Here is a 115,343-nt window from a genome sequence, read left to right on the forward strand (position 1 = left end):
TCTGTGCCAGTAGCATCCCGTCCAATGAAGGAATGTTAATGTCCAGAAAGATCGCGTCCGTCTCCTGATCTTGCAGAAACCGAAACACATCTAGCCCATCCTCGAAACTATCAGTCACCTCAATGTTGCTATGAGTCTGAATAAGATACTCCAGCTCTTCACGTGCCGGAAGCTCGTCTTCTACAATTATGGCCTTCATGACTTCTCCTTTGGTATGTCAAAATAAACTTCGGTGCCCGGCTCATGCTTTAGAATAATAACTCCCTCGCCGTACATAAGCTTGAGCCGTCTGTGCACATTGTACAAGCCGATCTGTTTAGCCGGAACCCGATCATGATAGAGGTTATCCACAACATCATCGCGTATACCTACCCCGGTATCTGCCACAGAAATACGCACCTTTTCTCCACGATCCTTTACAGAAATAGTTACTGTACCTGACCCCTTTTTCTTGAGGATTCCGTGATTAATCGCATTCTCAACCAAGGGCTGGATAATAAGACTTGGAATACGCACAGACACCTCATCCATTACATATTCTACCTGAAGCCGGTTGCCGAAGCGTGCTTTCTCAATTTCCACGTAATCAGACACCTGCTGAAGCTCTTTATGAATTTCGATCAAATCATCATTCAGTTCCAAATTATAGCGCAGGTAGCCCGATAAATTAATGATCAGCTCTCGTGCCTTATCCGGCTTGGTGCGTGTCGTAGAGGCAATGGCGTTCAGCGCGTTAAACAGAAAATGGGGATTAATTTTCGTTTGGAGCGCCTTTAGCTCGGCTTTATTCGCCGCTTCCTTAATTTGCTCCACACGCGACACTTCCATTAACGTGGAAATGATTTGAGACAAGCCAATCGCCATCGTCTGCAACGGATACGTGATTTTATAAGCTTTGCGATAGTAAATCTTCAAGGTGCCAGTTACCTCTCCCCGCTCCTCTAACGGGATAATGAGCAGAGACTGGATTTGGGGTGTTTTATCGTCTGCAATATGGTTGCGAATCGTGATTTTACCGCTGCGGATCGTCGATTTAGTCACATCGCTAATAATCTCATCTCCGATGTGATAACGCTCTTCGCCAAAACCGACATAGGCCAGCACATCTCTGGTATCGGTAATCGCTACCGCGTCTGCCTTGATATCTTCTTTTATGATCGAACAAATGGTATGCAAGGATTCCGCATTAATGGAGCGAAAATAAGGCAACGTCTTATTGGCAATATCCAGTGCCAGCTTGGCCTGTCTGGCCGCGATATTCTCCTTTTCCCCCTCCACACTCTGGATCAACAGAACGATTAAACCGATACTGACTTCTCCGATAATCATGGGTAGACCGATCTTGGAAACGATGTCCACACCAAGGCCATGGGGTTGTGCCATCACCAGAATGAGCAGCATCGTCAACGCTTCACAGACCATACCTGCGGCGATACCGACCAGCCATCTCTTGGAACGGTTGACTTGGCGGCCGATATATCCTGACACCACACCTGCCAGAATACTTGTAATCAGACACGGAATCGAGGTCACTCCCCCGATATCAATTAGATAACGATGGATCCCTGATACAATACCTGTAACGATCCCAACCCATGGTCCAAACAAAATACCGCCCGCCATAATTGCAATGATTCGAACGTTAACCAGCGAACCTTCGACTTCAATCCCGGTGTACGTACCGAACAGTGCAAACATGCAAAAAATCAACGTTAGTAAGGTTAGCTCTGCCGGGGAGTGACTGTTCTTTTGCAAGGTTTCCTTAAATCGTGGGATACGTGTAATAAAAAACAAACAAATCAGTAACAACGCTGCGCGCTCAAATAGCTGCATCAGCATTTCCAACAAGGCGTTCACCTGCGTTCCTCCCAAATAAAAACGGATATGCCTACATAGGTTGTGTTATCGTGTACGTCGTTCATACACACCATACCCAAGTATCATCAAGCCACATACGAATAAAATAATAACAAATATATTGTCAACAAAACTCGGCATATCAGGTTCTGACATAGAGATGCCCGAACTATTTAATTTAACAGGTACGGAATTCGCAGCCCATTGAATGACCGATATAAAGCGCTCCATCGTATAAATCACTCCGCTACCCAATAGACTCAACACGCCGATCAACAAATATTTAAGCTCCATAAGAATTTATTCCCCCTTAATTACAAAGCATTTAAACTGCCACAAATTATACCATCAACTTCCATCTAATTATAGCTTCTAGAAATCCCCTCTTCATTTCCCTTCTTCAAACGCAGTAAAAAACCGGAGAGTACCGCTTGATAGCGATAATCCCCGGATCTCTAGTCCGATAATGAAGCATTTCAGTTATTTGCTTTTGCTGATTTCGGTAGGAATGTTGTCCTCCTTCTGATCATGTACCAGTTCTTTTAACTGGATAATCAACGTCTCCAGCTCATTAAACCCTGTCACCATATTGGAGGTTATATTTCGTTGCTCCTCTACTCCAGCCAAAATTTGCTCTGACGCTGCACTCGCTTGTTCTGTAACGCTTGAAAACTCCTCCATCTCTTGAACGACCTGAGATGAGAATTGCTGCATACTATTCGTACTGGCTTCCACCTCCACGGCCTGCAGCAGCACTTTATTGGCATTTTGCAGGATATCCTCCAGTACAATTTCGGTCGAATGGGCCGATTCCATACTCTGCTGTAGTCTTTGCTGTCCCATGTCAAATTGGCTTACGACAGAATCCATCTGAGTTCTCAGTTGGGTTAAAATACCTTCCATTGCCACCGAGGTATTCCCTACCATTTCAGCCAAATTACGCACTTCGCCAGCCACGATGGCAAATCCTTTTCCATGCTCTCCCGCTCTGGCGGCCTCAATGGATGCATTCAAGGACAGCAAATTAGTTTGTTTCGAGATTTGAGTAATATCTTTGAGCATGGCAGACATATTATCACTTTGTGTTTTAAACTCGTCCAACTCTTCTTTGGTACGACTCATAACCAGACCCAAATCCTTAATTTGAGACGTTAATGCAAGCAGTTGATTGCTCCCTCTGCTCCCGGCACTTTTCGTATCTTCGGAGAGCTGCTTCAATTCTCGGGAATGATCGGCAACCTCACGCACGTGCTGGTCAGACTGAGCCAAGTTATCCGTTACCTCAGTGATATTCGAAGCTTGCATTTCTACCCCTTTGGCAACCTCCTGAAACCCGATGGCGACTTCATTCGTCACGCTGCCGGTAGCATCCACTTGATTCCTGAATCGTTCTGTAAAGCTATGCAGTCCAGTTACAGCTTGTCTAACTTGTTCAAACAAAAAATCAATACGTTGCCTTGTGGCATCCATATCTTTATTTTGCTCTTCCGTTTTCTTAAACTGCTTTTGATTTAACACCGATACCACTAACAATAGCAAACCAATCAGTAAAACAATAATAAACTCGTGCACATAACGCAAAGGACCGGTAGCCGGGGGAATTGCTGGCGTACCGATGGTAATTTGTATGAAAATATTACACAGATTTAAGACCATTGCTATCAAAAAGTATCGGTAAGATGGGTAGAGCAACAACAATGAGCAAATAAAGATCGTAGTCACTGCCTCCACGCTAGATAAGTTTACAAATATACATATTAATACGCTATACAACGTAATAATCCAAGGAATAAGGCGGATTCCTTTCTTTTTCATATTCAGAATCGTCAAAACTGCGGCGACTACAAATCCTACACCACTAGACACCCACACCGATGGATTAGATAATGCCGGGATGGTGCTGCTCAAGGTCATAATCCAAAAAATAATGATCACCAATTTGTTTCTTTGCCACAACAATTCATTCGTTCTGTCCATGATTGTGTACGCGCTCCTTAGATATATATTAGGTATTTATAAAATAAAAATGTAAATACCATACTATATATATCGTCATATCAGAACGCGTATTGAATGAAAATCGTACAAACACCACATTCCCTTTTAAACACCAAATCACAACAGGACAACTTTTTAAAGAGAAAGAGTATGTAAGTGTAAATAAATGAATGCAAAAAATCGCCCCCTAGCAGGGAGCGATTTTGAATACCTTTTTGATGATCTTCTGCAATTGAAAAAGATTCATAAACCAACTGAAAACATTAGGATTCCTTGTTTTCGGAAGCCTCTTCAGTGCCTTCAGTTGCCGCTGCATCACCTTCCACAGCAGCATTTTCTACTTCAACTGCACGCGGAACGATAATAGAAGCAAGCAGTTCTTCTTCAGGGACGTGCAGTGTTACTCCTTTAGGGAGCTTCAAGTCGCTAGCGCTCAGCTTGTCGCCAACATCCAGTGCGGATACATCCACCTCAATGGTAGATGGTAAATCAGCAGGAAGACCTTCGACTTCAACTTCCGTTTCCTGAACTTGCAGAATACCGCCTGTTTTTGTACCTACAGGTGTACCCTGATAATCAATAGAAACACGCACGCGAAGCGGTTTGTTTTTGGCAATTTTCAAAAAATCGGCATGCAGCCATTGATTGTCACGCTGTTGATAATCTTTAATAATAACCGGAATGGTTTCTCCACCCTCTACAGTGAGGTTAAACACCTCTGAACGTCCGGTTTTGACTACTTTATTAAATTCCTTGGCATCGACATGTACAGGGGTTCCTTCAAGCTCAGAGCCGTAAACCACAGCTGGAATCCGTCCTTTTAACCTCAATTCACGAATAGCCGAACCCTTCTTCTCTGTTCTCGGCTGGGCGGTCAGTTGAATACTTCCTCCATTAGAACTCATGATATACAACCTCCTTCAGGTTACCTTACAAATGATTTTCCTCCAAGAATCTTGCCTGTTTACCAGTCGTACTACAGGATATAAGCCAGCAAGCTGGCAAAACTAAACAAGTCCATAATCCTATTTTACCCCTTTTTTCTGAAACTGACACACGTTTGCATAAAAAAATAGCATTTCTCGAAATGATCGAAAAATGCTACTTTCGTATATATAGCGACCAAGCATACAAGTCTATCCGGCCCGATTATCATTTACCAGTAACAAATATTCTTCTCTGCCACTATGAATCAATACTTGCATCACAGACTGGTTCAGGTCTATATCAATATATCGATCTGCCTCAACATCCTTGGCATCCCAGTGATTAAGCCGGACAATGTAGCCAATTCGCTGTATATCAGGAGCCAACTGAATACGCGCTATTGCACGACCGTCATCCAAATCACGAAATTCGACATGTCCGTCGCGGTGCCCAGTTCCCCATACCCATACGTTCCAGCCAGTGTATTGCCGATCTGCACGCTCGTAGATCAGTTCAATCGTGCGAAATGGAGCGACTTCACTATCGTTTCCAAGCTGCACATCTGTCAACGTCATAGCTGTACCTGCAATTTCTTGATCTGTTCCCTCATCCGAGTCTTCCAATTCGTTCTCCGCCTGACGATTAACCTGATCTTGTTCAGTCAAAAAGGAGACTCGTGCAGGTTCTTCCTGATCATATAACACCATCATCGACCAGCGCGATACAGTCACACGATGGCCTACCACTTCATACCGTGTCTCATTACCAGCCCCGTGTGCGTCCACGACCACATGCCAACGATCCGATTCCGCAGGCAATAATATCGTTTGCTCTGTATCCGAGCCGTTATAAATCACCACAATATGATTCCAGGCATCGCCGTTAGCATGGTGCCTCAAAGCAAAAGCCACCACATGCCCACTGCTTTGCAGCACTTCCATATGCTGCTCCACCAGCTCACGATGGTCCATTCGGAATGCCGGGTGGTTGCGCCGCAAAGCAATTAAGCCTTGGTAGTAATCAAACACTGGGCGAAACCTCGCCTTGTTATCCCAATGGATGGCATTCACCACATCTGAGCTTCGGTAGCTATTATGGTCTCCATATTTGGAGCGCAGCAGTTCATCCCCTGCATGAATAAAAGGGATGCCTTGCGATGTGAGTACCATACCGTTAGCCAACAGGGACTTGCGTACGGTTTCGTTCTCTAGCAAGTTATCTTCATCCAGTTCCCAATACGGGTCTGCTTCGGCAACAGCTTGTTCCGGTGTCCTCCCATCCTGTGGCTTCCCCTGCTCCCATTGTGGAAAACGACAGTGCTCCCGCAAATGTCTTACCGTCAAAATTTTATCCCACAGATTGAGATTATCGTGGGCTGTTACATAATTGACGGTCTCCGATGGCTGAGCTGTGAAATCATGAATAGCCCCAAAAGCACCTTTGAGCACCTGTTCCTCCTGATGTTCTGCCCCCGTGGCAAACCCACTCCCAGTACCGTCGCTATCCCCCTTTATAGCAGAACGGTAGTTGTCGTTAAAAACGGCAAAGCCTTTGGCGCGTTGCGTTCCTTTTAGCGTAAGCAAGGGTTGCGGAGATTCTCCTCCCGTCCAAGGCTCACCATAGATCAGCAGATCAGGACGCACTTCAGAGCGAAGCTCCTGGGTAAGCTGCACCACGGTTGGGGTATCAATCAGCCCCATCAGATCAAATCGAAAGCCGTCTATATGATATTCCTCTGCCCAATAGCGTAGTGAATCCTTGATATACTTGCGCACCATCGGACGTTCGGTTGCCACCTCATTACCTACACCTGATCCATTGGTGAGCTGCCCTTGCTCATCCGTGCGGTAATAATATCCAGGTACAACAGGCTCAAATGGCCCCTGTTCCACCGAATAAGTGTGGTTGTACACGACGTCCATAATGACACCGATGCCGGCAGTATGCAAAGACTGTACCAGCAGTTTCAGTTCTCGTATACGCGTCTCCGGGTCAGCCGGATTGGAAGAATAAGACCCCTCCGGCACATTATAATGCTGTGGATCATAGCCCCAGTTATATTCAGTTTCTAATTCTGCAAAGTCATTCACCGTATGAAAATCAGCCACTGGAAGCAAATGAACATGTGTAATACCCAGCTCCAGCAGATGATCCAGCCCGATGCTGTTCCCCTCAGTATCCTTCAATCCCGTATACGTAAAGGCCTCAAACCGTCCCTGAGCAGCAGATAAGTCTTTTTCCCCCGTATTAAAATGGGTATCCATCGAAAAATCACGTACATGAAGCTCATAAAGAATGGCATCCGTCGGCCGCTTAAGTGTAGGCCCCGCATCCAATTCCCATCCGTCCGGGTTGGTTTGAGCCAAATCAATGATCGCTGTACGCTGCCCGTTGGCTGATACCCCTGTGGCATATGGATCGGCAGCATAATGAATGGTGTTGTCCGCCCACTCCAGCCTGTACATGTAATAATATTTGTTCCAGTCCCCTTCCAGCTCTATAGACCATACACCTTGATCATCACGGCTCATGAGAAATTCCTGACCACCGCCGTGCTCCTGAACGTTCCCTTCCTGATCGTACACCCCCGCATCGTTATACAACGCTATATGGACCTGCTGCGCAGTCGGTGCCCATACCTTAAACTTGCTGCCCGCAGGCGTATAAGTAAGACCCAAATCATAGCCTTCATATATGGGATATGTTGTGTGCTCAAGCTCATTGAGCTGATTGAAATCTGACATTCCTGTTCACCACCCATTTCTGTACATCGGCTTACAGCCTCTGTTCATCCATCATTTATGATGTTTATGACTTGTCAATATACCTCAGGATTTTGTAAAATCTTCACCTAATAGGCTATCAAAATAAGACAAGCTTGAAAAGCTGGATGATTTAAATAAGGATGACGCTTCCATTTCAACGCACACTCCATTTTATGACAAAACTATGAACAGGCTACAGCTTTTGCCCTCAAGGTATAACAATAGTTAGAAAAGTCAGGACAATCTACGGTTATCCATTTCAAAAATATCGTCTGCAATCCGCATGGTAGAACTTCGGTGCGAAACAAGGACAATCGTTTTATCTTGCTGCTGTTCCTTTAACGATTTTAAAATAATTGCCTCGTTCAGGCTGTCCAAATTGCTGGTAGGCTCGTCGAGCAGTAAGAGAGGAGCATTATGGACAAAGGCTCTGGCCAGTCCCAAGCGTTGACGTTCTCCACCGGACAGCCTGTCCCCCAATTCTCCAACTCGGCTGTCATACCCTTGAGGCAAGGTCATAATAAAATCGTGCACGGATGCCTTACGTGCTGCTTCCACCACCTGCTCATGTGTAGCATCAGGCTTTCCAATTTTGATATTAGCTGCAATTGAATCATCAAACAGGAACGTATGCTGGTCTACATAGCTCTGTAAGCCTCTCAAATGTCGGGTCCCAATTTCCTTCAAATCGTGTCCGGATAGCAAAATTTGACCTTGCTGCGGGTCCCTAAATCGCATCAGCAACTTTAGCAGTGTAGACTTGCCAGAGCCGCTTTTACCCTGAATGCCTAAAATCCGCTTATGCGGTATCGTGAGACTTACATCATTCAGCACCGTTTGAGCATCGTATGCAAAAGTCACCTTGTCTACTCGTGCCCCAGTAAAGGCAACACTCATCCCTTCGATATTTTCCTCAACCTCCGGGGTTTCCTCCAATAGACTCAACACTCGTTCCCCGCTCGCCAGCGTTTGAAGCAAATTGTTAGACAAATTGCTCAGTGCGACGACCGGACCAAATGAACTAAACAGGGCAATAACAGAAATTAGCATACCTGTAAAGTCAACCTGACCCTTAGACATACCGTACAATCCAGCCAGCAGCATTAAAAATGAGAATCCAACTACAGCCGCATCTGTGATCGCTCTTGTGATGCCTTCATGATGCTTCAAGTCCTTCTGCTTGGCATCCAATTGATCCGTACGACGGTTAATCTCATTCAAACGTTGTTCTCCTTGTCCATATTGCACAATTTCCTTCATCCCCCGTAAGCTGTCCAAAAAATAACTGCTGAGCTTGCCAAAGCTGCTTCGGTATTCCATCCCCTGACGTTTGCCCATACGTGACGTGAGTAAGGGAATAAATAAACCGACAGTTAGGTAAGCAAGCGCAGCGAGCCAGCCTAATAGAGGCTCATAAGAACCGATAAAAAATACCATGAGCAGTGAAGTGATGATGCCGATCATTACAGGCGCTATCGTATGCGCATAAAATACTTCCAGCAGCTCAATATCACTCGTAATGAGTGATATCAGATTCCCCTTGTCCTTGCCTTCCAATTTGGCTGGAGCGAGTCTGCGCAGGGCTTGAAGCACCTTGTCACGCAGTACAGCCAGTAGCTTGAAAGCGAGATAATGACCACTCATTTGCTCGCCATAACGGAATACGCCGCGCAGTACGGCACAAACCACGATCGACGTCAGCAAAAACGACATGGTGTAGCCTGTCGTGATGCCCGTTGCTGTAAGCAGAGCAAGGGCTCCATACACTATAATGCCAATAGCACAAATAAAACCAAGCACTCCTGTCACAATCGTGATGAGCAGTACAGGTAAAAGAGGTCCCGCCAATATCAATAATTGGCCCATGATCCGTAATCCGTGTCTACGCATATACAGCCCCTCCTTTTGCAAACTGCTCTACCTGGTGTTGACTGAGATACATCTCCGCATAATGTCCTTGCTGGCTCAACAGTTCATGATGCGTTCCGGATTCTGCCACCAATCCGTTTTGCAGCACATAGATACAGTCGGATTGAACTACATTTTCCAGTCTGTGAGAGATAAGAATCACTGTTTTTTGACCTGCCAGCGCATGTATTACCTCCATAATGCCTTCCTCACTCTCACTGTCAATGTTAGAGGTAGCTTCGTCAAAAATGTACACACGACTATCATGCAGCAATGCTCTGGCCAGTGCTAGCCGTTGGCGCTGTCCTCCTGACAGATTTGCCCCCTGCTCCTCCAGTTCTGCTTCCAGTCCTCCTTCTGAAAGAATAAAATCATACAGCTTCACTTGTCGCAAAGCTTCCAGCATTTGTTGTTCATCCGCGTGCTCATTGCCCATTTTTAAATTTGCTTCAACTGTGCCTTTAAAAATATAGCTGTTAAAACCAATCCAGGTCATGTGACGCATGCGGCTTTCTTCCGAAATATCGGTAAGCTCGGTTCCTCCAATCGTCAGACTTCCTCGATACCCCTCGTGATGCCCAACGATCAATCCGGCTACCGTACTTTTACCAGAGCCTGATTCCCCAACAATTGAAACCAAGCTGCCCTGGGGAATATCCATGGATATATTTCGTAAGGTATCTCTTTCGTCGTAGGCAAAACTCATCTGCTCCAGTCGAATATCTGTGTTTTCTATGCTTTCTTGTCCTTGTATAAGATCCTCTGTACTCAACATTTGAAATATTTTGTCGCTTGCTGCCATTCCGTTCATGGCGATATGGAAGTAAGAACCCAGTAAACGCAGAGGAATGAAAAACTCTGCTGACAGCAAAACAATGATGATCGCTCCTGCCAAGCCAATATGGCCTGAAGAATATTCACTTATCGCGACTAGTACACCCGCAGCAGCACCACCAAATGCGATAAGATCCATAATGGCCACGGAGTTAAGCTGCATAGTCAGCACTTTCATCGTCATTTTGCGAAAGTCCTCAGCTGCTGTGTTCATTTCCTGATGTTTGTCCTGGTCTGTTCCGTACATTTTGAGCGTAGTCAGACCTTGTACATTCTCCAAAAAGCTGTGGCCCAGATTGACGTAACTGCCCCAATATTTCCGAAACAGCTTTTTAGCCATCCTCATAATGACAATGATCGACACTGGAATTAAGGGAACGCAGATCAATAGTATAATGGCTGCTTTGAAGCTGACAAAAGAGAGGGTGATGAACAACGTGACGGGGGCAAGCAGACTGTAAAATAGCTGAGGCATATATCTACCGAAATAGGTTTCAAGCTGCTCTACCCCTTCTACAGCAACCTGAATAACCCCCGAGGTGGAGGTATGATCTGTATATGCGGGTCCCATCTTCAGCAACTTGCCGTAAATTTGCGAGCGCAGCGTTTTTTTAGCATTTACCGAAGCACGATAAGATAACATACTGGCTGCATAATTGCTCAGGCAGCGAACTGCAACAGCAGCAATAACAATGACCGTCATAGATATAATCAGCTTGCGAGTCACTTGTCCTTCCCATGCCTGCTGCATAATAAAGGCCATAGATAACACAGCGGCTATACTCCCCAAAAGACCAATCCACTGCACAAGCACACCCAAGACGATATATTTCCGAGAATGTTCCACTAGACCGAGCAGACGGCTATCGACCATTTTAGACCTTTTTTTGGGAGTAGGTGTAGGTATAGGTTCAGATGAACATGAAGGCGTTATTTCTGCTGCAGCATTTCTTATTGTTCCGATGCGGAATATAAAGTAATAATATTTAAAAAGGATGACCAAGACGATGAGCGCTTTCCCCCACACATTAGGCGTGAAAATAAAGCCTGTAATCAGCATCGCTGACGCTAAGCCCAATGTCGTGATTTTCGTAGACAGCTTCAACGATCTTGTTTGAACAAAACTCTCTAGATGCTTTTGGTACAGAGAGGTATTCGAAAACCACTGGTGAATCCTTTCAGACCCCCGCATAAAGAAAAAGGTCGCTAGCAGCAGAAACGGTGTAGTCGGTAGCAACGGTAGCACTACACCAATAACTCCAAGCGCCAAAAATAAAAACCCTAAGGTAATATAGATCGGTTTCACTATAATCCTCCCTAATAGTTATAATAGTAATGATTTCATTTTATAGATAATGATAATCATTATCAATATAAACAATTTAAGCAGGTTGTTATGTGATGTAAATCACGCATATAAAAAGCCTCTTGAAGCACATCTCTACAGAACACGTTAGTGTTGATGTGGATGCTTTGTCTTCAAGAGGATTACCGAAAGTAGATGTTTATAATTCGTTGTTTTATGAATTTATAATATCATATTGCTCCAATACCTGCCGATGTAACGGGTGGTCTGCGGTTATGGAAGTATAACGCGTCAGCGCCGCACCCAGTCCTTCACTGCGGATCACCTGCTGAAGCTCGACTGCCTCGGGGTCTTCCGTAATATCAAATTTACAGGCAGCAGCCATTCCTAACGCCAGATGATCCGTAGGGATGCCATACTCCTGCGCTTGGAGCGCGGGACGTACAAGACGATCATTGGGAGACAGCTTGCGCAACGGTGAACGTCCGACCCGAGTAACATCGTCTGTCAGATTAGGATTGCGGAAGCGATCCAAAATTTTAGAGATGTACTTCTTATGCTCCCCTTGATCCAAACCGAAGCGCTTCACAAGCACTGCTCCTGTCTCCTCCAGTGACCCTTGTATCGAATCCACCACCTTGCTATCCTTCATGGCCTCCTGGATGGTAGCATAACCTGCGGTATAACCAAGATAGGCTGCCACGCAATGCCCCGTATTCACCGTGAACAGCTTTCGTTCAATGTAAGGCTCTAGATCTTGAACGTACAGGATACCTTCGATTTCTTCATGCTCAGGTGCCATTTGTGAACGATCCACCACCCACTCGTAAAAAGGCTCTACCTGCACATGTAACGGGTCCTTGTGGTGCTGGATCGGCACAATCCGGTCTACAGCAGCATTTGGAAAATACACCGAAACCTCAGCCTTGGCACGGGTCGTCTCATCCAATAGCGCAAAAACATGCTCTTTCAGTTGGGCGCTGCCTCCGATTGCATTTTCACAGGCAATCACATGCAGCGGCCTTGCTCCTCGCTCTACCCGCCGCTTGATTCCCTCCGCAATACCTGCTGCAATGTGCTTGAGGATGCTGACACCTACTGCGGTCGTTACCAGATCAGCGTGGTCTACCGCATCGGCTACAGCCGCTGCATCCTTGCCGTCAATTGCCGTTACATTCGTGACCAGCTCCGTATCCTTTGTATCATTGGCTAATTCTACGGTGTATTGTTTACGACGGCGTAACTCGGATACAAGGGTGTCGTTGACATCTGAAAAAACAACCTCATAGCCTGCACGCGACAGAATTAATCCGATAAAGCCGCGACCGATATTTCCTGCTCCAAAGTGGACGGCTCTCATAGCTCCATCTCACTTTCGAACAGATCTATAATTTCCTGTGGGGTCACTGCGTTGCGAAGTTTATCCATATTTTCTTCCTCCGCACACACCACAGCGATACTCGTCAAAATCTCCATATGATCGCCGCCTTGTGCTGCAATGCCGATCACCATATATGCTTTCTCTTCCCCAAAATATACGCCTTGCGGGAACTGAACGATGGAGATGCCTGTGGATTGAATAAGCATCTTGGATTCCTTGGTGCCATGTGGAATAGCCAGCCCGTTCCCGATGTAGGTGGACACGATCTCCTCGCGTTCCAGCATCTTGTCAATGTAATCACTTGAAATATGTCCTGCATCCAGCAGGATTTGTCCAGCCATACGAATCGCCTCATATTTGTCTTTGGCGATTGCGTTCATTTTTACTTTGTCTATCGTCATAATACTCACGGTAGGTTCCTCCCTGTCCCTAATTTACTGTGGAAAAATTCAGCCAGCTCACTCGATATATAATTGACAATATGATCCCTGCTACCGTGTTCCAGTAGCGTAACCATGTCTTCCTGCAAAAGTAATGCACTAATCTCGCTTAATACCTCCAAGCTCTCTCTCGGCAGCTCACGAGGTCCCAACATGAGCAGCACGCATTCTACCTGTTCACCTGTATCCGCCAACAGTGGCTCTGCCAGCTTATACAAGGTAAGCGAAGGCTTGCGAATATAGTGGCTGCGCGTATGAACTAAAGCAATGGAGGTATCAGAGATCACCTGACTACCTTGGCGCTCTCTTTCCATGAGTTGTACAGCAACCGCAGAAGGCTCTGTAACATTCCCCCGCCCCGTCTCCAACATGCATATCGCCTCTACGGTCGCCGCCATATCCATCCCCTGATTTTCCAGCGGATACACTTGAAATTGCTGTACAATGTGTACAATTTCCTCGAGACTTTTCCGCAGACCGGTAAGCCACTCCATATCCTGACCAGGCTGAACGGCCTGTTCCTGCTGATGATCATTGAGATGATGGAGTGTAATATGCTGGATGAAATGACGCAGACGATCACTCTCCTCCTGCGTCAGCAGCGGGCTGATCTTAAGATACCGATCTGGTTCAAGCGGTAGCTCTACTGTCGAAATGATCAGATCATAATCCTCCTTGGGAATCCGCGCCGCCTCGTACCATGAAGCCCTATCCACAATTTTGATCTGTGGGAGCTCTTTGGCGAGCCTTGTTGCCAGAAGTCTGGATGATCCAATGCCGCTCGTGCAGACTACAATGGCCCGCACCTCCCGCCGTAATTGTCGCAGCCGCTCCAACGAAGCGCCGAAATGCATGACGAGAAATCCGATCTCTTCATCAGGCACTTTCATTTCTGTCATGCTCGCCGCAGCCTTTTTCACTGAGTCAAATAAGCTGCTGTAATCCTTGCGGATTTGCTGAAGGAGAGGGTTACGAATCGACCTGCCTTCCTTCAAACGTTTGAATACCGGAGCCATATGGGCAATCAGTCCTTCACGCAGAACACGGTCCTCTTTCAATGGCGTGCCTGTCTCTTCCTCCACACGACGAATCAACTCATGAACCGACTCCAACAGTACGAGATCATCCAACGGCAGTAGTCGGGTAGAGTGATCTTCGGCATCACGAAATAGCAGCCTGAGATAAGATCGTTCCGGCTCTGGAAATTCAATATCCAGCGCCTCTGACAACTCCGTGCATATGCGTTCCACCATAGCTGTGCGAAGCATGATATTTTCATCCGAATCTGTTTTTAAATACGAGAGAAGAGGATCTATAACATACCCGAGTCGCAGACGTACCAGCGAAACGCAAATTTGAATCAGCAGCTCCATGTATTTGCTTTCCACCATGTTTTCTAACCATTTTTCATGAGGCTGCCAGAGGGCCTTTTCCACGATTAGCAGGTTATCTCTGCCAATCATCTCCAGCAACTTGTCGGCAACACGGGTTACAGGACGAAGTTCTTCTCGGGCTGAAAACAGATCGGATTCATCCAAATATTCGAGAGCCAGCTCGGAAATCGCCCGTCTTTTGTCTGTCTCCCGCCCTGTAATCTCGACCCCGTACCCCCGTCTGCGCACAAGCATGAGTCCACGTTCCTCAATCCAGTCTTGCAATTCGTCTAGATCATGACTGACCGTAGTTACCGTGACTTTCAGATCTGAAGCCAGCGCCAACAGCTTGATCGGCTCCCGTGTATCCAGCAGCATGCAGAGTACCACGATCTTTCTCTCCTCAGCCGAATATTCGTCTGACTTCGTATGCAGCAATTGTTTCCGCAGGCATACAAGCTGAGCTGGATCAGCATCTATACAGATACCGATCCCTGACTTTTTCTCCAGCTTCACCTCATGAGCTGCCAGCCAATGCTCGACTGCGCCCAGTTCCCGATGAACCGTCCTTGTGCTGACATTGATCTTCGTGGCAATTTCCCCGGCTGTAACCTCTTTGGACTGCTCCAGAAGATATTCCACGATGTCACGTTGTCGTTTCGTAATATTCATAAGCGCATACCGTTCCTTCCCAAGCTCATCCCTCCAGCAGGAGACGTACATTGCATACAGTCCGCCTGACTTCGATGGGGATTAAGAATCGGATTTCAGACGTTCAACCAGCGCTTCGTATTCAGGACTCTTCAGAAAATTGTCAATGGAAATGTGCTCAGCTTTCGGAGCTACTGTTTTAGCCCGGTCTGTCAACGTTTTTTGCGTAATGACAATATCCGCATCCTGTGGAATTTCACTGATTGCCGTATTCGTAACTGTTACGCCCACACCCGCCTGCTTCATTTTTTTGCGTAAAATTGAAGCACCCATAGCGCTTGAACCCATACCTGCATCACAGGAAAAGACGATTTTGTTCACTTCGGATTTATTCTTGAGCGTTCGATCTGCAGCAATTTCTGCAGCACGATCAGATTCGTGGTTATCTTCCATTACAGTGGCGTTAGCACTTGCACTCTTGCTTTGATTTTTCATATCTTTCAGGCGGGATGCAGCTTCCTCCAGCCCCTCTTCTTGTTGCTTACCAGTCTTGAGTAACACTGCGGCAACAGCAAAAGATACGACCGCAGCAGCGATCACCCCGCTTAACATTGGCAAATATCCGCCTTTTGGCGTCATTAGAAAATAGGCGATGATGCTGCCCGGTGAAGGAGCAGCAACCAGTCCGGCACCTGTCAACATGAAACAGAAGGTTCCCACAACGCCCCCAGCTATAGCAGCAAGAATCAAAATCGGCTTCATCAAAATATAAGGGAAATAAATTTCATGAATCCCGCCGAAAAAATGAATGATGACTGCGCCAGGAGCCGACGACTTCGCAGAGCCTTTACCGAACAGGCAGTAGGCCAGCAAAATACCGAGCCCAGGCCCAGGGTTGGATTCCAGCATGAACAGTACGGATTTCCCTGTTCTTGCAGCTTCCTCCAACGCAATCGGACTTAATACTCCGTGATTCAGCGCGTTGTTTAAAAATAATACTTTTCCGGGCTCAATAATGAGGTTGACAAGCGGCAGTAGCCCTGCGTTCACGAGGAACTGTACCCCTGCCGACAATACTTGACTGATCATTTGTACAACCGGGCCGATCGCCACATGGGCAAGCAGTGCTAGAATGGCACCGATAATCCCGGCCGAAAAATTATTGACCAGCATTTCAAAGCCTGATCTGACTTTGCCTTCAATGGCCTTGTCGAACTTCTTCAATATCCACGCAGCCAGCGGACCAGCGACCATCGCGCCCAGGAACATCGGGATATCGGCTCCCACTATGACACCCATCGTCATAATGGCACCAATCACACCTCCACGTTGTCCGTGAATCATCGTGCCTCCCGTGTAACCAATCAGCAGCGGCAGCAAATAATTTTTCATCGGATCAACCAGTTGTGCAAAACCTTCGTTCGGGAACCACCCGGTCGGAATAAAGAGTGCCGTAATCAATCCCCACGCGATAAAGGCTCCCATATTGGGCATAACCATACCGCTGAGAAAACGGCCAAAACGCTGTACGGCGACACGAGTGCCTCCTTTTGAACTTGGCTTTGCGTCCAATGTACTCATATTCAAATCCTCCTTGTAGGTAAGCATCACTACCTTTTCTTAAAATTCATACTAAATGACAGCGCTATCTTCATCAACGAAATGAAAACGTACTTTCGTCATGAACGTTGATGACAACATTTAAATTTAAATTATCCGAGAAGGTATTAGACCTGCATAATTCTTCTTAATATGACCTGTAGCTATAGAAATTAGTCGAAAAACCGTGCTGGTTTATATATGATTCTTACTATAGGGACAACTCTCTACATCAGAATAAAACACGTAATTACGTCTGAAAAAAGACAAAAAAATAGCCGCTATGTCAAATCATAGCGACTGTTGTATACAAAAATCGAGCAGACAAATAACACTCTTATTCCATACTACATTGCTCCATTACTGCTCATCGGAAATCAACTGCTCGTATTGATCCGCAGACAGTAGCTTGCCCAATGCTTCCTCCACATCTTTACCCATCTCTACTTCGATCATCCAACCTTTTTCATAGGGAGATTCATTTACTAGCTCAGGCGTACTTTCCAGCGCTTCATTCACTTTTAATACGGTTCCCGTCACCGGGGCAAAAAGGTCGGATACCGTCTTCACCGATTCAATCGTACCGATCTCCGCTCCCTGCTCAATCGTTACTCCCGCCTCCGGTAATTCTACAAAAACAATATCACCCAGTTGATGCTGTGCAAAGTCTGTAATACCAATCCGCAACGTTCCATTCTCTGTGCGCTGAACCCACTCATGTTCGTCTGTATACCAAAGTTGCTGCTTTACTTCACCCATCCTGTTCCCCTCGCTTCCATATGAATAAAATCGCTTTTGCTCACCTGTATTAGACAGGTTAAGATTATGACAACAGGAACACTCATGTCAATAATACTAACAAAAATACTTCATATGACCTCATATGGCGTACTATATAAAAATATGATAACTTATAACAAACGCTTACATATCCTTATTTATATATTAAATGTTTTTTCTATTGTTTTTGATGACATTTTTATTGACATTTCGAATGAATTTGCGTATTAATGGGTTATAGCAAATGCTTTGGGAAACACCCCGACAACTGCAAACGCGGATGAACGCGGAGGGAGAGACTGCCAAAAAGATTCGCATAGCTGTTGCCGCTTATGAGACATAAGTTGCACGCGAATCGGATCAAGTTGTTATCTGCAAAGCCAGGTAATATACTGTTGATCCCGAAGGTAGCGCCGAAGGAGTAAGCCTGCATTGCAGGTGAATCTCTCAGGCAAAAGGACCTCTGCCGGACGCATCTCTGGAGAGCATTCGCTATTGGAGCGGATCACCCAAGGGGAAACCCGGTACATACCGGGGTAACTTTCTGGTATCAAGGACAGAGCTGAAAAAAGAGTGTAGACTGCCGTCTATACGTTTTTTTCGGCCTGTCTTTTTTGTTTAGCCGATCACACCCGATAGGAGTGGAAAAATGACTAATTTGCGAAAAACACCGCTATATTCGTCCTACGGGACGCAGTCTGGGGTTCGTTGTATTGACTTTGGCGGCTGGGAGCTCCCCGTTCAGTTTAGCGGCATTCAAAAGGAGCATGAGGCCGTCCGGCAACGTGCGGGTTTATTCGATGTATCGCATATGGGCGAATTTTTGGTTGAAGGCAAAGAGGCCGAAGCTTTTCTGCAAAGGGTGACCACGAATGATGTTAGCCAGTTGGAACCAGGTCAGGCACAATATTCACTCCTGTGTTACCCCGATGGAGGGGTAGTAGACGACCTGCTTGTTTACTGCAAAGGGCCGGAGCGCTACATGCTCGTTGTGAACGCCTCTAACATCGATAAGGATTGGGATTGGCTAATTCGCCATATGCCTGCATCCGTTCACATGGAGAATGTGTCTGATGCGATAGCATTGCTGGCGTTGCAAGGACCGGAAGCAGCACGTATTGCCGCAGCCGTGGCAGATACGGACATTACGAATCTGGCATCTTTCCGCTTCCATGAGAATGTGCCATTGTTCGGAGCAAAAGCACTCGTCTCACGAACCGGATATACGGGTGAAGACGGTTTTGAATTTTACGTACCTGCCGCGGAAGCACCAGCCGTATGGGAGGGTTTGCTTCGTTCCGGTGAGTCGTATGGACTGATTCCCGCTGGACTTGGTGCTCGGGATACCCTACGCTTTGAGGCACGGTTGCCGCTGTACGGACAGGAGTTATCTTCCACGATTTCACCACTCGAAGCCGGTCTAGGGTTCTTCGTCAAGCTGAATAAGGGAGATTTTATCGGTAGAGAAGCACTGCAACGTCAGAAAGATCAAGGGATTCCTCGCAAATTGATCGGGCTGGAAATGATGGATCGCGGTATCCCACGCGCCCATTATCCGGTATTCGCAGAAGGTCAACACATCGGTGAGGTCACAACGGGAACTCAGTCGCCCACCTTGAAGCGTAATCTCGGCCTCGCCTTGATAGACAGTCGTTTTAGCGCCCTCTCCACACCGCTGGAGGTTGAGATTCGTGGCAAACGCCTGCGTGCCGAGGTGGTGGCAGCCCCCTTTTATAAACGCCTGCGCCGATCTTAAACTCTCTTCATTTCAATAAAGCAAACATGTCAGATATGAACTTCCGGGTTTTCATCTCACACTTTTTTATTAGCTAATTTACGATTTAAATTTTGCTTTTCGAAAGGAGCCAAGAACCTATGAAGCAGCATCGTTATCTCCCTATGACTGAACAGGATCAAACCGAAATGCTGCGTGTGGTCGGCGTTTCATCCATCGATGATTTATTCAGTGACATTCCAGAGGCCATTCGATATCAAGGGGAACTTCCTCTTTCTTCTCGGCTCGACGAGAGAGCCTTGACCCGACATTTGGCCGAGCTGGCCGGACACAACGCCAATACAGACACACATGCCAGCTTTCTTGGCGCAGGAATTTATGATCATCATATTCCGTCTGTCATCCAGCACATCACTTCACGCTCGGAATTCTATACAGCCTACACCCCCTATCAGCCGGAAGTAAGCCAAGGCGAGCTACAAGCCATTTTCGAGTTTCAGTCGTATATTTGCGAACTGACGGGCATGGCTGTAGCTAATGCCAGCATGTACGACGGAGCGACTGCACTGGCGGAAGCGGGCTCACTGTCCGCCGCAGCTACCCGCCGTAAACAGCTTATCGTATCAAGGTCCGTCCATCCGGAGGCACGTCAGGTATTGGCAGCCTATGCACGCGGATTGGATTTGGACATCGTGGAGATCGGCTGTTCGGACGGCGTAACGGATGCTGATGCGCTAGCGGCGGCCGTATCGGAACAGACCGCGGCTGTTTTGGTCCAAAGCCCCAACTTTTTCGGAGCCGTGGAAAACCTGAAGCCGATGGCTGATCTCATCCATGCGCACAAAGGTCTTTTGGTCGTCAGTGCCAACCCACTGGCACTTGGCTTGCTGGAGACACCCGGCAAACAGGGCGCGGATATTGTGGTAGGAGACGCGCAGCCACTTGGCATCTCCTCTTCTCTCGGCGGTCCGACCTGTGGATACTTTGCCGTTTCTCAGGCACATATGCGCCGTATCCCCGGCCGTATTGTGGGTCAGACCACTGACCGCAACGGTAAACGCGGCTTCGTGCTGACCTTGCAAGCGCGGGAACAGCATATCCGCCGCGAAAAGGCCACGTCTAACATTTGCTCCAATCAAGCGTTGCTAGCTTTATCTGCATCTGTATACTTGTCTGTCATGGGTAGACAGGGGATCAAGGAAGTAGCCGAGCTAAATTTGCATAAAAGCCGTTATGCTTTAGAGCAATTGCTGAGCTTGAAGGGCGTAACTGCCTCATTTAACGCACCAACCTTTAACGAGTTTGCCCTTAGACTGCCTGAGGGTACGGATATGAGCAAACTCCAGGCCGAACTGCTAGCTGCTGGATTTATCGCTGGCTACGATTTGGGCCGGGACTATGAGGAACTTGCTGGTCACATGTTGATTGCCGTGACGGAGCAAAGAACCAAAGAAGAGATTGACCAATTTGTACACACCTTGGGGGGATTGCTATGACACACACCGGACAGGATCAAAAACAAGGGCTGTTGAAGGAACACGATCAAGCGCTCATTTTTGAATTGAGCCGTCCGGGTCGCATCGCCTATTCCCTTCCCGAGTGCGACGTTCCCCGTCGCCCGGTGGCAGAGCTTTTGCCAGATTATGCGCTGCGCAGCGAACCTGCGGCATTACCCGAGGTATACGAAGTAGACGTTATTCGGCATTATACCGCCTTGTCCCGGCGCAATTTCGGCGTGGATAACGGATTTTATCCGCTCGGCTCCTGTACGATGAAATACAATCCGAAAGTGAATGAGGATGTCGCCCGATATACAGGCTTCGCCAAAATCCATCCATATCAGCCCGAGGAGAGCATCCAGGGTGCCATGGAGTTGCTGCATACGCTCCAAAATGATTTGGCTGCATTAACTGGCATGGATGCCGTCACGCTTCAGCCCGCCGCGGGCGCCCATGGCGAATGGACCGGGCTGATGATGATTCGCTCATACCACGAAGCACGTGGTGAGCGACGTACCAAGGTGCTCGTGCCGGATTCCTCGCACGGAACGAACCCCGCCAGCGCAACCGTCGCAGGCTTCGAAACAGTCACCCTTCCCTCCACCCCTGAGGGGCTGGTGGATCTGGATGCGTTACGTCAAGCCGTAGGCAACGACACCGCTGCGCTCATGCTGACCAACCCGAACACGCTTGGGCTGTTCGAGAAGCAAATCACTGACATTGCTGCCATCGTGCATGACGCGGGTGGTCTGCTCTACTATGACGGGGCGAACTCCAACGCCATCATGGGAATTACCCGCCCCGGCGATATGGGCTTCGATGTAGTGCATCTCAATTTACACAAAACGATGAGTACCCCGCACGGCGGCGGCGGCCCCGGCGCTGGGCCTGTCGGCGTAAAGCAACGGCTCATCCCTTATTTGCCCAAGCCGCTTGTCGTACGGGATCCGCAGGGGGTGTACCACTGGGACCGGGAACAGGGAGATTCTATTGGACGGGTTAAGGCCTTTTACGGCAACTTCGGTATTCTCGTTCGTGCCTACACCTATATCCGTAGCTACGGTCCTGATGGCTTAAAGCGTGTATCGGAATGCGCTGTGCTCAATGCCAATTACATGATGCATCGGCTCGCTCCACATTTTGACCTGCCCTACCCTGGACATTGCAAACACGAATTCGTAATGTCGGGGCGAGGCTTGAAAAAATTTGGAGTGCGCACGCTTGATGTAGCCAAACGGCTGCTTGATTTCGGCTACCATCCGCCTACAATTTACTTCCCGCTGAATGTAGAGGAGTGCATCATGATCGAGCCCACGGAGACGGAAAGTAAGGAAACACTTGATGCTTTTGTCGACACTATGATTCATATTGCACGGGAAGCAGAAGAGAACCCTGAGCTGGTGCTCAATGCACCATATACCACTCCAGTCACACGATTGGACGAAACTACCGCAGCCCGCAAACCTGTACTGAATTGCTCATGCAGTTAAAAACAAATTCTGAATAAAGGATGCAAAAAAGCCGGTATCTAAATAGATACCGGCTGCTGTATGTACACAGCAATTTTTTGTTGGAAAAAGATATAACCTTTGAAATGTAATACCCTTCCTTAGCCTTCGATGCTTTGAACCAATTCAACAACCTGTTCTGCTGTTTGCATGTCCAGAGCTTTTGTAGCCAGTTTTTCCATGTCCGCACGGGACAACTTGGAGATTTGGCTACGTGCTGGCAGAATGGAAGTTGCGCTCATACTGAACTCATCAAGTCCAAGACCCAGCAGCAACGGAATTGCTGTTGTATCTCCTGCCATTTCACCACACATACCAACCCAACGTCCTTCACGGTGAGCGGCGTCAATAACCATTTTCACCAGACGCAGAATGGATGGATTGTATGGTTGATACAGGTAAGAAACCCGCTCGTTCATGCGATCCGCTGCCATTGTGTATTGAATCAGATCGTTTGTACCGATACTGAAGAAATCCACTTCTTTTGCGAATTGGTCAGCCAATACCGCTGTAGAAGGAATTTCTACCATGATGCCCAACTGAATTTCTTCAGATACGGATACACCCTCGGCTACCAACTTTTCCTTTTCTTCCAACAAAACAGCTTTAGCTTCACGGAATTCGTTCAGCGTAGCAATCATCGGGAACATGATGCGCAGGTTACCATGCACACTCGCACGCAACAAAGCACGCAATTGAGTGCGGAAAATATCCTGGCGATCCAGACACAGACGAATAGCACGGAATCCGAGGAACGGATTCATTTCTTTCGGCAGGTCCAGATAAGGAAGTTCTTTGTCGCCACCGATATCCAAAGTACGGACTACAACCGGCTTACCTTCCATTCTTTCCAGAACGGTTTTGTACGCCGTATACTGTACTTCTTCGGATGGAAGCTTATCGCGTCCCATGTACAAGAACTCCGTACGGTACAAGCCCACGCCTTCACCACCGTTGTCCAGAACACCAGCTACATCATTAGGCGTACCAATATTGGCTGCCAGTTCGACATGGACACCATCGACAGAAACTGTAGCTTCGCCGCGCAGCTTGCGCCACTCTTCGCGTTGCTTGTCGTATGCCACCTGTTTAGCACGGTATTCCGCAACAATCTCTTCGGTAGGGTTCACGAATACGTGACCATCCAAACCATCAACGATAATCAAATCGCCGCTTTTAGCTTGAGACAATATATTTTTCGTTCCCACAACTGCAGGAATTTCAAGTGAGCGAGCCATAATAGCCGAATGCGAAGTACGTCCGCCGATGTTCGTTGCAAAACCTTTAACAAATTCACGGTTCAGCTGAGCTGTGTCGGAAGGTGTCAAATCTTCTGCAAGCACAATCGTTTCTTCGGCAATTTCTGCAGGACTAACAAAATGAACACCAAGCAGGTGATTCAGGATCCGCTTGGTTACATCACGCATGTCCGATGCGCGTTCTTGCAAATAGGCACTTTTCATGTTTTCAAACATGGAAATGAACTGTGTAGCTACTTCATTCAAAGCATAGTCAGCATTAAGCTGCTCGTCTCTGATTTTAGCTTTAACCGGATCGATCAATTCAGGATCATTCAGGATGAGCAGGTGAGATGCAAAAATTTCTGCTTTTTTCTCTCCCAGCTCCTGAAGCGTTTTCTCCTTAATCGATTCCAATTCGGTTTGAGATTTTACCAAAGCCGCATCTAATCTCGCGATTTCAGCCTCAACATCACCAACCGCGCGTCTCTCTACAGCGTAATTCGGATGCTCCAAGATAAACGCCCGGGCAATGGCTATGCCTGCCGAAGCGGCAATCCCGGAAATTTTAAGCATGAACTTCGCCCAGCCCTTCGTTAACGATTACATTTTCAAGAGCTTTCAGTGCTTCGGCAGCTTCAGCGCCTTCGCAGATAATGTTAATAGTATCACCTTGTTCCAGACCCAGAGACAATACACCCAGAATGGATTTCAAAGTTACTTTTTTACCGTTAGCTTCGGCAAAAGATTCAGCACCGCTGAATTTGTTAGCTGTATTTACCAGTGCAGTTGCAGGACGTGCATGGATACCGTCTTCATCCGTAATTCTAAAAGTTGTTTGCATAATTTGTTCCTCCCACTTTCCTAAAGATAATATTTGTTTACACGCAGTATACCAGATCATTGATCAGACGGCCTAAGCCGCCTAATCAACTAATCCGAAACACATAGAGTTTATTTTATCGTAATTATACCATCTTCGCCAGCCTTCAATACTCCAGTTTTGTTTAAAGTTACCGAAGAACCTTCTGGAAGGTTGGTAAAAATGACAGGTGAGATGATGGATTTGGCGTTTGCCTTCACGTATTCCAGGTCTACTTTCATAATAGGCTGGCCGGCTGACACAAGATCGCCTTCGTTCACCAAAACGTCAAATCCTTGCCCTTTAAGCTTCACTGTATTCACCCCGATATGAACAAGCACTTCTTTACCGCCATCGGATTGAATACCAATCGCATGCTTGCTCGGGAATACATTGAATACTTTACCATAAACAGGGGACACAATCGTTCCATCATTTGGCACGACCGCAAAGCCGTCACCTGTCATACGTTCTGCAAATACCGGATCGGGAACCGTCGAGATATCAACCAATTCGCCGTTAACAGGCATTACAATATCTTCTACAATAATGGTTTGTTGTTCTTCCCCAGCTTCCTTCTCCTCGTGTGGAGCAGGTTGCGCCGGAGCTGGTGCAGGTGTACGTCCAGCCATGATATCAGCCATTTGAGATTTAATGGTGTCGGAACGTGTACCGAAAATTGCCTGTACGTTGTTACCGACTTCAAGGACACCTGATGCGCCAAGTTGTTTCAGACGAGCTTTGTCAACGTTCGATTTCTCATTAACCTCGATCCGAAGACGTGTGATACAAGCATCCAGATGCTTGATATTCGATGAACCACCGAAAGCTGCCAAAATGTTGTGCGGGAGCTCATCACTACTACCGACTGCTGCGCCATCCACATTATCTGTAGCTTCTTCACGTCCTGGTGTTTTCAAGTTGAACTTCCGTATGATGAACCGGAATCCGAAGTAGTAAATAACTGCCAAAATCAGACCGACGATAATTACATACCACCAAGGCGTACGGGTTGGAATAATCCCGAAAATCAGGAAGTCAATAAATCCGCCTGAGAAGGTCATACCGATTTTGACATGTAAAATTTGCATGGTCATAAATGACAGACCTGCGAATATACAGTGTACTGCAAACAGCAGTGGAGCTACGAACAGGAAGGAAAATTCCAGTGGCTCCGTAATACCTGTCAAGAACGAAGTCAATGCTGCTGAACCCATAATACCTGCTACATATTTTTTGTGTTCTGGTCTTGCTTCATGGTACATTGCAAGCGCTGCTGCCGGCAAACCGAACATCATGAATGGGAATTTACCCACTTGGAACGTACTTGCTGTCAACGCCACTCCGTCGCGAAGCTGGCTGAAGAAGATCTGCTGGTCACCGTGAACGGTTTGACCTGCCTTGTTAACATATTCACCAAACTCAAACCAGAACGGTGAATACCAGATGTGATGCAAACCAAATGGAATCAGCGCGCGTTCGATAACACCGAACAGGAACGCCGACAAAGTCGGGTTGGAATACACCATAAAGTGAGATACTGCGTTAAGTCCTTGTTGAACTGGAGGCCAGATCAGAACCAGTGCAAGTCCGACAATCAGTGAGGATACCGCCGTTGCAATTGGAACGAAACGCTTACCCGCGAAAAAGCCCAGATACGATGGAAGCTCAATTTTGAAAAAGCGGTTGTACATGGCCGCGGCCAGTATACCGATGATTATCCCGCCGAACACCCCGGTTTGAAGCGTTGGAATCCCCAACACGTTTGCATAACCCGGTATTTTTTGAGCAATCAGGCCAGGTGTGACACCCACGGCTGTACCCAGAGTAATGTTCATAACGAGGTAACCGATGATGGCAGCCAAACCTGCTACACCCTCACCGCCCGCCAGACCGACAGCTACGCCGACTGCGAACAACAGTGCCAGATTATCAAAAACGATTTGTCCGGCATTCATCATGATCGTCGCTACCGATTGAACCCAGCCCGCATTTAATGCCGGAATGTACTGGAGAAAATCAGGATTGACCAGCATGTTACCGATACCCAATAAAAGCCCCGCAGCTGGCAAAATCGCTACAGGAAGCATTAATGCTTTACCGACACGCTGTAAAACGCCGAAAAGCTTTTTAAACATACCTTCCACATCCTTCTCTGAAATTTAGAACAGAGGCAAAACAACAAAAAAGGCATGAGCCGATTTAAGTATGTTTGAAAACAACCTTGGGATATAGCTTGCCCCAGTAGGCTGTAAACAATCATAACTTAAAACAACTCATGCCTGATCGAATCAGTAACACGTTAAATGTTCAGTTGTTGTCTTCCTCATTGCAAAATTGATTATAGCACCCCGCTAAATGCGAGGCAATACTTTTTTATTCCTGTTTTATCACTTTTGTTGCTCCCCCTGCTCTTTGCGTTGGGATAACCGTTGCAGATGCATTGTCAAATAACTGACCTCAGCCGGGTACACAGATTTACGGAGTCTTTTCTCCATAATTTTCGTGAGTTTCCAGGACAGCATATACATTTCTGGATACTCCTCATTCAAAAGCTTGTCCAACCGATAAATCTCCTGCACAATTTCTCCCCGGCGCACACGTTCAATCGCAAACCTCAGATGAGTCAGCAGTCGAGAATAATCAAGAGATTGGAGAGGAATACGATAATCCAGTGTGGTCTCGACAACCTGAACCATATCAGCAATCAGACGAGAATCCTTCCTCACCTCGGAGATATGCTGGTTTGTCATGGCGCTATAAATATGCAGGGCCACGAATCCGATTTCATCTTCTCCCAGATCTACATCCATCTTATCCCTGATTAGAGCAACAGCCTGCTCAGCCATCTTGTATTCCTGAGGATATATTTCCCTAGTCTCATACAAAAACGGATTATGAATCGTAATTCCCTGTTTATGACGGTTGATGGAAAAAGCGATATGGTCAGTTAAAGCAATCAGTATGTGCTCATTTAGAGGCTTCTTTGCTTGAAGCTGAACAAGATGAAGCACCTCACCGATGACCTCAATGAGCTTTTCATCCAGTTCAGGAAGCAACCGTTTGTATTGCTCCTGTTCTTCATGGCTTTTTAATATAAATAATTTTTCAACTGAATCCAACGGCATAAGATCGCCGGGTCTGCGATTGAAACCGATTCCTTTTCCAATCACGACAACCTCATCATGCTCGGGATGCATCCCTATAATCACATTGTTATTCAGCGCTTTGGCCACTTTTAGGCTGCTCACATCCGCACCTCTTTTATCAGAACCTTGATCCTAAGAATTATAGCATGAAGCTCAGAGGAATCCACGTTAAAGTACCAAATATTCGGCTAAAGGTCAATAAAAAGAAAACGCTTTTCATCACATTGCCGGGAAATGCTGTGATGAAAAGCGGTCTTTTGGTTAGGGGTAGATGCTCCCCAAAGACTTATCGTTATTCTTTATCTGTTAGTGCTGCCTCCACCGAGGCTGGAAGATGCTGCTTATTCCCTTCACCGGAGGACGGCACGGAATGAAGGCCTTTTTTCCCAGTCGTCAGCCCCTTGATTAACTGCTCCACATCAATGCCGGATACACTCTTCAGCATCTCAGGTGCCGTAGCCATCAGTTCGGTGACATAATTGCTGACACGCGCTGCTCCTTCTCCTTTTCCCGTATCAACTACGGTGAGTTTATCAATGGACGCAATCGGTTCGGCAATACGTCCAGCCAGATCAGGCAACATTTTTACGATAATATCGAGCACGGCGGCCTCTCCAAACTTCTGGAACGCCTCCGCCAGTTTTTCCTTGGCCTCCGCTTCTGCAAGTCCACGCAAACGGATGACATCTGCGTCTGCCGTACCTTTGGCGCGTTCGGCATCCGCTTCTGCTTGCCCGTTTAGACGTTTTTGTTCAGCTGACGCTTTAGCCTGTGTCTCAATCGAGTATTGCAGCGATTCAGCCTCACGCATTTTACGCGATTTATCTGCTTCCGCCGCTTGTTCGACCGCATACCGATCGGCTTCTGCCTTCTTTTTCACTTCCGCATCATATTGCTTTTCACGTACCTGTATTTCCTTGGATTGAAGATCAATTTCCCGTTCTTTGCGCACCAGCTCGACCTTCATCTGCTCCTCGACAGCAGTCTGCTTGGCACGGGCCTCCTGGATGTGATAAGCCTGATCGGCTTCTGCCTTCGCTGTATCCTGTTCTTTCTTAAACGAAGCCACTTTCAGTTCCTTCTCCTTGGCTGCCTCGGCAATGTTGGTATCCCGCAGCAATTCGGCCTTCTGGCCTTCCTGTTCCGCACGCGCCTTCTGAATCCGGGCATCCCGCACAGCCTCGGCTTCTGCAATCTCAGCATCCCGTTTCACAGCCGCAATTCTCGGCTTACCAAGCGCATCCAGATATCCGTGCTTATCACGCACATCTTTGATGGTGAATGAAACGATTTGCAAGCCCATCTTTTTCAGATCACGAGCAGCCACGCCTTGCACTTCCTGCGCAAACCGATCCCGATTACGATAAACTTCTTCCACTGTCATCGAGCCGAGGATTGCGCGTAAATGCCCCTCCAGCACTTCCTGAGCCTCTCCCCTAAGAGCCTCCAGTGGCTTCCCGATGAACTGCTCGGCTGCTGTAGCCACATCCTCAATAGAACTGCCGACCTTGATGATCGCCACACCATCCGCAATCACGGGAACTCCTTGCTCCGTATACACTTCCGGTGTGGTTACGTCCAGTTTATGGGACAACAGAGAGATGAATTCGGACTGCTGGAAAATTGGCCAAATGAAGGCCCCCCCGCCGCGTACAATTTTAATTTTTCGTCCAGAGTCATCCTCGGAAATATTTTTATTTCCCAGAAAAGAGCCCGTCACGATCATCCCTTCATCCGGTCCTACCGTTTTGTAACGGGCCCAAAAAGCGATCCCTAATATAACGATAACGATGACAACAATCCCAGGGACCAACACAATATCTTGCAAATTTGACACTCCCGATCACGCTCCCTTCAAGTTAAGCGAATGCGCCGTCTATGTGTCCAGGTACGCTACGCGGACGACGCCCTCTGCGACCTCAACCACGACGATACGGGTTCCCGCAGCAAGCGGTTTGTGATCGAAGCTAGATGCTGTATGTATGGTGTTGCCTGCACCCAAGCGGATCATAACCTCCCCGTAACCAACCTCAGGTACAGGAATGGTGACCTCACCGATTCGGCCAGTCAGCTCACGCATGGAGAAGCCGCTGGATACCTCCGAATTCGCCATGGGTTTGATAAACGCAAAGAACACGAGAATTCCGATGACAAACGCAATCCCTAAAGCAAGCACGACGACCCACCCCATGCTCAGCCCGGTATACTTTGTCAGCAGTACTCCAGCTCCGCCAAAAGCGGTCATGGCTCCAAGTAAAACGACAGGTCTGAACCAATCGAGGCCCGGTAGCTCCAATGCACCATCCAGCCAACCACCGAGTACATCTCCAATCAGCACACTGACCACGGTAAAGATAGCGCCCCCTGCGAGTAACCACCAAAATATGGTTTCCATGCGACTCCTCCTTCCATGTACCTTTTCAGTCTGGTTTCCAGTCTATAACTATGTTTACGTATTCAACCTTAAAAAGTTTCAAAATTTTCCTCTAATATCCCAAATTAACCCCAAAAAAGCACGTTCGTACGTCTAATGACGCACAAACGTGCTTAAAATGATACAAATGTCGGTTTACAGGGATGCTTTGTAAATTTCGACTACATCTTCGCGATTGAGCTTGTTAAAGCCACCAAAAGACCCGAATTTCACAGCTTTATCAGCCATAACATCGATTTTGGACGCATCAATATCGTAATCAGCCAGACGGCTTGGTGCACCAATCGAGTTCCAGAAATCACGCAACGCCTGAATACCTTCCAACGCCACTTCTTCATCACTCTTGCCTTCTGGTTTCACATGGAACACATTGACCGCCAGTTGCTTGAAGCGTTCAGGCTTCACATGCAAATTGTGTTTCATCCAGTTCGGGAACAGAATAGCCAGTCCTCCACCATGTGGAATATCATAAACAGCAGACACCGCATGTTCGATATTGTGAGTAGCCCAGTCACCTGTCAGCCCCATATTCAGGAAGCCGTTCAGCGCCATCGTACCACAATACATAATCGTTTCACGCAGCTCGTAGTTTTCCAGATCGTTGACCAGACCTGGAGCCGCATCCATGACCGTACGCAAAATCGTTTCGCACCAGCCAAGTTGGACCGGAGTATTGGATTCCAAATGGAAATAATGCTCCAGCGTATGTGACATCATATCTACGATTCCGTAAACGGTTTGATTTTGTGGCAGTGAGTATGTGTTCACCGGATCAAGAATAGAAAACGCAGGGAACGCAAATACGCTGCCCCAGCCCAATTTTTCCTGTGTTTTTTCATTTGTAATAACAGAACCCGCATTCATTTCAGAACCGGTAGCTGCCATGGTCAAAACCGTACCTAGTGGCAATGCTGCCTGTGGTGCCGCTTTACGCTCTGCAAAATCCCACATGTCGCCATCATATTTTGCACCAACAGCAATGGCTTTGGAGCAATCCAGCACACTACCACCGCCTACAGCCAGAACGAGGTCGATTTGATGTGTTTTACACAATTCAACGCCTTTATGTACTGTAGATAAGCGAGGATTCGGTTCTACGCCAGCCAGTTCCGTTACCTCTGCACCGATTTCACCAAGCAAACTTATTACATTATCGTACAAACCGCTGCGCTTAATGCTGCCGCCGCCATATACAAGCAGTACACGTTTACCATATTTAGGAACTTCACGCTTGAGAGCCTCCAATTGTCCTTTACCGAAGATCAATTGTGTAGGATTATAAAATTCGAATGCTTTCATCGCAAACGCTCGCCTCCAATAGTTCTAAAGTTTAATGTTAAGAAACTACTCTATTATAACCTTTTCGGTTACAGGAAACAAATCTGCTTTATTTTCAGAAAAAAACCACACTCCTTGAGGAGCATGGTTCCATGTCATATCTTGGGAGGGTTCTCGTAGAGTATTATGTGCTGCGCAAGCAATTTTATTCTCCCAAAGTATATCCCAATTGTTTCATAAAACGACCAAAGGCCTGATGACCGGACGGATTTCGTTTATACACTCCTGCATGCTCTAAAATTTCACTGAATTTCAGTCCAACCTCATTTTGTACGGTACGAACAGCCGTCTCCTTGTCAGGCAAACGACCGAACCGGGTGTTTAACTGATAAATCCAGTCTGCATGCTTAAACAGTGGATGTCCTTCCTGCTGCATAGCCACAGCCAGCTCGTCATCCCCACACAAAATATCTGCAATTCCATCCAGTTCATCCTTGAGCCGCCCCGGTAATATGGCAAGTCCCATAACTTCGATCAGACCGATATTTTCCTTCTTGATGTGATGCATCTCGCGGTGAGGATGGAAAATACCTTCCGGATACTCTTCACTCGTTCGGTTGTTACGCAGTACGAGATCCATCTGGTACCTGCCTTCGGCATCACGGCGCACAATCGGCGTCACGGTATTATGCGGAATCGTTTCCCCTTCCTGCTCTGTATGAGAGAGGACATCAGCTACAGGATCACTATAAGCTTTCCAGGCTTCAAAAGCAGCATTTCCCGCTTCCAACAACGCCTCGGCATCTGTTGACGTAAAACGGATGACCGACATCGGCCAGTTTACAATCCCTGCTGTAACCTGCGGGAACGCTTCATTATGGTATTCGCCATCCACACCCGCTTTTTCAATTGGGAATGTATGACGACCACCCTGAAAATGATCATGGGTCAGAATCGATCCGCCGACAATCGGCAGATCCGCATTGGAGCCAATAAAATAATGCGGAAACGCTTTCGTAAAGGCCAGCAATCGGCGCAGTGTATCCTTCGTAAGCTTCATCGGTACATGATCATGATGGAACACAATGCAGTGCTCGTTGTAATACACATAGGGTGAATATTGAAAAAACCACGGTTCCCCATTCAATTCCACCGGAATGATGCGCAAATTTTGACGGGACGGATGATTTACTCTTCCTGCATATCCGACGTTTTCACGGCATAATTGACACTTGGGATAAACAGGCGGCGGCAAAAGCTTCGCCATCGCAATTTCCTTGGGACTTTTTTCTGGCTTGGACAAATTAATCGTGATTTCCATATCTCCGTAAGATGTCGACTGATTCCAGTACACATTGCTAGCAACCCGATCCATTCGGATGTAGTTCGAATCGATGGATAATTGATAAAAAGCATCTGTCGCCGCCTCTATGCCACGTTCAGTCTCCGTTTGATGAAAGTCACGGATGACTTCAGATGGTCTCGCCATCAACAGCCCCATGATTTTGGAATCCAGCAAATCACGATACGTATCTGTGTTTTCAGGGATAAGTCCAGTGGCAAAACCATAATCTATCAAAACATTTAGCACAGGCTGGAGGGCTTCGGGGGCCATAATGCCCCCTGCTTCCCCACCTGAATAAGGCTCGGAAAAACCAAACTGATCCAATAGCAAATTACGGCTGTAATCTGTATCTTGTGGACCAATCAAGCCCCTATTTTGTGCGAATGCAACCAGTTGCTCCACCGCATATAGAGCCGATTGCTGTACAGTTTCGTCGATGTCATGGGCCAGATGCCGGGAATGTTCCCGGCCTTGGCCTTTATCTGCGGATTGGCGCTCGCTCATATGTTATCGTCTCCCGTCTATTCGTCGCCGTAGCCGTGAGGGTGCGACTGATGCCATCCCCATGCTCCGCTAATAATATCCTCCAATTGGGTACGTGCTGGACTCCAGCCCAACACCGAACGAGCCTTGTCAGAAGATGCAACCAATATCGCTGGATCGCCTGCGCGGCGTGGCTCTGTCACAACTGGAATGTCGAGTCCAGTGACCTTGCGTGCCGTCTCAATAACTTCTTTCACAGAGAAGCCCTGTCCATTGCCCAAGTTGAATACGTTGCTGTCATTGCCTTCGCGCAAGTAATTTACTGCACGCACATGAGCATCCGCCAGGTCACTCACGTGAATGTAATCCCGAACACACGTGCCGTCAGGTGTCGCATAATCCTCACCAAACACAGCGATGTGTGGACGCTGTTTCAAGGCTGTCTGGAGCACTAACGGGATCAGATGGCTTTCTGGTCGGTGATCTTCACCGATCTTGCCGCTCTCATGCGCACCAGCCGCATTAAAATACCGTAAAGACACATATTTGATGCCTAAAACTTTATCAAACCACGACATCATGCGCTCCATCATCAGCTTTGTTTCACCATACACGTTGGTTGGCTCTGTACGGTCTCCCTCTTCAATCGGTACCTTTTCCGGTTCGCCGTAGGTAGCCGCAGTAGAGGAAAACACGATTCGGCGCACTCCAGCATCCTTCATTGCCTCCAGCAAGCTCAGCGTGCCAAATACATTGTTGTCATAATATTTACCAGGATTTTGCATACTTTCTCCAACCAGCGAGTTGGCTGCAAAATGGATAACTGCGTCGATACTATTTTCAGAGAACAGTTTGGACAGTAATTCTTTATCCCTCAAATCCCCTTCATACAACTTGCCTCCAAGCAATGCTGCTTTGTGCCCGGTTTGCAAATTATCCAGCACCACAACTTCTTCTCCCAGATCCAACAGTTCTGCTACGGTATGTGAACCGATATATCCAGCTCCACCTGTGACTAAAATGGCCATGTTATTCGTCCTCCTTCAGTTCTTTTACTCCGTCTCCTGCCTTGCATACATAAAAGCTGGCTTCCAGCCCTGTGCGGGTCTGATAAGCTTCGCCGACTTCCTTCACAAAACGTTCCACATCGTCCTCATGAACCAATGAAACCGTACAACCTCCAAATCCGGCTCCTGTCATACGAGCACCCAGCGTGCCAGGAATGCGTCGTGCTTCTTCAACCATGACGTCCAGCTCCGTGCAGCTGACCTCATACAAATCGCGCAATGAATCATGAGAAGCATTCATTAACTGACCAAAAGCTGCAAGTTCATTCGCTGCGAGAGCATCGACAGAGGCCAACACACGAGCGTTTTCCTCCACTACATGCTGTGCCCGCCGACGCACTGTTTGGTCCGCGATGTGATGCTGAAGCTCTCCGAAACGCGCCTCATCCAGCTGAGCGAGGTATTCCAGTGATGGCTCCTGCTGCTGTAAAATGGACAGTGCTTCGGCACACTGGCTACGACGCTCGTTATAGGCTGAGTCCACCAAACCGCGACGCTTGTTTGTATTGCCGATCACGAGCTTATAAGCCCCCGTGCGGAATGGCACTTTACGGTACTCCAACGTATCGCACATCAGCAGAATTGCATGATCAGCTGCTCCGTTCGCTACAGCGAACTGGTCCATAATGCCGCAATTGACACCAACGTAATTGTTTTCTGCCCGCTGGGACAACAAAGCGATTTCGACCGTATCTGTTTCCTGTTTTTCGATCGTGAGAAACGCATATCCTGTAACAACCTCAATGGAGGCTGAGGAGGATAATCCAGCACCATTCGGTATTTCTCCATGATAGAGCAGGTCATATCCGTTAGACGGATGAACTCCCTTTTCAGCCAACTCCACCAGCACACCCACCGGATAGTCCACCCACTCATCCGTTTTGTTTTTACCTATTTCTCCACGGGGGATAGACACTTCATACGACAGGTTTGTCGAAGCAAAATGAATTTCATCATCATTGCGCGCACGAAGGATTAGCGTCGTTCCGAATTCCAGCGCAGCCGGGAGTACATAACCACCGTTATAGTCGATATGCTCTCCAATCAGATTGACACGTCCAGGTGCATGAAATATCCGCAGTTCATTGCTGCTTTCACCATATTTTTCAATAAAATGTTTCTTTAATTCAGTAGAGTTCATATCCGCATCCACCTCATATACCGTTAGTAAAGACCCTCCTGATTTCCCTGTAACATCTTAATCAGGTTGACATCTCTTATGATTTCAGTATAAATGAAAGCGTCACACAATGTAATGCATCCATGTGTTTAAGCTATGGATAAATGTGACTTGGATATGTACAATGTAAGTATACCGCATCCGCTAAACCATTCACAAATGCAGGAAGGATGATCCTACTTTGCAAGCGCATTCATATAGTTATGCCGTCGCCTCTAATCCGGTGTTTTATGAAAATAGCCCGCTGCATGTGCTTTTTGCAGGAGAGAGCCAAACCAAATCCGGTCATGCCGTGGGGCCGAAAATCTATGATTACTATCTGCTACACTTTGTAGAATCGGGCAGAGGTATCTTCCGAACGGAACAGCACACATATCAGCTTGAAGAAAACGATTTTTTCCTTATTCATCCCGGTCAGCTGGTGAGCTATACCTCTGATGAAGAGGAACCGTGGCGTTATCGTTGGTCTGCGTTTACCGGACACCATACTGAGCAGGTGGTACAGGAAGCAGGACTGCGTGTCCATCAGCCTGTCTTCCATGCTTCCGATCAAAGCCCCATCCCCGGCTATTTGGAGCAAATGCAATTGGCCTTTTACAGTAGAAAATCTAGTTCTCATCTATCAGCCTTGGGCTATTTGTATCTGATTATGGGGGAAGCAGGCAATTACCTGAGTGACTGGACTGATCCGTCCGGGGCGGATTCGCAAATTCAACGTACAGTCAAGCAGATGGTTCAATATATGTCCACTCAGTACGCACATCCCGTTTCCATTGAGCAAATGTCTGAAGGACTTGGTTATAATCGTGCGTATTTGTCACGGATATTCAAAAAGGAAACGGGCATTTCCCCCGTCACCTATCTACTTAAGCTAAGAATCGACAAATCACGTCAACTGCTGCGTGAGCGTCCTGAACTATCGGTAGAGCAAGTGGCCGCTTCGGTCGGACTAACCGATGCCTTATATTTCTCACGTCAATTCAAGCGCTTCTGTGGTCAGTCTCCAACCGAGTACCGAAGCAAGGTTAAGCAGTATCCACAGTCGTAAAACAGACTTAAACAGCCCGCATCCTTCAAACGGATGCGGGCTGTTGGTTATATATTGTATAAAAGGATGCGAAATTAGGCCGATGACTACAAATTAACTTTCGCTATTAGGCTGTGCCGCCGTTCTGTCAGTTCCCGGCATTCAGAATCGAATCAATCCGATCCAATTCCTCCTGAGAAAAGTCCAGATTGGATAAGGTAGCAACATTTTCTTCAATTTGGCTTACACGGCTTGCCCCAATCAAGACAGAGGTCAGACGTTCGCCGCGCAGAGCCCAGGCCAGCGAAAATTGAGCCAAACTTTGTCCGCGTGCAGCAGCCATCTGATTCAGGGCGCGTACCTTGCGAAGTGTCTCTGGCGTCACATGGTTCTCATTCAGGAAAACCGAAGTACTCGCTGCACGTGAATCCTCGGGAATTCCGTTCAAATATTTATTGGTCAGCAATCCCTGCGCCAGCGGGCAAAAGGCAATGCTGCCTACCCCGTTTTCGTCCAGTACATCTTGTAATCCGTTTTCAATCCAGCGGTCGAGCAAGGAGTATTTCGGCTGATGAATCAGAAGCGGTGTTCCCAGCTCCTTCAGAATGCGAGCTGCTTCTGCTGTTTGCTCCGCACTATAATTGGACACACCCACATACAGCGCTTTGCCGGATCGTACGATATGATCCAGTGCTCCCATCGTTTCTTCCAGCGGCGTATCAGGATCAAATCGGTGAGAGTAGAATATATCGACATAGTCCAGCCCCATCCGCTTCAGGCTCTGATCCAGACTAGATATCATATACTTGCGAGATCCCCAGTCACCGTAAGGCCCTGCCCACATATTGTAGCCCGCTTTGGTGGAGATGACCAACTCATCTCGATACGGTTTCATATCACTGGCTAATACTTGTCCAAAAAATTCCTCAGCTGATCCCGCAGGAGGGCCATAGTTATTAGCTAAATCAAAATGCGTAATTCCCAGATCAAAGGAGCGAGTAATCATGCTACGGCCATTCTCCGCGTTGTTAATCCCGCCGAAATTATGCCACAAGCCCAGCGAAATAGCGGGCAGTTTTAGACCTGATCTCCCTGTACGGTTATATTTCATAGTTTCATAACGATCTTCGCCAGCTAAATAAACCATGCTATCCCAGCCTCTCTCGAAACATTGTAATGTCATCACAACATCATCATAGCGCTTTTATCCAGGCGTTGACAAGAAAACGATTACAGACCTAATTGATGAGCAAGTTTTTCCATAACTTTACCGATTGGATCAGTGATCAAAAGATCCGCCTTATGATCATACGAGGTGGGATCCGTATTCAGCAGCACCGTATGTTTACCACGAAAATAAGTAATCAAGCCCGCAGCAGGATGTACTGTAAGCGACGTTCCTCCAATTAACAGCAAATCAGCCTGCGAAATAGCCTGAACAGATTGAATAATGGTATCCTGATTCAGCTCCTCCTCATATAAAACGACATCCGGTTTGATAATTCCTCCATCTATCGGACATTTGGGTACAACCTCAGAGCTGTTCATCACTTCATCTAGACTGTAAAAGCGTCCGCATTCCATACAGTGGTTGCGATGCACCGAGCCATGAAGTTCTAGTACATTCATACTACCGGCAACCTGATGTAGACCGTCAATATTTTGGGTCACAACCGCTTTAAGAAGGCCTTGCTTTTCCAATAACGCGAGGAAATGATGGCAACCGTTCGGCTCCGCATCGGGATGCAGCATTTTGCTGCGATAGAAGTCGAAGAACACCTCAGGATGCTTCACAAAAAATGAACGGCTCAGCATAACCTCAGGGGAATAAGGCAATTTCTCCTCACTTTGATACAGGCCTGCTGCCGAACGAAAATCCGGAATACCGCTTTCCGTCGATGTCCCTGCTCCGCCGAAAAAAACAATATTCTGCGATTGCTGTATCCATTCCGCCAACGTATTAACTTTCATACCCTACGCACCTCCAGCTCTTCATATCCACGAACAACCTTATCCGCATCCAGCAAATGACCAGAACGTTCTGCTTCTGGCGCAAATCCAATAGCGAGCCGCACTCCGGCACGTTTGCCCATCTGCATGTCCCCATTGCTGTCTCCGATGACTACCACGTCCGCCGGCGACAATCCTAGTAATGCGCAGGCTTTTTCAGCCATTTCCGGGTCAGGCTTACCATATGTAACCCTATCATGTCCGATAATCTCATCAAAATAGGATGTCAGCCCCATCCACTCCAAATGCTCCTGTGCAGCCTCTGTACTGTCAGAGGTCACAACCGCTAGCTTCAGCCCGGCATAGCGGCTTTGCTCCAGCAATGTCCGCAACCCTGGAAACACCTTCGCTGCCCGATGTCGCCGAATATCAGCCATCGCCGTTTTATTAAAGTCGCGGACAAGCCGTACAGCTTCATTCCACGGTACACCAGCATTATAAAGCTGCCAAGCCAGTACCCCCGTACTTTCGTCCACCGTCCCCATGGCCAGCGGGCCAGAAGGGTCGTAACCGATCACGCGTCCCTCCTGATCGTGAACAGTACCTAGAACGGTACCTTTTTCCACCGTAAAACCGGCACCTGCCACGGTAAGATGCTGCTCCATCATATCCAGTATAGAACGAGCCCAGGGGCCCCACAACTGAATAAAATCCAGCAACGTTCCATCTTTATCTAATAAAATACCACGGCATGGGTACCGCTCCCCCTGCACGATCAGCTCAGACATGCAGCACACCTCCTTTACTGATTCTTAGCAGCCACATCCACACTCTCTTTCATCCAGTCCTGTAAAGCCGTTACCGTCTGATTCCATTGCTCGGCAGCGCTAATTTTTGCAGGATTATCCCCTTTTTGGACACCATAACTGCCGAATTGGGCATGATTTCCCCCTTCGACTGTAAAATACAGCGTGTTGGCCGGTAAATAAGTTCTTCCACTTTGAACATTTTCCATCTGGACGACTCCATCATCACTTCCCAGTAGAGAAATAACGGGCAGATTTTTATCCTTTAAATTACCCTTGTTATCCGGGTAGGAGGCGAGGAAAAATACACCTTTGACCTGATCAGGATGTGCAGCTGCATATCGGGCCGCCATCACACCCCCTAACGAATGGCCTCCAATAACAAACGCTTCTTTCGGATATGCCTTTAGCACTTCATTCGCTAAATCCGGGGAGATCAATGCAAGGTTCAGTGGCATTTTTGCAATGATCACATGATGACCCTTTTCCGCCAGACGGCGTGCTAAGGGCGCATAACTTTCGGGCTTCACCAACGCCCCTGGATACAAAATGACTCCAGTTCCGCTTCTTTTTACAGGCTCAAAACCAACCCAATGTTCTTGTTCATTTACTTTCACAGCATCCGCTACTTCGGCTAATGCAGCAGCCGCCGTCTCATCAGGCTGATAAGGCGTAAATACCTTCCATGCCCCCCACCCTGCGATCAGTACAATGACAATCAGGATGCCTAAGAGAATTTTCCATATTTTCCGAGGACCACGTGTCCCATATGAATTGTATGATCTTCTTGTTCTTCTTCTCATTGTAAAAGTTCCTTTCGCCTTTTGTACCTCGAAATTCGTAATTTGAATATAAAATGTGTCGCTGTATTCATCAGCGTAACTATAGCCTTGTTAGGGTAACATCGTTGTACATACAGGGTCAAATCAGCATACATTTCCAGGTATTAGCCCATCTTTGTCCCGTGTTCAAGCTTTCGCCACATAATAAGGACATGGTAGCGCTTACCGTTGTGAAAAAAATCACAATGATAAAGTCCAGAGTATCGTACCTTGTTCCTTGTAAAGAATTATTTTTTAAATAGTTTAGTCGGCAGAAGCCGTTCGGAGGGGAAACACATGACGACAAGCCATGATGTACAAGGGGAAAGCTTCTTTCTCAATCTGCGATTTCTGTTGATCATATGCGTATTTGCAGGAAATGCTCTGGAGCCTCTAGTCGGTTCACTTCATATTGCCCAACAATGGTTCAGCTGGATATTCATGTTCCATATGCCGTTGTTTGTACTCGTTACAGGTTACTTTGCCAAATCATCTTTGACCGGACCCGCAGGCCAAAAAGTTCTGCTTCAGATCGGTATGCAATATCTTATTTTTCAATCTCTTTATTCGATCTTGGATGTTGCACTCTTCCACGTTCCCCATATCCATCATTCGTTCTTTGCTCCTTATCTGCTCCTCTGGTTCCTTGCCAGCCATATCTGTTGGAGACTGCTGATGCTGACTTTTCAGAAAATACCACCTGTCCTCCAATTGGGTATATCCGTGCTGCTGGGTATCCTTGTCGGGTATCTCCCTGTGGATGGTATATGGCTGAGCGTATGCAGAACCTTTGTTTATTTGCCCTACTTTGTAGCAGGTTATCATTTGAATTATGCGGACGTTCGACGGTTCTTCACAACACCAGTCCGCATAATCGCTGGGATTGTATCTCTTCTGCTTATGGTACTGGCGGGAACGTCGTATTTCGGCATCCCGGCAGGCTGGCTGTATGGCAATATGACTTACGGTGAATTGGGCCATACCGAATGGTACGCAGGAATTTACCGCATCGGCATTTATGGAGTTCAATGGATAGCATCGATGGCGTTTCTAAGCTTTGTTCCGGCCGTGACAGGACGTATAACTGAGATGGGAAGACGGACACTATATGTCTTTTTACTCCATGGCTTGATCGTCCGTACCGTCGTTGCAAAGGGAGTCTACGAATATATAGATACTCCAGTAGAAGTCATGTTGATTGTAGTGTGTGCTGCAGGTCTGTGCTGTATGTTGACCATGCCTTGGGTTCGAACTGCAACAAGACCTCTGATTGAGCCACAGGTAGAGTGGATGCTAAAGCCAGCTCCCTATCCTTTTAGACGGTCCGCGTAATCTTTTTATCCCTTTTTTATTTAACATTGAACACGCGACAACCCACTCACAGACGAACATGTAAGCGAGTCTACCCTCTCTTTACTCCACTTAGAGCCTGTTTCATACAGGCGTGATGTGGTAAGTAAAGGATGCGCGCAACAAAAAACAACTTTTTTATTAAGGAGTGATTTGTAATGGCACGTAATCAAAATCAGGGGAAAATGAGTCGCGAAGAAGCAGGTCGTATGGGTGGAGAAGCTACTTCCAAGAAGCACAATAAGGAATTTTATCAGGAGATTGGTAAAAAAGGCGGGGAAGCAACCGCAAACTCTCATGATAAAGAATTTTATCAGGAAATCGGCAAAAAGGGCGGCGATGCTACAGCTGAGTCGCATGACAAAAATTTCTACAGAGACATCGGTCGTAAAGGCGGCAGAAATTAAGGTGTAGTGTCATATTCCGCCCTCCTTTAACATAAAAACAAGCCTGAGCCCATCCGCTTTATTGCGAAATGGGCTTTTCATATTTTACCTGATACGCAAACCTATCAGTATACATATTTCTAATAGAATCAAATTCAACCTTTTCTAAATGCAATATATAGACAAATAAAACTAGTCATATCTATATATTGTTGATTACAGAACACTTCTTGTACTTTTTCAAAATCTTCATATATGTAGAAAAAAGCTCACATCTATGATAGACTCTTTAGAAAACATCTGCGCTATTACGGCGTCCATTGAACGCCATACTATTTTTATACTTTGGGGGGAAACCAGCATCATGACAGCTAAGACGAAAATGCGTTCCGATATGATTAAAAAAGGCTTTGACCGCGCTCCACACCGCAGCTTGCTGCGCGCAGCGGGTGTCAAGGAAGAAGATTTTGACAAACCGTTTATTGCGGTATGCAACTCGTATATTGATATCGTACCGGGCCACGTCCATTTGCAGGAATTTGGCAAAATTGTCAAGCAAGCCATTCGTGAGGCAGGCGGTGTACCTTTCGAGTTTAACACCATCGGTGTAGATGACGGCATTGCCATGGGGCACATCGGTATGCGTTATTCTCTGCCGAGCCGTGAAATTATAGCTGACTCTCTGGAAACTGTCGTTTCCGCTCACTGGTTTGACGGCATGGTTTGTATTCCTAACTGTGATAAAATTACCCCTGGCATGATGATGGGCGCATTGCGCGTTAACATTCCAACTATTTTCGTCAGCGGCGGTCCTATGAAAGCTGGTAAAGACAAGAACGGACGCTCTATTTCCCTGACCTCCGTCTTTGAAGGCGTAGGTGCATATCAGGCTGGTAAAATCGACGATCAAAGCTTGCTTGAATTAGAACAATATGGCTGTCCGACATGTGGCTCCTGTTCAGGGATGTTCACAGCGAATTCCATGAACTGTCTCGCAGAAGCGATGGGTCTGGCTATGCCGGGTAACGGCACCATTCTCGCAGTAGCAGAAGAACGTAAAGAATTCGTTAAACAATCTGCACGCCAATTAATGGAATTGATTAAGCTGGATCTTAAACCACGTGATATCGTGACTAAAGAAGCTATTGATAATGCATTTGCACTGGATATGGCAATGGGCGGTTCCACGAATACCGTATTGCATACATTGGCACTTGCCCATGAAGCAGAAGTTGACTACCCTATCGAACGTATTAATGAAGTCGCAAACCGCGTACCTCATCTGTCCAAATTGGCACCTGCTTCCGACTATCATATTGAGGATGTTCATAATGCAGGCGGCGTAAGCGCAGTCCTGAATGAATTGTTGAAGAAACCGGGCGCACTGCATGGTGACTGTATTACTGTAACCGGAAAAACCATTCGTGAAAACGTAGAGGGTCAGGAAATTCTGGACACTAACGTTATCCATAAACTGGACAACCCTTATTCTGAACGTGGCGGTCTGGCTGTATTATTCGGTAATCTGGCACCGCAAGGGTCCATCATTAAAGTCGGTGCAGTTGATCCTTCGGTTGGTGGTTATCACAAAGGTCCTGCTATCTGCTTTGATTCACAGGAAGATGCACTGGCAGGTATCGCCAACGGTAAAATTAATGAAGGACACGTTGTTGTTATCCGTTATGAAGGTCCAAAGGGCGGACCTGGTATGCCTGAAATGCTCGCTCCAACTTCACAAATCGTGGGCATGGGGCTTGGTGCCAAGGTGGGTCTGATTACAGACGGACGCTTCTCAGGTGCTTCCCGTGGTATCTCCATCGGTCATATTTCCCCCGAAGCCGCAGAAGGCGGACCTATCGCTTTTGTTGAGGACGGCGATATCATTGAGCTGGACTTGAACAATCGTAAGATTGAGCTCCACATTACGGACGAAGAATTCGAACGTCGTCGCGCCAACTGGAAAGGCTTTGAGCCGAAGGTGAAAACGGGTTACCTGGCACGTTATTCCAAGCTGGTGACGAACGCAAGTAACGGCGGAATTATGAAAATCTAAATGCTTTGCCAAGATAGGATTACTTTATGAACGGCTAAAAAGCCTCTCGATCCCTAACAATGGATCGAGAGGCTTTTTTATTAGGTCATTAGGTTAGCTATTCAGTCATTTCGCTGTTGAGTATATGGACATCATCTCTCTGAGCTGTTTGCTCAAGAGCTTCGTCTGAGCAGTGTGAGTCTCCCTGATGAAAACGGTCAAACAAGGTATCCATTGGCATCACAATCAGTTTCGGTACCATTACATCTTTTTTTTCACTCAATTGCTCTGAACCCGAAGGATGAATAACACGAAATAACAGCTTTAGATATACAGTGGACACATGCTTGAACAGTCCTTTGGGAAGCTCCCGAACCTGAAATCCCAACTTCTCTGGTCCCCGATGAATCATACTTACTGCATAGATCGCCTTTACACCCTTCATTTCAGAATCATGTACAATGCGTTGGGCCAGATCAGGAAGTTGTTTTTTCACAATCCGAACCAATTGAATAGCTAAATGTACCATCGACTTTGCCGTCGAACCCAATTGAAATAACTTTTTATTATCAAAATGAAGCTCAATTATCGGGTCCCCTTTTTCTAGCCACCTGCTGTTCTCCATATTTACATTTGGCCCATGATAGATACGGCGACGATAATAAAAGATCGTATCCTCCTGACTTACGGGACGAAGACGAAACAAAACATGGAATAGCCGCTCATACTGGAGCCATCCACATACCAGCGTTCTTTTTGACCAGCTCGTACTGAACATCTCGGAGGCAGTAGGTTGATTGACAGACTGACGGCAAAACAATGTATCCACCCGTACGCTGCGTAATTGTCGTTCTTGGGCGACCCTCAGCAGCTTCTCCAGCGCGATTAGCATATTCTGGGGCGCTTCCGCGTCTGCCCCCAATGTCGTACCACAGTCATGGAGCAGCATCACCTCGCCACCCCTTAGCTTTTTGAGCATTCTCTCCGCCAATTGTTTCGCTCCGATGCCGGCCTTCCAGTCCCCGAACATGGAAGACCATAATACGATTCGACGACCATTGGTGTTGGAAATATCAAAAAAATTCACAATCCCCCAAGGCGGACGATAGAAGGTCGTTCCTTCGCCAGTTACTCGACGGATAACTGACTCTGTCTGGGCAATTTGTCTTCTGACGGTAACAGGCCGCATCAGCCAATTCGATTTGTGCACATAATTATGAATACCGATCAGATGACCTTCATCATGCATGCGTTTCAGAAGTTCAGGGTGTTTTTCTGCATTCATCCCAACAACAAAAAAAGTAGCCTTGGCATCAAAACGCTTCAGTAAATCAAGCAGCTGTGATGTATACACTGGATCAGGGCCATCATCAAAGGTGAGCGCATATTCTTGCTCACTTTTGCCGCGCCTGAACACCCGGAAACCAAATATACGACTAACCAGCGCCGGAATAAAAGCATAAAAAGTTGAAATGTAAAACATCCATAACAGCAAAGTCTGCACGTTTTATCCCCACTTTTCTATTCTGAACTCCCCAAGCAGGCTTCCTGAGGAAAACTCACTTACTTATATGTTATCACAATGACGCAAACATGCCGAGATTTCGCTATTGCATATGGTCAGCATTGAGGTCCAATTTAGTGTACAATAAATAAAAATCTAAAAGGAGTCGTTGTATACATATGCTTCCATTGTACAAAAAATATTGGCGTACCGTTTTTGATATCGGTCTGATCGTATTAACCGTGTATTTAATTATGTTCGTATCCAGCAAACTCTATCAACTTGCCGCACCTGTGTTCCTTTCGTTTGTCGTGTTCTGGTGCATTGAACCTGCAGCCCGTTATTTTCATCGGAAAGGAATGAAAAAGCCTTTTGCCTCCGCACTCTCCGTATTGCTGTTTATCATCCTTTTACTTGCTATTTTTTTCGGATTGGGCTTGATTCTGGTTACGCAATTTACGAAAGTCGCGCAAAACCTCCCACAATATACTCAGATTATCCAAGCGGAATTCACGCGGTATCTTCATCTTTCTCAAGATAAAATCGCTGCTTTACCTCCAGGTGTTACCGAACGTGTGAATGAATATTTTGCGACTGCCACCACCATTGCTACGAAATGGGCACAGCTAGGATTATCCTTTTTCATACAGTTCCTCAGTTCTTTCACTGTTTTTATGGGCAACTTTGCGGTTGCGATCATTTTAGCGTTCTTTTTAAGTATGGAAATTAATCTTTGGAAGGGAATTGCCCGTAGTAAAACACCCAAGACACTAAAAACTGCTTACCTTTTTCTGAAAAATCACGTACTTAAAGCTATCTCCGCTTTTCTCAAGGCTCAAGCTCTGCTGGTAGGGATTACCTTTGTTCTCGTATTTATAGGTTTACTCATTTTGCAAGTGGATAATGCCCTCTCATTGGCGCTCGTGGCAGCTTTGTTTGATATCCTGCCCTTGTTGGGTGTGCCTGTTATTTTTATTCCGTGGGCAGTGTATCTGTTCATCACAGGCAATACCGGCCTGGCTGTAGGTCTGCTTATTGTCATGGCTGTCACGGTGATCGTCCGCCAGCTGGCAGAGCCTAAAATCACTGGTAATTCCATCGGTGTTTCATCTGCCTATCTGATGCTTTCCTTTGCCATTATATCGTTGTCCATCTTTGGACTAGCCGGATTAATCCTGTCTCCCATTCTGATCATTTTGCTCAAGGAATTGTGGCAGCAAGGCTATCTGCAGAAATGGATTCGCTTTCCGACAGAGGAATTTGACGAGCCTCCGTTTATCGTTAAAATCCAGGAGGAAGATCGTGAAGCTACCCGTGGAACTCAGGAGGATTGAGCTAACAGATCCATTACTTGACCAAACAGTGCTGTAGCTTGATTTGCAGAATGTGTTGAAGCATTTTGCACAAGGACGGCGACCGCATAACGAGGCTGCTCTATCGGACCATACCCTATAAACCACTGGTGATTGATAGGGTGACCGTTCTTCAAAGCTTGGGCCGTACCTGATTTGCCGGCCAGATTCCATGATTTACTACGCAAGGAGGCACCCGTCCCCTGTGTCACAACCTTTTCCATTGCTTCACGAAGCGTGCGAGCCGTCAATGTGTGAATCAAGCGGCTGCCCTCGGGTGAAGGTGCAGCATGAGCAGGTAGTTCCAGTAAGGTGCTACCATCTGCGTAGCTGATGCGTTTGACGAGGCGTGGTGCATGTACTTGACCATCGTGCAGCAAGGTGACGATGAGATTAGCAGCTTGGAGAGGCGTTACCAGCACATCGCGCTGACCGATAGCTGTCTGTACACGTACGCCCGGATCAGACGCGTTCGTATGGGAGCCGAATACGGCTCCCTTTTCTTCGTGATCCAGCGGTCTGAATTGAGGTAGCCCTGCAAGATTCCGCTCCTGCCAGCCCACAGTTCGGCCCAATCCTAGTGCAGAGGCTGTGGCCTGAATTTGCTCAGGATTAAGCCGTTCACCGAGATGAGCGAACACACTATTACAGGATACGGCAAGCCCTTCCTCCAGGTTCAGGGTACCGTGTCCTTCTTTTTTCCAGCAAGCCAAACCGTACTTGCCATAAGTTCCATGACAATGGAATTGTTCCTGCGGTTGGACAACACCTGATTCAAGTGCAGCAGCAGCCGTAACCAACTTAAAAATGGAACCAGGCGTTATCGCCTTAAGTGCACGATTAGACCAGTCTGTTTTTTTCTGGGGATCAACATGACCGGGATTATAAAAAGGGCGAGACACCATCGCCAGTACATCCGCGTTGCCTGCATCGAGCACTACCACCGCCCCTTCTGCCAAATGACTAGATTCCGTCAGCTTTTCAATCTGTTCCTGTATAGGTAGATCAATTGTAGTCTGTACCTGTAATGGATAGTGACCATTGGATGGAGCACTGACACGCAGCGGTACATGAGTCAATGGACGACGCTGCGCATCTACAAATCGGGAGACGAACGTTTCACCGACGCCGCTCAGTAGCGGCTCCAGCGTTCTTTCCAGCCCGGCTGCCCCCATCGGCAGTTCACTCGCTCGGTCGGCACGATTATACAGAAAGCCAAGCCATTGCCTGCCATTGGGCAAATCCCTGTAACGTTTCGCATAAGGTACAAGCTCAATAAGCGAAGGGGCTAGCTTCAGCAGTTTGCCTGCTTCATTCGGATTGATTTGTACGGGCTCTCCACCCCCATCACGCCATATGAGCGGGGATTGCAGTCCTTTCCAGCGTGTCAGTAGTTGCTTCTTACTCGTACGCAGTAGCTCGGCCAGTTCTTCGCCATGTATAGCCGCTTTGCCATCTACATCGGGAAAAAGCACTGGCGCCCATACGACTTCGCCAGTCAAGGGTTGCCCATGCCGGTCCGTAAACTGTCCACGTCCAGAGTCGATAGAAATGCCCTCCTGTCGCTGACGTGCTGACATTTCCCTAAGCGAATGCCCTCCATAAACAGACATATGAATGCCCGCTGTCCCCTGAATCCAAGCCAGTCGGAATAATAAAATCAGCAGTAGCGCCATCACCCCCAAGGCCATATATGCAATTCGACGTTTTCGTATGAAACTGCTACCACGCCTCGGCACACCCATCCTTCTTTCATCATTTTTCCAGTAGTATGTCCTGTAGTTGAAAAAGAAAACCCACTCAACTTTTAACGTGAATGGGTTTCCGAATTTATTTGTATCTTGTGATGTCTGCTTCTGGACTCCAATCTAAAATCTCGTCTAACGAATAAAAAAACGTAATAAAAATAGTAATGGCCAGCACAACCCAAGCTACCTTTGTGTTTGTATTCATCTTTTGCTTTCCTTCTTGAGGGATTTTTAAGCACATCCAAATAAAAAGTACAAAACCACGGAGATCAGTGACATTCCTGATTCCCATGGTTTTGTTATATCTACACCGTAAACCGCGAAAGCTGTTCCTTCAAATTCACCGATACTCCTTCCAGCTTATCCGACAAACCTACTAGTTGATTACCGATATTGGCCTGCTCAGTGCTGAGCGAAGCGACTTCCTGCGAAGTAGCCGAGGATTGCTCGGCCACCGCACTTACATTGGTCATTGCCTCGGACAAAGTGGTCTGCGATTCACTCAGATGATGAATGGAGGCGGTAACCGTTCCCAATCGTAGCGCGAACTCTCCCATTTGCTGCTGCACCGATTGGAAAATGTCCGTTGTTTCCTGCACGGCTCCCATCTGTTCCCGGAACAGCGGATACACCTCAGATAATGCCTGTACCGTTTCATTCATTTCATTGACGATGTTGTTAGTAATGCCTGTAGCCGTACGAATAGCTTGACGTGATTGTTCAGCCAACTGCCGAACCTCATTAGCTACCACCATAAAACCACGCCCCGACGTCCCCGCTCGTGCCGCTTCAATCGTCGCATTCAGTGATAGAATATTCGTTTGTTTCGCAATATCCTGTAATACGTCCAGCACCTTAAAGACATCGGAAGTTGTCTTCTTCAGTTCATCTACTTTGCCTACCAGAGCATGCGTAGTTTCTTCCGTAACCTTAGTCTTGCTCAATAGATTTTTCAGTTGAACTGTCCCTTGTTCACTGGATTGTTCAACTTCTTGTGCGACCAGACTCATTTCATGATTGGAAGCCATCACCGTATCCATTTGCTGAGATATATTCCCGGTTAGTCCGCTACCACGTTCAGCCTCTGTTGCCAAACTGGCGGCTCCATGAGCAATTTCTTCCGTTGCTGCTGCAATTTCTTTAGCTGAAATGGCTGTCTTCTTCGAGGCATCGCCTAGTTCTGTCGCTGTATTCAGAACCTCCTGAGCTGAGGCATTCGTCTGCTCTACCAGCAATGTAATTTGCTCCATCATGATATCAAAGCTTTCTGACAACTGCCCAATTTCATCCTGAGCCTTATAGTTCGTTCGAATTTGCAAGTTGCCTTTGGCGCCTTCGACCATTAAATCCTTCAGGTGTGTCAATGGACGAGCCACGAGGCGCACGATCCACAGGCCAATGAACAATGCAATGAGTGCAGCCACTGCAGCAAATATCCAGGTCGTGGTTAGAATCCCCTTAGCGTCTCTCACCAGCTCAGATACAGGTACTACACCCACGAGAATCCATTTGGAAGTTCCCAGCGTATTATGAACTGTAAGCACATTTTGCTCTTTGCCATCTGCAACCTGCTCCATAATTTGATTTCCTTCAATCCCTTCAAGCTTGGAAACGTAATCCAGCTTTGTCTTTCCTCCTGCCAAGCTCTCATTGTTAGAACCTACAAACTCACCCTTGTCTGTCACAAGGCTAATCATACTGCCTGAGCCCAAATTAACACCTTTCAACTCGTCCTCCACCGCACTGGACTTTAAATCCATAACCAGAACGTAAGTCCCTCCCAACCCAGACATACTGTTCATGGAGCGTGCTAGGCGAAAGGTCTTGCTGCCATTGTCATTCACCTGTGTAGGTAACCAAACAATTCCCTTGTTTTTCAAAATATCCTTAAACCATGCTTCCTGCCGTACATCTTTTTGTGTTCCAGTGCCCATAGCAGCAAACTTGGTTTCTTCCGGGTACAAGTACAATGAATCAATCGCTTTATTCGTAAAAGCAATATTCGTTAACTTCTTGTTTACTTCGCCCATAGCAACAAAAGATGCAAAGGGATTTTTATCTTGCTTTACAGCCTTTTGCAACTGATCACTTAATTCAGTATCAAAAAATACCTGTGTCGATGTGTCTTGAAAGCGCTCTAGAATAATGTCAAGCTTTTCTGAAGTTTGCTGAACGGTCTGCTGATAAGCCGTTGCTGCATTTTGCTCAATCGTACTTTTAGCCTTGTAGTATGAGAGCATCCCCAAGCTGACCACAAATAACATAATTGCCGCAAAAAAGATCAGAAACAACTTCATTCCAACCGAACGTATCGGATTATAGTTTTTGACCAAATGCATGAAATCTTTACTGTACCTTTCTGGCTTAAGTAAACGCTTTAAATTGTGTGTACCCTTACGAATCGCCTTAGCTAACCAGGGCGCAACCTTCGAAGACATCGCAACCGTTTGTTCCCCTTTATTCGTTGCTTTACTGCCTTTCAAACCCTGCATTTGATCCGTTTTCTTGGGTTGCCTTTTTACTGTATTCCCCTCTTTTTTCCGTAAACCCATTCCTCTCACCTACCACCATATAATTAGTTTCTAATTCCACGTCATCCATTATGTATCTATTATCTATATAACTTCTATCGGAACTATTCGACAAGGAATGTAGCTTTCCTTTGAGCATCGACTAAATTTTGTGAAACTTTTTTCCTAGAAAACTATTCAAAAAAAGGCCTCTCCAACCGATAGGAGAGGCTTTTGATTCTTTCATCTGTGACTTAAGGCTTATTTATTTCTTTTTACGCATCATATCAAAATACGATACGGGCTGATCTACCTTCATTCTAATTCGTTGAAGCGGGTGACGAGCAGCATCCAACTCGTTGCCTTCCTCATCCCAGATCGTTCCGACCGTTTGTTTGAAGAATGTTCCGTTCGGACCGAAAAATTCAATTTCATGACCGGGTTTAAAATGGTTCCGTTGTTGAATAGTTGCGATCCCACTCGCGGCATCGTAGTCCATAACTAGTCCAGCAAAATCATAAGGGACTGCCTTTTCTTCCGGCTCATAAATATGATCCTCATGATCCGGTGTATCGTAGAAAAACCCTGTATTCAGCGGACGATTAGCTGCCTTGTTAATTTCTTCAATCCATTCTGGTTTGAGCACATAATTTTCAGGATCAGCCATATAGGAATCAATCGCTTGACGATAGACATTCACGACCGTTGCCACATAGTGGATAGACTTCATCCGTCCCTCTACTTTAAAACTGTCTACACCTACATCAATCAGATCAGGGACATTTTCAATCATACATAGATCCTTGGAACCCATAGAAAAAGCATTATCACTCTCTTCAAACAATGGAAGCTGGTTAACACCGAGCTGGAACTGTTTCAGTGCATTGCTATCCTGTGCCTCTTCCTCAGATATCCAAACCTCACCTGGGCGGGCATCCTCAAACAGATCGTATTTCCAGCGGCAAGACTGACAACATCCCCCACGATTGGAATCACGGTCTGTAAAGTGATTGGACAACACGCAGCGGCCGGAAAATGAAGAGCACATCGCACCATGGACAAAAGCCTCGATTTCGATGTCCACATGCTTTTTAATTTCTTCGATTTCCTCCAGACTGGTCTCACGTCCAAGTACCACACGCGGTAGTCCTTCGTTTTTCCAAAACTTTACTGCTTGCCAGTTCAGCGTGGACTGCTGTGTGCTCAAATGCACTTCCAATCCAGGAACAGCGCGCAATGCCACGGATACAATAGCCGGATCAGCGACGATAACGGCATGAATTCCTGCCTCGTACAGATTGCGCAAGTACTCCTCGATTCCGGCAATATCTTCATTGTGGGCATAGATATTGGTGGCCACAAGCACTTTAGCACCATACTTGTTCGCAAATTCTACACCTTCGCGCATTTCCTCAAAACTGAAATTATCGGCGTTAGAACGCAGACCATATTTTTGTCCACCAATATATACAGCATCCGCGCCATAGTGAACGGCAAACTTCAGTTTTTCCAGATTTCCGGCAGGAGCTAACAGCTCCGGCTTGTCCAAACGATTCCGTTTACCTATATATTTTCTCGTTTTGGTTATCGTCCCCATGACGTTCCCCCCTCTGTAAATTCATTTTAAAATTAATAAACCTGCTCTTTATAGAAAAATCCGAAGGAAAGTTCCCGTTCAGGATCTTGAAGACGGCGGACTTCATCCAGCCAGCTTTCATCATAAGCGTAAGCATCCGGGTCGGCTGTATAACTATCTATTGCTTTACGATAAGCACGAACAACCGCCTCATTGTAGGCCGTAGGCTTCAATAAGCCCTCGATCTTAAAGCTATGCACGCCCGCCTCCATTAGAATATGCAGGTCCTCCATGATGCAAAAATCATCTGAACTCATAATATGTGTCCCATTTATATCCTCGTAAATAGGGAACTTCTCTTCTTTCCGCTCTGCTTCAATCAGAAACAAGCCGCGTCCTCTACCCAAATCCCCTTCTACATTACGTCCCTGGTGCAGCATATAACTTTGAACAAGCTTACGCTTGGAGTGATAAATATTAGTCATGCCATGTACCTGAACCTGTGCTTCTATGTTCAACTTTGGTATCATTTCGGTAATTTCATCCATACTCAGCTCACGAGCCAAAATGACCCGGGAAGCCCCCTTTTCACCCCAATAGTTGGCGGTTGCGAAGTTGGTAGAGATCATCTCACCGTTCCAGAACAGCTTCAGATGCGGGGCATACTCCTTCACGGCCATAAGCACTGCGGGATCATTAAACTCAATGGCGTCTATGCCGCATCCAGCTAGGGTCTGCACATATTCGGGAATGAGCGGCAATAGCTCGTTCGTCATCAAATTCGTCATAGATACATATACCTGCGCCGCATGCTTGCGTGCTTCTTCTACCACTTCACGGATTTGGTCCGGTGTAAAATGTCCCGGCAGTCGCATTCCAAAGCGGTCATCTCCAATAAGTAATGCAGTAGCTCCAGCCCCCAGCATATGGCGGGCATCCTCCGGAGAGCTGGCAGTTGCCAGTAGTTCGGGTTTGTAAGCCATAGGCTCACCTCCTAATTTGTCTTACGGTTACTTACCTGAATGTTATGCAAATGTTCTTTATACGTTTTGGCAAAGAAATGTTCATGTGTCCCGTCTTTTTTGGTCACATAAAATAAATAATCTGTAGCTTTCGGCTGTAAAGCCGCTATCACTGAGTTCAGACTGGGACTTGCAATCGGCCCTGGTGGAAGTCCCAGATGCAAATACGTATTATAAGGGCTTTCCACAGCCAAATCCTTGTAATACAGCCGTTCTTTTTGCTTGTCCAGCATATATTGAACCGTAGCATCAATTTCCAGCTTCTTACCTTGTTTGAGCCGGTTATAAATGACGCCAGCTACTACAGACCGCTCATCTTCCACAACCACCTCGCGCTCTACCAAAGAAGCAACCGTCAGCAGTTGATGCAGCGTTTCACCCCGCTGTTTCAGCTTGGCATCCAGATCGGAAACAGTCTCCAACCGCTTTTGTGTCTGTTCTAGCATCACCTGTATCATATCTTTGGCCGTGCTGCCCTTTTTCAGCTCATAGGTTTCCGGGAAAAGGTAGCCCTCCAGCGCATAGCGAAGCCCCGCCTGCTTTGGAATGTCCCGCACCATCGCGACGTCAAAAGCGGACGGATCGTTGGCCAGCTGCAAAAATTGCTGCCGGTCTGCCAGTCCTTCCTTTTGCAGCTTATCAGCCATCTGTCTAATCGTAAAACCTTCCGGGATTGTAAAACGAATCATTTCCTCTTTGACAACATCTCCAGCCGATAACTTAGTAATCAACTGATCAAAGGTTGCGCCAGGCTGCGCCTCATATTTTCCGGCCTGAAATGCGCTTCCTTGCTGTTTGAATTTTACATAAGCCTTAAACACGAGCGCATTACGTATAAGTCCCTTTTGCTCCAGCGTATCTGCGATTGCCGATGTTCCTGTTCCCTGCACCACCGTAAAAGCAACGGGTTGTGTTTGGGGCTGAACAGGCTGCATGGCATTCCAAATATAGAGGGCTACCCCTCCTGCTATAATGATAAGCAGTAGCAACAACGTAAACATCCTCGTCCTTCGCTTCACATCCACCCAACTCCTTCACAGCCAAAAAGGGCGGACTGGTCCGCCCTTTCAGGTTTGATCTCATCGCTATCCAGACTTACAGTTCTTCCGGCAACGTACATTCATCGTACAGTTCGGAAATATCTTCCCACTCATCATCATCTTCAATGGTGGTGATAGAGATTTCGCCGTCTGTGGATGAGCTTACATGGTAAAGTTCATGTTCGCCAACAGCAGCCCCGGGTCTACGCAATACGGCGTACCGTTGCTCCCCTACCTTGAACTCTGCTTCCAATTCCATGCGAATCGCATGGCCCTGTTCATCCTGCAACTCTACATCGCCGTCGAACGTTTCCTTCAAATCAGAGGTCCAACTCAGGTCTTCACGTGAATAGCTCGTCATTTCCCGTCTTCCTCTTCCTCTTCCTCTTCTTCTACGAATGTATTAAAGGTCTCTTCGACGATTTCCCATTCGGCATCGTCTTGGATCACAAACAATTTAATATCATCGCCTTCTTCCTCGTAACGGAAGGCGTACACATCGGACTCATCAGCTTCAGGGTCCACTGGCGCAACCATCATGTACTTCGCTTCGGAACCATCTACCTCAAACTTCATAATGACCTCGAACTCTTCCTCGTTGCCCTCGTCATCGGCAATATAAATAATTTCCGGCTCTTCTTCCATACCCACTTGATTTTCAGCCATTACGAAATCCCCCTCACCTTGTACTGTGTGCGTCCAAATAGTTTTGCAAGATCAGGCTTGCGGCCAGTTTATCTACCACCTGCTTGCGTTTTTTTCGGCTGACGTCGGCCTCCAGAAGCGTACGCTCCGCCGAACGCGTCGTCAGCCGTTCATCCCAAAGGTGAACGGGTAAACCCAGTAACTCCTTGAGTCGGTTCGCAAACTCGATGCAAATCTCACCGCGTGGACCCACGGTTCCGTTCATGTTTTTCGGCAAGCCAACAACAACCTCGCCGACCTCATTTTCACGAACCAAATTTGCAATTTTACCGAACTCGCTGTCGTCACCGCGTCGTTCTATGACTTCCAATCCTTGGGCGGTCCAGCCGAAGGCATCACTTACGGCGACCCCAATTCGGCGATCCCCGTAATCCAATCCCATTACTTTCATGCCTGTCTCCTAACGATGCTTAGCAAGATAGAAACGAACCAACTCTTCAATCAACTCATCGCGTTCTTTTTTACGTACCAGGCTTCTAGCATTATTATGCCGTGGCACATAAGCCGGATCACCGGATAGCAAATAGCCGACAATTTGATTGATCGGATTGTATTCTTTTTCTACCAACGCATCATATACGGTCAACAAAATCTCCTGAGCAGAAGCTTCCTTTTCATCTGCCTTGACATTAAATTTGACCGTTTTGTCCATGGAATCCATTGTTGACACCTCGCTTCCACAAAACATGTGTACATGTTTATGCCAGCTTATTCTTTTACATCATACCATAAGCAAAGCCCTACAAGGAAATATCTAAGCCCGTTTTTTCCCAAAAATCTGCAAAAAATATCGAACTTTATCCTTGTGAGGCTGCCGCCACCAGTTCATGCGCACGTTGAAGTGCTTCATCCAGCTTGCTGGCATCCTTACCACCGGCTTGCGCCATGTCAGGTCGTCCGCCACCGCCGCCACCGCATACGGCAGCAATTTCTTTCACGAGCTTGCCTGCATGAAGTCCGGCCTTGGTATGCTCTGCCGGAACTGCTACGACAAAATTAACTTTATCGTCCATTGCAGCGCCGAGCACCAGCACAGCAGCCGGAAGTTTCCCTTTCAGTTCATCAGCAATCGCACGCAACGCGTCCATGCTGGAAGCCTGCACGCGCGCAGCCAGCAGCTGCACCCCGCCTGCTTGCACGACCTGATCGGTCAGCTGGCCTGCCTCAATAACGCTCAGCTTGCTCTGCAGCGATTCATTTTCACGGCTAAGGTCTTTAATTTGTTGCTGCAATGATTCGATACGCTTTGGTACCTCAGACAGCTTGGATTTTACAAGTCCAGCCGATACCTTCAACAGCTCTAATTGACCTTCCATATATTCAAAACCAAAACGTCCGGTCACCGCTTCAATACGACGTACACCTGATCCAATGCCGCTCTCGCTGACAAGCTTGAACAAGCCAATTTGCGAAGTATTGCTGACATGACAGCCACCGCATAGTTCAATGCTGTAATCGCCTACTTTAACGACCCGCACGATATCTCCATATTTTTCACCGAACAGCGCCATTGCTCCGAGAGCCTTGGCTTCATCAATCGGTTTCAGTTCAATATTAACGTCCAGTTGGCTCCAGATGGCACGGTTTACACGCAGTTCAATATCCGCCAGTTCTTCTGGTGTAATGCTTCCAAAATGGGAGAAATCAAAACGCAGACGCCCAGGCTCTACCAAAGAACCCGCCTGATTGACATGGTCACCCAGCACTTCTTTAAGCGCTTTGTGAAGCAAATGCGTAGCCGTATGGTTTTTCTCAATTTCTCCACGTGAAGCTTGATCAACTTCAGCTTTCACCGTATCGCCAACGTTCAGCTCACCAGCTTCTACAACAACCTGATGCACATGCTGACCTTGTGGCGCCTTAAACAATCCTTCGACCTTCGCGGTTACCGTACCTCCACGCAGCAAGCCTTGGTCACTGACTTGTCCTCCGCTTTCGGCATAGAAAGGAGTCACATCCAGCACGACCTGGCAAGACTGCCCTTCACTAACAGTGTCCACCAGTACATCTTCATATACAATCGCCACAATTTTAGACTCAGTTACGAGGTCATTATATCCAACAAATTCACTTTTAACCGCCAGATCGGACAAAGCTCCGCCCTGAATCTTCATGCTGGCGCTGTCCTGATGTGCATCACGGGCGCGTTTGCGTTGTTCCTGCATCGCTTCATCAAAGCCTTCACGGTCTACTTTCAAGCCCTGCTCGTCTGCATAATCCTCTGTGAGATCGAATGGGAACCCGTACGTATCATACAGTTTGAAGGCATCTGCTCCACTAATGACATTGCGACCTTCTGCCTTCGCCTGAGCACTGATATCGGACAAAATTGCCAATCCATCTGTCAGTGTTTCATGGAAGCGTTCCTCTTCCGTTTTGATCACTTTGATGATGAAATCACGCTTGTCCACTACCTCAGGGTAATACACACCCATGACATCCCCAACGGTTTCCACCAGCTCAAACATAAATGGACGGTTCATGCCCAGCATTTTGCCATAGCGCACAGCCCGGCGCAGCAAACGGCGGATCACGTAACCGCGTCCTTCATTAGAAGGCAGCACACCGTCACCAATTGCAAAAGCTACGGTACGAACATGGTCAGCAATAACCTTAAGAGCCACATCACTGTCCACATTTTCGTTATATTTCACTCCTGCCATCGCCGCTGTTTTTTGAATTAGTGGCTGGAAGATATCCGTATCAAAGTTGGAATCCACATTTTGCAGAATGGATGCAAAACGCTCCAATCCAGCCCCTGTATCAATATTTTTGTTTGGAAGCGGCGTATAGCTACCGTCTTTGTTATGGTTGAATTGTGAGAAAACGAGGTTCCACACTTCCAGATAACGCTCATTTTCTCCCCCCGGATACATTTCAGGGTCCGTCATGTCGCTACCGTAGGCTTCGCCACGATCATAAAAGATTTCCGTACAAGGTCCACAAGGGCCTTCACCGATATCCCAGAAGTTATCTTCCAGTTTGATGATACGCTCGGCAGGAAGTCCAACTTTTTCGTTCCACAGCTTGTACGCTTCCTCATCCTCAGGATACACAGTTACAGCCAGACGTTCCGGATCAAAACCAATCCATTTTGGATCCGTCAGAAACTCCCATGCCCATGTAATGACTTCTTCCTTAAAATAGTCACCAATGGAAAAGTTGCCGAGCATTTCGAAAAAAGTATGATGACGGCGCGTTTTACCGACATTCTCAATGTCGTTCGTCCGGATACATTTTTGCGAATTGGCAATACGCGGATTTTCCGGCTTCACACGTCCGTCAAAATAAGGCTTAAGCGGCGCCATACCCGCATTAATCCACAGCAGAGAAGGATCTTTATGTGGAACAAGCGGTGCGCTTGGTTCAATCACATGTCCCTTGCTTTCAAAAAACTCCAGCCATTTGGAGCGGATTTCACTAGCTTTCATATAAGTAGCCTCCTAATTATGGTGTCACTGGTTCCTGGCACTGGCCATAAAAAAACAGAAAAACGCCCCTGAACGGATCAGGGACGATTGTATCGCGGTACCACCCTGGTTAACGCCGTCCCCTCTGTACGAAATGCCCATGCGCAAGCTGCACACCAACATTTGCTTAACGGACGATCGATCGCCTTGTTTTCACTGGTAACGGGAGCATCCCGGCGGGTTCAGCCCGCACTTCGAAATGAGCTTTCCCTACTGGATAAACACATTTAAACATACTCAATTCAGTATATCCGTGTCATTTAGCCGTGTCAACGCGATTTCAGACAAGATACATACGGTGTATGGACAAAATCAGATTGTTTTCCGCTTCACATAATAAGCAAAAAAATGCTGAAGTCCTACCTTTAAAACCGCCATCACGGGAACCGCTAAAATCAAGCCGGTAATTCCCGCAATTTCCCCACCCACTAGCAGAGCGAAAATAATGGCTATCGGATGCAGATGCAACGTTCGTCCCACCACCTGGGGAGAGATGACATTGCTCTCCAACACTTGAATACAGGTGTTAACGACCACGACCAAAAGCATCATTTTTAAGGAGACCGTAGAAGCCATGACTACTGCCGGAGCAGCTCCCAAAAAGGGGCCCAAATACGGAACGATGTTAAAAACCGCAACCACTCCTGCCAGCAACAGCGCATAAGGCATGCCAATGAGCATATAGCCGAGATAAGCCATCACTCCAATAATGACGCATACCAGCAATTGTCCCCTGACATAGTTGCCAAGCGCCTGATCAATTTCCTTAAGTACCGTTACAATCGCCTTGCGACGAGAACGCGGGAGGTAAGACACAATCGTCCGCTCGAACACATCAAAATCCTTCAAAATATAAAAAATGAGGAACGGTACAATAAACACATTGAACAGCATGTTGATCATCCCGCCGATGTTATCCATAAAGGTAGAAATCCCTGTTGCCATCCGATTCTCTAGTTGGAAAAACCATTGATTCATACCCGTTCGCACCCCTTGGGGCAAAATGCCGCTATCCATACTCGTCATTAATCCCTGTGCATGCATGGTCAGCTCAGGCAGATGCTCATTCAGCTCATCCAGTTGTTCAATGAACATCGGAATCAGGTTCATCAGAATCACAACGAGACTGGCTAAAAACACAGCATAGATGAGCAGCACAGCTACGCTTCGAGGCACCTTGCGACCGCCCAGCATACTAACAACGGGATTAAGTACATAGGAGATGATCATCGCTACCGCAAACGGAGCAATGATTGTTTTCAGAAATTCATACAAATGCAAAAACAAAGGTCGCAGCAGCCAGATAAAATATAGAATGACAAGTCCCAGCAGCGTCCATATTCCGTACCGGAACAGTCTACTTTTCGTTAATTGCTCCATTTCGTGCCCCCTTACTGGACTAGCCTCCTTTAAGTATATGCCTGTACCTCCACTTTAATCCTTCCCGCAAGTCTGGATTGCCCTATAGATTACCATTGTAAAAAAATGATGAAAACGAATGAAAACAATTAACAAAGTCATTCCATCTGACGATATAAGTACAAAGCACTACTTTAAGCTTTCACATTTCTGAAACATCGGGGGTCGTTACATGAACTTAAAAATCAAGCTTATTCTCCTTTTTACTTGTATTGTTATCGTTGCAGCTGGGCCATTGTCGATCATTAGCATGACAAGCGTTAAAAATCAGGCCAACCATGATATCCAAGAGCTTATGAACAGCAAAACCTCCGAAACCGTCAATCAGCTCGACGGATGGATAGGTGGTAACGCCAAAATTATTGAAACACTGGCTGCGAGCCTGGAATCCAGCGATATTTCATCAGATGCCAAAGCCGTATCTCTGAAAGCAGCCTTTCAAAACTATAAAGATCAAAATATTTCCAATATTTACGCAGGCTTTGAAGATGGATCCTACTGGGATGGATCTGGCTGGTTTGAAGCAGGTTATGATCCTCGCGTTCGACCGTGGTACAAGGATGCCAAAACCAAGGGAGAAATGTATTACTCGTCCCCGTACATTGATGCAAATAGTACGAATTTCACCATTTCTATTGCAAAGCCTCTCAAAAATTCGAATGGCTCCGTCACTGGTGTGGTCAGCGAGGATATTATGCTCAACGATATGACAAAAATGATTAAAAGCATAGACCTGAACGGATTGGGCTACGCATTTCTGATTGACCAAAATGGAGCCGTGATCGCGCACCCAGACAACAAGCTGGCTGGCAAAAACCTCAAGGACACCCCCGAGTTGGGCTCATCAACCGCGGACCTGCTGAGCGCCGCTTCGGGAAGAACAGACTATAACTACAATGGAAGTGACCGTCAGCTTTATTTTAAAAAGATGCCTAGCACAGGCTGGATTGTAGGGTTGTCTATTTCCAAAGAAATTGCTTTTCAGGAGTATTACTCCACTCGTAATACGTTGATTATTACGGTTGCTATCATCTTGGTCGTCGCTATGCTGCTGGCAATCTGGGCGGCAAACAACTTTATTAAGCCGATTCGCAGACTCCAAGCGAATGTCAAACGTATAGCTGAAGGTGATATGACCGCTCGCGTAGATGTTAAGGGTAAAGATGAAATTGCCAGCCTGGGAACAGATTTTAATATCATGTCTGATAATCTCTCTCACCTGTTGCGCAAGGTATCAGATACGGCGGGCGATGTCAGCTCAGCTTCCCATGATATGCATCAGCACGCTAAGGATACTGGAACCATCGCGTCACAAATCTCCAGTGCAGTTCAGGAGCTTGCCCAAGGAGCGAGCGATCAAGCTGAGGCTGTATATTCCGGCTCTGAGAAGCTGACTCACATGACAGGCTCCATCGACCAGATTGGCGAAAGTGTCAAACGGACCCAAACTGCTGTATTCGAAACAGATTCTGCCGTGCTCGCAGGGTATGAAACAGCAGAACGTCAAGCGAAACTGGCCGCCGAGTCCAGACAAACGACGACTGCGGCAGGAGAAGCCGTAGATTCGCTCGCGCTGAAAACTCAGGATATTGAGCGCCTGGCCGGGGCCATTCACGATATCGCCGCACAAACAAACCTGCTGGCCCTCAATGCATCCATCGAAGCAGCACGGGCCGGGGAACACGGACGAGGTTTTGCCGTCGTCGCGGGAGAAGTGAGAAAGCTGGCTGAGCAAGCGGGCAGTTCCAGTGACAGTATCATGAGGAAGCTGGAAGAAATTAAAATTGCAGGAGTACAAAGCGCAGAGGAAATGAAGAAAGCACTTGCTGTAACAGTAGAACAGGAGCATGCTGCCATTGCGACGAGACAGGCGTTTGAATCCATTCGTGGGGCTTCTCAGCATATGCTTGCCCAAATTGAGGACGTTACCGCCGCCGCAGATCATCTCCGTGTGAATGCTGGACATATTTCCGATGTCATTTCCAGCGTTGTCGCTGTTTCTGAACAAAGTGCAGCATCTACAGAGGAAGTGGCTTCTTCTGTACAAGAACAAGGTCATGCCATGAACAATATTGCCGACCTTTCTGCCAAACTCGATTCTCACGCTGATCTTCTATTGGAAGAGGTCAAACGCTTTAAATTGTAAAACTAACCATCTTCATAAATATGGTATACAAAAGAGGGTGCCCCGAACGGCCATATGGCCGTTCGGGGCACCCTCTTCGTTGTTTTTATCAAGCGTTATCCAACCTACTAAGCCGTATGTAGATCACACCTCTTAGTAAGCAGCCTGTCCACTTTCGGTGTCAAAGCTTAGGAAGAAGCATGAATTTGCGGCAAGTCCTGTTGTGCCATCTCGTCTCCAAAGAATAGGTCGTCCAGCGAACTGAGCGTTCCATCCTCTTCCACTTGGTAGACAGACATTTTTTCACCATTCACCTGAAGTTCGATAAAGCATCCCCAGCAATAAAATTGATGGGAGCCGATTTTGCCGATATCTTTGGAATTACAATTCGGACATCTCAATAAACTCACCCTATCCATTAACAGAATATATGGCTTTTTCCAGACGCTGCTCGCTTAACGGGGGAACCATAACGGCATTTTCCCCGATGGACATATCTTCGGTGCAGGGCAGCCATTTCCGCCCTTCTATAATATCCGATACAAAACCATCGCTGATTTCCAAGCCTATTATGTTATTGCCCATTTCCTGGTCAAAATAAACATCCGAGATGTGCCCGAGCATAAGCCCTTCCTCTGTTAGCACGGATAGATCCTTCAGTTTACCGGGTCCAAGCAAGTACGTATGTTGTATATCATGGGCCTCCGTTTTACGGACAGCCTGCTGATTGCGAATCATGATCGCATCCTCACCGTACGCAACGATGTCATCCCAAGCAACCATTTTCACGTGAGAAGAAAAAAGCCCTTTTCCTTCCAACTCGATCCCTGTGATTCGCCAATCAGCTGTCACCATAAAGTCATGTATTTTGCCAATCTGCTTCCCGTCCTCCACATCGAAAACGGCAAGTCCGATCATATCTTGAAGCTTCATATTATAGGGTACCTCCTCATTCTGCAATCCGAACGAAGGTGCGGTCATTTTCCTACATGCCTGTCAGACCTTGCTTCCGTTCATGCAATGAAATGGAAAACCGCCCCTCCCTTCTTATTAAAATGCGGAGAAATCCCTAGTACCTAGTACGCAGCCGCTTCCATATGGTTTCAATTTTCTTGGCCGTGTATTCCATTTCTTCCGTAGTATTACCCAATCCGAAGCTAAACCGAATCGCTGAATGTAAAACATCTTCAGGAAGATCCATCGCCTGCAATACATGCGATAGCTCTAGAGATCCGGAAGTACAGGCTGATCCGCTTGCTGCTGCGATTCCTTCCATGTCAAGGTTCATCAACATGGTCTCTGTACCAATGGCCGGAAAGCTAACGTTGAGGACATTAGGTAAAGAATGTTCAGGGTCACCGTTAATCACAAAATTTTGGCTACCCAGAGTGTCTTCCAACCCTTTAAGCAATGTCTGGCGAAGAACTGTATCGTGCCCCCCACGCTCCTCAATGGAAGCATTAGCAAGAGTTGCGGCTTTAGCCAGACCCGCAATACCAGCGATGTTTTCTGTTCCGGCACGGCGTTTCTTCTCCTGAAGTCCCCCATGCATTAGCGGCTGAATGCGTGTACCCTGACGGATATATAATGCACCCACCCCTTGTGGTCCGTTAATCTTATGACCCGACACACTCAGTAAGTCAATCGGGAGATTCCGGCAGTCGATGGATATATGACCGAAAGCCTGAACCGCATCTACATGGAATACAATGCCATGTTCTCTCGCAATCTGCCCTACTTCTGAGATCGGCTGAATAACGCCCACCTCATTGTTGGCATACATCATGCTGATCAAAAAAGTGTCCGGTCGAATGGCAGCCTCGATATCCGCAGGGTTCACGCGTCCAAAACCGTTGACCGGGACATAAGTCACCTCATACCCCGCTTTTTCCAGCTCATCACAAGCATGAAGCACTGCGTGATGTTCAACTGCGGTTGTAATCATATGCCCGGAAGTACGGCCGTCTGCCGTAGCCGTCCCAAACAGGGCCAGATTATCGCTTTCTGTCCCTCCGCTTGTAAATATAATTTCTTCAGGCTTGCAGCCCAAAGAGGCCGCAACGGCATCCCGAGCAGCGCTGACGGTGCGCTTGGCATCGCGACCAAAAGCATGAACGCTCGAAGCGTTGCCAAATTGACCGGTCATGATGTCCATCATAGTCTGCGCAACCTGAGGATGCATAGGAGTCGATGCGGCATGATCCAGATAAATTCTGTTCATGTTAATCCACCTCAAATATAGAACATGTAATTGTCCAATTCATCATGTTCTTGGTATGTGATCAAGTCCTTAAGTGTAGTAGAATCCAGCACTTCAGCGATGCTGTCACGAATTCGCAGCCACAGCTGACGTTTTGCCGGATCGTCTTCTTCCGTGAAATCGACCGGAGAAATCGGACCTTCCAGTACACGAATGATGTCTCCCGCTGTTACTCCTGCCGGTTCATTCGCCAAAATATAACCGCCGTAAGCACCACGGATACTTTTTACCAAACCTGCATTACGCAAAGGCGCGATGAGCTGTTCCAGATAATGCTCTGACAGCTGATTTTTTTCGGCAATACTTTTCAAAGAAGTTGGGCCTTCGCCAAACCTGGCTGCAAGTTCCATCATAATGGTCAGGCCGTAACGGCCCTTCGTTGATATTTTCAATTGTGCCACCTCACTTATAGTAACAATTCCGTTAAACACGCGGAATAACTGGTGTTGTAAACCTCTCTATTCCGATCCTAACCCTCAGCTTATGTTAACATATTAGGGCAGGTAAAGGGAAACATTACGGTAACAATCTTAAAAAAAGTTGCTTTCGGGCGATTTGGAACAGATTTAGCCCATTTTATATAGCTTTCTTCCATCGTTCGCCGTGTCGTTGGATCGTCCAAACATCGTATCTTATTATCGTTTATGTTACAATAGGTGGGTTCTACAACAATATTGAAAGAATTGGGTGATGACCATGGCTAAAGCCAATCATGAAACCCGTGTCGTCGTCGGGATGTCCGGTGGCGTCGACTCATCCGTTACCGCGCTGCTGCTGAAGGAGCAGGGCTATGACGTAATCGGCATCTTCATGAAAAACTGGGATGACACGGATGAATTTGGCCGTTGTACGGCTGAGGAGGATGCGGAGGATGTGCGCCGCGTCTGTGAACAGATCGACATTCCTTACTATACCGTCAATTTTGAGAAAGAATACTTCGATAAAGTATTCTCCTATTTTCTTGATGAATATAAAGCTGGACGCACACCCAACCCGGATGTCATGTGTAACCGTGAAATTAAATTCGGCGAGTTTCTAAATAAAGCGCTGGATTTGGGAGCAGATTATGTTGCTACTGGACATTATGCACGGGTTGTGGAAGAAGACGGCCACTTTACCTTGCTGCGAGGTGTGGATAGCAATAAGGACCAGACTTATTTCCTAAATGCATTAAGCCAAACACAGTTGTCCCGAGCCATGTTCCCTATCGGTCATCTGCCGAAACCAGAAGTGCGTAAAATAGCGGAAGCTGCAGGACTGTATACGGCCAAGAAGAAAGACAGCACAGGCGTATGCTTTATCGGCGAGCGTAATTTTAAGGAGTTTCTGAGTGGATATCTGCCTGCAAAAGGTGGAGACATGGTGGATATCGCTACTGGTGAAGTCAAAGGACGCCACGATGGTCTGATGTACTATACACTGGGTCAACGACAAGGCTTGGGCATTGGCGGCTCAGGTTCAGGTGAACCGTGGTTTGTAGCGGATAAGGATCTGGAGAAGAATATTCTATATGTGGTACAAGGTGATCGTCACCACAGCCTGTATTCTACCAGCCTGATTGCAACAGATGTGAACTGGATTGAAGGCGCAGATACTCGTCCGTCCGGCGAATTCCGTTGCACAGCCAAGTTCCGTTATCGCCAACCTGATCAGCAAGTAACTTTACAATGGCTTGCTGATGGAACCGTGCATGTCATATTCGATGTACATCAAAAGGCCATTACGCCTGGACAAGCTGTTGTATTTTATGATGGGGAACGCTGTCTGGGTGGAGGAACCATTGATAAGGTTGAAAAACTTCAGCCTGAAACAGTTTAAATGAATGACCATTTTTCATTGATATAGTAGGAATTAAAAAAAGTCGTCTCTCCAGATTTGGAAGGGGCGACTTTTTTTTATGAAAGATGTTTTTATTTAATGATTGAAAAAGAGTTCATAATCTGCTCTTTATGATGTCTGTCATGCTAAGCAAACATTTCTCGCAAAAAATTTTCCATGGTGTATACACGTCCCTTTTAATCCATTGGTATACTTTCCATTTTAAATAGAAAACGTCATATTTAAATAAGAGCGCTACAATGGACTTCTAACTTATTGCCTATGTAATCCTTTTCGAATTAACTTGAAAGATCATTAATACATAAGGAACTTTTGATAACATCCTCATTTGGGTATATGATGTAGACAAGATCATACTTCAATTGAAAAGGAGCGTGCCTTTATGTCTGATTCATTAGGAATGCTGACACCGGGTAAAAAAGTTTCTTTGAAAGAATGGGACCCTAAGGATACGAAGAATATCAAAAATAAAGAAGAAATCCGACAGGAAACAGATCAATTGAAGGAACGCTTCACGGAATTACAAAGCAAATTATTTACAGAGAAAAAACAATCCGTTTTGTTTGTATTTCAGGGTATGGATTGCAGCGGCAAAGATGGCGTCATCAAACAGGTGTTTTCCAACCTTAACCCTGCGGGGGTGACTGTCCACAGCTTTAAATCACCTACGGCTGAGGAATTAAGTCATGATTTCTTGTGGCGTGCTCATAGCGTTACCCCAGGACGTGGATATATTGCAGCATTTAACCGTTCTTATTATGAGGATGTGCTGATTACACGTGTTCACGGACAGATATCCGATAAGCAGGCCAAACGGAATATTAAGCATATCAAGCATTTTGAACAGTTGTTGCTGGATAATGGTGTAAAGGTGGTTAAAATCTTTTTACATATTTCAAAGCAATTTCAGTTAGAAAAGCTGATCGACCGGATTGAAAAGCCCCACAAAAACTGGAAACTCGATCCAAGTGACTTGCAGGAACGAAAATTTTGGAAGCAATATACCCAGTATTATGAGGATGTATTAGAGCTAAGCGCAACCAAACAAGCTCCTTGGTATGTCGTTCCTTCAGACAACCGTTGGTATAGGGATTATACTGTGCTACGGATTGCCGTCCAAACGCTGGAGGAAATGAAGTTGTCTGATCCTGATCCAAGACCTGAACTTGAATCCCTTTTACCTGAATTGTACAAAGAACGAGATAAAAAATAGCTGTATAGGTACAGCACTAAGCTTCCAAACCTTATCACGGCTGAGAATGCCTTGAGACGGGATTGGAAGCTTTTTATTGCATTTTTACGTGTTATCTCAAAAATGTATAAGCTTAACTGACTCTGTACCCGATAGCCGCAGCTACAACTCCTACCACGACAGAGGACAGTACATACGTAGCCATGCGTCGGTATTCTTTACGCTCCATCAGTTGAAGAGATTCATAGCCGAATGTGGAAAAGGTGGTGTAGCCGCCACAAAAACCTGTTCCTAGCAGCATCCAGAGTGCCGGAGACAAATGGTTTTGCGTAAACTGGCCATAGAGCCAGCCTAACAGCAATGAACCGCTGACGTTAATGATCCACGTCCCCCACGGGAATACGGTACCGAACCTCTTTCCGGCCCACATGCCAAGCCCGTATCTCGCTAGTGTACCCATAATCCCGCCTGCCGCCGCCCACCAGATCATAAGCGTTCCTCCTTGGGAGCAGCCTGCGTCATTTTTGTACCTAGGCGGATACCTGTCCATGTCAAAAACAGCCCTCCGCCTACGCTAAGCAGCAGGTACAACACAGCCGTCAGCATACGATCATGAACCGTGAGGCGTACAGCATCTACTGCAAAAGTGGAAAAGGTGGTAAAGCCCCCTGTAAAGCCTGTTCCGATGGCAAGTCGCAATCGCGGCTTGATCCGCCATGATCGCAAGGTTACCGTAAAGAACCAACCAAGAAACAGGCAGCCGATCCAATTGATTAGCAGCACACCAAGTGGAAAATCCGCACCCGCCGCAGGCAACAGCGATTGCAGGCCATAACGGGTAGAGGTTCCAAGCGCTCCGCCCGCGGCAACGAATAGCACGTCTTTCATCTTTTTATCTCCTTCTTCGCTCTTGCACGATCATGGTGTAACGTGACGATATCGTACACACTCTGTATATGAAGTCACACATATATATCAAGACTGTGAATCCCGCCAGCGCTGGTTTTGCCTGATTTTTGACTCATTCCCCTGCTCAGTAGCCTGATAGAAGGTTTGGTCTGCTATCGAATCGGGCAAATATTGCTGCTTCACATAATGATTCGGATAATTATGTGGATATTGATAGCCAACATGACCGAGCTTTTCCGAGCCTTTATAGTGTGCGTCACGCAAATGGAGTGGCACCTCGGCCGATTTGATATCGTCCATAGCCGACATGGCCCGTGAAATTGCCGTATATACGGCATTCGATTTTGGGCTTTCCACAGCAAACAAAATGGCCTGTGCAATGTTCAGTTTGGCCTCGGGCCAGCCGTTATTGCGATAGGCTTCAAGCGCACTCACCGCTTGCACCATTGCCTGCGGGTTCGCTAGGCCAATGTCCTCACTGCTCGCAGCGATGAGGCGGCGGATAAAGGTCATCGGGTCCATGCCGAGCTTTTCTACGGCGTACAGAAACCAGAACAGCGCGGCGTCGCTGGAGCCGCGAATGCTTTTGTGAAAGGCCGACAGCACGTCATACTGCGTGGATTCATCTGCTTTGACAATCGGGCGACGGATGGATTCCTCTGCGACTTCCAGTGTCACGTGAATCGTGCCGTCTGCCAGCGGAGGCGTCGTGAGCGCCGCCAGTTCCAGCGCGTTCAAAGCGCGGCGGATATCACCGTTCGCCATGGACGCGATGTGAGCCAGTGCAGCTTCATCTACCTGAAGCTGCATGTAGCCGAGCCCTTTGTCCGCATCGCTCAAGGCACGGCGCATAGCAGCCAGCGAATGCTCCTGCGTTAGCGCTTCAAGCTGGAACAACGTAGAACGGCTCATTAAAGCGCCGTTGACGTAGTGAAAGGGATTTTCAGTGGTGGCGCCAATAAACACGATCGTGCCCTTTTCCACCGCAGGCAACAGTGCATCCTGACGCGAGCTGTTAAAACGATGTACCTCGTCGAGAAACAAAATGGTTTTTTTGCCATACATCGATTTATTCGTCTGTGCCCGGTCAATGACTTCTCTTACGTCTTTCACAGATGCTTCTACAGCATTCAGACGTACAAAATCGCCTTGCGTGTGTTGCGAGATGATATGTGCCAGTGTTGTTTTGCCGCACCCCGGCGGTCCGTACAACAAAATAGAAGAGACCTGATCTGCCTCTATAGCTCTTCGCAGCAGCTTACCTGGACCCACAACATGTTCCTGTCCAATATATTCATCCAGCGAAGTCGGACGCAAGCGATCCGCAAGCAACCGATTGCTTGGCGTTGACTCTTGGGAATATGAAAATAAGTCCATTTCATTCACTTCCTTATGGTTTATGAACGAACACTTTCTCTTTTTCTTTGAAAAGATACTATACTATGTTCGCTCATACGGTTGAAAATCATGAAAATTCAAGTCATCTATAATCCTGATACGGTATAAACCGCCTCTTATTCTACCATATCCGTTAACAAGTTGCAGATAGCATGGTCACGGCACGGCTGTAGATCTACAAGTCAGTCGCCTACAAAAAAAAATAAAGAACAGCCTTAGACGAAAGATGAATTTCGTGGCTGTTCTTCGACTGGCATAACTTCATAATTTCCATCACTAAGATAAACAGTACAAAAAGGAATACAACAACTCAGGCGATGCTTTACAACGCTTTTTCTGCTTACTCCGTCTGTGCCTGTACGTAACTAGGAAGTGAGCCATCATGCAATAGCCACAGCTCATGCAGCGCACGGGTACATCCTACATACAGCAGTTTGGCATCCCATGCCCGTTCTCCATAATGCTCATGGTCGGCATCCGCCACAATAACTGCATCGAACTCCAGACCTTTGGATAGGTACACAGGCAGTACCGACAAACCGCCTTCATATTGCTTTTTACCACCGTCAATCAAATTCACATCCAACCCCGCGCTTATGAAAACCTCATGCAGTTCCATAGCCTCTTTTAAGGTGCGTGTCAGCACAGAAACAGTACGATACTCCTTGGAGGACAGCTCTTTTAGAGCGGTGAGCAAACTCTGCTCACGCACGGATGAGTCGTAAGACACGGTGCGCACCGGATCGCCACTACGAAATACCGGAACTGCCGTAATACCGCCGCGAACTCCCTGCTCCAAAATCGTGTTTGCAAATTCTATTATTTCCAAGGTTGATCTGTAGCTCCGCGTAAGTGCAAAATACCCGGTATGTTCCGGCGCAAAAAGAGAACTCATTTCCTCCCACGCATGTACACCACGGTATTCATGGATGCCCTGCGATAAATCGCCCAATATCGTAAAGGAATGCCCTTTCACGAACAAATCCAGCAATGCGATATGAAAAGGTGAAAAATCCTGTGCTTCATCAATGACCACATGGTCAAAACGTTGGGATGATTCTACCTCATGAATCAGCACGTGAAGATACACTAACGCAGTCAGATCTTCTTCACGGATAATCTGTTTTCGCAGATCCGACTGTGTGGTCTTAAAAATAGCATGCGGCAGAGAAGCCTTCATCTCCGCAGCCGTATCTGCGGGTAACCCTTTAGCTGCCTGAAAAAGCTGCTTATAGAGCGTCAGTGCGTCGTATTGTGGCCATTTTTTAGCATATGCCTTTTCCCGTGCTCCTGCCTTTTTCTTGCGTTCCTTGAGCGCTGCCGCCGAAGGCGACTTTTTCAGTTCCATTTCAATCCAGCGGTGCACTCTTGCCAGCACACGCTCCTTCCGCTTCGCGAGCGGATAAGGCTTATATTCCTCATTAAACCAATTCAAAATCTCAGCTTGTGGCAGCACCGCTCCATCCCATGGTGAAAAATCCCCCTCAGGCACGGAGATGGGCTCCAGTCGTTCAACAAAAGCTTGAAGCAACTCCATAAAGTGAACCGAGCCCTTGAATCTTCCCGGAGCCTCATCCATGGATTCCTTTCTCAGACTGCCACTCTCAAACCAATAAGATAATGTTTCGGCAGGATCAGCCAAAGGTAAATCCAAACCCAATAAGTCCAGTGCCCAGTCTGCAAATGTACTTTGCTGAATATTCCCGACCCCCAGCTCTGGAAGTACATCTGAAATATAGTCAAGGAACATATGGTTTGGTGCGAAAATTACCATTTTGTCCGCTGATACCTGATCCTTGTATTGATACAGCAAAAATGCGAGCCGATGCAGCGCTACCGTCGTCTTGCCACTACCCGCTACCCCCTGAATAACGAGGGCTGTATTTTTGGCCGCGCGGATGATCTGATCCTGCTCCGCCTGAATGGTAGATACGATATCCCGTAAACGGTTATCCTTGTTTTCTCCCAAACGATAAACGAGAAACTCATCAGAAACGGCAGGCTCGTCGCTTTCACGATTATATGTATCGGCTACCCGTTCCAGGATTTTTTTCCGAATGACAACATTACGCTTCAGATAGACCAAGCCCTCAATGGTTCCCTCAGGAGCTTCGTAAGACGCGGTTTCTTCACCACCTGTAAACGAATAAAACAAGCTGGCAATCGGTGCACGCCAATCAATCACCAGCGGATACGCTGACGTTTCTTCACGCTCCACTCCAATTTTACCGATATAAAGTGGCTTCCGCTGCCCTCTGCCACGTTCGTCAAAATCCATACGACCAAAATAAGGCTCCTGCGAGCTTTTGGCCAAAGCCTGACGTTTTTCCTCCCGTGCCGATTCTAGCACTTGCTCCGTAAAATCATGCCCGGTGTACACCGGCGTATTGCGAAGCCGTTCCAATCTCCGATCAATTTCCTCCATAGCAAGCGACAGCCTGTGCTGTTCTTCTTGATAGGCACTTTGAAACTCATTCTCCATTTCAGTTACCTCCTAAGAATATCAAGTCTCGATTTCTGCATCGCAACCACTTGCTCCGACACAAAAAAAGGAAAGTAAGCGTAACACATTTAGCCATAAAAATCCAACCTTATTTTCTTCATACGCCTGTTTTCATATAAGAAAGACCTCTAACTAAAACACAAACGAATAGTTTACATAAAAAAAATCCCCCTTACAGCAGCAGGTTTTACAAATGAACCTGTCTGGTGTAAAGAGAACCTTTCACTTTAGGGAAGACAGCCCTTTTATATTAAAATGGGTCGCTATGAACCGCATTGCCGTTATATTGCAATGGCGTTAGATATAAGTTTTCCAACATGATTGTGACTGCCAGTAAATCAGCGGAGCCACCAGGACTAACATTTTGCTGCACAAAATCATCGTTCATCTGATGAATCATGGCTACACCTCTTTCAGACAAGATACCGCCCGCCTCTAGCACCTGCTTGGCATATTGCTGGACATAGGCTAGCATCTCCCGGTCGTGTCTGCCAACAATATTCGTATCTTCGTTGACAACCATCAGTTGTAAGAGTGTTTGAACACAGATATCATTCACATGGTAACGTTGTGATGACTTCAACTCACGATAGACGGGCAGAGCATACGCTCGCACGGTAGGAAAGCCTGCTTCCACCTCGCCACGTATGCCCATCATCCCCCACTCCTTATACAACCGTTCGCCGACCGTTAAGCCTGTTGATTTTTTTAGGGATGCAAGCTCTCTTGCACATAAACCTTTGGTCATCTGAGCAATGGTCTCACAAATGACTTGTTCATCCAGCCTGCTAGCAGTTGCTCGTGTCGTACAACAATACGCGGCGGCGGCACAAATAATGCCTAGCGAAAAAATAAGACCTTTATGTGTGTTTACCCCATCGGTTGCGGCAAACATAGCCCGTTCCGCTTCCTGTCCCAAGGGGCGCAGGTTCTCAAATAGTATACGGAGATCCTGTCCATGAAAGGAACCTCCCGCCTTAGCACATCTTTCAAAATAGCCGGAAAGTGAGGCCGCACTAGACATAAACGTAAAGAAGTCCATATCCTTGTGGGCACCACAATCCAATCGGTCTACCAGTCCCGGTTTTGGGCTGGCGGAGACCTCTGTTAGCAGCGCAAGGACAGCCTGTTGAGCAAGGCTTTCACTTAATAGGCTTGTTGGCATCATAGTTGCTCCTCGCCGATCATACTCGTTTGACCACTTGACGATTTCGCGTATAACTGTCCACCAGCGCTTTGATAGCTTCCAGTAATTCAGGAAGTGCGTGCGCTCTACTCCGTCCACATATATGCGCAGCTTGCTCGCACATGAGGCATTTTCGCTTGTCCAGGCCAAGCTCATCTCTGGAGATTGCCCTTCCATTGGGTCCAATCACATCCAGATCCAGTAATCTTCCTAGTGGATGTTCATCTTCAATCGCAATGGCCCACTTTTTCAATATTTGTGTGTCTGCCTGAACGGCAATATATGCTTCTGGACCTGTCGGCAGATGATACGCTTCACGGTGCAGCGGTGTCATTTGGTTCACTGCCAGTTGACACATCAAAATACGATAGCCTTCATGAAAAGCGTATTTACTAGTTGGAGAGGACTTCTGTGGTCCTGGGATATTGATCGTCATGCTGAGCAAAGGTACCGCGTACCTACTGATCAGCTGTCTTTGTCTGTTCGCCCGGTTTTCGCGTGCCTGTAGCATTTCCTCAAGGGTAACCTCATACGAATACATGTTATGACATCCTTCTAATACGCCTGATGATTTCTCCAGCTTCCCCTGACAATAAAAACCGATAGGTTGTGTCCGGTACAAGCTGCTTCACTTTTTCCATGTGACCCAGACGAATATAATTACGAACTGCAGAGGCGCTAATGTCCTCCCCTTCCCATAGCAGTCGCGGTATTTCCTCTACGTCGATTCCAGCGGAAGGCAGTAATTTTTTCATGATCGTGTTGTACCTTCGGGTCAAGACACAGTTTGTCTCCTGACCAATATACCGTTTTTGAATATTTAGCAATGGAGCTATATATTGGATAAAAATTTTTAGATCAAGTGATATATGCGTGCTTGCCGCCTCTTCATCATTTTTAAAGAAGTAAGAAGGAAACGTTGCGCCCGAGATGATATAGTCTTTGCCTTTGTGCAGGACCACATTGTCCAAATGCCTTACGCCTTCTTCAACTAGTCTGTATCTAGCAGCTGATGGAAAAATGGATCGATCCTCCCAGACTACAAACAGATGTACCTTTTCCCAAACCGCTGCTGCATACTCGATTAAGTGCAAATGTCCCAGTGTGAATGGATTACAGTTCATGACAATCGCAGCCGAAGGCACGAGATCGCCCGATTCCTGCAAAAGATCTTGCTGATACTGCCTGACACCATCCCAACGGTTTTCCAACAGGACAGCCTTGAAGGATTCCTCCATGATTGGATAAAAGCCGAGATCCTTGAAAATTTGTTTATTTAGTGGCTTTGTATAAATAAACAGGTGATCCCTTCCCCGCCTATATTCTTCATTTACTAAATGGCTAACAATTTGTGCCGATAGCCCCTGATTTTTATAAGCTTCATCCACAGCAATACACTTCAGTACACTGCCTGAAAAGGAACCCGTAGCGGCAATGTCGCCGCCATCTACAATTTCCATCGTATATTCAATTGGATGGTCTATTCTAAGACCTTGGCGCTTAAGGAAATCGCGAAGCTTTCTTTGAGCGTCTTCAGAGGCAGGATTTATAATCTCTTCACGCAAATGTTCCATCCACATAGCCATCATGATCACCGTTTTTCTCGATGGTTTTATTTTCTTACGACACCGCTTTGTTCTGCGACGATTTTTACTGCTTTACTAACCGCAGCACTTACTCTTTTGTCAATCGCATCTGGAACGATATAGGTATCGTCAAGTTCCTCATCTGTTACCAGAGCTGCGATGCTGCTGGCTGCCGCTAATTTCATTTCCAGCGTGATGTCCGTAGCTTTGGCATCAAACGCGCCTCTGAAAATACCGGGGAATGCCAGCAGGTTATTGATTTGGTTGTGAAAATCCGATCTGCCGGTCGCAACAATTCGTGCTCCGCCTTTGTATGCTTCCTCCGGCAAAATTTCTGGAATCGGATTGGCAAGGGCAAAAATGATGCTTTCATTGCTCATGTTTTGCACCATTTCTTTGGTCATCACATCTGCAACCGATAAACCAATAAAGATGTCCTTGTCCTTGATGACTTCTGCAAGGCTGCCTGTTTCTTTATCACGATTCGTCAGCTTGGCAATTTGCTGCTGAGGCTCATTGAGAGAGGTGTCTCCTTCGACCAGGGCACCATTCATATCGCAGAGAACCATATGCTCCGCTCCTGCAGCAAGCAATAGCTTGGCGGTGGCAATCCCCGAAGCTCCTGCTCCATTGATGAGAATTCGCACATCCTCCACTTTTTTGCCCACAAGTTTCAAGGCATTCAATAACCCTGCAAGCACAGCAACTGCCGTTCCATGCTGATCATCATGATAAACCGGAATGTTCAGTTTTTCTTTTAATTTGTCTTCAATATAAAAGCATTCTGGAGCCTTGATGTCTTCAAGATGAATGCCTCCAAAACCTGGTGCGATCACTTCAACCGTGCGCACAAACTCGTCTGGATCAGTGGTGTCGATACAAATAGGGAACGCATTCACCCCACCAAATTCTTTGAGCAACAAGGCCTTGCCCTCTATGACAGGCAGCCCTGCCTCAGGACCAATATCCCCCAGGCCCAGCACTGCTGTCCCATTCGTCAAAATCGCCACGCTGCTCCCTTTAATCGTGTATTCATAGGCTTTGCTCTTATCTTTGGCGATTTCCTTGCATGGTTCGGCAACGCCAGGTGTATAGGCTATCGCTAAGTCCTGTTTACTTACAACCGGTACTGTCCCTGTAATCTCCAGTTTACCGTTTCTGACGCGGTGTGCCTGTAAGGCGGCTTCTTTTATATTCATAAGTTTGTTCGTACTGAGCAGCTGCTCAATACTTCCTCCCCTTGGTTTATAATTTTAGCGTCCTTGTTTCACTTGACGAATGACATCAATTACAGAACCATCACGATATTTAACAACACCTACAATTTTATCTTCCCATTGTATCGGCTCCGGTTTGCCGACAATCCGTGTTGCCTTCTCTTGCATCTCTTCGATCGTGAAGACAGGGAGCTTGGCTGCTTTTAAGTTAGCCAGGAGGTCTTGGCGGATAGGGTTCACAGCGATGCCCTGATCGGTAACAAGTACGTCAACCGTATGGCCTGGTGTGATAATGGTATTTACACGATCAAGAATAGCAGGCATTCTTCCGCGAATCAGCGGAGCGACGATGATAGATACTGCAGCGCCTGCGGCAGTGTCGCAGTGTCCGCCGGAAGCTCCCCGGATGACCCCATCAGACCCGGTAATTACGTTCACATTAAAATTCAAATCAATCTCCAGCGCACTCAGCACAACAACATCCAGTTGGTGAGCAGCACAGCCTATATTTTCAGGGCTTGCATAATATTCCGCACAAATTTGTTGATGGAATTTATTCTTTCTCAGCGATTCTACAGCACGCAGGTCAAAGCTCTGCACGTCCAAAAGCTTTTCAATCAATCCTTCTTCATGCAGATCAACGATTTGTTGGGTAATACCACCTAGGGCAAAGCCTGCTTTGATATTGGCGGCAAGCATTTTTTCCCGCAGAAATCTGGTTGTTGCAAGCGAAGCCCCCCCGGAGCCAGTTTGCAATGAGAATCCATCCATGAAATATCCTGATGCTTCAATCACATCTGCCGCGTTTTTAGCAATTAACAGTTCCTTCGGATTCTTGGTGTAACGGGTAGCCCCTGAGACAATACCCTTCTGATCACCGATGCGATCCACGACGACCACATAATCCACCAGAGTTTCAGGAATGGCGAATGGAGTGTTCGGATAGGGGACCAAATGGTCAGTAATCATCACCACGTTGCGCGCATACTGTGCATCTACCATGGCATATCCCAAGGAGCCGCATGCCGATGGAGCTTCGTTTATGCTGCAAGTTCCGTTTGCATTGCCGTATGCATCGCAAGAAGGAGCGCCCAAAAAGGCGACGTCAATCGGGCATTCCCCTGATGCAATTGCTCTTGCGCGACCACCGTGAGAGTTAATCGTCACCGGAATGTCAAACCATCCGTAGGAATATGCCTGAGCCAGCTCGCCTCTCAGGCCACTGGTCTCGATTCTGCGAATGACACCGTTTCGCACGTGCTCTATCAATGGGGCATGGATATCTGTCAAGGAGCTGGCTGCCAGGACAAGATCACGAATCCCCATTTTGGCGATTTTATCCATGACCATATTCACAATAAAATCCCCATTGCGAAAATGGTGGTGGAAGGAGATCGTCATCCCACTACGCAAGCCAGTAGCTTCAATGGCCTTCTCTATCGAATCAATGATTTTATTTTTGGCAGGATTTTGCTGGCTGTCTTTTAACCGCTCTATATTTTTAAATTGCCCGTAAGTCGATTTGCGATCAAAGGGAGTTACCGCATCAAGCCCCTCAATAGCTAGAGGAATTTCTCTCCCAGCACCGTTTAGCATAACATTCACCTTACTCTACGTTTATTTTTGCCGCTTCCGCCAGGTCAAGTACTCTGCGTGCACGTTCTACAATCGGACGGTCAATCATTTTACCGTCGAGACTGATCACACCTGAGCCATTTGCCTCCGCTTCGAGGCTGGCCTCAATGATCCGCTTTGATTTTTGGATCTCTGGTTCTGTCGGCGTATAGATGCGGTTTACAATCTCGATCTGACGTGGGTTAATAATGGATTTGCCGTCAAAGCCCAGCTGTTTGATCAGCTTGACCTCGTTAGCAAAGCCCTCCTCATTATTTACATCTGAGTAGACTGTATCGACAGCAGCAATGCCAGCAGCTCTTGCCGCAAATAATATAAGGCTTCGTGCTGTCAATAGCTCAATGCCTTCTGGCGAGCGCGTTGTCTTCAAGTCTGTAACGAAATCCTCCGCTCCAATGGCGATGCCGATCAGCCGCTTGCTGGCAACCGCAATTTGCGCTGCATTCAATGCGCCCTTACCACTCTCAACCGCTGCAAAAAGCTTGATCGTCCCAAGCTCCATGCCGATCTTTTGTTCAATTTCGGTAATCAATTCATCCGCCTCCATCACGTCATCGGCGGTCTCTGTTTTCGGTAATCGAATGGCAGTTGGCTTCGCTCGTACAATCGCTTCAAAATCGTCTCTGCCATATGGCGTATTGAGCGGGTTGACCCTGACCAGCACCTCGGTGCCTCCGAAATCAAAGGTTTTCAAAGCCTGGTAAACCAGCAAACGTGCTGCATCTTTTTCGTATAGGGAAACGGAATCCTCAAGGTCGATCATAATCGAATCTGCCCCATAGATATGGGCGTCGCGGATCATCCCTGGGTTATTCCCTGATACATACAACATGGTCCTTCTCAGTTTCTGCATCTATTCCGCCTCCCATGGTCGGCAGCCACCCTCGACCACTCTGTTTACGGCTGTCATGACTCTAGCCTTAATAGCACAATCCAGTGCCCCTTTATCATTCGCTTGGACATATGCATGTTCAATGCCCATTTCTTGTAATGTTTCGAGAATCACTTTGCGAATCTGGTTCCCAAACTGGTTCTCTACCGTACTTTTCAACTCGATTTCAATCCCCTTCGTGCCGTTCGGCTCGATGGAAATCATAATATCGCTTGATTCCAGTGTGCCGGCCACGCCTACTTGCTGAATAATCAATGTCTACACCTCTTTTTCCAATTGGATGGTAGATACTCTCCATCTTCAGGATTGCAGAACCTTATAAATCATTTGTGCCATATCTGAACCTGCTGCAGGCTTACACATATATTCATCAATGATCAATCTCTCCTTGTATGCCACCACATGATCCTCGACATAACCGGTAATCAGGATGATTTTCATACTTGGATTGATTACCTTGATACGTTCAGCCAATTCCGTACCCGTCAGATAAGGCATAGCCTGATCCGTAATGACCAGATCGTAATGGTTTGGAGACTTTTCAAACCGCTGTAATGCTTCCATGCTGTCTGCTTCTGTCTCAACCTGGAAACCATACAATTCCAGTCCTTTTCTCATCGCTTTCAACACACGCTGTTTATCATCGACCAGAAGGATGCGCTTTTGTTCAGTAAACACAGGGCTCTTATCGATCTCTGTATCTTTGGCTACAAACTCCGTTTTCGGCAGATATACCGTAAAGGTACTACCCTTGCCCAGCTCTGAATCCACGGCAATAAATCCTTGATGTTTTTCGAGAATGCTTTGAACGATATACAATCCAAGCCCCGTACCCTCTCCTGCCGGTTTGGTTGTGAAAAAAGGATCAAAGATTTTCTGCAAGGTTTCGTCACTCATCCCTCTGCCCGTATCGGAAACAGATAAAGTAACGTAATCGCTGACTTCCAGAACGCTCTCCCGGATTTTTTTCACTTCTTTCAGGGGCATGGTATCCAATATAATTTTTAGTTCGCCCCCGGTTGTTTTCATAGCTTGATAGGAATTGTTGCACAGGTTCATAATGATTTGGTGAATCTGTACTTTATTTGCAAAGATAACGGCTGACTCTACCTGTTTTTTGAACACAGCTTTCACGCTGGGCGAGAGAAAGGATTTTATGAGTCCCAGTGCTTCTTCGACCTGCTCTTCTACTTTGACCGGAGCGTTTTTCTTGACCTTCCCACTCTCCAGCCTGCTCAATAGCAGGATTTCCTCGATTATTAATCTTGCTTTCTCGGAAGCATCATAAATCTCACTGACGTAATCATAAATTTCTTCAGTAGGTTCTATACTGCTGAGCATAATTTCTGCATAACCTTTGATAGGAGTCAAAAAATTATTGAAATCATGAGCAATTTCCCCTGATAGCGTACCGATCAACTGCAGCTTTTGCGAGTGCTGCAATTGAAGGTCCTTTTTTCTCAACAGCTCGTTTTTGTTATTCAGTTCCCGCAAATATCTTGTCTCGTATTCCAGAGCCTCTTTATTTTTCTTCGTCTTCATGATGATATAAACGGCACAAGCCAACGTCAGGACGATCATTGAAAAAATCTCAATGGTTTTAGTTCGGTTTTTGGCAATCGGTTCTCTCACATCTTCGTAGTTCATGGCCGCGGCAACCACCCAAAACGAGTCACCGAGATGAACACGGGAAAAGGCCTCAATCTTTTTCGTCTTGGTATAGCATTCGTCCCCCCACCAATACGAATGGTAGAGAGCTGAGCCTTGTTCCTGGGTAAGCTGCATTTTGAACAATTTTTCCAGATCGCCGTAATCAAGCCCCGGGTGTTTGGCCTTCATCGCTGATAGCGATAACCCAATATTTTCTTCGCTTGGGTGCATGAGATAGTGGCCTTGCTGATCCTTGACATGGATATAACCCTTGGTCCCAACGCGAATCGGCTTCAACAGCTTCTCATACACAGCGTTTAGATTTACCACACTGATCAGCGCACCTTGAAATTTCCCATCAAGATAAACAGGCTGAAACAGATGCACAATATAATTGCCTTGCCTCTCCAGCTTGGCCCTTGCGATGAACGTTTTTTTTTCTCGCAGCATCCTTTGAATATCATCCTTGATAAATTCATAGGCTTTAATCGCATCTGTACGATTGCGCTTCGGAAAAGTGTGTACTACTCTTCCTTCCAGGTTCACCTGGCTAATCTGATAGATGCTATCTTTTTTGGCGGTATAATAAGCAGATAGGTTTTCGTCAATCACAGTCTCATTCTTATTGGATATGGCGAGCGACATCTGCTGATTTCCTGCCAATATTTGCAGGGAGTGCATTTGTTCGTCGAAAAAGGACTCAATAGACGTGCTGTTTAACTTGGCAATCGTCAGCAATTGCTGCTGCTGTTGTTCAATTACGGTACGTTCTCCGTCCATATACGAGCCATAGGCCATCCATAGCAGAACTAGAAAAGAAATCGGAAGCACTAGCATAGTGAGAAATGAAAAATGGCTTCGATAATGAAACAGTATCTCTCGTGAAAATCTCATCCTGCTTTACCTTCTCCATCGAGCTAGTAGCCCATCAGTCCCTAGCCCTAGTGCTAGGGCCAGTTCGCTTCCGAGTATATCAGTTATTCACGTTCGTCTACTAAATGGTGTCTCAAGACAACTTCATTGTAATAACAAGATCTTAAAGTACTCTGTAAAATTATTAATTTTTTTTAAGATTTCACCATCTTAGTGTGTAAGGTATCGCAGCAGGAAAATAGCAAGTGTTACCGTTGCTGCTCCCCCGAGACGGGTGGATACCTGGGCAAATGGCATGAGCACCATTCTATCAGCTGCAGAAAGAATCGCAACATCTCCTGTTCCACCTTGGCTGCATCGAGTAGAAGTTATAATTGCGGCTTCAACCGGGTACATTTTCATCCACTTACCAGCAAAATATCCACTCACAACCACAGCTAATACAGTTACTAAAATGGTGATGAAATAAGCAGGGCTAATTACAGAAATCAGTGCCTCCCATGGTGTTTTGGCAACACCTACGGCAAGCAGAAGCGGGTACGTTACAGCGATAACAAAGAAACGTTGCATTTGTTGCGCTCCATCTTCAAGGAATTTTGGCAACCAGCCAAAATATTTTGCCAAAAATGCCGCAAAAAGCATTACGATCGGACCAGGTAGACCAACAAACTCAGCGGCTAAGGTACCTAACATGAAGAACCCGAAAGCTAAAATTGCTCCAGCAGCCATTTGGTAAAGATCAAGCGGTTTTTTGTTTTTATCCTCTGCAAGTTCCAAAACATCGCTATCCCCTGTTTTGAGTAGCGTGCCGTTACCAGTAAGCTCCGGTCTTCTATCTCCCAGTTGTTTCAACAAGCCGGACAAAATAATAGCACACAAGCTACCCAGCATGACCGCAGGAATAACCATAGCAAATTGCTCACCTTGAGTCGAACCTAAAATTTGGCTGTAGCCGATAGAGAGTGGAATTGCACCTTCACCAACGCCTCCAGCCATGATAGGAACAAGAATGTAAAACAAGGTATCATACGCTGGGATTCCCAAAGCCACACCTGTAAGCAATCCGACGCCTGTTCCGACAATAGATCCGACCGCCAAAGGGACTGCCAATCTAACGACCGCTTTGATCATGAGTTCCCGGTTCATGCCAAGGATACTGCCAGCGATAACAATTGCGATGTACACATACAGAAAATTGGTATTATCCATAAAAACAGTAACAGAATCAATGGCTGACTGCGGAAGAAGATGAGCATACACCATGTAAGAAGGAACAAACGTTGCCATAATTGCAGCGCCGCCGATATCCTTTAGAATAGGGATGCGCTTTCCGATTTCCGCCAGAATAAAGCCATATAAGACCATGACAGATACAGCCCCAGGCATATCACTAGCGAGCTTTCCGGTGTTCATCAGCATGTAGACAACAGCCATAAACGGGATGTAAAGGCCTACAGGAATGACCCCTCCAATCTTGTAATTCAACACCTTTTTCCATTTGGACTCTGTTCGTGGCTGTAGCTTAAGTTCTGCGGCTTCTTGTAGATTATTAGTGACCACTTCATCGCCTCCTAGATAATCAATCTGCTTATATCCTCGAATCAATCGCTCGCCCGGGTTTTCACAAGATTTTCAGTAACGCTCTCGCTCATTGGATGATTCGAGATAACTAAATTGTAAAAAGTAAATCTTAAAGTATTCTGAGTAATCCTTAAATGTTTTTAAGAACCCTGTGACAAAAATATGTCAGCGCTTTCAAAGTAAAAAGTCATTATTTGTGTGAGGGTGATGCCACGCTCCAAAGTTATGTATTTCCTTTTATCCTAAAATAGGGATGGTGTTAAAAATCATCACCCATAAAAAAAAGCCCCCCGAACCATCGGCGTGCCTTCAAGAGAGCGTATACAATTAGACAGAAGTATGTAATTAATCTATCTTTCAACGGAAAAACGATATCCGATTCCCCAAACGGTTTTGATATATTTCGGATTCGTAGGATTTTCCTCAATTTTGGTGCGCAGGTGCCTGATATAAACCATAATCGTATTATTATCGACAACCGTATCTTTCCAGATGTTTTGATATAGCTGTTCTTTCGAGAAAACCTGATTGGGGTGTTCCATAAAAAATTTCATGAGTTGTATTTCTTTTGATGACAACGCAATTTCCTGATTATTTTTTTGAAACGTAAAGGTATGATGATTGAATAGAAAAGGTCCCAACGCAATGCGCGGAGCTTGTTGTTTTGATTCCTGAAGCTGGCGATATCTTTTAATCTGGTTCTTTACCTGAGCACAAAGCACAGGAGGACTAAACGGCTTGGTAATATAGGCATCTGCCCCAAGTCCAAGTCCAATGATCTGATCTGTGTCTTCTTTTTTCCCGCTCAGAAAAATGATTGGCGTATGGATGCCCATATTACGTGATTGACCAAGCACATCATAGCCATCAATATCTTCCATCATAATGTCCAAGAGGACGAGATCGAATGGTCCCTCGCTAATCATCCGCATCGCTTCCGTGCCATTTTCAGCCTGAAGTACTACCATCCCATCGGCTTCAAGAACTGTTTTAATCAATTTTCTAACAGCCCTTTCGTCATCAACGACCAATACTCTCGGTTTGCTCATTCTTCTTGACCCATTCCTTTCTAAAAGTCCTCCTACGAAAACCCTTTATATCAATACAAAAACATATCTTTATTATTTATAACCAACATTTTTCAGATATTTGCTATATAAATGAGTTTATTCTCGCTTCTCAATCTCCACCTTTTAGTCTAGCATCATTTTAACTAATCTTATATGTTGTATGTCATACAAGTTAAAAAAACTAAATCCTTGTCTAATATCTTTGTAAACCCTTTTCATTAATATTTTGGAAAAAGATAATTTTATCTCACTTGTTGTTGTGAATGGAACATCTGCTATCTACCCAAGTATGAACCTTGGAGACATCAATGAAGCGGGAGGTTTGAAATCCGAAGAAGCGAAGCGTTCGCCTTTACCTCTAAATCCCCCTTGTTCTCATTACAATCAGAGGAATTCAGAGGCAACAGCGATCGGAGGATCATATCACTCGCGCGTAGCAGTCTCTAAAGCTCCACTTTTTCTCCCATCTCCACAAACTGCTTTTGAGCCAGCTCACGGTACACCTGATGGGACTCTAATAACTCAGTATGAGTTCCTGCACCGGTCACCTTGCCCTTGTCCAACACGATAATCTGATCGGAGTGAACCACTGTAGACAAACGATGAGCAATGACAATTGTCGTGCGTCCTTCCATCAAGTTCGCTAGGGCCTTCTGTACCTCATGCTCAGATGAGCTGTCCAAACTAGATGTAGCCTCATCCAGCATGAGAATGTCAGGGCTACGAAGAAGCGCACGTGCAATAGCGATCCGTTGACGCTGTCCTCCGGACAGCTTCATTCCCCGTTCTCCCACCTCAGTATTGTAGCCTTGAGGTAGATCCATAATAAATGTATCCGCATACGCCATCGTGGCTGCTCGTCTCACTTCTTCCAAGTCAGCTTCGCGCCCCAAGCCATATGTAATGTTATCTCTGACCGTTCCAGTCATCATTGAGCTTTCCTGCGATACATAACCAATTTTGGAGCGCCAGGAGGAAAGTGTATATGACGATATCGGTTCGTCTCCATAACGAATTTCACCTGTATCTGGCACATAAAAGCGTTCCAACAATGAAAACAAGGTGGACTTCCCACTTCCGCTCGGCCCCACGAATGCTGTCGTCCGGTTAGCCGGAATGACCAAGTTCGCATTATGAAGGACCTCTTCCCCTTCGGTATAAGAAAAGGCAACATCACGAAGTATGATATCTCTGCTCTCTTTTGCCGCTTCCTGCTTCAACTCGAGCGGTTCCTCTTCATGATCTAAAATCGTCTGAATCCGTTCAGTAGCCCCAACCACCTTTTGCAGACGTGAATACAGGGTCGTGAATTGTGCCATCGGTGTGATCACCTGAAACAGCAGCAAAATAAAAGCCACCAAATCCCCAGCGGTCAGCACACCCGATGCGACACGAACACCACCAACACCCAATATAATGACCAGCACTGCAGTCAGCAAGAAGGTAGAAATGGGACCTACAAGGGCCAGGATACGTGACTCTTGCAAACCGAAGCGGAACATCCGGTAAATACGATCCTCACCGGCCTGAGCCTCTCTGCTTTCGGTTCCGTAGGCCTTCACCAGTCTGATTTCGCCGATAACCTGACTCAACACTGAGGTCAGATCTGCCATCTCATCCTGCTGTTTTTTGGAGATGCGGTACATTTTTCTGCCTACCGGAAATAAAATCAGGGCTGTTAGCGGAACAATGGCCATAATAATGAGCGTCATCACCCAATCAAGATAAAATAACAATGCAATACCACCAATAATTGCGATCACATTAGAAATCAGATTGACTAGATACTCCGTAATTAAGTTCATAATCAGGCTTGTGTCATTGGTGACGCGACTCATCGTATCTCCTGACCGATTCCGATCAAAGTAAGGGATAGGTAGAGATAAGATTTTATGCCATAAACGTTTGCGCAAATTAGCCACAATCTTATGCCCGGCATAGTTCAACATATAGATAGAAACCGCCGAAGCCACCGCTTGAAGCACAAAAGCGCCAAGCAGACCAACAATGACCATACGGTTTAGTGAAGAAAAGGTCAAGCCATCAATCAACCCTTTGGTCATCATGGGTACGATTAAACCAGCAATGGTCTGAATCAGCGTCAGAACCAGGGCGATGATCAGAATAGCCTTGGGCGGATGCGCACTCGCAATCAATTTGATAAACCGCCCCATGCCAGCCTTATCCGGTCTTTTACCCGGTTTTTCCTTCATCTGGTCCTCCTGCTCATCTTGGTGTGTATGATGTTCTTTTTCCATATACCATCAACCTCGCTTCCTGTCTGACCATTCTTGTTCAAACAACAACACCCGCGCTCTGCGCGGGTATGAACAGTACAATCTATCTTCGAGTTTACTACACCAGAGAATGAAGCACAAAGTTAGCCACAAACAGTACAGAAATGATATATAATGCAACAGGCACTTCCTTGCCCCGTCCTGCTGCCAGCTTGGCTACGGGGTATGCAATAAAACCAAATGCCATCCCGTCTACAATACTGTAAGTAAAGGGCATCATCACCATGATTAGAAATGCAGGAAACGCTTCAGTAAAATCACCGAAATCCATCTCTCGCACATTTTGCACCATTAGACCCCCAATGATGATCAACACGGGCGCAATGGCACTGTCAGGAATATAAGCCAACAGAGGAATAAAGAAAAACGTCGCTCCGAATAAAATAGCAGTTACCAGCGGTGTCATTCCCGAGCGTCCCCCCGCTGCAATGCCAGCCGTCGATTCCGCAGCGGCTACTGCCGGACTGCTACCCAAAATACCGGCAAAGATATTGGTTACAGCCAACACACGCAAGCTGTTTTTAAATAAATCCGGTCTTCCAATCATGTTGGTTTGTGCAGTAATCATACCAATATTCTCGAATAGCACAATGAGTAGGAGCAAAAAGATAGCGATCCAGAAAGCTACCGAGACAATGCCTGAAAAGGAAAGCTCTCCAAACAATTGCCCATACTGTCGTACCGTTTCAGAGGTTCGTACCGTGCTTGTAGGCTCTACAGCTCCCAGTATATAAGCAAGTCCAGTTCCCGCCAAAATGCTAATTAGTAAACCTCCCTGAACGTTACGCACAAACAATATAATAGCGAGCAGCAACGTTACACAAGCCGTAATTACCTTGGGATCATTAAAATGGCCAATAGCCACAAAAGTCGTCTGATGAGCAATCACGATGCCGCTTTTTTGCAATCCGATAAAGGTTAAAAACAATCCAATGCCCACCGTAATTCCGTGCTGCAAATTATGGGGAATCGCTTGGCTAATCAGCTTGTACAATGATGTAAAAGCCACAATGGCGAATAAAATCCCTGTGACGGCAACCACCATCAGCGCTTCCTGCCAGCTCAGCTTCATAGAATGTACGAGCGTATATGTGAAAAAAGCATTAATTCCCATCCCGGGTACAACGACCATTGGAGATTTCCCACCAAAAGCCATAAGCAGGCAGCCGATCATCGATGTCAGCAGCGTCCCGAGCATTGCCCCTTGGAGGGGAATCCCGGCATCTGCCAAAATAGTTGCATTAACCATAACAATGTATACAACGGAAAAATAAGAAATGGCCCCAGCGGCTAATTCCTTTTTCCAATGATGCTCGGGCTTGAAACCGAGACTTCTGGACCATAGTCCATCCTTCATACCAAAACCCTCCAGCAAGTTGTTCAATCTTTTTGCAGTAAGCTGCGCTTTTTCAAAACAAAAAAGAGCTGTAGCAACTGTGACACAAAGGATGTGATGCACAGAACTACAGGTCTTAAAGTGAATACATACTGATGTAAATCTACGAATGCACTGCCATGCTATTTTTGCAACTTACACACCAGCGTGTTCTAACAAATCCTTCACGGCTACACTAACCATGATCAGTCCTGCTACCGGAGGTACAAATGCATTGCTTGCAGGTGGCTGCTTCGCCTTCCGGATTTCAGGTGCGTTTGCAGGTACAATTTTTTTTGTAATTTCTTCACGTGGCTTCATGGGTTCCTCATCGGAGAACACAACTTTGACGCCTTTGGTAATGCCTTCCTTGCGCAACTTGGTGCGGATGACACGGGCAATCGGGTCCATTCTCGTCTGGGAAATATCTGCTACTTGAAACCGACTCGGATCCATTTTATTCGCAGCGCCCATACTGGAGATCATCGGAATCCCACGTTTCAGGCATTCCTTAATCAAATGAATTTTGTATATAATCGTATCCGAAGCATCCAGCACATAATCCAAGTCGTACTTGAACAGCTCCTCATATGTTTCTTCTGTATAAAACATGTTCAGTGCAATCGCTTCACATTCAGGATTAATCAGCTTCACACGCTCTACCATCAGATCAGCCTTTTTTTGACCTACCGTCGTTGTCAACGCATGAATCTGGCGATTAATATTGGTGATATCTACAACATCTTTATCAATCAAAATGATGCGTCCAACACCCGTGCGCGCCAGTGCTTCCACTGCAATCGAACCGACACCGCCAATACCCAGCACGGCCACCGTGCTATTTTTCATAACTTCTAGACCTTCAGTTCCGATGGCCAGTTCCGTTCGTGAAAATTGATGCAACAATATGGTATATCCTCCCTCACTGATTTAAACTCTATGCCTGAACTCCAGCATACAAACCACGAACCCATTATCCATATGAGGGTAACGGGTTCATGGCATTCTATAAGCTATCTCATGCCAATGGATGGCACTTGCTAAGCCAAATGTTCGTCTTAAGCTTTAGGCGCAACAGGCTTCGGAGCAAGACGAATATGAAGCTGATCCAATTGAGCTTGATCCACTTCGGCTGGTGCATCCATAAGCAGGTCTGTCGCGCTGGCTGTTTTCGGGAATGCAATAGTTTCACGCAGATTTGTACGACCTGCAAGCAGCATGACAAGACGGTCAAAACCGAAGGCAATACCACCATGTGGAGGCGTACCATATTCAAATGCATCCAGCAGGTAACCGAATTTATCCTTCACTTCTTCAGGCGGCAGATTGAGCGCTTTGAACATTTTTTCCTGAACTTCACGTTTGAAAATCCGCATCGAGCCACCACCCACTTCGTAGCCGTTCAGCACGATATCATAGGCCTGAGCACGAACTTGACCTGGATCTGTGTCCAAGAGGGCCAGGTCTTCTTCCTTCGGACGAGTGAACGGATGGTGCTCCGCTACATAACGTTTTTGTTCTTCGTCATAGCCGAGAAGCGGGAAGTCTACGACCCAGGCAAATTTGAATTTGTTATCGTCGATGAGCCCCAAATGACGGCCAATTTTCAGACGAAGCGCGCCTAATACATCAGCAACTACTTTTTTATTATCCGCAGAGAACAGCAACAGATCGCCTTCTTCGGCTCCCGTACGCTCTTTCAAGGCTTCGATTTCTTCCGGTGTGAAGAATTTAACGATAGGCCCCTTGAATTCGCCTTCTTTCACTTGAATCCAAGCCAAGCCCTTTGCTCCATAACGCGCTGCAAAAGGACCCAGGTCATCAATGTCCTTACGGCTCCACGTGCCACATCCTTTGGCATTAAGGACTTTAACTTCGCCACCCTTTTCAATTACGGAAGCAAATACTTTCACACCACTGGTTGCCACGATATCATTAACATTTATCAGCTCAAGACCAAAACGCAGGTCAGGCTTGTCAGAACCATACTTGTCCATTGCCTCTGCATGTGTAATCCGTTGGAACGGTGTTTCCAGTTCTACCCCAACTGTTTCTTTGAACAATTTCACCATAAGACGCTCCATCATTGGCAGCAAGTCATCCTGTTGCATAAAGGAGGTCTCAATATCGACCTGCGTAAATTCAGGCTGGCGGTCAGCACGCAAGTCTTCATCACGGAAACAACGTGCAATTTGGTAGTAGCGCTCCAGGCCACCCACCATCAGCAATTGCTTGTACAGTTGTGGCGATTGCGGCAAGGCGAAAAACTCACCCTCATGCACCCGGCTAGGTACCAGATAATCACGTGCGCCCTCTGGGGAGCTTTTCGTCAAAATTGGTGTTTCCACCTCGACGAACTCTTCTCCGTCCAGGAAGTCACGGAATATTTTTGCTGCTTTAGAGCGCAGTTTCAAGGTCTGGTACATTTCCGGACGACGCAGGTCCAAATAACGGTATTTTAAACGCAGAGACTCGTCCACTTCTACACCATTTTCAATGAAGAACGGAGGTGTCTTAGACGCATTCAATACTTCGATTTCAGTGACGCGTACCTCAATTTCACCTGTAGGCAGGTTCGGGTTAATCGTTTCTGCATCACGCTTAACAATAGTACCGGTAACCTCAAGCACGTATTCACTACGGACACGATCCGCAATTTGCAGTGCGTCACCGGAATATGCCGGATTAAACACGATTTGTACAATTCCGCTACGGTCACGAAGGTCTATAAAAAGTACGCCCCCCAAATCACGACGAGTTTGTACCCAACCGTTCAATGTAACTGTTTCTCCGATATGCGCATGAGTCAATGCGCCGCATTGATGACTCCTTTTCATAATACACACTCCTGTTTATGTTTAGTAGTTAATGCTATATGACAGCCAGAGGGAAACTTCCCCTGACTGATGTTACATTATTTTTTATCCTAATTCTTCCACCAGCTGATCCAGCTTAACGGTACGCTGCTCGCCGGTTTCCATGTTTTTCAGTGCAATTTCACCCTGAACCAGCTCATCCTCACCCAGAATCGCAGTATACCTTGCTTTAAAGCGATCGGCTGATTTCATCTGCGCCTTCATTTTACGCCCCAGATAATCTCGTTCTGCGGAAAATCCGGCTTGACGCAACTTGAATAGTTGTTTGGTTACTTCCGTTTCTGCTGCTTCTCCCAACGCTACCATATAGATATCTAACGGCTTGGCTTCGTTCAGTTTGACACCTTGATGCTCCAAGATCAGCTGAATTCGCTCCAGTCCAATGCCAAAACCAATGCCCGGCTGATCCGGTCCTCCCAGATCTCCAACCAATCCGTTGTAGCGGCCGCCTCCACCGATCGTGTCTATGGCACCAATTCCTTCGGCTTTGAATTCGAACGCTGTCAACGTATAATAATCCAGCCCCCGTACCAAGCGAGGGTTAACTGTATATTCCACGCCCATGGCATCCAAATTTTGCTTCACTTTCTCAAAGTGTGTGCGGGATTCCTCGTCCAAGCTATCCAAAATCGAAGGTGCACCTCCAAATTTGTCCTGGTCATCTTTGCTATCCAGCACTCGTAGCGGATTACGCTCAATGCGTGCTTGGCTCTCCTTGGTCAACGTATCCTTAATTGGCATCAAGAAGTCTACCAGATGCTGACGATAAGCTGCCCGGCTGGCTGCATTACCGACGGAGTTAATCTCCACCTGTACTCCTTTCAAGCCCAGTTCACGGCAGAATTGATACCCGAAAGCAATAACTTCTGCATCCAACGCAGGATCGACCGCACCAAATGCTTCAATTCCAAATTGGTGAAACTGGCGCTGACGCCCAGCCTGTGGACGCTCATACCGGAACATCGGGCCGATATAATACAGCTTAGTTACATCCGGCTCCCCGTATAGTTTGTTCTCCACATAGGAGCGGACAACCCCTGCTGTTCCTTCCGGACGCAAAGTCATGCTGCGCTTCCCTTTATCCTCAAAAGTATACATTTCTTTTTCCACCACATCCGTCGTTTCACCCACACCTCGAACGAACAAATTCGTTTGTTCGAACATGGGCGTACGAATCTCTCGGTAATTAAAGCGGCGGCTAATCTCACGGGCTTTTTCCTCGACAACTTGCCATTTTTCTACACTGCCCGGCAGCAAATCCTGTGTTCCCGTCGGTTTTTGAAAGGCCATTAACGTATCCCCCCATCGTTGTATTTCGTATTGTGCACTTTCTTATTGCTCCACTTTCAAATAAAACAAAAAATCCCTCGTCCCTGTTAACATTAACAGGGACGAGGGATTGTCGTTTACAAATCACCCGTGGTACCACCCACATTCCGGAGTTTACCCAGACAACCAGCATAAGAATCACTCATTGCCCGTCAGCATTATACTGACTCCGCTCATACGTATAACGCCCGTAACGCGCAGTACGGCTATTATGCAGGACCATCCACTGTCGGCACAGTTGCAATGTACTTTCAGTAGGGTTTCCTCAATTGTTCGCCGCCTGTTCTCGGGGAGGTCATTCATCCGCTCATCAAGGGAATTTTTACAGCCTGGAAATTCCTCTCTGCGCTTGTGGGTTCGGAGTACTTGGTCCCGTCATCAAATCATTTTTCATTATTTTATGATTTTAATGAACCGCTTCGACAAAGTCAAGACATTCTCCCTATAATCGGACAAATAAGGCTTATAAAAAGAAAAAACCTGCGGAAACGGTCCGCAGGTTCAAAAAGATATATCAAAAGGGGGTCATGCTGTTATTATAAACAACGAATATTAAGGAATGATGTTTCGAATATTACAATTGTATTACAGTCACTCTCTTGTAGCTGAATTTCTCAAGTATCGACAATCTCTTGTGTCGGCTCTCAGCTTTAATCCAACTGCGATACATATCCACGATTGGAACGTAGCTTATAAATGACCTCATCATAATCGGCATCATTCACCTTTGCTGATAATACATACCGTAATTCATCTTGATCACCGTTAATATACACATCTGTCGCACGGAGCAACCCTCCGTCATGATTCGTTGTTCCACCCCGATCTTCATTCAGATCCCTTTGGGCTGAGCCAGAGTTAATCTGGTCTTCCTTCGCATCTGGTAGAATATTCTCGCCATAAGCACCCGCCGCAGGGATTGCCGCACCTGCAGAGCCTCCTGTGCTCACAGAACCTGTATTGTTATAGGGGACCAGCGGAATTAAAACTCTCGTCTCCCGACCGAGCGCATCATCCAAAGCACCTACTTCCAAATGTTCAGTTCTATAAGCTTGAAGCGAGGCTCTGGCACCCTCAGCTTCATCTTCTGTGCGAAAATAAGCCTGAATCTGTTTTGCCATATCAAATCCTCCTCGTTTGGGAATTGTACTGGCATTAATCTAAGGAAATATTCAAATTACAATGCTTTTAATAACTCACGCACAAAGGCAGGCTCATCCTTAGGGGTCCGAGACGTAATAAAGTTACCGTCCACAACCGCCTCTCGATCCTCAAAATGAGCACCCGCATTAATTAAGTCATCTTTCAACGGAGGATAAGCAGTAATCGTCCGGCCTTGTAACAAATCGGCACTCGCCAAAATTTGTGGCCCGTGACAGATAGCGCCAATCGTTTTTTTGGCCTCGTTAATTTCAGTCACAAATTTCAGAACATGTGCATCCAATCGCAGATTTTCCGGGGAGGATCCGCCGGGAATAACAACTGCATCATAGTCACTTGATTTCACATCTGCAATGGCTTTTTCAATAGTGTAGCTTGCTTTACCTTGCTTACCGCTCACTTTCTCACCTTGCTTCAGCCCAACAATATCTGCCTCATGTCCAGCCTTTTTTAATTCATCATAAGGTACCTTCATTTCAGAATCTTCAAATTGGTCAGCTAATAAAAATGCAATTTTACTCATTAATGTTCAGATCTCCTTTCCGGTTATCCTCGAAAAAGTTAAAATTAAGTTTGTTTGTCTACCACGATTTGTTATTACCCGCTTGATCTGTTTTTATAACAATCGCAGCGGCGGAAAAGAAAAAGGAGCCTTTCGGCTCCTGCACTAATTCAATGCTACATATTTTATTTTTGGCCTCTTTGTGCTACTTTCGGGTAGCACCTCATAACGGTACAATTAACCCGATGTTACCTGCGTGGCAAAGCACCGCGTCCCGGCTTGTCGATGGCTGCTGCAACATGCTGTAATAACGTATCAGCATTACGAGTAAGGCTGATTGCCTCCTGCATGCTACCGGGAAAAAGCAGCACAGTGCTTCGAGGCCCGTCCATTTTTGGGGTTTGACGCATAGCTTCGTCTCTCCTGTCACCCTTAGGCTATCCGCCTGGCTAATCACCAATCGGGATGACATTATGGTCCCTCTGAACAGCTATTTTATTCTACTCAGATCACGCCATCAACGCATAGCTACGAACGTTCGGTATCCAAAATCAGTGTCACTGGGCCCCAATTCGTCAATGAAACATCCATCATAGCCCCAAAAATTCCCGTTTCGACCTCCAAGCCCTTGGCTCGAAGCTGACTGTTGAAGAAATCATACAGCTTTTCCGCTTCCTCAGGTTTGGCCGCCCCCATAAAGTTAGGCCTTCTCCCTTTACGGCAGTCACCATACAACGTAAATTGAGAGACAGACAAAATGGCTCCACCGACATCCAGAACGCTGTCATTCATTTTACCTTCAGCATCCTCAAATATACGTAATCCCGCTGTTTTATCCGCCAAATAGACGGCATCGGCTGCAGTATCTCCCTGACCAATACCAACCAGCAGCATTAATCCGGTTCCAATCTTGCCGACCACCTTTTGATTCACCGTTACCTGAGCGTCTTTACAGCGCTGAATAATGATCTTCATCGCCTATCCGATATCTCCTTTAACCTTCCCTTTTAAAAGGTGCTCACAGCCGTATTATGGCTCTTTTAGCAACCCATGGGTCTTTCTACCCAAGATGTGTTACAAAGGCTATAAACCTATCTGTACGCTTAATAAGGTTATTGCATAATCCGATGCACAGTGTATACATCCTTCACCCGTTTGATCCGTTCGACAACAGAATGCAAATGATCCGTGTTGCGAATGAGAATCGTGATGTGAATCATCGCCATTTTATTTTTATCTGTACGACCTGTAACGGCCGAGAAGCTGGTTTTGTTCTCAGAAATGGCCTGAAGCACTTCATTCAGCAAACCGTTGCGATCATGCCCCGTAATCTCAATATCGACACTGTAGTTGACTTCCGCTGCTTCTTCCCACTCTACTTCAATCACACGTGCCTGGTCTTCGCCCGTACCCGAAGGAATATTCGGGCAATCCGTCCGGTGAACGGATACGCCGCGTCCACGTGTTACATAGCCAATGATGTCATCTCCCGGTACGGGATTACAACATCGTGCAAAACGAACGAGTAAATTATCGACGCCTCTGACGCTGACACCGTTGGTCGGTGTTTTTTTCCGTTCGCCCTGCGGCTTGTACTCCTTGACCTCGGTCGTCAATTCGATCAACCGGGCCTCTTCTTGTTCCTTACGCAGCTTCTCTGTCAAACGTGTACAGACCTGCGCTGCGGTTATACCACCAAAGCCAATCGCAGACAGCATATCTTCGGAATCGTTAAAAGAGAACTTCTGTGCCACTTCCTGAAGCTTGTCGTCGCTCATCCACACCGATGGCTCGATATCACGTTTTCTCAGTTCGCGTTCCAGATTTTCGCGGCCTTTTTCAACATTCTCCTCACGCTTTTCTTTCTTGAACCATTGTTTGATTTTACTGCGCGCATGAGAGGACTGAGCAATTTTGAGCCAGTCCTGACTAGGTCCATAAGAGTGCTTGGACGTCATAATTTCGACAATATCACCGGTTTTAAGCCGATAATCCAAAGGTACGATTCTTCCATTTACCTTAGAGCCAATCGTTCGATTGCCAACTTCGGTATGAATACGGAAAGCAAAGTCCAGCGGAACGGATCCGGCCGGCAACTCAATGACCTCTCCCTTAGGAGTAAACACAAACACAAGGTCTGAGAAAAAGTCCATTTTGAGCGATTCCACAAATTCCGACGCATCCTTCGCTTCATTTTGCAGCTCCAGAATTTCTCGAAAAAAGGTGATTTTATCCTCAAAGTTAGTGTTGTTTGCTCCGTTGCCTTCTTTATAGGCCCAATGGGCCGCAATCCCGAATTCAGCGGTACGGTGCATATCCACTGTGCGAATTTGTACCTCGGTAGGCTCCCCGTTGGGACCTACTACTGTCGTATGAAGGGACTGATACATATTGGCCTTAGGCATAGCGATATAATCCTTAAACCGCCCCGGCATCGGCTTCCACAATGTATGGATAATCCCCAGTGTGGCGTAACAGTCTTTAATGTTATCCACAATAATTCGAATCGCCAGCAAATCATATATTTCATTGAATTGCTTGTTCTTCGTCGTCATTTTTTTAAACACACTGTAAATATGTTTAGGGCGTCCGGACAGATCAGCCTGAATGCCCATCTCTTCCAGCTTTTCTCTGATACGCTGTATGACATTATCAATAAACTGCTCCCGCTCTGCCCGCTTTTTATGCATCAAATTAGCGATGCGATAATACTGCTGAGGATTCAGATAGCGTAAAGCAATATCTTCCATTTCCCATTTAATGGCCGAAATACCCAGTCGGTTTGCAACCGGACAGAAAATCTCTAACGTTTCATAAGCAATCCGACGCTGGCTTTCCTCTGACTGATATTTCAAAGTACGCATGTTATGCAGACGATCTGCTAACTTAATGACGATGACACGAATGTCCTGCGCCATAGCAATAAACATTTTTCGATAATTTTCGTTCTGTTGTTCTTCCTTGGAACGGAACTGAATACGCTCCAGCTTCGTCAGACCATCGACAAGCATCGCACATGTATCGCCAAAATGCTCGCGAATCTGCGCCAAAGACACCGTCGTATCCTCCACAACGTCATGTAAAAGAGCGGCGATAATGGAGATGGTATCCATCTGCATATTAACGACGATATCAGCAACCGCAAGCGGATGCAGAATATAAGGTTCACCGGACTTACGAGTCTGGCCGGAATGGGCCTGCTCGGCAAAATCATAGGCGTCCCTGATGCGGATAAGATCTGCTTCTCTGGTATAGGCCCCGGCCTTTTTAAGTAATTGCTCTATCCCCATTCTGCTCTATTCCGTGTCCTTTCTATGCAAAATGGAACCCGCCGATCAATGTCGCGCAAAGGTTCCCTTTTAAAAGTGATTTCCTACAATTATGACGGTTAGCACGTCACACGTCAACTATTACAGGTTTGGCATTGTCGCATTATTCTGTCACACATGGTAAGTAAAATCAGGATTGTTGACGAAATGAAACGAATTATATTGAAAAAATTACGAAAAGTAATTAATGTATATAAGAATAATTGAAAGAACTAAGGAGTGAACTGCGTTGCAACGCGAAATTCAAGTTAATGAAAAGCTTCCGGCAGGACCTGGGTTCCTGCTCAGCGTACAGCATTTGTTTGCCATGTTTGGCAGCACTGTGCTGGTGCCGAATATTTTCGGCGTCGATCCCGGCATGATTTTGCTAATGAACGGTATTGGCACATTGTTGTACATATGGATCTGCCGCGGCAAAATTCCCGCCTATCTCGGCTCCAGCTTCGCTTTTATCGCTCCCGTCAGTCTTGTGCTTAAAAACAATCCCGGCGGCAACGGCTATGCTATGGCCCTCGGTGCTTTCATCGTTACAGGTATTATTTTCTGCCTCGTCGCACTGGTGATCAAATATGCCGGAACCCGTTGGCTGGACGTCGTTTTTCCTCCAGCTGTTATGGGCTCCATCGTAGCCTTAATCGGTCTGGAACTGGTTCCGGTTGCAGCAGGCATGGCAGGCATTATCAATGCCGATCCTACTAAGGCCTGGACTCCAGATCCCAAAACGATTACTCTTTCGCTCGTTACACTCGGGGTCACTGTTCTGGGTGCGGTATTGTTTCGCGGGTTTGCCAAAATCATTCATATTCTGATTGGTATCGTAGTGGGCTATGTACTTGCTTATTTTATGGGCATGGTCAATACACAAGCCATTGCAGACGCTCCTTTTTTCGGACATCCTGCAATTACCACTCCAGTTTTTAATACCTCTGCTATGCTGACGATTCTTCCTGTTGCTCTGGTCGTCATCGTAGAGCATATTGGTCACTTGCTTGTGACTAGCAACATTGTCGGGCGCGAACTGTCCAAAGATCCTGGTCTCCATCGCTCTCTGCTAGGTAACGGTATTTCCACCGTCATTTCCGGTTTTGTGGGTTCTACACCTAATACGACTTATGGTGAAAATATTGGTGTCATGGCATTAACTAAAGTGTACTCTGTATGGGTCATTGGCGGAGCGGCTGTCATTGCCATCCTATTGTCCTTCTCAGGCACGTTCTCAGCGATTGTTTCTAATATTCCAGCTCCAGTTATGGGTGGCGTATCCTTACTATTATTCGGTGTCATCGCTGCCTCCGGTCTAAGAATCTTCGTTGAGCAAAAGGTTGATTTCGCCAAGCCAACCAACATGCTGCTTGCGACCATCGTGCTTGTTGTCGGAATCAGCGGTACTACGCTCACTTGGGGCGCTGTAACCTTGAAAGGTATGGCATTGGCTACAATCATCGGCATCATCCTCAGCTTGTTCTTTAAGCTGATTGACGTGCTCGGCTGGTCCAACGATAAATCGCAGGAACCTTTAACCGAGAAAACACCAGATTGATGTCTTTTTTTCAACTTTAAAACGCCGCTCCATGTAAGTTATGGGTCAACACGCTCAGAATGTATAGACAAGCGTGTAAAGATCCATATCTCATGGAGCGGCGTTTTTTTATGCACGGCCTTTTTTTCTAAAGATATCACACACGAAAGCGAGATACGACCTGATTAAGCGTATCAGAAACACCTGTAAGCGTCTTGACAGAGCTGTCCATACCTTCCAGATCCTTAAGTTGCCGTTCGGATCGTTCCGCGGCTTGCCCTGTACGTTTAGCTGAAGCTTTCGCAATGTCTGCAAGATATCCAATAGAGGCTGCAACTTCCTCTGAACCTGCCGACATTTCTTCTGAGGCAGATGAAACCTCCTGCACTTCTATCGCCACCTGCTGAATATCTTGATTCATCGCAATAAAACGTTCTTCCACCTCAAGCAAAATAGATACTCCTTCATCCATCTCCAGAGCACCCTGCTGCATTCCTTCCAAAGCTAATTTGGTTTCTTCCTGCATGGATCGGATTCGACTCGTAATTTGTTCCGCAGACTCGCTCACGTTTACAGCCAGCTTGCCGATTTCTGAAGCCACCACAGCGAACCCTCGGCCATGCTCCCCTGCACGTGCGGCTTCAATGGAAGCATTCAGTGATAGCAACTTGGTCTGCCCACTAATTTCCTGAATCATTCCAATTATGCTGCCAATTTGGACGGACCGCTCATTCAATGAGCTTACTACCCTGCCTGCCTCATCCATAGACATTTTCGCTTTATGCATTCCTTGGTTGACCACGGTCAACCGTTCATTTCCTTGTTGTGCCTTATGTTCAATCTCAGTGGTAGCCTCGGATACATGCTGGATAGATTCAGCAATACGCTGTATGCCAACTGCCATCTCCTCCATCGCTGTCGCACTCTCGGCTGCGGCAGCCAACTGAAGCTCGGCCCCTTCCTTCACCTTAGCCAGTTCTCCTGCATTGTGCTGGGCATCTTTAGTCGTCCCAGAAATCTCTTGGGAAATTTTTATAGATACGCCTGAGATAACATCTAACTCTTCGCTCAAACGTGATGCCATTCCTCTGGTTGCCGCAATCACCTTATTGATCCCGTCAGCCATTTGGCCAAATTCATCCTTACGTTGATGTGTTAGTTCAAGGTTATAATCCCCAAGAGCCATACGATTGGTTATCTGCATAATTTTTTTAATCTCTTTGATCATACCTGAATTGTTAAGTAATAACGCTCCCATAATTAGCAAGATGCCTATAACACTAACAATAAGAAGAAGTTTAAGCATTTCGTTCGCAGAGCGGTTCAAATCGGATTCTGGCAGTAATACGCCGATTTTCCATCCGGTTTGCGGGAGTGTTTCGTACATTATCCGGTAGTCCTCACTATCAATGGGTACGGATAGTTGTCCGGACGTACCAATTTGAATAGATTGTGCTGCTTCCGCATTCATCGTGTTTGTTAACGGCTCGCCTGCTTTTAAGGACGGAAGACCGGATGACAAAATGGCTCCATTCTTATCCATCAAGATCGCACTACCGTTAGCACCAAACTTCATTTTTTCAATAAACGTTTGAATGTTTGTCATGTTCAGGTCGCCAGTAATGACACCTAACAGCTTCCCTTCCCTATCATAAAATGCTTTCCCTGCAGTAATCATATTGATTTTCAGTCTGCTATCGTAAAAAGGCTCCGTAAAATTTATATCCTTACCACGTTCCACGGCTTCTGTATACCATGGCTGTGTTAAGTAGTCATATTGTGGATCATCATATTCAATCGTTTGCTTCACTAGCTGGCCATCTCTATGCACATATATGGAACGGTAAGTCACTCCCGGATCATACGCACCTTTAGCAAAATAAATGCCCAACCCGTATGACATATCATTTAAAGCCAGCTCTTGTTCAAAATAACGTCCATAACCCTCAATGTTCATTCCTGCTCCCAGTTGTTCCGCGCTCTTAGTCAGCATCGAAACAAGTAAAGCATGACGATCTACGTTAGCTGCAATATCCGCTTTAACCCTCGACAAGGAATGAGCAGCATTTTGGCTTATTTCCGTATCCAGCTTCTGCTTGGCAAAAAAATAAGACAAAAAGCTGATTAAAATCAGCGTTATAAGTACAAGCGGAATCAAGGTAGAAAATGTCCGTGCCTGTAAACTCTTAAATCGAAATAAACCCAATATAACCACCCCTGTTCCCTTTTAACTATTTATCGACAGTTATTTTTAGATTTTTTATTACTATTTCCAATAAAATGCATGGTAGTTTGAACCAATTAAACAAAGCCCAAACTTAAAACACTGCTAAACAAAATAGTCCGATGGAGCAACTCTTTAGATAAAGAGATGTTCCATCGGACTATTTAGGCGATCCGTTCATAATTATTTCCCGGGAAACCCAGGTTTCGAAATACTTAATACGTAATCAGAGTGAATACATCTACATCAGGCAGTTTCGCCCGACCGTTTAGATCAGACAGCTCGATAAGAAAAGCAGCCCCTGCCACATTGCCACCAAGCTGGCGTACCAAGTTCACGGATGTAGCAATAGTTCCACCTGTAGCAAGCAGGTCATCAGCAATCAGAACATTTTGGCCTGGCTCTATAGCATCCTTATGCATCGCCAGTGTATCTTTACCATACTCCAAACCGTATGCTTCCTCAATGGTTTCCCCAGGGAGCTTGCCACTTTTACGGATGGGAATAAAACCAACACCAAGCGCATAAGCCAAAGGAGCACCAACAACGAACCCACGTGCTTCTGGCCCTGCAATCAAATCAATTTTCAAATCCGATACCAGTTCCTTCATATCGTTGATAGCCTTGCGGTACAGTTCACCATTTTTCATCAGGGTCGTAATGTCCTTAAAACTAATCCCTGGTTGTGGAAAATCGGAAATCACCCGAATATATTCTTTGTAGTCCAACTTAGTTCCTCCTACTGTAACTTCAAATTAGTATATACATTTTACAACATAAATTGCGAAATAGTATCTCAAGACGCACCCTTCATAAGCGACATAATCCAGCTCGTCATCTGGGTAGTGTCCGCATCCAGCAAATACTTCTCCATTTCAGCCATATTATACAATTCCTGATAGCGTGGAGAAGCGGTTAAATCCCGCTTAGGCGGATTGGATACAAAACGGAATTGACCATCTGTACGCGTCATAAACTCAAGCTCTTCGAAGATGTCCAATACTTTGGATAACATGCGTACTGAACAGGAACACTGTCGGCTAAGAGCAGGCAGCATTGCCTTTTCATCAATAGGCTGTGTTCCCATTCGGGAAAGCACAACGTAAATGCGCTTGAACAGCTCTCTGTCGGGGCTTACGAGTCGACCGCCACGCTCACTGACCGAATGAAGGAGAAATACGTTCTCTACATTCTCAAAGGTAGACCATAATGCCTGAAACTGATCCGGTGTATCCGGCGGCTCCAGTACGAACAGCGACTTTACAGAGTGCTGTGCACCTCTTTGACCATCACTGGGAATAACACTGCCATCTTTATCGTATAACCAAAAGGATTCAGCATCCACGGAGCTCGATGGACGAAGCCTGGATGACGGATGAATCAACACCGCAACGTCTTTCTTTCTTTCCTCAATACGTGGATGAAAAATCTTCAGTCCCCGCTCTAATTCGGCAAAAGGGTCCGACACTCCACGATAATCAAAAATTTGTGGCGCCTGCACTCGAATGTCCTGCATCATTAGCTGAAGAGACCTTTTACCGTTCCATTCGTTAATTGACAATTCACCCAGCAGATCTATCTCCGTTTGTTGCTGTAAAAAATCAGCCAAATCGCCACGACGGAAGGCAATCGCGTCCAGCGATAAACCGTTCTGCTCCAGCAGGAGCTTCACATGATTTTTCTCACGTCCCATTTTACGAGCCTCGCGCAATTGCAGACCCTGTAATACGAATCGTGGAGAAGGATTCCCCATACCAAAAGGCTGAAGCAATTCCAGTTCTTCAACCACTTGCAAAGATACCTCGTCCAAACGACAGACCATATCAGCTTCAGCTACAGGAATGAGATCTTCTGGTGTCAGAATGGAACCCGCATAGCGGTTCAGCTGTTCTTCAAACAATTTCAGATTGTCACGGCACAGCGTCATACCCGCAGCCGAAGGATGACCACCAAAATGCTCCATAAGCTCATGGCTGTCCGTAAGAGCACTGTAGATATCCAATGCAGGAATAGACCGGGCAGAACCTTTGCACGTGCCTGTCTCAGCATCTATACCAAGAATAATGGTCGGTCGATAATAGCGATCCAGTAGCTTGGATGCCACAATTCCGACAACGCCGACATTCCAGCCTTCACCAGCCAACACAATAACTGACGGTAGCTTGCCTCCATTCAGTTTGGATGCTAATTGTTGCTCGGCTTGCTCCACAATACGTTCGACCACCTGTTGACGCTCACGATTGAGCAGATCCAGCGCATGCGCAAGTTGGTCTGCTTCTTCCTCTTTTTCTGTCGTCAGCAGAGAAACTGCTCGTCCCGCATGATCCAGGCGCCCGCTGGCATTAATCCGCGGAGCCAATGCAAATGCGATGTTGACTGAAGTCACTGTAGATATATCCACGCCCGCTACATGGAGCAACGCACGGATACCCGGAAATGCAGAGTTTCTCATGGATTGAATGCCTCTGCGTACCATCGTCCGATTTTCACCATGTAGTGGCATCAGATCGGCTACCGTGCCGATAGCGGCGATTTCAAACCATTCCTCTGGCACCTCACCCAACAGCGCCTGAGCGAGCTTCAGGGCAACACCAACACCTGCAAGACCTTTAAATGGGTATGGGCAACCAGGTAGCTTTGGATTAATCAAAGTATATGCCTCGGGAAGTACAGCAGGCGGCTCATGATGATCCGTCACAATAACATCTATCCCCAAGGAAGTTGCATAAGCAATTTGCTCGACTGCACTAATTCCCGTATCTACCGTAATGACCAGTGTAACTCCCTGCTGATGAGCCCAATCAAGGGCATGGTTATGCAGACCATATCCCTCATTAGAACGATGGGGAATATAAATATCATAAGAAGCCTTCAGAAAACGCATGAGCTGAATCATCAATGATGTACTGGACACGCCGTCCGCATCATAATCGCCATAGATTAATATATGCTCGCCACGTTCCAAAGCCTGGCGAATTCTCGGTACGGCCTCTTTCATACCAAGAAGCAGATAAGGGTCGTGTACATCGTCCACACTTCCGTACAAAAAGCGGTTTGCTTCCCCGGCGGTAGTGACGCCCCGGTTCACTAAAAGCCGGGACAACAATGGTGAAATCCCCAGCTCTTCTGTCAACAGCTGAGCCGCTTCCAGGTTAGCCTCTGGGGTCTTCCATCTGTACTGCGAATGAAGCAATCCTGTTCACCTTTCTTTCATAGTCGTCCTACTCTATTGAAGCAACGACGACACATCATTATCTGGCAGTTCATGATTGGATTTGTAAGGATACCCGGCTTGATAAGAAATGAACTGCATTTGTACATGGGTCACCTGTGGAAAACGGGCTAACAGTAAATTTTTTGCTCGATCGGCGATTTCCTGCGCTTCCTGTACCGTAATCCGCGGGTTCACACTTATCGTTACATCCACTGTTATGAAATGGCCTGTTTCCTGGGCATGTAAGTGCTCAACCGTTACAATACCATACACCCGTTGAATCGTCTCCATAAAGCGTCGGGAGTCTTCCTCCTGCAAGGGCTGTGCAGGAACCTGGTAAGCGGTATTCATTACCATCAAATATCCTTTGCGCAGCACCAGACAGGCTACCAGCAAAGCTGCGGTTGGATCAAGATATAATAATGCAGGCCATTCCATTGCTTCGCCAGTCATTGCACCGATCATGCCGATCAATGCAATCAACGATGCATACAGCGAGTAACGTTCATGGTTAGCGTACCGATCTGCTTCCGCTTTATGACCATGTTTAATCGAGTAGCGATATTGAAACTGAAATAACGCCTCTCTCAACACCAACGCAATAAATACGGTAATTAATGCATACAGACCGGGAGCCTGCGGTTCCGAACTGCTTAATGAACGAACCGCCGAAATAGCTAGCTGAAGACCACTCATCAGCACTAAAATAGCCAGCACCACAGATATGACCGTCCGAACTTTTTCACCGTTCCGCAACCGTGCCAGCATTCCGTGCCCTGTAGCACCCTTGGAAAACAGAAGCTCCTGCAAACGGGAAGCACTATCCGCAGCCGTGTGCAGTGCATCCCCCAACAACGCCTTGCTGTTTGCCGCATAACCGACGGTTCCCTTTAGAACAGCCAGCGCGAGATTGCCTACAATCCCGCTCAACGCCGCAGTTTCCAATGATCGGCTGCGTTCGCTATTCACAACGTTTCCCCCTCAATCCTGAACTAACCCTTTCCTAATAAAGCTCCATTCTAAAATAACCGAAATTTCTCAAAACAAAAAACCATTCACATTAAGTGTCCACTATTGTGCCCTTACTCAAGGTAAATCTCAAAACCTTAGAAAACCGCGCCCAAGCAGACGCGGCTTTCTCTTTAATTTATACTACTGGTATTTGCGTAACTTAAGACTTTGCAGTTTTGACCGCGCCCCCGCCAGCTGTCGGGGATTTTTGTTTTCCTTTCAATGCCACCCACAGCGGGCTGGCAATGAAAATGGAGGAATAAGCACCAAACAACAAACCAATGACCATTGCAAGTGAGAACATACGGATCGATTCGCCGCCAAATATGAACAAACATACGGAGGCAATAAACACCGTAAACACGGTTGCAAGTGAACGAGTCATTGTCTGCGCAATACTGTGATCAACTACCTGCTCTAAGTCGTCTCTGGACTTCTTCTTCGCAAATCGTAGATTTTCCCGAATACGGTCAAAAATAACGACGGTATCATTAATGGAGAAACCAACAATCGTTAGAATTGCCGTAATAAAGGTCAAATCCACCTCAAGCCGGAAAATCGAGAAAATACTGATAACGAGGAAGGCATCATGCAACAACGAAACGATGGCTGCAATGGCAAACCGCCATTCAAACCGGATCGAAATATAGACCGCGATGGCTACACATGCTAGCAAAATCGCCCATATTGCATTCCGCTCCAGTTCTTGTGCCATTTCCGTATCTACTGTATTGACCTCAAAGGAAGCCTTTGGATCAAGCTCTTTATTAAAGGAAGTCTTAAAGTCATTCACTTGCTGATCCGTCAAAACTTGTGAGAAGCGAATGCCGAAACGCTCTTTCCCCGGTGTATAATCCACCTCTTTACCGATCTTCTGCTTGTCCAGCAAAGTTTGAATCTGTTCCTGCGTAACGACTTTAGTCAAATTGACATCCACATTGGAACCGGAACGAAAGTCTACCCCGTAATTCAAGCCGAATATCGACAAGCTCAGAATACCAAGCAGTGTGATAATAATCGAGAACGTGTAAAACCACTTGCTCATCTTGATATATTTATAGTCCCAATTAAAGCGCACTAATATCACTCTCCTTCACACCAAAATACTTGGGCTTCTTCACAGCATCCGCTTTAACCAGCAGATTGAGCAAGAAGCGGGAGAAGAAGATATTCGTCAAGATACTGGTGACAATATCAACGATAAGCACCAGAGCGAAACCTCTAACGGAGCCTGTTCCGAGACCAAACATAACCGCTGCCGCTATAATTGTCGTAATATTGGCATCCATAACGGTACGGAACGAAGCCTTACTACCTGCGATAACGGAAGAACGAATCGTTTTGCCCGTCTTGATTTCTTCTTTAATCCGTTCATACGTAATAATATTGGCATCGACTGCCATCCCGATCCCGAGCACGAAGGCGGCGATACCTGGGAGCGTGAGCACGAATCCACCCAAGTAGAAGATCGCAAGCACCAGCCAAGTATGAACGATGAGACAAAAACTGGCCACTAATCCTGGTATACGGAACATCGCAATCATAAATACCAGAATAATGATTGAGCCGATCAACCCAGCACGAATCGTCTGATCCAGTGACAATTGACCCAGCGTAGCACCTACACTCTGAGAATATTTTTCCGTCAGTTTGAGCGGAAGGGCACCCAGATTAATCGTATCCGCCAGTTTATTCGCTTCATCACGAGTGTAGCTACCTGTGATTGACGCGCTACCGTCCGTTAATTCCCCACGTACTGTAGGTGCAGACAGCAATTCCTGATCCAGGAAAATAGCTAATTCTTTATTCAGAAGTCGCTTTGTGATTTCTGCAAATTTAGCTTTGTCCTTCACTTTGATACTAATCTCAGGTTGATTCAGCTGGTCATAGCCTACAACAGCGCCATTCTCCACAAAATCATTACCGCGGAGCTCAATTTTGCTGTATTGGCCTGGCTTTTTAGCATCTGCTGCCGTTGCACTGCGGAACGTTAATTCTGCAGGCTTTTTCAGCATGGAGCGGACTTCTGCCTCATTAGTGACACCAGCAAGCCGCACGCGAATTCGGTTGCTTCCCTCTGTTGTTACTTCCGGCTCAGTCGTACCGAGCGCATTAATCCGTCTCTCCAGACTTTGAGCTGTTTGTATAAGAGACTGTCTGGTTACACTCTGCCCGGCTTCCAAAGGCTGGGCTTCATATAAAATCTCAAAGCCTCCCTTTAAATCGAGGCCTAATTTTAAACTGTTCAGTAGGCCCGGGCTTGTCCCGATCATAACACCAGTAGTTATGAGCACGACCACGATGAAACTTAGAATTCTCTTCATTCCGTCCCATGTTCCCCTTTCATTCTCAATATTCCTATTATAGCTACCCCTCAAAAAGCAGTCAATTTGAACGCAAAAAAAGACCCCCTTCTATTCGAAAGTGGAGCCCCGTAATGCGGACATAGTCAAATAGTTCATAAAGCTCGTCGCTTTAAGGGAAAGTATATCGTTAACGAGCTTGTGCAGCGGAGGGATACCCTCCTTTTCATATTTATGGCTGACGCAATTCCACACGTCCTTACTTGTGACATGCTCATAGCCTACGAGAATCAACTCGTCCGCCTTACTTTGACAGAGCATCTCAATTGCGTCATCCCAATCCTGCTCATCCAGCTCTTCCATACCCACGATGGCCGTTCCTCCTCCCAGCGACTACCGGTTCCGCAGATCAGCAATTAGCGGGGTTATTGACTGCTTTGTAGAACATTTCTGTCCTGATCCTGGAAAACCCTTCTTTTCGTTGAAAATAGCCTTAAATCAACAATATATGCATTCATTTCGCTCGTCAATAGCAGAATTCACCACTCTCCCTCTTGTTGTCTAAATCACTTTGTTTCTGAACGGAAAAGCTTGTCATGAAGATGGACAGGTCCAGCATATCTTCTAAAGTAATGTATAGACGCAGAATTACATTTTGGGGAAGAGGGAGTTGCGATTGAAAAAGCAGACATTCATCCATGGAGCAATTATTTTATTGGCAGCGGGAATTATCAACCGGATACTAGGTTTTATTCCCCGAATCGCACTCCCGCGTATCATCGGCCCCGAAGGAGTTGGCTTGTACCAACAGGGGTATCCCTTTTTTATCGTTCTGGTGACGCTTATTACAGGGGGAATCCCTCTTGCGGTAGCCAAGCTAGTAGCCGAAGCCGAAACGGCGGGACAGCCCGAAATGTCGCGGCGTATTTTGCACACCAGCCTGCGCTTCACCATTACACTCAGTCTGATCGCCATGGTGCTCTGTCTTGTGTTCGCGCCTTGGATCACAAGCCATCTCCTGACCGACAGCCGCGTGTATTATACATTCGTGAGCATGAGCCCAATGATAGTCATTGTAGCTGTTTCCTCGGCTTATAGGGGCTATTTTCAGGGAAAGCAAAATATGATTCCTTCTGCCACCTCCTCCATTGCGGAGACCGTTATGCGCATTTTTTGTGTCATTTGGTTTGCTTACTTGTTACTTCCTCATGGGGTAGCCTACGCTGCTGCAGGTGCCATGCTCGGTGCTCTGGCGGGCGAATTCATTGGCATGATTGTGCTGCTATGGCAATACGTGTGTAACCATCGAAAAGATCGCATCCTTCAGCCGAAGTCGCCTATCCCCTCCTCTGAGGTTCAACCCGAGCAATCATCCGTTTTGTCACGTCTTATGTCTATATCCGTTCCCGTTACTGCTGGAAGGCTTGTTGGTTCCTTATCCTATTTGCTCGAATCTATCTTGTGCATGCGTAGCCTCGCCGTAGCAGGCATTGCAACTGGCGTGGCAACCGCACAATATGGAGCCATGCAGGGCATGGTCATTCCTGTATTATTACTACCTGGAGTTCTTACCAGTTCGCTAGCAGTTTCACTCGTTCCTTCGTTATCCGAAGCAGCAGCCAAGGGGCATATCACAGCCATTCACAAACGTTTACATCAATCGCTTCGGCTCGCTTTGGTTGCAGGAGCCCCATTTGCCGTTATCATGTATGTATTGGCAGAACCTCTGTGTCTGCTACTCTACAATAATGGCGATATTGCAGGCATGCTTAAGCTCATGGCACCTTTTGCAATTTTTATGTACATTCAGGCCCCGCTTCAGGCAGCACTTCAGGCGTTAGACCGTCCTGGAAGTGCCTTATTAAATACCTTTATCGGAGCCGTTTTCAAAATTGTACTGATTGTCTGGCTTGCTTCCCAACCTCAGTATGGTATCTATGGAGCTGTCATCGCCATTTGTATTAACAGTGCCATTGTTACTCTTCTTCACGGCTTCAGTGTCAGCAGACTGCTTCGCTTCCGCGTACGTTTGCTCGATTTCTGGAAGACTGGAATAGGCATGATCATCATGGCAGCAGCAGTATTATATACCTACAGACATCTAACGATGTTCAACCAAATGTGGCTTCAGTTTATTTTTGCTGCAGGCTTGGGAATTATACTGTACCTTTTCCTGATGACCTTGATCAAAATGATTGATTGGGACAACCTTACACGCATTCCAATCCTGAGAAGATGGTTTAAAGCATAAAAATCTAATCCAAAGATTTTCCATAGGCCGGTGGTGTAATGTACACATCACCTCTATGGTTAACCGAGCATAAAAAAACATCCTTAAAATCTTTGTGTCCCTTCGCTTGAATCTGATTTTTAAGCCAAAAACGGTTCATATCCATCCGTTCCAAATTTCGATCCAGCACCTTGCCATCCATGATTAATGGAATAGGCAGTCCCTCATATCTAAACTTTCCACCGATTTGTGGAGAAGGATGGACTTTATTCACCTGTTGCTCTTTGTTTGTCAAATCTGTTCCGTTTAATTCTTGCTTCATTTTTTCGTGTTCCACTCCATCGTTATCATCCTTACCTATAACCGTTAGCTTACCTGTCGTTTCCAAAATAACATATTCAACTTCGTCCAGACTTTCTATATTTTGTTCGCGAAGTTGTAACAGTAAGTCATCTAAATTGTAACGTTGTTTTACCATTTCATCCTTGTTTAATTGTCCATTAGAGTACAATACACTGGGCCTACCATCAAATAGTAAGCGCAGTCGCCGACTTTTCAGACTGAAAAATGAAATCCCGATTTGCAAAATTAACAGCACTCCTAAAGGAATCAACCCTTCATAAAGTGGACGTTTTATATCCTCCAGGCTAAATACAGCAATTTCTGCAATCATAATGGATATGACGAGATCGAAAACAGACAATTTGCCGATCTCCCTTTTACCCATCAAGCGCATCACCAGATATACAATAAAATACATGAGCAGCGTCCGAAAAATATGAGCAAAAATATCGTGACTCAATATGTTCGCCTCCTCTCCTGTACTTGCAATAAGACATTAGTCGTTCATTGTACACGTATTCTGACCGTTCCTCACTTGGCTCATACAAAAAACAAAAGGCTAAATTATTGAAATAAAGAGAAAGACTGCTTGCGACTTGGTACTAAGCCGGGAGGCTTGGCCATAGAATGATAATAGTTCAAACCTTGGTACAGGAGGAATTATCAATGGAGCTCATTCGCCGCTGGTGTTCGTTTCGTCTGGCCCATCCCATTTTATCCGGTTTATTTTATGCTTTTGCATGGATGCTGCTTGGCGCATTGATTCTTTCATTACTCTTGTGGCTGACACAGATGCAGGAACAGGACTTATCATTGTATACGTACATCGTCCATGCATTCGCCATGCTATCTGGCGGCTTCGTCGCCGGTAAAAGATCCACAAACAAAGGCTGGTATCAAGGCGGTATGACAGGCATCCTGTATGGACTAATCGTTCTTCTGGTCGGTTTTCTGGCATTGGATGCGGGCATGAACGGCAAGGACCTGTTACACTTAGGTTTCGCGTTTGTCATAGGCGCAGGTGGTGGGATGTTTGGCATTAATCTCAACAAGTAATCACAATGTTTGTATCCATGTAATAAAACAACACAAAAAAACCGAGCCTCCTCAAAGGCTCGGTTTTTGCATAACGGTCACCAGCATTTTACGATTTGGAAACAACTTCCTCAGATGCCGTGTCTTTTGCAATCGCGTTGCTGATTGCACTGCGGTCAAAGGTCAGCTTCGTGACATCATTCACACGCAAAACTACTACATCATCCGTAATCTCCATAATTGTACCGTGAAGACCTCCGATTGTAATTACTTTATCTCCCTTTTTCAAAGCTTGAAGCATCGTTTGACGCTGCTTTTGTTTTTTCTGATTCGGGCGAATCAGCAAGAAATAGAAGATTACAAACATCAGAGCCAGTGGCCAGATCATTTGGAAAAGTCCGCCAGTTCCACCGGGTGCAGCAGCGGCTGTAGCAAAATGAAACATGTTAAATCCCCCTTTCGTATACTCTCCCTAAAACTTAAAAGCCTTTATCATTATCATGAAGACCGTACTGCTCAAAAAATTCATCTCGGAAATCAAGCAGCCTGTCATCCATAATCGCTTGTCTGACATTACGCATCAATTGTATTAAGAAATGCAAGTTATGATACGTTGTCAGTCGGAGCCCGAAGGTTTCATCCGCTTTAATCAAATGTCGCAAGTAAGCACGTGAATAATTGCGACAAGTATAACAATCACAAGCGGGATCAAGCGGGCCAAAATCACTTGCATATTGGGCATTGCGAACGACAAGACGACCTTGGCTGGTCATCGTTGTCCCGTTGCGAGCAATTCGGGTTGGAAGTACACAATCGAACATATCCACACCACGGATGGAGCCTTCAATCAAAGCATCAGGCGAACCCACGCCCATCAAATAACGTGGCTTGTTGGTGGGAAGCAGAGGAACCGTATAATCGAGCACTTCATACATCAAATGTTTCGGTTCACCTACGCTCAGTCCACCAATAGCATACCCCGGGAAATCCATGGAAGTCAAATCCGCAGCGCTTTGCTTGCGCAGATCTTCATGCATGCCTCCCTGAACAATGGCAAACAGACCTTGATCATGAGGACGCGCGTGTGCCTCTAGACAACGCTCAGCCCAACGACTGGTGCGTTCCAGTGACTTTTTCACATACTCATATTCAGCCGGAAACGGCGGGCATTCATCGAAGGCCATCATAATATCTGAGCCAAGCGAGTTTTGAATTTCCATCGCCACTTCTGGTGAAAGAAACTTCTTATCTCCATTTAAATGAGAGCGAAAATGAACACCCTCCTCTGAAATTTTACGCATTTCACTTAAAGAAAACACCTGGAATCCGCCGCTGTCTGTTAAAATAGGGCGATCCCAATTCATAAACTTGTGCAGCCCACCCGCTTCACGAATAATATCGTGGCCGGGACGAAGAAACAAATGGTACGTGTTACTCAAAATAATTTGAGCATCCATCGCTTTCAGTTCCTCAGGACTCATCGTTTTAACAGTCGCTTGAGTTCCCACCGGCATAAAGGTTGGTGTCTCAATAACTCCGTGAGGTGTGTGTACACGCCCGAGACGAGCTCCCGATTGCTTGCAGGTTTTAATATGTTCGTATCTTATTGCTGGTGCCATATTTTCTCTACCATCCTTAATTAATAAATGAACATTGCGTCCCCGAAGCTGAAGAACCGATATTGTCGGTCAATCGCCTCCTGGTAAGCATGCATAATATTCTCCCTGCCCGCCAGTGCGCTGACCAGCATAACCAAGGTGGATTTAGGCAAATGGAAATTCGTAATCATCGCATCCACCACACGGAATTCGTAGCCTGGATAAATAAAAATCTGTGTCCAGCCACTGCTGGCCTGCAGCACTCCATCTGCGAATGTATTGCCCACCGTCTCCAGCGTTCGACAACTGGTTGTTCCCACTGCCACGATTCTCCCACCGCGCGCCTTGGTTGCATTAAGTACATCTGCCGTTTCCTGTGATAATGAATAATACTCTTCGTGCATGACATGCTCTTCAATCGTATCCACAGACATCGGTCTGAACGTCCCTAAGCCAACATGAAGTGTGATAAAGGCAACGGTAACGCCCTTCTTTTTAATCTGGTCCAGCAATTCTTCTGTAAAATGCAGCCCTGCCGTTGGAGCCGCAGCCGAACCTTCATGTCGAGCATAAACGGTCTGATAACGCTCGCGGTCATCCAGTTGTTCCTTGATATACGGCGGAAGCGGCATCTGCCCCAGACGGTCCAAGATCTCCTGAAAAATACCGTCATATGAAAATGAAAGCACCCTTCCGCCCATATCTCCTTCTTCCTCAATTACTGCTTTCAGCTCATCACCGAAAACAATAACAGCACCCTTTTTTAGCTTTTTACCGGGTTTCACCAATGCTTCCCATCGGTCCCCTTGCAGTTGCTTAAGCAACAAAACCTCAGCCTTAGCTCCCGTGTCTTCCTTGATGCCAAACAAGCGTGCAGGAATCACTCTCGTATCGTTTAATACCAGCGTATCCCCTGGGTGGAGATACTGCACAATATCCGAAAACGTATGATGACCCACTTCACCGTTATTTTTGTTTAACGTCAGTAATCTGGAAGCGCTCCGATCAAGCAAAGGTGTCTGTGCAATTAATGTTTCAGGCAGTTCAAAATCGTAGTCGTTTACATTCATATATTGGTCAGTCCTTAACTATATCCACATTTTTGTAATAGTGTTGCAAAATTTTCTTGTAATCATACCCCTGCTCGGCCAAACCGTTGGCACCCCATTGGGATAAGCCCAAACCATGACCATTCCCTTTACCTGTAAAAATAAAGCTTTGTGTTTTGTCAATGACTCGTGCATGACGATCTTCATTCATGACGATCACCCCGTTACCATTTGAAGTACTGCTGCCAGATGCGGACAGGATTTGAGTGCCTTGTGTACCACTTACATGAGAAGTAGCCCCATCAGCGCCTAATACAGTATAACTTCCGGTACTCGCAATATCAAACAGTGTGCTCGGGAGTCCGCCCATTGCTGAGCGAAACATATCCGGATATTTCACTTTCAAAGGGGATCCGTTCGCTTCAACCTCCAACACTCGCCCTGATGGACCACGTTTGGTGACATCGAGGTGATTAATAGAGGAAGGCACTGTGCCCGTTACTTTCCCTTGCAGGGATCTAGCAAGCTGAGCTGACGTAAAGGGCCCCCGCACCCATGCATAGTCTCCGGACTGAGGCACCTTTTCTAATACAATTATCTCTTCGCCCGGCTGCGCCTTAGCTATTGGTGTAACCGTCGATTGAATTTGGGGAATAGGACGCACATTTGTATTTTCCGCAGTGACGGTGATTTTGTCTAACCCCGCTTCTGTGACACCCTCCAGTTCCTTAGCATTATCCTCACGAATATACCCTGTCTTGCCACTGGAGAGAAGTACATGATACCACTCCTGTGCTCCTTTTTGCGCCGAAGTATCTCCCGAGCTGTCTACGCTGGCAAAGGCTTCGCCACCACTGTTCCACACCTCGGAAGCATCTGCTGTCACACCGCCCGCATTAGATGAAAATACAGCTTCGATCACTTTGCCGCCACTTTTAATGACTTCACCAGCTGTTGCATCTACAGCCTCATTGACATTTGCATGTTCCGAGCTCTTACCGTTGTAAGCCTGGCTTAACGTGCCATCTACTACATTGCCGATCTGAAACCGATTGCCTTGGGCAAGCGCGTAGCTGCGAGCCGCTACCGCTTGAGCCTTGAGCGCTTCATCTGGCCATGAGGAATAGACCTCTGCTCCTACCACGGAATACAAATACTGCTCCAAAGGAACTTCATTCACAAGCGCCAGCTGGCCTGACGTCATGCCAATCTCCATCTCGCCGCGATATGTACGCTGTGATCTTTCCATCACTTGTATTCCATCATTACCGCCGTTGACAATTACCTTGCTATTATCAGAACCACTTAGCATGTAATGAGACATCACCTGCGAGCCAGTCGTGACTCCTGCTTCCTGTCTTATAATGAGGCCGGTTTGAGTAGTATTAACTTTAGACAACGTGAGTCTCGGCTGCTTGCTCTCCAGCTCTGTTTTCAAAGCCGACAGCTTGCTGTCATTACTTTCTTCTCCAACCCATACAGCATACTGGCCTCTTGATTGAATTACAGTAAAAGCATCAAAGCCTGCCGCAGCAATTGTCGTTCGAACGAGATTAGCTTCCTGCTCGCTTCCGTAGCTACCTGTGGACCAATGCTTGTTTCCCTTAACCTCGGCCTGCGCTCCGGTTGCGGAGGAAATCCGCTGTACAGCAGCCTGCGCAGACTGTTCACTAGCATATATTCCCGCGTACACTTGATAGACAGAGCTACCGTTTTTT

General features: G+C 46.5%; 93 protein-coding genes and 1 riboswitch (2 of these 94 running past the window's edge). Of the genes, 14 read left to right on the forward strand and 79 right to left on the reverse strand.

The genetic code is table 11. The annotated features are described in order from the left end of the window. The 13 genes from MHI21_RS18790 to gcvH form a co-directional block, all read right to left on the reverse strand. Positions 1-199: the 5' portion of a LytTR family DNA-binding domain-containing protein gene (locus tag MHI21_RS18790; RefSeq protein ID WP_013311480.1), read on the reverse strand. It extends 566 nt beyond the left edge of the window; the window shows 199 of its 765 coding nt (coding positions 1-199); the start codon lies at positions 197-199; the stop codon falls past the left edge of the window. Then, entirely contained in the window at positions 196-1,857 is a 1,662-nt protein-coding gene (locus tag MHI21_RS18795; protein WP_341163413.1) for a sensor histidine kinase, read from the reverse strand. Before MHI21_RS18795 ends, MHI21_RS18790 begins: the two co-directional genes overlap by 4 nt. Before the next feature lie 45 nt (positions 1,858-1,902). Further along, positions 1,903-2,151, reverse strand: coding sequence for a hypothetical protein (locus tag MHI21_RS18800; RefSeq protein WP_039272912.1), 249 nt, complete (start codon positions 2,149-2,151; stop codon positions 1,903-1,905). A gap of 186 nt (positions 2,152-2,337) precedes the next feature. After that, positions 2,338-3,834 carry a methyl-accepting chemotaxis protein gene (locus MHI21_RS18805; RefSeq protein WP_341163412.1) on the reverse strand — a complete coding sequence of 499 codons (1,497 nt, stop codon included), beginning with the start codon at positions 3,832-3,834 and terminating at the stop codon, positions 2,338-2,340. A 284-nt stretch (positions 3,835-4,118) separates the two neighbouring features. Beyond that, positions 4,119-4,760 carry a 50S ribosomal protein L25 gene (locus MHI21_RS18810; protein ID WP_061828704.1) on the reverse strand — a complete coding sequence of 214 codons (642 nt, stop codon included), beginning with the start codon at positions 4,758-4,760 and terminating at the stop codon, positions 4,119-4,121. Between the two features lie 231 nt (positions 4,761-4,991). Beyond that, positions 4,992-7,526 carry a type I pullulanase gene (gene pulA, locus MHI21_RS18815; RefSeq protein WP_342418731.1) on the reverse strand — a complete coding sequence of 845 codons (2,535 nt, stop codon included), beginning with the start codon at positions 7,524-7,526 and terminating at the stop codon, positions 4,992-4,994. Between the two features lie 255 nt (positions 7,527-7,781). Next, the gene (locus tag MHI21_RS18820) at positions 7,782-9,437 is read right to left on the reverse strand and encodes an ABC transporter ATP-binding protein (RefSeq protein ID WP_342418732.1); all 1,656 of its coding nucleotides are present in this window, start codon (positions 9,435-9,437) and stop codon (positions 7,782-7,784) included. Then, positions 9,430-11,595 carry a DUF454 family protein gene (locus tag MHI21_RS18825; RefSeq protein WP_342418733.1) on the reverse strand — a complete coding sequence of 722 codons (2,166 nt, stop codon included), beginning with the start codon at positions 11,593-11,595 and terminating at the stop codon, positions 9,430-9,432. The genes MHI21_RS18820 and MHI21_RS18825 overlap by 8 nt, the downstream gene beginning before the upstream one ends. A 214-nt stretch (positions 11,596-11,809) precedes the next feature. Then, positions 11,810-12,955, reverse strand: a complete 1,146-nt coding sequence (locus tag MHI21_RS18830) for a mannitol-1-phosphate 5-dehydrogenase (protein WP_341163408.1) — start codon at positions 12,953-12,955, stop codon at positions 11,810-11,812. After that, on the reverse strand, positions 12,952-13,386 hold the full coding sequence (locus tag MHI21_RS18835; protein WP_342418734.1) for a PTS sugar transporter subunit IIA: 435 nt from the start codon (positions 13,384-13,386) through the stop codon (positions 12,952-12,954). The genes MHI21_RS18830 and MHI21_RS18835 overlap by 4 nt, the downstream gene beginning before the upstream one ends. Beyond that, positions 13,383-15,461: a BglG family transcription antiterminator gene (locus MHI21_RS18840; protein WP_341163406.1), complete on the reverse strand. Its 2,079-nt coding sequence runs from the start codon at positions 15,459-15,461 to the stop codon at positions 13,383-13,385. Before MHI21_RS18840 ends, MHI21_RS18835 begins: the two co-directional genes overlap by 4 nt. An 81-nt stretch (positions 15,462-15,542) precedes the next feature. After that, positions 15,543-17,021: a PTS mannitol transporter subunit IICB gene (locus tag MHI21_RS18845; RefSeq protein ID WP_341163405.1), complete on the reverse strand. Its 1,479-nt coding sequence runs from the start codon at positions 17,019-17,021 to the stop codon at positions 15,543-15,545. Between the two features lie 378 nt (positions 17,022-17,399). Next, positions 17,400-17,798, reverse strand: a complete 399-nt coding sequence (gene gcvH / locus MHI21_RS18850; protein ID WP_165178696.1) for a glycine cleavage system protein GcvH — start codon at positions 17,796-17,798, stop codon at positions 17,400-17,402. 301 nt (positions 17,799-18,099) lie between these two features. After that, positions 18,100-18,292, forward strand: a riboswitch (glycine riboswitch). Between the two features lie 176 nt (positions 18,293-18,468). Here gcvH and gcvT point away from each other — a divergent pair. The 3 genes from gcvT to gcvPB all read left to right on the forward strand — a co-directional run bounded on the left by gcvT (position 18,469) and on the right by gcvPB (position 22,543). Next, positions 18,469-19,575: a glycine cleavage system aminomethyltransferase GcvT gene (gene gcvT / locus MHI21_RS18855; protein ID WP_342418735.1), complete on the forward strand. Its 1,107-nt coding sequence runs from the start codon at positions 18,469-18,471 to the stop codon at positions 19,573-19,575. Between the two features lie 119 nt (positions 19,576-19,694). Continuing rightward, positions 19,695-21,050: an aminomethyl-transferring glycine dehydrogenase subunit GcvPA gene (gcvPA, locus tag MHI21_RS18860; protein ID WP_342418736.1), complete on the forward strand. Its 1,356-nt coding sequence runs from the start codon at positions 19,695-19,697 to the stop codon at positions 21,048-21,050. Then, the gene (gene gcvPB, locus MHI21_RS18865; RefSeq protein WP_076294374.1) at positions 21,047-22,543 is read left to right on the forward strand and encodes an aminomethyl-transferring glycine dehydrogenase subunit GcvPB; all 1,497 of its coding nucleotides are present in this window, start codon (positions 21,047-21,049) and stop codon (positions 22,541-22,543) included. Before gcvPA ends, gcvPB begins: the two co-directional genes overlap by 4 nt. 119 nt (positions 22,544-22,662) lie before the next feature. On the opposite strand, the gene ptsP is transcribed toward gcvPB, so the two are convergent. The 10 genes from ptsP to MHI21_RS18915 all read right to left on the reverse strand — a co-directional run bounded on the left by ptsP (position 22,663) and on the right by MHI21_RS18915 (position 35,558). Beyond that, positions 22,663-24,375: a phosphoenolpyruvate--protein phosphotransferase gene (ptsP, locus tag MHI21_RS18870; protein WP_342418737.1), complete on the reverse strand. Its 1,713-nt coding sequence runs from the start codon at positions 24,373-24,375 to the stop codon at positions 22,663-22,665. Beyond that, positions 24,368-24,643 (reverse strand): HPr family phosphocarrier protein, encoded by a 276-nt coding sequence (locus MHI21_RS18875; protein WP_013372579.1) that lies wholly within the window; start codon positions 24,641-24,643, stop codon positions 24,368-24,370. The genes ptsP and MHI21_RS18875 overlap by 8 nt, the downstream gene beginning before the upstream one ends. Positions 24,644-24,753: 110 nt before the next feature. Then, positions 24,754-26,799, reverse strand: a complete 2,046-nt coding sequence (gene ptsG, locus MHI21_RS18880) for a glucose-specific PTS transporter subunit IIBC (protein ID WP_342418738.1) — start codon at positions 26,797-26,799, stop codon at positions 24,754-24,756. Between the two features lie 252 nt (positions 26,800-27,051). Next, complete coding sequence (locus MHI21_RS18885) at positions 27,052-27,912, reverse strand: PRD domain-containing protein (protein ID WP_071558373.1); 861 nt, start codon at positions 27,910-27,912, stop codon at positions 27,052-27,054. Between the two features lie 190 nt (positions 27,913-28,102). Next, positions 28,103-29,638 carry a flotillin family protein gene (locus MHI21_RS18890; protein ID WP_028542452.1) on the reverse strand — a complete coding sequence of 512 codons (1,536 nt, stop codon included), beginning with the start codon at positions 29,636-29,638 and terminating at the stop codon, positions 28,103-28,105. Positions 29,639-29,686: 48 nt separating this feature from the next. Next, positions 29,687-30,205, reverse strand: coding sequence for a membrane protease regulatory membrane protein (locus MHI21_RS18895; protein ID WP_023989884.1), 519 nt, complete (start codon positions 30,203-30,205; stop codon positions 29,687-29,689). Positions 30,206-30,379: 174 nt separating this feature from the next. Beyond that, complete coding sequence (locus MHI21_RS18900; RefSeq protein WP_023989885.1) at positions 30,380-31,543, reverse strand: iron-containing alcohol dehydrogenase; 1,164 nt, start codon at positions 31,541-31,543, stop codon at positions 30,380-30,382. 184 nt (positions 31,544-31,727) lie between these two features. Further along, complete coding sequence (locus MHI21_RS18905) at positions 31,728-33,371, reverse strand: UDP-glucose--hexose-1-phosphate uridylyltransferase (protein ID WP_342418739.1); 1,644 nt, start codon at positions 33,369-33,371, stop codon at positions 31,728-31,730. 17 nt (positions 33,372-33,388) lie between these two features. Beyond that, a complete protein-coding gene (gene galE, locus MHI21_RS18910; protein WP_023989887.1) occupies positions 33,389-34,378 on the reverse strand; it encodes a UDP-glucose 4-epimerase GalE in 990 nt (329 codons plus the stop codon). Between the two features lies 1 nt (position 34,379). Then, positions 34,380-35,558: a galactokinase gene (locus tag MHI21_RS18915; RefSeq protein WP_069290182.1), complete on the reverse strand. Its 1,179-nt coding sequence runs from the start codon at positions 35,556-35,558 to the stop codon at positions 34,380-34,382. 220 nt (positions 35,559-35,778) lie between these two features. On the opposite strand from MHI21_RS18915, the gene MHI21_RS18920 reads away from it, so the two are divergent. Further along, entirely contained in the window at positions 35,779-36,645 is an 867-nt protein-coding gene (locus MHI21_RS18920; RefSeq protein ID WP_069290183.1) for an AraC family transcriptional regulator, read from the forward strand. Between the two features lie 127 nt (positions 36,646-36,772). On the opposite strand, the gene mgrA is transcribed toward MHI21_RS18920, so the two are convergent. The 4 genes from mgrA to MHI21_RS18940 all read right to left on the reverse strand — a co-directional run bounded on the left by mgrA (position 36,773) and on the right by MHI21_RS18940 (position 40,183). After that, the gene (gene mgrA / locus MHI21_RS18925; protein WP_061829268.1) at positions 36,773-37,771 is read right to left on the reverse strand and encodes an L-glyceraldehyde 3-phosphate reductase; all 999 of its coding nucleotides are present in this window, start codon (positions 37,769-37,771) and stop codon (positions 36,773-36,775) included. Between the two features lie 83 nt (positions 37,772-37,854). Then, positions 37,855-38,595, reverse strand: a complete 741-nt coding sequence (locus tag MHI21_RS18930; protein ID WP_342418740.1) for an NAD-dependent protein deacylase — start codon at positions 38,593-38,595, stop codon at positions 37,855-37,857. After that, the gene (locus MHI21_RS18935; RefSeq protein WP_341163394.1) at positions 38,592-39,362 is read right to left on the reverse strand and encodes an HAD family hydrolase; all 771 of its coding nucleotides are present in this window, start codon (positions 39,360-39,362) and stop codon (positions 38,592-38,594) included. Before MHI21_RS18935 ends, MHI21_RS18930 begins: the two co-directional genes overlap by 4 nt. A 14-nt stretch (positions 39,363-39,376) precedes the next feature. Continuing rightward, positions 39,377-40,183 (reverse strand): alpha/beta fold hydrolase, encoded by an 807-nt coding sequence (locus MHI21_RS18940; RefSeq protein WP_061829271.1) that lies wholly within the window; start codon positions 40,181-40,183, stop codon positions 39,377-39,379. 315 nt (positions 40,184-40,498) lie between these two features. Between MHI21_RS18940 and MHI21_RS18945 the strand changes: the two genes are divergently transcribed. From MHI21_RS18945 to ilvD, 3 genes are all read left to right on the forward strand, one after another. Beyond that, positions 40,499-41,533 carry an acyltransferase family protein gene (locus MHI21_RS18945; protein WP_165178708.1) on the forward strand — a complete coding sequence of 345 codons (1,035 nt, stop codon included), beginning with the start codon at positions 40,499-40,501 and terminating at the stop codon, positions 41,531-41,533. Positions 41,534-41,709: 176 nt separating this feature from the next. Continuing rightward, complete coding sequence (locus MHI21_RS18950) at positions 41,710-41,958, forward strand: general stress protein (protein WP_023989894.1); 249 nt, start codon at positions 41,710-41,712, stop codon at positions 41,956-41,958. A 343-nt stretch (positions 41,959-42,301) separates the two neighbouring features. Next, positions 42,302-43,990 (forward strand): dihydroxy-acid dehydratase, encoded by a 1,689-nt coding sequence (gene ilvD / locus MHI21_RS18955; protein WP_023989895.1) that lies wholly within the window; start codon positions 42,302-42,304, stop codon positions 43,988-43,990. Positions 43,991-44,087: 97 nt separating this feature from the next. Here ilvD and MHI21_RS18960 read toward each other — a convergent pair whose 3' ends face one another. Further along, positions 44,088-45,473, reverse strand: coding sequence for a polysaccharide deacetylase family protein (locus MHI21_RS18960; RefSeq protein ID WP_342418741.1), 1,386 nt, complete (start codon positions 45,471-45,473; stop codon positions 44,088-44,090). Positions 45,474-45,652: 179 nt separating this feature from the next. On the opposite strand from MHI21_RS18960, the gene MHI21_RS18965 reads away from it, so the two are divergent. After that, on the forward strand, positions 45,653-46,807 hold the full coding sequence (locus MHI21_RS18965) for an AI-2E family transporter (RefSeq protein WP_341163393.1): 1,155 nt from the start codon (positions 45,653-45,655) through the stop codon (positions 46,805-46,807). Here MHI21_RS18965 and MHI21_RS18970 read toward each other — a convergent pair. The 11 genes from MHI21_RS18970 to MHI21_RS19020 form a co-directional block, all read right to left on the reverse strand. Further along, complete coding sequence (locus MHI21_RS18970; RefSeq protein WP_342418742.1) at positions 46,795-48,570, reverse strand: penicillin-binding protein 2; 1,776 nt, start codon at positions 48,568-48,570, stop codon at positions 46,795-46,797. The genes MHI21_RS18965 and MHI21_RS18970 overlap by 13 nt on opposite strands. Before the next feature lie 308 nt (positions 48,571-48,878). Continuing rightward, positions 48,879-51,125, reverse strand: coding sequence for a methyl-accepting chemotaxis protein (locus MHI21_RS18975; protein WP_342418743.1), 2,247 nt, complete (start codon positions 51,123-51,125; stop codon positions 48,879-48,881). A gap of 223 nt (positions 51,126-51,348) precedes the next feature. Next, a complete protein-coding gene (locus MHI21_RS18980) occupies positions 51,349-52,680 on the reverse strand; it encodes a U32 family peptidase (protein ID WP_039272863.1) in 1,332 nt (443 codons plus the stop codon). Between the two features lie 32 nt (positions 52,681-52,712). Beyond that, entirely contained in the window at positions 52,713-53,642 is a 930-nt protein-coding gene (locus MHI21_RS18985) for a peptidase U32 family protein (protein ID WP_318627537.1), read from the reverse strand. An 11-nt stretch (positions 53,643-53,653) separates the two neighbouring features. Further along, positions 53,654-54,682 (reverse strand): endolytic transglycosylase MltG, encoded by a 1,029-nt coding sequence (gene mltG / locus MHI21_RS18990; protein WP_342420226.1) that lies wholly within the window; start codon positions 54,680-54,682, stop codon positions 53,654-53,656. A gap of 94 nt (positions 54,683-54,776) precedes the next feature. Continuing rightward, a complete protein-coding gene (locus tag MHI21_RS18995) occupies positions 54,777-55,082 on the reverse strand; it encodes a DUF1292 domain-containing protein (protein ID WP_013311522.1) in 306 nt (101 codons plus the stop codon). Next, positions 55,079-55,387, reverse strand: coding sequence for a DUF1292 domain-containing protein (locus tag MHI21_RS19000; RefSeq protein WP_241113411.1), 309 nt, complete (start codon positions 55,385-55,387; stop codon positions 55,079-55,081). The genes MHI21_RS18995 and MHI21_RS19000 overlap by 4 nt, the downstream gene beginning before the upstream one ends. 13 nt (positions 55,388-55,400) lie before the next feature. Continuing rightward, a complete protein-coding gene (gene ruvX / locus MHI21_RS19005; RefSeq protein WP_029515724.1) occupies positions 55,401-55,817 on the reverse strand; it encodes a Holliday junction resolvase RuvX in 417 nt (138 codons plus the stop codon). 9 nt (positions 55,818-55,826) lie between these two features. After that, positions 55,827-56,087, reverse strand: coding sequence for an IreB family regulatory phosphoprotein (locus tag MHI21_RS19010; protein WP_007431624.1), 261 nt, complete (start codon positions 56,085-56,087; stop codon positions 55,827-55,829). A 136-nt stretch (positions 56,088-56,223) separates the two neighbouring features. Next, complete coding sequence (alaS, locus tag MHI21_RS19015) at positions 56,224-58,857, reverse strand: alanine--tRNA ligase (RefSeq protein WP_029515725.1); 2,634 nt, start codon at positions 58,855-58,857, stop codon at positions 56,224-56,226. A 351-nt stretch (positions 58,858-59,208) separates the two neighbouring features. Beyond that, positions 59,209-60,276, reverse strand: coding sequence for an AI-2E family transporter (locus MHI21_RS19020; protein ID WP_341163388.1), 1,068 nt, complete (start codon positions 60,274-60,276; stop codon positions 59,209-59,211). A 211-nt stretch (positions 60,277-60,487) separates the two neighbouring features. Between MHI21_RS19020 and MHI21_RS19025 the strand changes: the two genes are divergently transcribed. Further along, positions 60,488-62,461 (forward strand): methyl-accepting chemotaxis protein, encoded by a 1,974-nt coding sequence (locus MHI21_RS19025; protein ID WP_341163387.1) that lies wholly within the window; start codon positions 60,488-60,490, stop codon positions 62,459-62,461. Between the two features lie 167 nt (positions 62,462-62,628). Here MHI21_RS19025 and MHI21_RS19030 read toward each other — a convergent pair whose 3' ends face one another. The 4 genes from MHI21_RS19030 to MHI21_RS19045 all read right to left on the reverse strand — a co-directional run bounded on the left by MHI21_RS19030 (position 62,629) and on the right by MHI21_RS19045 (position 65,092). Then, positions 62,629-62,841 carry a hypothetical protein gene (locus MHI21_RS19030; protein WP_013311529.1) on the reverse strand — a complete coding sequence of 71 codons (213 nt, stop codon included), beginning with the start codon at positions 62,839-62,841 and terminating at the stop codon, positions 62,629-62,631. Positions 62,842-62,851: 10 nt separating this feature from the next. Then, positions 62,852-63,373 carry a PRC-barrel domain-containing protein gene (locus tag MHI21_RS19035; RefSeq protein ID WP_013311530.1) on the reverse strand — a complete coding sequence of 174 codons (522 nt, stop codon included), beginning with the start codon at positions 63,371-63,373 and terminating at the stop codon, positions 62,852-62,854. Between the two features lie 136 nt (positions 63,374-63,509). After that, a complete protein-coding gene (locus MHI21_RS19040; RefSeq protein WP_341163386.1) occupies positions 63,510-64,661 on the reverse strand; it encodes a cysteine desulfurase family protein in 1,152 nt (383 codons plus the stop codon). A gap of 11 nt (positions 64,662-64,672) precedes the next feature. Further along, positions 64,673-65,092, reverse strand: a complete 420-nt coding sequence (locus MHI21_RS19045) for an Rrf2 family transcriptional regulator (protein ID WP_013311532.1) — start codon at positions 65,090-65,092, stop codon at positions 64,673-64,675. 304 nt (positions 65,093-65,396) lie between these two features. Between MHI21_RS19045 and mnmA the strand changes: the two genes are divergently transcribed. Both mnmA and MHI21_RS19055 read left to right on the forward strand, forming a co-directional pair. Beyond that, positions 65,397-66,518: a tRNA 2-thiouridine(34) synthase MnmA gene (gene mnmA, locus MHI21_RS19050; RefSeq protein WP_165178721.1), complete on the forward strand. Its 1,122-nt coding sequence runs from the start codon at positions 65,397-65,399 to the stop codon at positions 66,516-66,518. Between the two features lie 403 nt (positions 66,519-66,921). After that, on the forward strand, positions 66,922-67,752 hold the full coding sequence (locus tag MHI21_RS19055; protein ID WP_025723903.1) for a PPK2 family polyphosphate kinase: 831 nt from the start codon (positions 66,922-66,924) through the stop codon (positions 67,750-67,752). 112 nt (positions 67,753-67,864) lie between these two features. Here the strand turns inward: MHI21_RS19055 and crcB (MHI21_RS19060) are convergent, their stop codons facing one another. The 24 genes from crcB (MHI21_RS19060) to MHI21_RS19175 all read right to left on the reverse strand — a co-directional run bounded on the left by crcB (MHI21_RS19060) (position 67,865) and on the right by MHI21_RS19175 (position 97,061). After that, on the reverse strand, positions 67,865-68,221 hold the full coding sequence (gene crcB / locus MHI21_RS19060; protein ID WP_165178722.1) for a fluoride efflux transporter CrcB: 357 nt from the start codon (positions 68,219-68,221) through the stop codon (positions 67,865-67,867). Next, on the reverse strand, positions 68,218-68,619 hold the full coding sequence (gene crcB / locus MHI21_RS19065; protein ID WP_023989914.1) for a fluoride efflux transporter CrcB: 402 nt from the start codon (positions 68,617-68,619) through the stop codon (positions 68,218-68,220). Before crcB (MHI21_RS19065) ends, crcB (MHI21_RS19060) begins: the two co-directional genes overlap by 4 nt. Positions 68,620-68,706: 87 nt before the next feature. Next, positions 68,707-70,017 (reverse strand): replication-associated recombination protein A, encoded by a 1,311-nt coding sequence (locus MHI21_RS19070; protein WP_023989915.1) that lies wholly within the window; start codon positions 70,015-70,017, stop codon positions 68,707-68,709. A gap of 361 nt (positions 70,018-70,378) precedes the next feature. Then, entirely contained in the window at positions 70,379-72,520 is a 2,142-nt protein-coding gene (locus tag MHI21_RS19075) for a UvrD-helicase domain-containing protein (RefSeq protein WP_341163320.1), read from the reverse strand. Positions 72,521-72,791: 271 nt separating this feature from the next. Further along, on the reverse strand, positions 72,792-73,709 hold the full coding sequence (citG, locus tag MHI21_RS19080) for a triphosphoribosyl-dephospho-CoA synthase CitG (RefSeq protein ID WP_341163319.1): 918 nt from the start codon (positions 73,707-73,709) through the stop codon (positions 72,792-72,794). A gap of 16 nt (positions 73,710-73,725) precedes the next feature. Next, complete coding sequence (gene citX, locus MHI21_RS19085; protein ID WP_341163318.1) at positions 73,726-74,268, reverse strand: citrate lyase holo-[acyl-carrier protein] synthase; 543 nt, start codon at positions 74,266-74,268, stop codon at positions 73,726-73,728. 1 nt (position 74,269) lies between these two features. Beyond that, a complete protein-coding gene (gene citC, locus MHI21_RS19090; RefSeq protein ID WP_341163317.1) occupies positions 74,270-75,316 on the reverse strand; it encodes a [citrate (pro-3S)-lyase] ligase in 1,047 nt (348 codons plus the stop codon). 23 nt (positions 75,317-75,339) lie between these two features. Then, positions 75,340-76,512 (reverse strand): NADP-dependent malic enzyme, encoded by a 1,173-nt coding sequence (locus MHI21_RS19095; RefSeq protein WP_341163316.1) that lies wholly within the window; start codon positions 76,510-76,512, stop codon positions 75,340-75,342. Positions 76,513-76,566: 54 nt separating this feature from the next. Further along, entirely contained in the window at positions 76,567-78,126 is a 1,560-nt protein-coding gene (gene citF, locus MHI21_RS19100) for a citrate lyase subunit alpha (RefSeq protein WP_342418744.1), read from the reverse strand. A 10-nt stretch (positions 78,127-78,136) separates the two neighbouring features. Next, positions 78,137-79,018 carry a citrate (pro-3S)-lyase subunit beta gene (gene citE / locus MHI21_RS19105; RefSeq protein WP_342418745.1) on the reverse strand — a complete coding sequence of 294 codons (882 nt, stop codon included), beginning with the start codon at positions 79,016-79,018 and terminating at the stop codon, positions 78,137-78,139. Next, on the reverse strand, positions 79,019-79,312 hold the full coding sequence (citD, locus tag MHI21_RS19110) for a citrate lyase acyl carrier protein (protein WP_250270504.1): 294 nt from the start codon (positions 79,310-79,312) through the stop codon (positions 79,019-79,021). It lies immediately after the preceding gene. Positions 79,313-79,357: 45 nt separating this feature from the next. Then, the gene (locus tag MHI21_RS19115; RefSeq protein ID WP_341163314.1) at positions 79,358-81,601 is read right to left on the reverse strand and encodes an ATP-binding protein; all 2,244 of its coding nucleotides are present in this window, start codon (positions 81,599-81,601) and stop codon (positions 79,358-79,360) included. Positions 81,602-81,790: 189 nt separating this feature from the next. Further along, positions 81,791-83,140 carry a 2-hydroxycarboxylate transporter family protein gene (locus MHI21_RS19120; RefSeq protein ID WP_341163313.1) on the reverse strand — a complete coding sequence of 450 codons (1,350 nt, stop codon included), beginning with the start codon at positions 83,138-83,140 and terminating at the stop codon, positions 81,791-81,793. Between the two features lie 371 nt (positions 83,141-83,511). Continuing rightward, positions 83,512-84,210, reverse strand: coding sequence for a response regulator transcription factor (locus MHI21_RS19125; protein WP_341163312.1), 699 nt, complete (start codon positions 84,208-84,210; stop codon positions 83,512-83,514). A gap of 464 nt (positions 84,211-84,674) precedes the next feature. Next, positions 84,675-86,489, reverse strand: a complete 1,815-nt coding sequence (locus tag MHI21_RS19130; protein WP_341163311.1) for an ABC transporter ATP-binding protein — start codon at positions 86,487-86,489, stop codon at positions 84,675-84,677. Between the two features lie 97 nt (positions 86,490-86,586). After that, positions 86,587-87,885: an NCS2 family permease gene (locus MHI21_RS19135; RefSeq protein ID WP_342418746.1), complete on the reverse strand. Its 1,299-nt coding sequence runs from the start codon at positions 87,883-87,885 to the stop codon at positions 86,587-86,589. Between the two features lie 174 nt (positions 87,886-88,059). Further along, on the reverse strand, positions 88,060-88,809 hold the full coding sequence (locus tag MHI21_RS19140) for a tRNA threonylcarbamoyladenosine dehydratase (protein WP_025720213.1): 750 nt from the start codon (positions 88,807-88,809) through the stop codon (positions 88,060-88,062). Between the two features lie 152 nt (positions 88,810-88,961). Further along, positions 88,962-90,740, reverse strand: coding sequence for an aspartate--tRNA ligase (gene aspS / locus MHI21_RS19145; RefSeq protein WP_061829369.1), 1,779 nt, complete (start codon positions 90,738-90,740; stop codon positions 88,962-88,964). Positions 90,741-90,824: 84 nt separating this feature from the next. Further along, complete coding sequence (hisS, locus tag MHI21_RS19150; RefSeq protein WP_023989920.1) at positions 90,825-92,069, reverse strand: histidine--tRNA ligase; 1,245 nt, start codon at positions 92,067-92,069, stop codon at positions 90,825-90,827. A 689-nt stretch (positions 92,070-92,758) separates the two neighbouring features. Then, positions 92,759-93,229 (reverse strand): hypothetical protein, encoded by a 471-nt coding sequence (locus MHI21_RS19155; protein WP_165178727.1) that lies wholly within the window; start codon positions 93,227-93,229, stop codon positions 92,759-92,761. A 56-nt stretch (positions 93,230-93,285) separates the two neighbouring features. Beyond that, positions 93,286-93,792: a type 1 glutamine amidotransferase domain-containing protein gene (locus MHI21_RS19160; protein ID WP_103049309.1), complete on the reverse strand. Its 507-nt coding sequence runs from the start codon at positions 93,790-93,792 to the stop codon at positions 93,286-93,288. A 227-nt stretch (positions 93,793-94,019) separates the two neighbouring features. Next, positions 94,020-94,181, reverse strand: coding sequence for a hypothetical protein (locus tag MHI21_RS19165; protein WP_165178728.1), 162 nt, complete (start codon positions 94,179-94,181; stop codon positions 94,020-94,022). 118 nt (positions 94,182-94,299) lie between these two features. After that, positions 94,300-94,746 carry a D-aminoacyl-tRNA deacylase gene (gene dtd, locus MHI21_RS19170; protein ID WP_023989923.1) on the reverse strand — a complete coding sequence of 149 codons (447 nt, stop codon included), beginning with the start codon at positions 94,744-94,746 and terminating at the stop codon, positions 94,300-94,302. Between the two features lie 137 nt (positions 94,747-94,883). Then, complete coding sequence (locus MHI21_RS19175; protein WP_025720225.1) at positions 94,884-97,061, reverse strand: bifunctional (p)ppGpp synthetase/guanosine-3',5'-bis(diphosphate) 3'-pyrophosphohydrolase; 2,178 nt, start codon at positions 97,059-97,061, stop codon at positions 94,884-94,886. Between the two features lie 268 nt (positions 97,062-97,329). On the opposite strand from MHI21_RS19175, the gene uraA reads away from it, so the two are divergent. After that, the gene (uraA, locus tag MHI21_RS19180) at positions 97,330-98,640 is read left to right on the forward strand and encodes a uracil permease (RefSeq protein ID WP_061829372.1); all 1,311 of its coding nucleotides are present in this window, start codon (positions 97,330-97,332) and stop codon (positions 98,638-98,640) included. Positions 98,641-98,776: 136 nt separating this feature from the next. Here the strand turns inward: uraA and MHI21_RS19185 are convergent, their stop codons facing one another. The 7 genes from MHI21_RS19185 to MHI21_RS19215 all read right to left on the reverse strand — a co-directional run bounded on the left by MHI21_RS19185 (position 98,777) and on the right by MHI21_RS19215 (position 107,740). Further along, positions 98,777-100,834, reverse strand: coding sequence for a methyl-accepting chemotaxis protein (locus tag MHI21_RS19185; protein WP_342418747.1), 2,058 nt, complete (start codon positions 100,832-100,834; stop codon positions 98,777-98,779). 224 nt (positions 100,835-101,058) lie between these two features. Then, entirely contained in the window at positions 101,059-101,571 is a 513-nt protein-coding gene (locus tag MHI21_RS19190) for an adenine phosphoribosyltransferase (protein ID WP_023989926.1), read from the reverse strand. Positions 101,572-101,639: 68 nt separating this feature from the next. Continuing rightward, the gene (recJ, locus tag MHI21_RS19195) at positions 101,640-104,036 is read right to left on the reverse strand and encodes a single-stranded-DNA-specific exonuclease RecJ (RefSeq protein ID WP_341163308.1); all 2,397 of its coding nucleotides are present in this window, start codon (positions 104,034-104,036) and stop codon (positions 101,640-101,642) included. A 33-nt stretch (positions 104,037-104,069) separates the two neighbouring features. Continuing rightward, the gene (locus tag MHI21_RS19200; RefSeq protein ID WP_023989928.1) at positions 104,070-105,026 is read right to left on the reverse strand and encodes a cation diffusion facilitator family transporter; all 957 of its coding nucleotides are present in this window, start codon (positions 105,024-105,026) and stop codon (positions 104,070-104,072) included. A gap of 202 nt (positions 105,027-105,228) precedes the next feature. After that, positions 105,229-106,146, reverse strand: coding sequence for a protein translocase subunit SecF (gene secF, locus MHI21_RS19205; protein ID WP_023989929.1), 918 nt, complete (start codon positions 106,144-106,146; stop codon positions 105,229-105,231). Next, positions 106,136-107,392, reverse strand: coding sequence for a protein translocase subunit SecD (gene secD / locus MHI21_RS19210; protein ID WP_023989930.1), 1,257 nt, complete (start codon positions 107,390-107,392; stop codon positions 106,136-106,138). The genes secF and secD overlap by 11 nt, the downstream gene beginning before the upstream one ends. Positions 107,393-107,482: 90 nt before the next feature. Then, entirely contained in the window at positions 107,483-107,740 is a 258-nt protein-coding gene (locus tag MHI21_RS19215) for a post-transcriptional regulator (protein WP_013311570.1), read from the reverse strand. A gap of 307 nt (positions 107,741-108,047) precedes the next feature. On the opposite strand from MHI21_RS19215, the gene spoVB reads away from it, so the two are divergent. Continuing rightward, on the forward strand, positions 108,048-109,622 hold the full coding sequence (gene spoVB, locus MHI21_RS19220; protein ID WP_341163307.1) for a stage V sporulation protein B: 1,575 nt from the start codon (positions 108,048-108,050) through the stop codon (positions 109,620-109,622). Between the two features lie 4 nt (positions 109,623-109,626). Here the strand turns inward: spoVB and MHI21_RS19225 are convergent, their stop codons facing one another. After that, positions 109,627-110,403 carry a DUF421 domain-containing protein gene (locus MHI21_RS19225; RefSeq protein ID WP_341163306.1) on the reverse strand — a complete coding sequence of 259 codons (777 nt, stop codon included), beginning with the start codon at positions 110,401-110,403 and terminating at the stop codon, positions 109,627-109,629. Between the two features lie 206 nt (positions 110,404-110,609). On the opposite strand from MHI21_RS19225, the gene MHI21_RS19230 reads away from it, so the two are divergent. Continuing rightward, positions 110,610-110,999, forward strand: coding sequence for a TIGR04086 family membrane protein (locus MHI21_RS19230; protein ID WP_341163305.1), 390 nt, complete (start codon positions 110,610-110,612; stop codon positions 110,997-110,999). Between the two features lie 88 nt (positions 111,000-111,087). Here MHI21_RS19230 and yajC read toward each other — a convergent pair whose 3' ends face one another. The 4 genes in view from yajC to MHI21_RS19250 are tightly spaced (at most 34 nt apart) and all read right to left on the reverse strand, a layout consistent with a single transcriptional unit that may run on beyond the window. Further along, positions 111,088-111,423: a preprotein translocase subunit YajC gene (gene yajC, locus MHI21_RS19235; RefSeq protein WP_061829379.1), complete on the reverse strand. Its 336-nt coding sequence runs from the start codon at positions 111,421-111,423 to the stop codon at positions 111,088-111,090. 34 nt (positions 111,424-111,457) lie between these two features. Further along, positions 111,458-112,597, reverse strand: coding sequence for a tRNA guanosine(34) transglycosylase Tgt (gene tgt / locus MHI21_RS19240; RefSeq protein WP_039275028.1), 1,140 nt, complete (start codon positions 112,595-112,597; stop codon positions 111,458-111,460). 20 nt (positions 112,598-112,617) lie between these two features. Beyond that, positions 112,618-113,646, reverse strand: a complete 1,029-nt coding sequence (gene queA, locus MHI21_RS19245) for a tRNA preQ1(34) S-adenosylmethionine ribosyltransferase-isomerase QueA (RefSeq protein ID WP_341163304.1) — start codon at positions 113,644-113,646, stop codon at positions 112,618-112,620. Positions 113,647-113,653: 7 nt separating this feature from the next. Next, positions 113,654-115,343: the 3' portion of a SpoIID/LytB domain-containing protein gene (locus tag MHI21_RS19250; protein WP_341163303.1), read on the reverse strand. It continues 404 nt past the right edge of the window; the window shows 1,690 of its 2,094 coding nt (coding positions 405-2,094); its start codon lies beyond the right edge, outside the window; it ends in the stop codon at positions 113,654-113,656.

The organism is Paenibacillus sp. FSL H8-0168 (assembly GCF_038592955.1).
Lineage (GTDB): Bacteria > Bacillota > Bacilli > Paenibacillales > Paenibacillaceae > Paenibacillus > Paenibacillus polymyxa_B.

Coding starts and splice junctions, on each gene's coding strand:
- MHI21_RS18800 (WP_039272912.1), bottom strand. CDS start 2,151: ATGGAGCTTAAATATTTGTTGATCGGCGTGTTGAGTCTATTGGGTAGC.
- MHI21_RS18805 (WP_341163412.1), bottom strand. CDS start 3,834: ATGGACAGAACGAATGAATTGTTGTGGCAAAGAAACAAATTGGTGATC.
- MHI21_RS18810 (WP_061828704.1), bottom strand. CDS start 4,760: ATGAGTTCTAATGGAGGAAGTATTCAACTGACCGCCCAGCCGAGAACA.
- pulA (WP_342418731.1), bottom strand. CDS start 7,526: ATGTCAGATTTCAATCAGCTCAATGAGCTTGAGCACACAACATATCCC.
- MHI21_RS18820 (WP_342418732.1), bottom strand. CDS start 9,437: ATGCGTAGACACGGATTACGGATCATGGGCCAATTATTGATATTGGCG.
- MHI21_RS18830 (WP_341163408.1), bottom strand. CDS start 12,955: ATGAGAGCCGTCCACTTTGGAGCAGGAAATATCGGTCGCGGCTTTATC.
- MHI21_RS18840 (WP_341163406.1), bottom strand. CDS start 15,461: ATGAATATTACGAAACGACAACGTGACATCGTGGAATATCTTCTGGAG.
- MHI21_RS18845 (WP_341163405.1), bottom strand. CDS start 17,021: ATGAGTACATTGGACGCAAAGCCAAGTTCAAAAGGAGGCACTCGTGTC.
- gcvH (WP_165178696.1), bottom strand. CDS start 17,798: ATGGGTGAAGTAAAGCAGCAACTTTGGTATACAGACGAACATGAGTGG.
- gcvT (WP_342418735.1), top strand. CDS start 18,469: ATGACTAATTTGCGAAAAACACCGCTATATTCGTCCTACGGGACGCAG.
- gcvPA (WP_342418736.1), top strand. CDS start 19,695: ATGAAGCAGCATCGTTATCTCCCTATGACTGAACAGGATCAAACCGAA.
- gcvPB (WP_076294374.1), top strand. CDS start 21,047: ATGACACACACCGGACAGGATCAAAAACAAGGGCTGTTGAAGGAACAC.
- ptsP (WP_342418737.1), bottom strand. CDS start 24,375: ATGCTTAAAATTTCCGGGATTGCCGCTTCGGCAGGCATAGCCATTGCC.
- MHI21_RS18875 (WP_013372579.1), bottom strand. CDS start 24,643: ATGCAAACAACTTTTAGAATTACGGATGAAGACGGTATCCATGCACGT.
- ptsG (WP_342418738.1), bottom strand. CDS start 26,799: ATGTTTAAAAAGCTTTTCGGCGTTTTACAGCGTGTCGGTAAAGCATTA.
- MHI21_RS18895 (WP_023989884.1), bottom strand. CDS start 30,205: ATGGAAACCATATTTTGGTGGTTACTCGCAGGGGGCGCTATCTTTACC.
- MHI21_RS18900 (WP_023989885.1), bottom strand. CDS start 31,543: ATGAAAGCATTCGAATTTTATAATCCTACACAATTGATCTTCGGTAAA.
- MHI21_RS18905 (WP_342418739.1), bottom strand. CDS start 33,371: ATGAGCGAGCGCCAATCCGCAGATAAAGGCCAAGGCCGGGAACATTCC.
- galE (WP_023989887.1), bottom strand. CDS start 34,378: ATGGCCATTTTAGTCACAGGTGGAGCTGGATATATCGGTTCACATACC.
- MHI21_RS18915 (WP_069290182.1), bottom strand. CDS start 35,558: ATGAACTCTACTGAATTAAAGAAACATTTTATTGAAAAATATGGTGAA.
- mgrA (WP_061829268.1), bottom strand. CDS start 37,771: ATGGTTTATTTAGCTGGCGAAGATCGTTATGAAACTATGAAATATAAC.
- MHI21_RS18930 (WP_342418740.1), bottom strand. CDS start 38,595: ATGAAAGTTAATACGTTGGCGGAATGGATACAGCAATCGCAGAATATT.
- MHI21_RS18935 (WP_341163394.1), bottom strand. CDS start 39,362: ATGTCTGAGCTGATCGTGCAGGGGGAGCGGTACCCATGCCGTGGTATT.
- MHI21_RS18940 (WP_061829271.1), bottom strand. CDS start 40,183: ATGAGAAGAAGAACAAGAAGATCATACAATTCATATGGGACACGTGGT.
- MHI21_RS18945 (WP_165178708.1), top strand. CDS start 40,499: ATGACGACAAGCCATGATGTACAAGGGGAAAGCTTCTTTCTCAATCTG.
- MHI21_RS18950 (WP_023989894.1), top strand. CDS start 41,710: ATGGCACGTAATCAAAATCAGGGGAAAATGAGTCGCGAAGAAGCAGGT.
- ilvD (WP_023989895.1), top strand. CDS start 42,302: ATGACAGCTAAGACGAAAATGCGTTCCGATATGATTAAAAAAGGCTTT.
- MHI21_RS18965 (WP_341163393.1), top strand. CDS start 45,653: ATGCTTCCATTGTACAAAAAATATTGGCGTACCGTTTTTGATATCGGT.
- MHI21_RS18970 (WP_342418742.1), bottom strand. CDS start 48,570: ATGGGTGTGCCGAGGCGTGGTAGCAGTTTCATACGAAAACGTCGAATT.
- MHI21_RS18975 (WP_342418743.1), bottom strand. CDS start 51,125: ATGGGTTTACGGAAAAAAGAGGGGAATACAGTAAAAAGGCAACCCAAG.
- MHI21_RS18980 (WP_039272863.1), bottom strand. CDS start 52,680: ATGGGGACGATAACCAAAACGAGAAAATATATAGGTAAACGGAATCGT.
- MHI21_RS18985 (WP_318627537.1), bottom strand. CDS start 53,642: ATGGCTTACAAACCCGAACTACTGGCAACTGCCAGCTCTCCGGAGGAT.
- mltG (WP_342420226.1), bottom strand. CDS start 54,682: ATGTTTACGTTGTTGCTACTGCTTATCATTATAGCAGGAGGGGTAGCC.
- MHI21_RS18995 (WP_013311522.1), bottom strand. CDS start 55,082: ATGACGAGCTATTCACGTGAAGACCTGAGTTGGACCTCTGATTTGAAG.
- MHI21_RS19000 (WP_241113411.1), bottom strand. CDS start 55,387: ATGGCTGAAAATCAAGTGGGTATGGAAGAAGAGCCGGAAATTATTTAT.
- ruvX (WP_029515724.1), bottom strand. CDS start 55,817: ATGAAAGTAATGGGATTGGATTACGGGGATCGCCGAATTGGGGTCGCC.
- MHI21_RS19010 (WP_007431624.1), bottom strand. CDS start 56,087: ATGGATTCCATGGACAAAACGGTCAAATTTAATGTCAAGGCAGATGAA.
- alaS (WP_029515725.1), bottom strand. CDS start 58,857: ATGAAAGCTAGTGAAATCCGCTCCAAATGGCTGGAGTTTTTTGAAAGC.
- MHI21_RS19020 (WP_341163388.1), bottom strand. CDS start 60,276: ATGGAGCAATTAACGAAAAGTAGACTGTTCCGGTACGGAATATGGACG.
- MHI21_RS19025 (WP_341163387.1), top strand. CDS start 60,488: ATGAACTTAAAAATCAAGCTTATTCTCCTTTTTACTTGTATTGTTATC.
- MHI21_RS19035 (WP_013311530.1), bottom strand. CDS start 63,373: ATGAAGCTTCAAGATATGATCGGACTTGCCGTTTTCGATGTGGAGGAC.
- MHI21_RS19040 (WP_341163386.1), bottom strand. CDS start 64,661: ATGAACAGAATTTATCTGGATCATGCCGCATCGACTCCTATGCATCCT.
- mnmA (WP_165178721.1), top strand. CDS start 65,397: ATGGCTAAAGCCAATCATGAAACCCGTGTCGTCGTCGGGATGTCCGGT.
- MHI21_RS19055 (WP_025723903.1), top strand. CDS start 66,922: ATGTCTGATTCATTAGGAATGCTGACACCGGGTAAAAAAGTTTCTTTG.
- crcB (WP_165178722.1), bottom strand. CDS start 68,221: ATGATCTGGTGGGCGGCGGCAGGCGGGATTATGGGTACACTAGCGAGA.
- crcB (WP_023989914.1), bottom strand. CDS start 68,619: ATGAAAGACGTGCTATTCGTTGCCGCGGGCGGAGCGCTTGGAACCTCT.
- MHI21_RS19070 (WP_023989915.1), bottom strand. CDS start 70,017: ATGGACTTATTTTCATATTCCCAAGAGTCAACGCCAAGCAATCGGTTG.
- MHI21_RS19075 (WP_341163320.1), bottom strand. CDS start 72,520: ATGGAGAATGAGTTTCAAAGTGCCTATCAAGAAGAACAGCACAGGCTG.
- citG (WP_341163319.1), bottom strand. CDS start 73,709: ATGATGCCAACAAGCCTATTAAGTGAAAGCCTTGCTCAACAGGCTGTC.
- citX (WP_341163318.1), bottom strand. CDS start 74,268: ATGTATTCGTATGAGGTTACCCTTGAGGAAATGCTACAGGCACGCGAA.
- citC (WP_341163317.1), bottom strand. CDS start 75,316: ATGATGGCTATGTGGATGGAACATTTGCGTGAAGAGATTATAAATCCT.
- MHI21_RS19095 (WP_341163316.1), bottom strand. CDS start 76,512: ATGAATATAAAAGAAGCCGCCTTACAGGCACACCGCGTCAGAAACGGT.
- citF (WP_342418744.1), bottom strand. CDS start 78,126: ATGCTAAACGGTGCTGGGAGAGAAATTCCTCTAGCTATTGAGGGGCTT.
- citE (WP_342418745.1), bottom strand. CDS start 79,018: ATGCAGAAACTGAGAAGGACCATGTTGTATGTATCAGGGAATAACCCA.
- MHI21_RS19115 (WP_341163314.1), bottom strand. CDS start 81,601: ATGAGATTTTCACGAGAGATACTGTTTCATTATCGAAGCCATTTTTCA.
- MHI21_RS19125 (WP_341163312.1), bottom strand. CDS start 84,210: ATGAGCAAACCGAGAGTATTGGTCGTTGATGACGAAAGGGCTGTTAGA.
- MHI21_RS19130 (WP_341163311.1), bottom strand. CDS start 86,489: ATGGAAAAAGAACATCATACACACCAAGATGAGCAGGAGGACCAGATG.
- MHI21_RS19135 (WP_342418746.1), bottom strand. CDS start 87,885: ATGAAGGATGGACTATGGTCCAGAAGTCTCGGTTTCAAGCCCGAGCAT.
- aspS (WP_061829369.1), bottom strand. CDS start 90,740: ATGAAAAGGAGTCATCAATGCGGCGCATTGACTCATGCGCATATCGGA.
- hisS (WP_023989920.1), bottom strand. CDS start 92,069: ATGGCCTTTCAAAAACCGACGGGAACACAGGATTTGCTGCCGGGCAGT.
- MHI21_RS19155 (WP_165178727.1), bottom strand. CDS start 93,229: ATGGCAAAACAGATTCAGGCTTATTTTCGCACAGAAGATGAAGCTGAG.
- MHI21_RS19160 (WP_103049309.1), bottom strand. CDS start 93,792: ATGAGTAAAATTGCATTTTTATTAGCTGACCAATTTGAAGATTCTGAA.
- MHI21_RS19165 (WP_165178728.1), bottom strand. CDS start 94,181: ATGCGTCAAACCCCAAAAATGGACGGGCCTCGAAGCACTGTGCTGCTT.
- dtd (WP_023989923.1), bottom strand. CDS start 94,746: ATGAAGATCATTATTCAGCGCTGTAAAGACGCTCAGGTAACGGTGAAT.
- MHI21_RS19175 (WP_025720225.1), bottom strand. CDS start 97,061: ATGGGGATAGAGCAATTACTTAAAAAGGCCGGGGCCTATACCAGAGAA.
- secD (WP_023989930.1), bottom strand. CDS start 107,392: ATGAAGAGAATTCTAAGTTTCATCGTGGTCGTGCTCATAACTACTGGT.
- MHI21_RS19230 (WP_341163305.1), top strand. CDS start 110,610: ATGGAGCTCATTCGCCGCTGGTGTTCGTTTCGTCTGGCCCATCCCATT.
- yajC (WP_061829379.1), bottom strand. CDS start 111,423: ATGTTTCATTTTGCTACAGCCGCTGCTGCACCCGGTGGAACTGGCGGA.
- tgt (WP_039275028.1), bottom strand. CDS start 112,597: ATGGCACCAGCAATAAGATACGAACATATTAAAACCTGCAAGCAATCG.
- queA (WP_341163304.1), bottom strand. CDS start 113,646: ATGAATGTAAACGACTACGATTTTGAACTGCCTGAAACATTAATTGCA.